We start from the raw sequence: 115343 nt of genomic DNA, 5'->3' as shown, positions 1-115343 counted from the left end.
CGGATACAGGGGCTTGTGGTACAGCGAGTGGTACGGGCAACACCATTGATTTGACTGTAGACCTCAATGTCGGTGCCACCGCCACGATTACGGTAAATGGTACCGTTTCTCCAACAGCATCTGGGACATTGAATAATACCGCAACCGTTGACCCACCCGATGATACCTTAGACCCCAATGAGGACAATAACACTGACCCAGAAGACACCACGATTGAACCGAGTCCAGTTCAACCGGTGGGAATTAAATCCGTCGAACTCTCTCAGGATACCGATGGCAGTGGCTCGTTGACCCAGGGTGATATTGTCGAGTACACAATTACCTACACCAACTCCGATCCCTCAATCCCGATCACCGACTTCCAAGCCGTTGATGAAATCGATACCACTAGCTTGCAGTTTGTCGAAGGTAGTTACAATTTCACTGCCAGTGGTGCAGGGACAACGGTGACAGCGAACTCTACCTATAACGGCACCAGTGATCCAAACCTGAATAACTCAGGAACCCTGGGTGCGGACGGGGGTCAAGTTGTGATCCAATACCAGGCAGAAGTAATCGCCGCCGCAGGAGCGGAAATTCGCAACCAAGCCGTCGCCAGATCAAATGGGGGTACGGTAGACGAGTCTATCACCGATGCTTTTGCCAAAACAGGAGATGTGCCCCAAATATCAGATGATGGCGTTGACCAGGGTAACTTAGAAGGAACTGGGGATGATGAACCCACATTGCTCGTAGTCCAACCTTTGGGTAACCCCAACCTGCGTTTAGTCAAGCGAGTTACGAATATTATCCGAAATGGCGCACCAATTAGTGGAGTTAACTTCAACACAGTTGAAGATGACCCAGAAGATGAAGATGACAACATACTCAGTCAAACCTCAGTACAACCCGTGGGGATTTCCTCCTTACCCTCAGAATCATCGCTCCAAAGTGGGGACGAAGTAGAATACACCATCTACTTTCTGTCCGATGGTACAGCTCCGGCGAACGGTATCACTATCTGCGACGCTATTCCAGAAGAGACAACGTTTATCACGGATAGTTTTAATCCAGGTCAAGGAATTTTAGTGAATCAAGGCGGAACTAATACCAACCAAAGTAATCAATCAGAAGACGATCGCGGAGAATTTCTCCCCCCTCTAAGTCCTGTCACATCTCCCTGTCCAAACCTCACCAATCCGAATGGATCAGTGTTGATTAATCTGGGTGATGTGCCAATTACAACTCCGGATAATGTGGGGTTTGTCCGCTTCCGCGTCAGGGTTGATTAGATCAATGCCAAAAAATACGTCAACCATTGTCATGGGGAATAAAATCACCTATCAACCAAGACCAAGTGTCGTACTGACGGCTTACCCAGATACCTATGGCAATGTGATTGAAACCAATCGGTTTGCAGGGTTGGAAGGGTTGAGTATTGACCTGAATGCCCAGCAACATGTGGAACCGATTCATTTCCAAGTTGGGGATGGTCATAATCCCCCCCGTACCACTAAGTACCAACGCCAGACCACAGGGAATAATGGGATAAATGCCCCGCAATTTGTCTCCGATGAGTTGGTTCAGTTGGGCGATCAGCTAGAAGTATTGGGTCAAGCTGAACCCGGTTCAACGGTGGAATTCTATCGAGTCAGGGAAGCCGCCGATAGTGTCTATGGTCCACTAAATGAACCCATTGGCACGACAATAACCGATGCCGAGGGTCAATTTAGCGTTACGCTGACGGGGTTACAGCCTGGGGAAACCATAAGTGCGATCGCGACTCACCCCCAAGACGGCACATCAGAACCTGCCCTGAATGCGGTGGTGAAGTCTTCAGATGGTACAATTCCGGCTAACCCAGAACCTCTACCCCCTGTAATTCCCCGATGTCTCAGCCAAACGCCGCCGCCATCTCCCCCAGAACCAACTCCACCCGTTCAACCTCCACCCGTTCAACAACCCTTGACGCTGCGCGTTCCTCGGAATGTGCATTTTGCCCTAGATCGTTCGGATATCTCGCCAGAGAGTGCAGCGATACTGGATCAAGTGGCGGCGGTTCTCAAAGAATATCCCTTCCTTACCATTGAACTGCAAGGACACACTGACCCCCGCGCCAGTGTCGCCTACAACCAAGCCTTAGCTAGACGTCGGGCGTTATCGGTGCGGAATTATCTATTGCGTCAAGGAATCGATCCGGGACGAATGACGATTCGATCCTTCGGCGAAAGCCAGCGCCGGACAACAGGTAGCAGCGTTGTGGATTACGCACGCGATCGCCGCGTGGAAATTATTTTCCAGGATCTCAGAGGCTTAGAGATTATTTTTGAAGACCAAGAAACGGACTTGCAAATTGAATTTTAGGAGTTAGGAAAAGTCCCAATAGATTCCAGCAAATATGAGTCACTGACAATAAGTTTTCCGGGATGACTTAATCAGTAACTTACGAGCTGATTTTTCGGAGCTTGTTTTTGGGGCATAATTCCTGTGATGGCTAGGTAGTCAAGTTAATGAACGAATTGGAAAATTTCCTAAAACTATGAATCATTCTAATTTCTTTAAAAGAACTCTTGGAACCTTACTGAGTCTGGGAACTTTCTTTAACCAAACCATTGTTAAAGCACAAACAGTTACGCCAGAATTAAATTGGAGTGCGCCTGGTGTTGAGTGGCCCACAGGTGACACCTCGCAAACATTTCAAAACTTGGGTTGTGAGCAAGATGTAAATGCTACTATTACGATTGAAGATCCTCTGAATATCCTTGTTGATGATGAGCTTCGGGGGATAACATTACCGGATGATATTTCAGGAATATTTAACGGAGGTTTAGGTGAAAATGTAGAAGCGCTAGTCCTCAGAATGGATACAACCGAAACAGGTCAAGGGGTAACTGTACGCGTTGAGTTAGACAGCCCAGTACCTCTAGTCAATTTCCAGATATTTGATGTGGATGAGGATGATAATCCTCCCAATTGGCAGGATCAAGTGACCGTTAGAGGCTTCAATAATGGTGTGGAAGTACCTGCTCCTACTCTTACGAGTACGACTGAAGAAGAGTTGGATGAACAAGGTTTTCCAGACTTACTACCATCTAGCTCATCAACAGGGAATGTCGCTCTAGGTACAGGCGTTGGTAGGAATGATACAGCTCAGGGAACTGTTAAGGTTGATTTTGGTGAAATTACTATTGATGAGTTTACAATCTTCTATGAAAATGGTCCTAGCTCTCAACCAACTCCAAACAACCCTAATCCTGATCCCGATCCACAAGCTATTGGTCTGTTTAACATTAGTTTTGACGCCGAAGCAGATTTAGAATTAGAAAAAGATGCTAGTTTTAGCGATCCAATTATTGTCGGCGATGAACTGACGTACAGAGTAAGAGTAACTAATCAAGGTCCCTGTCCTGCTACTGATGTCTCAATCCTCGAATCACTCCCTTCTGGATTAACTTATATTAGTGACAATCCTAGTCAAGGAGACTATGATCCGACGACAGCTATCTGGACACTTAATACACCCATAGAACAAGGTAATAGCGCCACGCTAGATATTACGGCTAGACTTAATACGAGTCAACCGATCACAAATACAGCGCAGGTCAATACATCAAACGAATTTGATCCTGATTCCACTCCAGGGAACAATCAACCCAGCGAAGACGACCAAAACAGCTTAACCATAACACCAACTCCGAGTGCCGACCTATCCCTAAGCAAAACAGTCAACAATACCAATCCTAATGTGGGTGAAGATCTCACCTACATCGTCACTCTGCGGAATGACGGACCGGATACTGCCACTAATGTCGCGGTGACTGAACAAATTCCAGCAGGATTTACCTTCTCTTCTGCCAATCCCAGCCAAGGCGACTATGATAGCAACACAGGAGAGTGGTCAGTTGGTAGCCTCAACAATGGCGCAAGCGCTACCTTAGAGCTAACCGGAACAGTGAATAACCTACCCATCGCTAACACGGCTCAAGTCAGTGCCTCTGACCAACCTGATCCTGACTCCACACCAGGGAACGACGAACCTGACGAAGACGACCAAGCTAGCCTTAACCTGCCTACCCAGTTAGCCGACCTATCTCTAACTAAAACTGCTAATAACACTGACCCCAGTATCGGTGAAAGCCTCACCTATACCGTCACACTGCGGAATGATGGACCTGATACTGCCACCAATGTCGAGGTGAGTGAACAAGTTCCGCCGGGATTGACTTTCTCTTCTGCCAACCCCAGCCAAGGCAACTATGATAGCAACACAGGAATTTGGTCAGTGGGTAACCTCAACAACGGTGCCAGCGCTACCTTGGCGCTAACCGGAACAGTGAATAACCTACCCATTACCAACACGGCTCAAGTCAGCGCATCCGACCAAATTGACCCTGACTCCACTCCGGGGAACAATGAACCAGACGAAGATGATCAAGCTCGCCTTAACTTACCCCCCCAGATAGCTGACCTCTCCCTGAGCAAAACCGCCAATAACAATGACCCCAGTATTGGTGAGACTCTCACCTACACCGTCACCCTACAGAATGACGGACCGGATACCGCCACTAATGTCGCGGTAACTGAGCAAGTGCCAGAGGGATTGACTTTCTCCTCTGCCAACCCCAGTCAAGGCAGCTACGATAGCAATACTGGAATTTGGTCAGTGGGTAACCTCAACAACGGTGCCAGCGCTACTTTGGCGCTAACCGGAACAGTGAATAACCTACCCATTGCCAACACCGCCCAAGTTAGCGCCTCTGACCAACCTGACCCCGACTCCACGCCGGGGAATAATGAACCCAATGAAGATGACCAAGCTAGCCTCAACCTACCCACCCAGGTAGCTGATCTCTCCCTGAGCAAAACCGCCAATAACACTGACCCCAGTATCGGAGAAAGCCTCACCTATACCGTTACTCTGCGGAATGACGGACCGAATACCGCCACCAATGTGGCAGTGACTGAACAAGTGCCAGAGGGATTGACCTTCTCTTCTGCCAACCCCAGCCAAGGCAGCTACGATAGCAACACCGGAATTTGGTCAGTGGGTACCCTCAACAACGGTGCAAACGCTACGTTGCAGCTAACCGGAACAGTGAATAATCTACCCATTACTAACACAGCTCAAGTCAGCGCATCCGACCAAATTGACCCTGACTCCGCTCCGGGGAACGACGAACCTGAGGAAGATGACCAAGCTAGCCTTAACTTACCCACCCAGATAGCTGACCTCTCCCTGAGCAAAACTGCCGATAACACTGATCCCAGTATCGGAGAAAGCCTCACCTACACCGTCACCCTGCGGAATGATGGACCGAGTACCGCCACCAATGTGGCAGTGACTGAGCAAGTGCCAGAGGGATTGACCTTCTCCTCTGCCAACCCCAGCCAAGGCAGCTATGATAGCAACACCGGAATTTGGTCAGTGGGTACACTCGCTAGTGGGGCAACTGTCCGTTTGCAAGTGACAGGCACAGTGAATAACCTACCTATTGCCAATACCGCTCAAGTTACTGCATCCGACCAACCTGACCCCGACTCCACTCCGGGGAATAATGAACCCAATGAAGATGATCAAGCTAGCCTCAATCTACCCACCCAGGTAGCCGACCTCTCTCTGAGTAAAACTGCCAGTAATACTAACCCCAGTGTCGGAGAAAGCCTCACTTACACCGTCACCCTACAGAATGACGGACCCGATACAGCAACTAATGTCGCTGTGAGTGAACAAGTTCCGGAGGGATTGACCTTCTCTTCTTTTGAAGCCAGCCAAGGCAGCTATGATAGCAACACAGGAGAGTGGTCAGTCGGTAACCTCAACAATGGGGCAAGTGCCACGTTGCAAATTACGGCTCAGGTGAATACTGACCAACCCGTGACGAATACAGCTCAAGTGAGTCGTTCGGATCAACTAGACCCCGACTCCATACCAGCTAATGGCGTTCCAGGAGAAGATGATCAAGCGAGTGTGACGCTCCCCCAAGAATTGGCGGATTTGAGTCTTCTGAAAACAGTTGATTCAACAACTATTAGTCCCGGACAAAATATAACGTACACACTAATTCTGACGAATGATGGACCAGCCACAGCAACAGGTGTTGGTATCACAGAACGACTCCCTTCAGGATTAACCTTTGTCTCCGCTAATGCCAGTCGAGGTAGCTACGACAACAATACAGGAATTTGGTCAGTTGGCACTCTTGCCAGTGGGGAAACTGCCACTGTAAATATTGTTGCTACCTTAAATACAACCGATCCAGTCACGAATACCGCTGAGATTAGTGCGGCTAACCAACGTGATCCAGATGCCACATTTAGAAACAATGATCCCAATGAAGATGATCAAGCCAGTGTGACCATTCCTTTAGCAACACAACCCAATCTACGTTTAGTCAAGCGAATTACCAATGTCACGAGAGATGGTGCCCCGATTAGCGGGATTAATTTCAACACGTTTGTTGATGATCCCAATAATGATGATGATAATGCACCTGGATGGTCTCAGCTTCCGAACGGAGAGCCGCAGGGTGTGATTCAGATAGGTTCAGAAGCATCTTTACAAAGTGGAGATGAAGTCGAATACACCATTTATTTTCTCTCAGATGGAGGACAAGCTGTGACTAACATCCGAGTCTGTGATGCCATCCCAGAGGGAACGACGTTTATCCCTGACAGTTTTGCCGCCAGTCGGGGCATTTCCCTACAGCGGAACGGATCAACTATCTCACAAACCAATAGCCCAGATGAGGATAAGGGAACCTTTTTCTCTCCTCTCAACAGTGTAAATGCTCCTCCCTGTCCCAACTCCAACAATCCTAATGGTTCAGTGTTTGTGGATTTAGGGAACATTCGTAATACTGCTCCTGAGAATACTGGGTTTATCCGCTTCCGTGTCAGGATTGATTAGCAAAACAGCAGCGGGAGGAGGTTAATCGAGTTCATCTGGATTAATCCTTAACTCCCGCGATCGCGCTGTTGGGGCGCTAAAGCGCCTACTACGAACACGAAAATCGCTATCGACGCTGACGATAACACACCGCTTTATCCACTTGCACCCGTTCAAAGGAGTCATCTAAATTTAAGGTGGTTTCCCCACCGCCTAAAAATAAATAACCGTCCGGCGCGAGACTTGTCCTGATTTTTTTTAATACGGCTTTTTTGTTGGTTAAATCAAAATAAATTAAAACGTTGCGTAAAAAAATAATATCCAATTTATGGAATTGGGTAAATGAATGAGTAACCAAATTAAGTTGCTGAAATTCAATTCGGTGGCGTATCCTATCACAAATTTGCCACTGGTTTCCTTTATTTTGAAAGTATTTATTTAACAAGGAAAGGGGAAGTCCCCGTGTCACTTCAAGCTGACTGTAGAGTCCGGCTTTAGCACGGTTGAGGATCTCATTGGAGAGATCGGTGGCAATTAATCGGAGTTTCCAGTTCAGCAGTTCGGGAAACTCTTCATGCAGTAGCATGGCAATGCTATAGGGTTCTTGACCACTCGAACAAGCGGCACACCAAATATTCAAGGTTCGTTGGGTTTGCCGTTTGGCTAGGAGTTCGGGCAGAATGGCGTTGGCAAGGGCGTCAAAGGGATAGCGATCGCGGAAAAAGGATGTTTCCGTCAACAGCATTCCTTCAACCACCTGGACATGGCGTTGATTAAAGGGTTGCGTTTGCAGATTGGCAATCATTTCCCCTAGAGAAATAAATCCCATTTGCGTCGCCAGAGGGGTTAAGCGTAACTCGGCTAAATAGGCTTTATCCGCATCCAAAACCATGGCGGAATGATGGCGTACTAATTGGCGTAAATAGTTAAAATCTTGATGATGTATTGGCATTGTTTTAAGGTTTACTTGTTAGGTAGGAAGCCAGGAAATAAATTTCCGGCTTAAAGCTTAAGTAAGCTGAAGCTTACTAAATGCAGCGCAGCAGAAATAACTAATCAGTTAACAATAGATTGTACTGAGTAGATCTTTGAACCAGTTTTAACGGGTTTAAGCTTTTAGCCCGTAGACGCGGAGCGGCTTCTCTTCGAGTACTTTAGTTCAGGGCTAATCTTTAGTTCAGGGCGAGAATCTTCAACAAACCAGTTGGATGATTTCATCGGCGATTTGGTCTAGAGGTAAAATATTATTAGCTAAACCCGCTTGGGCGACAGATTTAGGCATTCCCCACACCACACTACTGGCTTGATCCTGCACCAGAATATGTCCCCCGGCGTCGCGGATATGGTGACAGCCTTGCAAACCATCGTGTCCCATACCCGTCAACACCACCGCGATCGCACTCCCTGGAAATGTCTTAGCAACGGATCGAAATAACACATCCACCGCCGGACGACAGGAATGTTCGGGCGGGGCTTGGTGTAAACTCAGGTGTACCGTTTTTCCCCGACGCACAACAATTCCATGGAAATCTCCCGGCGTAATCCAAGCATGACCTGGACGCAGTTCAGCGCCCTCATAGCCCTCGGCGACAGAGATGTGACATTGATGGGTTAAGCGTTCGGCTAAACGTTTACTAAATAGGGGAGGGATATGTTGCACGATGACAATGGGTAGGGGGAAATCGGCTGGAAATCGGGATAAAAGCGTGGCTAAGGCGTTCGGTCCCCCCGTAGAGACACCGATCGCCACAACTTGGGCTTTGGCGAGTTTGAGGGTAGGGGTTTGGCTGGGGAGGCGCGATCGCGCGATCGGTGTATTGTCAGATACGCCTAAGATATTGGCACAAAAGACTTTAATTTTAGGAATTAATTCGCGTTTTAAATACTCAGAAACTGCCTCACCTGTTCCCAATTTTGTTGGTTTAGTAACATAATCCTGAGCGCCGAGAGAAAGGGCTTCTAACGTGGCTGATGCGCCGCGTTCGGTGAAAGCACTAAACATAATCACGGGTAAATTCGGATAAGTTTGGCGAATAGCCGTTAATGTTTGCAAGCCATCCAGTTCTGGCATCTCTAAATCTAGGATGATTAAGTCGGGTTGCAGGTGGGGAATTTTGGAGAGGGCGATTTGACCATTGGCAGCAATTCCAATTACATCTAAAAAAGGGTCTTGAGAGAGGATTTCACTAAGTTTTTGACGGACAATTACTGAGTCGTCAACGATTAGCAGGCGAATTTTACGCATTGTAGGGTAGGGGAGCTGGGGGAGCAGAGGGAGCTGGGGGAGCAGGGGAAGCAGTAGATGAATCCTTATTGACAGATGAAGAGCACCTGATGAGATATGGGATTAGCGAAGCGTTGCGCAGGGGGTATGGGGGAGGCGCTCGTCCCCCATCGGGGGGTCTGGGGGGCTGGTCCCCCAGAGACAAACTCCTATCTTTGACCCTATCTGTGACAAGAAGAAATGGGCTAAAAGAGGTGCGGGGCGGGTTTAGTCACATTTAGGTGAGGTAAGAAACGATAGTTGTAAAACCCGCCCCTACGAACTTAATTAATACTTGAACTGATTCACCAAGGCTTCTAATTCCGACGCGAGTTCGGCAAGTTCCGCCGCAGATTTCAACGTGTTGCTGGCGAGGGCGGTAGTTTTTTGAGCCGCGTCCGCAACACTATTTATATTTTGGGGAATTTGTGAGGTACTTTGGGCGGCTTCGGCGACGTTGCGTGCCATTTCATTCGTCGTCGCGGTTTGTTCTTCTACCGCACTGGCGATTGTGTTTTGGAAGTCGTTGATTTGATTAATAATTGTGGTAATTTGACTAATCGCTTCAACGGAACTTTTGGTGTCGCCTTGAATCGCTTCGATTTTTTGACTAATGTCTTCCGTCGCTTTAGCCGTTTGTTTCGCCAGTTCCTTCACTTCATTGGCAACAACGGCAAATCCTTTCCCCGCTTCCCCGGCGCGGGCGGCTTCAATTGTCGCATTAAGCGCAAGCAGATTGGTTTGTTGAGCAATGGAGGTAATTACCTTAATCACATTACCAATTTCTGCACTACTTTGACCCAATTTGCTAATCGTTTGGTTAGTGCTTTCGGTCATATTAACTGCCGTTGTCGCGACTCGCGCTGCATCCGCTGCACTTTTGGCAATTTCTTTAATACTGGCGCTCATTTCTTCTACCCCAGTCGCTACCACTTGAGCATTACGGTTGACTTCTTCGGCATAAGCTGAAGCCGTTTGAGCTTGTCCAGAGGTGTGTACGGCGTTTTCATTGAGTTGTTGACTCACCAGATTCATGTCTTCTGACGCTTGAGCAACAGCCGTAGCAACGGAGGCAATTTTACCGACTGATACGGTTAAATTGCTTGCCATGCGATTGACATTATCGGTCAGTTGTTTGAAGTCACCTGTGGTTTTGGCGGTAACCTTTTGGGAGAGATCACCTTGAGCAATGGCTGAGGTTAATTGGGTGATATTTTCGACTTCTTCCTTGAGATTCGCCGCCATCTGGTTAATGTTTTCAGTTAAGTCTTTCCAGATTCCGGTAGCCGTTTCCACAACAGCGCGACTACTCAAGTGTCCTTCGACGCTAATTAAACGGGCGACGCGGTTTTTCTCATTGGTATATGCCTCGATATTATCCCGTAGAGTATTAATCGTGGTACTCAGGCTTAAGAGATCACCCTTTAACGGCTGATTGTCAATCTCTAGAGGCATTTTACAGGATAAATCACCCGCCGCGATCGCCTTCAGTACATCCTGGGCGGCGAGGGTGGGTTGGGCGAGGTTGTGGATGATGGTATTAATCGCGGTGGTTGTTGTTGCCCATCCTCCTTTTAAATAGGGGGGTGGAGATACAGGTTCAGCCCCATATAACCAGCGTCCCGCATGGCTTTCCCAATCCTTTAATACAGTTGTTTGCTGTTGGCGTCCCAGTCGTTCTGTGAGTTTCCCTTCTTGAGCAACCTGTTTACTAACTCGGACAATTTCATGGATAACGGTTTGGTTAACACCCATCCATTCATTAAACACTTGAGCAATTTCGCCCCAGCCGTTTTCCTCAGTGAGTCGGGCATTAAAGTTACCATCTCTGGCACTTTTTAGGGCTTGGAGGAGTTCATTAAAGTTTTCTGGGGATAAGAGAATTCCCTCAATTTCATGGCTTGGCTGCGAAGCTGTCGGCGTGTGTTTAGGTTCAGATACCATGGTTTCACTATGATGATGTTCATTGCTTCCATTGGTCTCTTGATTTTGGAAAAAGACTAAGCGTCCGGGTTTGCTGAGTTTATCGAGGTTCATGGCTTCTCCTAATTTGTGAATTCCTTTGAGATGGTCGAGGTTCATTATTTTTTGTCCTTATTGGTCATTAGTCACTCGTCATTAGTCATTCGTTAAGGAATGAGTTTGACCTTTCTGTATTCTTTAGCCCTTTGCTGGCTGACATACACATTAATTCCGTAAAGTCGGCTTTAAAATGGTAAGTTCAACCACTTTTTCTGTATCGAGAATTAGCAGAAGCTGATTGGCAAGCTTATACGCACCACGAATTAATTGCTGTGCGTTTCCTCGTAAGGTTTCTGGGGATTTTTCAAAGCAATTATCGGAAATTTCTAACACTTCTCCCACATCATCGACTAGCAAACTAATTACCTCATCAGCCGTTCGCACAACAACATTAAGAGGGAGATGTTCGCTATCTTCATCCACTTGGGTTTCAACGGGTATATTAGGGACATCTTGATCTAACTCCAGAAACTGACGTAAATCTACAGCCGGAACAATTTGACTCCGTAGGTTAATTAATCCCCGCACGGCTGGCGGTGCTAAGGGAACGCGGGTAATCGACTGATAGCGAATAACTTCTTGCACGTTTTCCACTTCTAGCCCTAAGAAGAAATGGTCGAGAAAAAAGGTACAAAATTGATGAGATTTAGCCATGATTAGGGAAGTGTTTATAATGACATAAGACGTAGCTTGCTTCTCAAGGGAGCGAGTATGACGAATGACAAATGACGAATGACGAATGACCAATGACAAATGACGAATGACAAATGACAAATGACATTAAATCGCTTCAATGTCCAAAATTTCGGTAACTTGACCCTGAATAACCGCGATCGCCTGCACCCCTGGACGAGTGGATTCACCCGTGATACAAAGGTCTTCCATGACGATATCCACCATGCGTTGCACCACTAATCCAATTTGGCGTCCACTTTGACAAGCAACGACGACAACTTGCAGCGGATCAGCGTCTAATACGGCTGTTTTGAAGTTAGCAGCGCTAAAGCGCTGACTACTAACAAAAGAGTCAAAGACATTGGCAAAATTAACCAGGTATAGAATTTGGTCGCGATACTGAATCACCTGGCGATCGCCCACTTGTTCGATCGCGGTTTTGGGAAATTCTTCTAAGCGCACTACCCGCGACAAGGGAATCGCCATGCGGCTGTTATCTAAGGCTTCAAATAACAGTAACATTTGTACGGTTTCGATATTGGATTGAGAGGACATTTCCTGTTGAATTAAGGCGTTTGTTTGTTCGTCTGAAAGCACTCCAGCCCGTGATGCTAAACTAAATACATCTAAAATTAATGCCACTTTTCCATCCCCTAAAATTGTGGCTCCGGCAAAACAAGGGGTTTCTTTGAGCAGTTTTCCTAAGGGTTTGACGACAATTTCTTGAGTGTCATTAATCGCATCAACCACTAAGCCAAACGTGAAATTATCGACTTGCAGAACCACGATATTCAGCATGGTTTCGGCTTGAGGGTTGACTGTTTCCGGGTTCCATTCTGTGAGTTCAAGTTCTCGATTTAAATACACCAGGGGTAATAATTTACCCCGCAACCGATATACAGGGGCTTTGTGGACATATTCGATCCCGTGATCCGCTTGTTCTCCCTGCAAACGGACTAATTCTAAAAGACTGGTTTGAGGAATCGCATAACGATCGCCGCCACTGGTGACAATTAAGGCGGGAATAATTGCCAAGGTTAAGGGAATTTTTAGTTTAAATGTCGTTCCTAACCCAAGTTGAGTGTGAACGTCTACTGTACCGCCAACTTTTTCTACATCGGTTTTGACTACATCCATTCCCACTCCCCGCCCCGATAAGCGCGTCACGCGATTAGCGGTGGAAAAGCCAGGAAGAAAGATTAAATTGAGGGCGTCGGTATCACTTAAGCGATTGGCTTGATTCGGCGTAATTAAGCCTAAACTTAACGCTTTTTGTTTCAAGCGTTCTGAATCAATTCCCGCCCCATCATCGGAAATTTCAATGGTTACATACCCACTTTCATGGAAGGCTTGCAGACGTAATCGCCCTGTGGCGGGTTTCCCCTGAGTTTGACGTACCTCTGGGGATTCAATCCCATGATCCACACAATTACGGAGTAGATGCGTTAAGGGATCTTTAATCGCTTCAATAATCGTTTTATCTAGTTCCGTCTCTTCTCCCTCTATCTCCAATTGCACTTGTTTTTCTGTCGCGATCGCCACATCCCGAACTACCCTGGGAAACTTGCGCGTAATTGTACTAATCGGCTGCATTCGGGTTTTCATGACCCCTTCTTGCAACTCTGTTGTCAGTCGGTTTAATTGCTGGGAGGTGGTAACAAAGGCGGTTTCATCTTGCAGCGTGGAGAATTGTTGAATCTGATTGCGAACTAACACCAATTCTCCCACCAAATTCATCAACTTATCCAAAAGATTAATATCGACTCGGATTGACTTAACGGTATTTGGGGTTGTCAACGCCGACATCAACTCCTCGCGATCGCAGGGAAGTTTTGACCCTTCAGGATTTGTCGGGGCGGGTTTAGGGATTTCCTTTTGGCTATTAATGGTAACGTTTGTACAAAACCCGCCCTCATCTCCCGTATCTCTAGATTGCAGTTGATTTAAAGTCTGAATTAAGCCAGAATAGTCAACATCGCCTTCTTGTCCGATCGCGTCTATCTGGGCGCAGATTTGCTGCATGGCGTCTAAGAGTTGTAGCAAGCTGCTGGTAATCTCTGCATTTAGCTGCAATTGTCCATCTCGCAGACAACTGAGTAAGTTTTCACCACTGTGGGTAAGGGCTTCTAGAGTGGGAAACGCCATGAAGCCGCAGTTTCCTTTAATTGTATGTAAGGAACGATAAATTCCTTCGAGTAAATCTTGATTAGTTGGATTTTTCTCTAACGTGACTAGATCCGTCTCAATCTGGCTAATATTCTCGTAGCTTTCTACCAAAAAGGCTTTGATATCTTCATCCATGATAGTTAAGTAATGGCTTACATGTAGTCTGGGACGTTAATGGTTAAAGCTGACAGGAATTATTTCAAGAAAAATACGGCGGAAGTCATTGGGATTCAATTTCACTGAGTTTCGCCACTAAACCGAGTCTATCTTGGCGCAGGGAACGCTGCTATCGGTGATCCCACCCAACTTGAGAAGGCTGGATGAGAAAGATCCGTGATTTCACCGAATGACATTCTCGGACATTCCCTAGACAATAAAAGACAAGGATGAAACGGTTTTGATGAGTAGGGGCGAGTTTCACTATTATCGTGTTTTTTCATCCTTATGTTACTAAACCCGCCCTGATAAACTGTACAGATTCGTTGAGAGTTGGGTTTCGTACCTCAACCCAACCTACTTGCTAACTTCATTCAATCAACTGTTTGACTTGAAAGAACTGTAACCCAAATAGAGGAAACTCATGGCACTAATTCTAATCGTTGATGACGCCGCCTTTACCCGACGGATGATCAGAAAAACTCTTGTTGCTGACGGACATGGAACCTTAGAAGCCACCAACGGACAAGAAGGACTGGATATGGCGATCGCACATCAACCCGACTGTATCTTAACCGATATGCTCATGCCCGTTATGGATGGCTTTCAACTCCTTACCGCCTTGCGCGATCGCCAAATTAATACCCCCGTCATTGTGATCACAGCCGATATTCAAGAAAATGTGCGCCAGCGTTGTCGCGAGTTAGGTGGATCAGGCTTTATTAATAAACCCCCCAAAGAAGCCGAATTACGTCGCGTTATGGGTGAAATCTTAGCTTGTCCTCAGGAGACTGTATGAACTTAACTCCCGATCAAATTGATGCGATCCAAGAAATCGTTAATATTGGTGTCGGTCGGGCGGCTAGCGTCCTGAATGAAATGCTGGAAGCCCCGATTCGCCTCCAAGTTCCCTATATTAAAATTGGGTCGCCTCTGGATTTTCAATCTGAAATGGAAACTCGCCTCGGTGGGGAACAAGTTGCAGCAGTTCGCCAAGACTTCTCTGGATCTTTTTCGGGTTTAGCGGAGTTAGTTTTTCCCACCGATAGTGCTTCGATTCTCGCCGCTGTTCTCACGGGTGAAGAATTAGGAACACCGGATTTAGACGCCGTTCGCATTGGTACGTTAAGTGAGATTGGCAATATCTTAATCAACAGCGTGATTGGGTCAATTAGTAACGTCCTCAATCAACGCCTTGACTATGCCATTCCCAGCTACATCGAGGATACTGTCGAAAACTTAATCAACGTCGGCGACAATCAGCAGGATAATACTATCCTGTTAGCCCAAACCCAATTTTTTATCGAACAACTTCAGATTCGCGGCGATATTATCCTCGTCTTTGAAGTCGGTTCCTTCGACGTATTACTGGACGCGATCGCCATGCTAACCACTGTGTAATCTGATTCATTTTTTTGAGCAATGACCAATGATAGAGAACGAGGCTTTCTGTGTAATCAGTGTAACTAAGCTTTTATCCTCTACCCGCATCTGGACAATAAATCTGTGAAATCAGTGTTTTGACCAATGACCCCTTAATCCGTCCATGCATGAGATAGAAATTGCCGCTGAAAAATTTGGTGTTCTTGACCAAATGCCTTTGGGTGTCTGTATTCTCCGATCCGATTTCGTGGTCTTATTCTGGAATCGCTGTTTGGAAGATTGGACACACCTATCCAAAGATCAACTCTTAGGTCAAAAAATCAGTGACTATTTCGCTGATTTAAACCATCCCCGCTATGAAAAGCGGCTAAAGTCCATCTTTTCCGGGGGACCCCCAACCATTTTTTCCGCCCAACTCCATCCTCATTTTATTCCCGCCCATTTACCCAATGGACAACGGCGAATTCAGCGAACCACTGTCACCGCTATACCCGGCTTAACTGAGGGAGACTATTACGCCATTTTATCCATTCAAGATGTTACTGAACTTAGTCAACAAGTTCAAGACTATCGAAAAATGCGCGATCGCGCTTTAGCAGAAGTCCAAGAACGACAACGCGCTGAAGCCGCTTTACGGTCTCAAGAAGAACAGTTACAAGCGGTTTTTGATGCGGTTCCTGGTTTCGTCTCCTGGGTAAATTCGGATTTGCGATATCTGGGGGTTAATCGTCATCTAGCTGATACCTTTAACTTGACTGTCGATCATTTTATTGGTCAAGATGTCGGCTTTATGAAAGCGAGTCCCGGCTTTGCTGACTTTATGCGTCAATTTATTGCTAGTCCCGAACCAGCCGCTAGCCAAGTGATTGAAGCTTACGTCAAGGATACCACCCGGAGTTACTTAATTGTTGCCCAAAAATACCAACAAGGACATGCAGCGGTTTCGGTGGGAATTGATATTACCGATCGCAAACAAGCGGAAGAGGAGATTCGCAAAGCTTTAGCTAAAGAAAAAGAACTCAGTGAACTAAAATCTCGTTTTGTTACTATGACTTCCCATGAGTTTCGCACCCCCCTAACTACTATTTTAAGTTCGGCGGAATTACTGGAACATTATGGTCATAAGTGGACACCGGATAAAAAACTTACTCATATCCATCGTATTCAAGGAACGGTTAAACATTTAGTCCAAGTTTTAGAAGATGTGACTCTGATTGGCAAAGCCGAAGCCGGAAAACTTCAGTTGCATCCAGTCCCTCTGGATTTAGTTGAATTTTGCCACGGCTTGATTGAGGAGTTACAGTTGAGTTTAGGACAGCACCATTCTCTGGTCTTTACGCATCAATGTTCTAACCTGAACGTCTGCATGGATGAGAAGCTGTTGCGGCATATTCTGACGAATTTAATCTCAAATGCGATTAAGTATTCTCCCGATTCTGGAATCGTTACCTTGAACCTCGTCTGTCAGGATTCATCCGCTATTTTCCAAATTAAAGACCAAGGGATTGGAATTCCCTTCGCTGATCAAGAAAAACTCTTTGAGGCGTTTCATCGGGCGCAAAATGTGGGGAATATTTCGGGAACGGGATTGGGGTTGGCGATTGTTAAACGGGCGGTTGATTTACAAGGGGGTGAGATTATGGTAAATAGTCAAGTGGGAGAAGGAACCATGTTTACGGTTACATTGCCTTTATCGGTATAGATTGAATAATTTATCTATAAAATAATGAATTAGTTGTCGGTGGGGAAGGGCGGGTTTTGCTGTTCAGTTATCGGTAAATAGCCGAATTGAGTCCCTAAACCCGCCCCTACAGAGTTATCGGTGGGGAAGGGCGGGTTTTGCTGTTCAGTTATCGGTGAATAGGTTAATTTAGTCCCTAAACCCGCCCCTACAATTGATTGATTACCTACTCTATTGCATTTGTTAATAAACATGGTGTTATCATCTCACGTAAATCACCCTGGAAATAAAACCGCGATCGCGACTGAAATCCAAACAGCGGCGCATCAATTTCATGTCCTGGATCAAGTCCCTATAGGCAACTGTGTTCTGCGATCGGATTTAGTGGTTTTATATTGGAATCGTTGCTTAGAAAACTGGACGCATCTCTCCAAACAGCAAATCCTCGGTGAAAAAATTACCGATCATTTTCCCCACCTGAATCATCCCAAATATACCACCCGTCTGCAACAAATTTTTACTGGAGGACCACCCACCGTCTTTTCCTCCCAACTTCACATCCACCTGATTCCTGCACCTTTAGCCGACGGATCATTACGGATTCAACATACCACCGTTACCGCCGTTCCTAGTGAAAACAATGGCGAGTATTATGCTTTATTATCGATTCAAGATGTTACCGAACTCACCCAACAAGTTCATAACTATCGCACCATGAGAGATCGGGCGATCGCGGAAATTAAAGAACGCCAACGCACCGAAGAAGAATTAGCCGACTATCGTAACCATTTAGAAGAACTGGTTGAAGAACGAACCGCTGCACTCCAGACAGCTAATGAACAATTAAGCCTGAGTCAAGCTAATTATCGTAGTATCTTTGAAAATGCCGTTGAGGGCATATTTCAACGTACCCCTGATGGTATCTATATCAGTGTTAACCCAGCCTTTGCCCAGATACTCGGCTATGCTTCACCCAGCCATTTTTTAAACTCTATAAAAAATATTGAACAACAATTTTATGTTAATCCGGATGACCATCGACGTTTAACGAAATTAATTCAACAAAAAAAAGCCGTATCTAAATTTGAAATCCAGGTTTATCGCAAAGATGGACGAAAAATATGGATTCGTAAAAATGCCCGTGTGGTTAGCGACAACTCTGGAACTATTCTGTATTATGAAGGGTCAATTGAAGACATTACCGAAAGTAAACTCGCCGAAGAACGCCTGCGAGAAAGTGAAGAACGCTTTCGCCTGCTAGCCGACACCGCCCCCGTCTTAATCTGGTTAGCCGGAACCGATAGTCGCTGTTACTTTTTCAATAAAACCTGGTTAGAATTTACCGGACGCACCTTAGATCAAGAAATAGGTAATGCCTGGACAGAAGGAATTCATCCTGATGATTATCACTATTGTATAGAAACCTATTCCAACGCCTTTAAAGCCCAAAAACGGTTTCGCATGGAATACCGTTTACGCCGACATGATGGCAACTATCGCTGGATTTTAGATACAGGAGTGCCTCGGTTTACATCCAATGGTCATTTTGCTGGCTATACGGGTTCCTGTATTGATATTACTGACCGCAAGCAGGTGGAAGAACGACTGCGGGAGAGTGAAGAGAATTATCGTTCAGTGATTGAAAGCGTTAAAGAAGTCATTTTCCAAACCGATGCAACTGGGGTATGGACATTTCTGAATCCGGCTTGGACAGAGATTACTGGCTTTACCTTAGGGGAAAGCATTGGCACAAATTTCTTAGAGTATATTCATCCCGATGATCGCCAACATAACGTAGAGTTATTTCAACCCTTACTGGAACGAAAAAAAGACTATTGTCAGCATGAAGTTAGATATCTGACCAAAGATGGCGGATATCGCTGGATTGAAGTTCATGCCCAATTAACCTTTGCCCCCGATAATACCATCACCGGAACCTCTGGCACACTCCGGGATATTACTCACTACAAATGGGCAGATGCACAACTCAAAGCCAGCGAACAAAAACTTCGCCAAGTCATTGATTTAGTTCCCCATTTAATCTTTGCCAAAAATAAAGACGGTCAGTTTATTTTAGTCAATCAAGCCGTGGCTGATACTTACGGAACCACCGTCGAAGCCTTACTGGATCGGGCAGAAACAGAGGTTGCCCCATCAGTAGACGATGCCCATCAATACCGAAAAGCTGATCTGCACGTTATTAACAGTGGCGAAACCCTTTATATTCCCGAAGAAACGATTACCAATGCCCAAGGCGAAACTCGAATTCTGCAAACTACAAAAATACCCTTTTGTGTCGCTGACTCCGATGTTCCCGCTGTCTTAGGGGTATCCATTGATATTAGCGATCGCAAGCAAGCCGAGATTGCACTTCAGCAACAATTAATGCGAACGGTACTGCTAAAGCAAATTACCCAAGAAATTCGCCGCAGTTTAAACACCAAAGAAATCTTTCAAACCACCGCTACCCAAATTGGTCGGGCTTTTGGCGTCAATCGTTGTGTGATTCATACTTACCTGACGGAACCGACACCAGCGATTCCCTTTGTGGCAGAATATTTAGAAACAGGATATGAATCTATTCTTCAGTTAGAGGTTCCTATTCGGGGAAATTATCATGTTCAACAGTTATTAAAACAAGATAAGGCAATCTCTTCACCAGATGTCTATGCCGATCCATTGTTGTTATGCTGTACCCAAATATGTTGTCAGATTGGATTAAAATCAATGCTGGCAATTCGCACCTCCTATCAAGGGGAACCGAATGGGATTATTGGCTTGCATCAGTGTGATTCCTATCGCCATTGGTCAAGTCATGAAATTGAATTACTCGAAGCCGTTGCCGATCAAGTCGGGATTGCGATCGCCCAGGCGCATTTGTGGGAACAGGAAACCCGCCAACGTCAACAGTTAACCGAACAAAATGTAGCCTTAGAAAAAGCCCGACAAACCGCCGAAGCCGCCACCCAAGCGAAAAGTGAATTCTTGGCAACGATGAGTCATGAAATTCGCACGCCAATGAATGCGGTGATTGGCATGACCGGGTTACTTCTGGATACTGACTTGACCTCAGATCAACGCTATTTTGCCGAAACTATTCGTAATAGTGGAGATGCACTGCTGACGATTATTAACGATATTCTAGATTTCTCAAAAATTGAATCGGGGAAAATGGAGTTAGAGGAACAACCCTTTGAACTCCGCACCTGCATTGAAGAAGCCCTGGATCTGCTTACCACCAAAGCCGCCGAGAAAAATCTGGAATTAGCCTATTTAATTGACTCCCAAACCCCCAATTGGATTGCCGGAGATGTGACGCGGTTGCGTCAAATTTTAGTGAATTTAATTAGTAATGCAGTTAAATTTACGCCAACCGGAGAGGTTTTGGTTTCCGTAACCGCCCAGATTTTGGCGGATGAGAGGGATGAGGAAGATAGGGGAGATCGCTATCAGTTACAATTTGCGGTCAAAGATACAGGAATTGGCATTCCCCCTGATCGGATTTATCGCCTGTTTAAATCCTTTAGCCAGGTTGATTCTTCTACCTCTCGCCAATATGGGGGAACAGGATTAGGATTAGCGATTTGTAAACGCCTGTGCGAAATGATGGGAGGTCAAATGTGGGTAGAAAGTGGCGGATCAGTCGCCGGAAATCCGCCTGCGGGATGGATAGCCACTGATAGCGGAGAAGAGAGTTCGGGAGGTTCAACCTTTTACTTCACAATTCTGTCTGAATTCATCCCCGATTCAGCCGTAGTCGAACAACCCATCTGTGACACTCACCTAGCTGGAAAACGGCTATTAATTGTCGATGATAATACGACAAACTGCCAAATTTTAATCCGACAAGCCCAGTCTTGGGGGATGCAGTCACAAGCTACAGAATCGGGTCAAGAGGCGTTAGCATGGCTGTCTCAAGGTGAACAATATGATATTGCCATTCTGGATATGCAGATGCCAGGAATGGACGGGATTACCTTGGGCGAACAAATCCGTCACCAGTTTAAGGATAAAGAATTCCCTCTATTAATCTTATCGTCCATGGGTAAACCAGAGATTGCCTCTGGAGTCGTGGAAGCGAATTTTGCCGCCTTTTTAAGTAAGCCAATTAAGCAATCGCAACTCTACAACGTATTAACACAAATCCTGAGTGGACAACCCACAAAAATCAAGCGATCGCCTGTAGGTTCACCCTCCCTTGATCCCACTTTGGCGCAACGAATCCCCCTGCGAATCTTAGTGGCGGAAGACAATAAAGTGAATCAACAATTAGCCCTACAGTTATTGCAGCGCATGGGATATCGCGCCGATGTCGCTGGGAATGGATTAGAAGTCATTGAAGCCCTGCGCCGTCAGCCTTATGATGTCGTATTCATGGATGTCCAAATGCCGGAAATGGATGGCTTAGACGCCACCCGCCATATCTGCCAACAAGGGTTACTGACAAACCGCCCGCGAATTATTGCCATGACAGCCAACGCCATGCAAGGCGATCGCGAAAAATGTTTGGAGGTAGGAATGGATGACTATATCAGCAAACCGATCCGCGTCAATGAATTAGTTCGGGTTCTGTCTCAGAGTCAGCCGACAGAGGAACCCCCAGAACCCGCACCCCAAACTGAGTCAGCCCTTGACCCCCAAGTCTTACAAACCTTTCACGACATGATGGGCGAGAGTGCGACTGAAATGCTGCGTCAATTAATTGATATTTATTTAGAAGATACTCCTGTCATGTTGGAAACTCTGCAAATAGCCCTGCAAGAGAATAATTTACCCACTTTGCAACACACGGCTCATACATTAAAATCATCCAGTGCGGCATTAGGGGCAATTAAATTCTCCCAGCTTTGTCAAGACTTAGAAAATTTAAGCAAGTCTCAAGTGACCACAGGCTTATGTGAACTCGTTGCCCAAATTGAATCGGAGTACCAACGAGTTAAGCAAGAGGCGATAAATTATAAGTTATAACCCATTGTATTGGCGTGGCACACCTTAATTGGTGGATTAGCATTGTAGGGGCGCACCGACGTGCGCCCGATTTAACGATAAATCTATTCCACAATTTTAGCTGTGTCAGTCCAGTAGGTTGGGAAAACGCAAGGAAACCCAACAAAATAGACCCCAAAATTGGAAGATACTTAAAGAAGATCTGGGTCAATTCCCTGTTCTCGTAACTTGGTACGCAAGTCAAATAGCTGCCGTTCTAGTTGTTCAGCTCGCTGTCGCTCCTGTTCAGCTCGCTGTCGCTCCTGTTCAATGACATTCGCGGGAGCGGGCAAGCGGTTTCCCTCCTGGTCATACCAGTAGAGCCACTCCCTGGTGTATCCTTCATGAGTACCCTGTTCACAACCAATTCCTAGCCCAATTTCAGGCATCCACACTTTCGTTCCCTGTTGACGTACATAGACCCCATTCATCAGGCGATAAACCTCAAACGGGTCATGCTTATCGCGTTTCCAGTAGTCAGGATTGTAGATAGTGTAGTACAGCACCCCCATCTCGGCATACTTGGTCATTTTCCCGTCGTACTCATCACCCGGCGTTTTCGAGACCACCTCTAACACCCACTGAGGAACAATGTCCTTCTCTTGCCAAAGGACATAGCTCAGTCGGAGCTTACCACCTGCTTTGAATCGCTCTACTCCTAGACTGAGAAAACCATCGGGTACAATTGCGTCAACTCCTGGAGAGTAATAGACCCCCATATTGATGCCCAAAAACCAGTCCATGCGCTCTACCCATAGCCAAGCCAGAATTGCTCGTAGCAGATTTGGAATCAGGTTTTGCAGTTCATTATCCACAGGAGTATCGTCTGAGTCGGGCAGTTCTTCAGCAGTGGGAAGATATTGCAATGGGTTGTACTGTATCATGGCGGCGCTCCTATCCCAATAAATCAAGGCTAACTCAATGGAGAGTCAGGTGAAGAGAAGCAGGGGAAGCGGGGGGAGCAGGGAAAGCAGAGGGAGCAGGGGGAGCTGAGGGAGCAGGGGAAGCTGAGGGAGCAGGGGAAGCTGAGGGAGCAGGGGAAGCTGAGGGAGCAGGGGAAGCTGAGGGAGCAGGGGAAGCTGAGGGAGCAGGGGAAGCTGAGGGAGCAGGGGGAGCAGAGGGAGCAGGGGAAGCAGAGGGAGCAGGGGAAGCAGAGGGAGCAGGGGAAGCAGAGGGAGCAGGGGGAGCAGGGGGAGCAGGGGGAGCAGGGGGAGCAGGGGGTGATGAACCAACAATCTAGCGATTCAGTCAATCGGCGTAGTTCTATTAAGAAATTTTACGGAAGTCTTGACTGGGGGATGTAGTGGATAATCAGAATAACCACTACAAGCTGTATAGAGGCACTGTTCGATGATTATACCGTCTCTGCTAATTCTCGCGATCGCTCTCGTCGCGGTTTACATTCATACCCATGTCGCAGAGGAATTAGTGCAAGTAGGGGCAACGATCATTGCGTTACTTTGTCTGGTGTTGAATCTAATTTTAGCGCCACTCGCGATAAAACTGCTCATTGTCGGGTCTATTTTACTCACAGCCAAACGGACTTCATTAGCGCTTTTTAATTCCCTACTCCAGTAATTCGTTTACCAGTTATCAGTTATCAGTTATCAGTTATCAGTTATCAGCCAATTACTGACCACTGATAACTGACCACTGACCACTATGACGTTGTAGCTTTAGCGATCGCAGACAACTTTAACCAGGATGGATAACTCCCCTCTGCCTTAATCTGCTGGATTTGCTCCTGGGAAATCGGTAAATTGAGACGCCCTGCTACCGCCTGGACAATATCGCCTCGGTCAATAACACCCGCGATCGCGCCTGCGGGAGAAAGTACGGTTAGATGCTTTAGCTGACAAGTGTCCAGAGTTTTAATTACGTCTATTAACGGAGTTTTCTCCTCAACTGTGGCAATTTCCGATAACGGGTGAACCAGACTCTCCAGGGACTCTATTTCCCAGCGGCTGCGTTCGATTGTTTGTAAGTCTTGAATCTTAACTAAACCGCGATAACGTCCCTCCGACGCGGCATAATACGGCTTATTCGTCTGAATATCTGCCAGAATGTACTCATCCGCAAAAGACCGTAAGCTCATGGTGGCATCCAAGACACGAAAATTGCGGGTCATGGCGTCGGAAGCTTGAAGCTCAAGTAAGGCTTCTTGTAAGATACTCAGGCGATCATAAGCATTGGCATTGCGATACACAAAAGTGCCGATCAACGCCAACCACAGGATTGTCCATACTCCAGTTAACAAAGTCAGTCCTAAGGATACCGCGATCGCTAAAGAGCCAATCACTTTACCCGCCTGTGCTGCCCAACGCACTCCTTGCAAGCGATTCCCCGTCAGCTTCCAGATTGCCGCTTTGAGAACTTGTCCACCATCGAGGGGTAATCCGGGGATTAAATTAAACAGGGTTAATACAAGGTTAATTCTTGCCAGATCCGCCGCCACCAGATATCCCAGATTTTCCGTGGGCAGTACCTGAGTTAACCCATAAAATAGACCAAACAGGCAGAGGCTAACCCCAGGACCTGCGATCGCGACTTGAAACGCATCACCGGGAGTCTGAGATTCACGGTCAATCGCCGCCACGCCGCCAAAGATAAACAGAGTAATCGAATTGACTTTAATTCCCTGCGATCGCGCCACTAAACTATGCCCTAGTTCATGCAATAACACCGAAGCAAACAATAATAGCGCCATCACCAACCCCAGACTCCAGGCGGAAATTGACTGAAAACTCGGATCGAAATTCCCCGCCTTGAGTAAGGTCACCAAGGCTAAGATAAAAAACCACGACGGGTCAATAAAGAAAGGTATTCCGAATAATGAGCCAATTCGCCAATTTGACTGTATCAAGGTTTTTGCTTCCTTTGACGTTTACCTGGACTAGGGGTAATTGACAGTATTCGTATTCTACGATATTAGCTTTTAGATCCCCAGCTTCTTCAAGAAGTCGGGGATCTCAGAAGGGAAGAAGGTATCTCAAAATCCCGACTTAGAGTGCCCCGGCGTTACTCAGTCCCAAGATCACACCAGCGCCAACCAGGTGTCCCAAGCTAGCCGTTGCCAACAGTTCGGTCACACCGAAACGCTTGAAGATGGCGGGTTTTGGCAGGGGTAAATCCGGTCCCACACCCGGATTTTGAATCGCGTAGTACCCTGCAACCAGTACCACCAGGTTGCAGATAATCATCACTAGCCCCACAGTGGGAGTCCAGCTAGGGGTTGAGGGTACAGACGATTGCACCGCCGCGAGTAAAGTTGTGTTAAGCATTGTATATTCTCCTGGTCTTGATAAACAGATACAAGTGAAAAAATAATAAAGAATTATCGGGATAAAATTCATAAAATGTTGTAATATTTAACAATTTGACGAAAAAACGAGAATGGGGCTATCGATGCGGGTTAAAATTTGTGGCATTACCAAACCAGAACAAGGACAAGCGATCGCGCAAAAGGGTGCAACCGCCCTGGGATTCGTATGTGTACCCGCTTCCCCCCGGTACGTCACCCCCAATCAAATCGGATTGATCGTAGAGTCATTGACGATATCGGTGGATACTATCGGCGTATTTGCCAACGCTTGTGTTGAAGAAATCTGCGCCACGGTTGCCCAAGCCAGATTGAACAGCATTCAACTTCATGGAAATGAATCCCCCGAATTTTGCAGCCAATTGCGGCAATGTCTGCCTGAGATTGAATTGATCAAAGCGTTGAGGGTGAAAACGCCGGAAGATTTACAGTTAGGCGATCGCTATGTCAGTTGTGTCGATACCCTGTTACTCGATGCTTACCATCCCCAGATGCTAGGGGGTACGGGTAAAACACTTGACTGGCAGAAGCTGGCTGACTTTAATCCCCCTTTACCGTGGTTTCTGGCTGGCGGCTTAACCCCAGAGAATATTGGCGAAGCGTTGAAACGATTGCACCCCGATGGGATTGATCTTTCAAGTGGCGTTGAGCGATCGCCCGGAGATAAAGATTTGGATAAAGTCGCGTTACTGTTTCAACAGATAGGACAATAGTGACGTAATGGAATTAATACTGACAATAAAATGCACCCCCAAGAGTTCAGATTATGCCAAATCGAAGAGTAAAATTTCAGCATCGGTTGTCGCAGTTATTGCCACATCCGTTTCCTCACTCAACGCTGCACCGTCTCCTGACTCTAAGGTTAACCCGTTCACCGTAATCGTACCTCGCGCTACCTGCAACCAGCCATAGCGTTGAGGTGCGAAAGAATGAGTGATGCGATCGCGCTTTGTCAAGACGGCTGCATATACGTTTACATCTTGATGAATCGTCAGGGAGTTTTCTCTGCCATCACCTGAAGCAATTAAATGGAATTGTCCAGGATTCTTGGCGATACCAAAGTTATTCTGTTCATAGCTAGGATGATGTCCATTTTTATCGGGCAAAATCCAAATCTGTAACAAGTGAACCGATTCCGTTTGTGACTGATTAAATTCACTATGACGGATACCTGTCCCTGCACTCATCCGTTGTACATCACCAGGATAAATCACGGAACCATTCCCCATATTATCTTTATGTTCTAGCGCCCCATTTAAAACATAAGTAATAATTTCCATGTCCCGATGTCCGTGAGTACCGAATCCCGCACCCGGACTAACCCGATCCTGATTAATCACGCGCAGGGTACGAAATCCCATCGCGTTTGCATCGTAATAGTTAGCAAATGAAAAGGTGTGATAGGTGTCTAACCAACCGTAATTAGCATGTCCTCTGTCTTGAGATTTGCGAAGTTTAATCATTTGTCATTCGTCCTTTGTCCTTTGTTATCCCTATAACCATCGGACTGGGTTAGGTATTCACAGGAAGCATCCCAACAAAATATAGGGCTAAAGCCCTTACTACGAACCCAAGCTAATCTATCAAATTAGGTGTGCCACGCCAGTAGGGTGTGTTAGCGTAGCGTAACGCACCTTAACCAATATATATGGTGTGGCTGCGTAAGTCCTGATAGTTCAACTATAAAACCCATACCACTATTATGGGAAGTATGCACTTGAAAGTAAGCTAGTTACCAAAACGATACTATGGCAACTAAACGCGCCGAGAGTGAACGCGCCAATTGTCCGGTAGAACGTACATTAGAGGTTATTGGCGGTCGCTGGAAAGTCTTGATTCTGCGGGAATTATTGGCAGGGGTGAAGCGTTTTGGTCAGTTACATCGGGCTTTACATGGTATTACCCAGAAAATGCTGACGCAACAGTTACGAGAACTGGAAGCGGATGGTATTGTTCATCGGGAGGTTTATCTGCAAGTTCCGCCAAAGGTTGAGTATTCTTTAACCCCATTAGGTGAGAGTCTTCAACCGATTCTGGAAGCGATGCATGAATGGGGGATAAAACATTTGACCCTTACACAAGACAAATGACCAATGACCAATGACCAATGACCAATGACAAACGAAGTTTAAGGGATGGCTTCAGCTAACCCTATACTAATTAACCTAAAGGCAATATGTTGAACCTGTTCTACAGGAAATTTGAGATGTTGGGCAATGGTATGAAGCGATTCCGCCCCTTTACTATACTGCCAAATTTGCCATTCTAATGTATCTAGCTGATAGGAAGGATAATCGGCGATTGTACTGAGTAAATTCTGATTCGGATCAGGTAATTTAGCCGCCAAATTATCCCAATTGGCTAAAACCCGCAATCCCATTAAGGTTGCTTCTGTCGCCGGAATACTTAACCCGGTCATTTCTGGGGTGGGAATTACAGCCACAGAATTAAATCGAAATTGACCATCTTCTAGTTGAAACAGCACAGACAATTGCTGCAACAGTTGAATTTGAAATAGCTGTTCTAAGTTTAAGCGCGTTAAAACCCCTTGTTGTTTTAAACAAACGCCTAATGGCTGATTAACGGGACAACACCATTGAACCAGTTTAGTTAACACGCGATCGCTAACCAATTTACATTTGCTAATCAATGAGATTAAACCTTGTCCATCTCGCCGATTCGCCGCCGCGATAATGTGACCCTGTTTAACCCATAAGTAGTAGGTTCCAGTAGCTGGAGGAAACGCCCGAACAGTCAACAAGCCCGTCCTTTTGCCCTTTTCAAGTAACTGAAAAATCTCTGGTAATGATACGTCGCTTAAAGTACCGATAATACCCATCATTGTAATTACTAAGACACTTGCCCTATCAACTTGTTATTGCAGTTTGCCGTTAGTTCTCAAATAATACAACGCAAGATCACAAGTTAAGTTCACAACTTAACCACCGACGGGGTAATGCGGATGGAAAAGTCGGCGGGTTCAGGCAAGGCATTCACCGTTTTTTCACAGTTTTCGCTTAAAATGAACGGTTTGAACCCATTCTGACACTTAAGCGACTCTTAACCTGAATGTCACCAAAACATCAGCCTTCCAAACGTCAACGGGGAGTTATTCTTTCCGTTCAAGGTTGGCAACGCCTAAAAGCGGCGCAGCGCAAATTAGCGTTTCAAGATAATCGGGGAAAACCCTACACCCTAGAACAATTAAGCGAACGTACTCATTTAAGCCCAAACACCCTGATCAAAGTACGACGGCGGACGATACCTGTCGATCGCAAAACCTTGATGTCCTATTTCAGCGCCTTTGATCTGACACTTAATCTTAACGACTATACCAAAGCAGATACCAACTCATCTCATTATGATCAAGTTCCGCTCAAAAGTCCAGTTCCTCTTGATTCTCCTTTTTATATTGAACGTTTACCCCTTGAATCCCTTTGTCACGAAACTCTGATCAAACCGGGAAGTTCCATCCAAATTGTTGCGCCTAAGCAAATGGGAAAAACCTCTCTGATGACGCGAATCTTGCAGCAGGCTAGGGAGGAAGGCTTTCATACCATCCCCTTAAACCTGCAACTGGCAGAATTTGCCATAGTTCGTGACTTACAGCGATTCCTGCAATGGTTCTGTGCGGTGGTGACACGAGGCTTGGGTTTACCGCATCAAGTGCCAACCTATTGGGATGATATCTATGGCGGAAATGCTAATACCACCTATTATTTTGAAACCTATCTCTTACCGCAACTTGATAATCCTTTAGTTTTGGCATTAGACGATGCTGATATACTATTTAACTATCCAGAAATTGCTAGAGATTTTTTTAGTTTGCTGCAAACCTGGGGCGAAAAAGCCAGTTATGGGGATAGATGTAGTCAACTTTGGCAAAAATTGCGCCTCGTGATTGTAAATTCGACTGACGTTTACGCCATGTCTGGAGGTAAGTCTATGGAATTTACAGCAGAATTATCGCTCCAGTTACCCGAGTTTACTAGGGAACACGTCCAAGAGTTAGTGATTCGCCATGGATTCAGTTGGCAACCGCAACAGGTTACGCAATTGTATCAGTTGATAGGGGGTCATCCGTATCTGCTCCAGCTAACGTTAAATGCGATTAAAACCGAAAAAATTCCGATTGACCAATTTTTGGCAACTGTTACCGCAGAAGCTGACATTTATCGAGAGCATTTGCACCAGTGCTTAGAACATCTCCACCAGGATTCAGCACTCATGAATGCCTTGATTCAACTTGCCAATTCATCAACGCCTGTAGAGTTTGAGCCAATTCTTACCCGTCGCTTGCAAAATCTAGGACTGGTACAGGTGGCTCAGGGCAAGGTTAAACTGCGTTGCCAATTATATCACCACTATTTTCGCGATCGCCTCAAACCCCTCGGCTTAAAATTTCCCCCCGAAACCCGCCAAGCTAGCATGGTGGTGATTGAGGGGGTCAACTTAACTGCTAACCTACTGGCTCATCCAGAACCGACGTTTAATCAACTCTACAAAGACCTACAATTGTTTGTCCAGCTTGCTCAAGAATTTGACGGAAAAATTATCAAATCCATTGACCAAGGAATGTTAATTGTATTTCCCAGTTGCCTCCAGGCGATTAACTTTGCCCAAGAGATTCAATTAACGCTTCAATCCGCCGTTCAACGGGACTTAACGCCGGGACTCTGTTATCGGATTGGTATCCATTGGGAAGATGTTATTTTTTGTTACACGGGTGTGAGTGGACCCGGCGTCAACATTGCCCATCATCTTACCGCAGAAGCCCCTCCTGGCGGGATTTGTATATCTCATAGCGTTTATGAGGCGATCGCGAACCATTTGCCCCAGCCACCGCAACCGATGGGACAGTGGCAATTTGAGGACAGTGAACAACCCATTGCCCTTTATCAACTCAAATAAGCATAGACAGATCCCCGACTTCTTGAAGAAGTCGGGGATCTTGCTTAGAGACTGTACCTCATCAACCTGAAATCTGCTATATATCCTAGGGTAGGCACTACCCATTAGCCTTAATTCAGTGGCATTTATGCAAAACTCAAGGAAGCGTTCTTCTCATTTTGAGAAGCACGTTTACCCTTGAGGATCATTTTTACACCCCCTTTAGGTGCCAATACAACACCTCGACGTTGGGGTTTTACGGGTCGATTTTCCGCTAATTCCAATTCGTAGGATGACACAATTTTGGCTAACGCTAACTTGAGTTCAAACTGGGCTAACGCCTCACCCATACAACGACGGGTTCCACTACCAAAGGGGATAAATTCAGAGGAAGAAAACTGGCGTTCTAGAAATCGTTCTGGCTTAAAGGTTTTCGGTTGGGGATAGAGATCCTCACGCTGATGGGTAAGATAAAAACAACCCATAAGTATTGTCCCTGTATCTAACTGATGTCCGAATAACTCAATCGGTTCTTGTACTACCCTGGGAAAACTTAACATCGCAATGGAATGAATCCGTAGCGTTTCATTACACACAGCCGTCAAATAAGGGAGTCGGAAAATCCTTAGAGGATCAGGTGTATCGCCTAAGCTATTCAACTCCTGAATTAGTTTTTCTCGAACTTCAGGGTAACGATGAATCCAATACAATCCCCAAGCCATTGCCAGTGCTGTTGTATCATGACCCGCTAACAAAAATGTCAGCAATTCATCGCGCAACTCTTGATCCGTCATGCCTTGACCCGCTTCATCTCGAACCGATATGAGTAGGGAAAGGATATCCGTTCGATTTGGATCAGGGTTTTGACGACGTTCGCTAATTTCAGCATAAAGCAAATCATCCAGTTGCTTTCGCAAGTATAAAAAGTATCCCCAAGGACTCCATACCCCCCAATCTTTTTGCAGGGATGAAAAAAATAGCAAACTGGCAGTTAAGGGAGAATTCAGGAAATTGAGTAAACTCCGAGATTTTTGGATAATCTGTTCACAGCGTTCTCCGTCATAGAGTCCAAATACCACTTGTATAATTACCTTTATGGTGATCATTTGGGTAACATCAAGGGCTTTAAAGGGTTGATTCAGGGGAAGTTGATTGATCACTTGCTCTGTGAGTTGATCAATTAACGTTCCATAAACATGCATGCGATCGCCATGAAATGAAGGCATCAAAAGTTTTCGCTCTCGTTTGTGGCTTTCCCCGTCTAACAGAAGTAGAGAGTATTGACCGACTAAAGGTTGTATTAATGTATTCAAATGACCGGGAGCCGTTAACTTCTTTCTATCATTGATTAAAATTTGCTGTAAGGCTTGGGGATGGTAGACAAAAATAAAGGAGGCTTCCGAGCTAATCCGAGCCGTGAACAGGTCAGGATGACGCTGGGCAGCACTCTCCAGATAACCTACCGGATCAAAAACCCATCGTAGCTTTTGCCAGAAACCAGGAGTTTTTAACTCGTTAACGGATTTCATAATTAACGGACAGATTTTAAAAGATTATTTTAAACTATACCAGTTTTATGGGATTTAGAGAACCTTTTACCCTAAGAAGCACTAAGGGCGGCAAGTTGATTATCGCCCCTAGTAACCTAATGACTGTTCATTGAGTCAAACCCCTACGGATTTCCTCGTCTGGGGTTTCTGGTGAGTCGGTGACATTCGCGATCGACGAACTATACTAATTGTTTTTGGCAAAACTCCAACTAACTGAGCAATCACGTCATCAGAGAGTTCATCAATAAGCTGGGCGTCGAAATATTGATAGAGTAAACGTAATAAGATTCTGGCACGGTGTAGTGGCACATAAGTGGTCATGGCATGTTGGGTAAACAAGATCCAGCGCTGCCGTAATTGATACGCTTTCTGGCGTTCGTACCGTGATTCAGGATAGACTAACGAAAGCGAACCAATGGGAACAACTCGCGTACAATCCGCATCAAAAAGCCCACCAACGGCAGCACCAGAACCCGCTAGTTCTGCATGATGACGGTGCATTATGATTAATGCATTACCACGAGTACTATTCACCCTGAGGAGTTGTCCTGTCTGTAACTGACTCAGGATTTCAGTGGGTTGAATAATGGGTTTGCGGATTAGGGCTAGCTCTGTCATGGCACCTCAAAAAAACCGGGCTATTATCTCTGATGATTAGTGGTAGATAGTTAAGGAATAATATTTTGTTGAAATTGCGACGTTGTTAACCAGAGCAGACCTTGAACCTACTCGATTTTGCCTCCAAAGCGACAAATTACACTTTAGAAATTGATTGGCATTTAATCTTTATTCAACAGATATAGTAAGAGACTGTTGATGTTACTGAGCGGCTGTGGATTTAAACGACCTACCCAGATTTTAGTAAAGGGATACAAAGAACAGGCAATAGTTAATTTAAATGTGTCTTAGCCGAGCATTCCCCCACCCTACCAGATAAAATGACTTCAAAAACACTGTAACTTTATATTAGGATTAATGGGAAATTACGAGAACTCACTGATAGTAGTATTGAGAATAAAATTAACTTTTTCATAAAGCTAATTTGGCTTAGTTTGAGCGTTCTCCGACATTTACCCAGATTGTCATTTTGATTGATTTGAATGAGTATAACGACCTATTTATTATTTTAAGCCACACTTCACTAAAGAATTGGGAAATTTCTGAATTCTCATGTAAAGAGTTGATGAAGAAGGCAGAAGGGGAGCAATGTAGAGACGTGCCATGGCGCGTCTGGAAGCAGGGGAGCAATGTAGAGACGTAGCATGCTACGTCTGGGAGCAGGGGGAGCAGGGGAGACAAAATTTCTATAACCCATTAACCTATTGCATATTCCACACCGAGCGTGTTACCGAGCGCAGTTCGACCAGGCTCACTGACCATCGAGGTAAGCGATGCCCTGAGCCTGTCGAAGGGTTGAGGTGTTGCCTATTGCCTATTGCCGAGCGCGTAGCGCTATAACCAATAACGAAATTCAACAGCAGTGGGGAAGAGGCAAGAGTTCGCAGTAAAGTGAAGAAAGACTCACATAGATACACCCTCGTTGATTAGGGAAATAACCGCATAAATAGTCATGGCACCAGAAAGAATCGTTCTCCTATCGAGCCGAGAAATTGAGAAAATGCGTCAAGCTGGACGTTTAGCCGCCAAGCTCCTGGATCACCTTGAACCCATGATTCAGCCAGGAGTCAGTACCTTGGAACTCAATGATGAAGCCGAGCGCTGGACTCAGGAACATGGAGCCAAAAGCGCTCCCCTCGGTTATCATGACTTTCCTAAGTCAATTTGTACCAGTATTAATGAAGTCGTCTGTCACGGTATCCCCAATGCTAAACAAATTCTCAAGGATGGGGACATTATCAATATTGATGTAACCCCGATTGTGGATGGATTTCACGGGGATACGTCCCGAACCTTTTTTGTCGGTACACCTTCACCCACCGCCAAAAAACTGGTTGAAGTCACCTACGACTGTATGATGCGGGGAATCGCCGCCGTGAAACCGGGAAACCGCATTGGTGATATTGGGGCGGCTATTCAGGAATACGCCGAAGCTAATGGTTTTTCTGTGGTGCGGGATTTTGTCGGACACGGCGTTAATCGAATCTTTCATACGGCTCCCCAGGTGCCTCACTATGGTACTCGCGGTAAAGGAAAGCGTCTGCGTTCCGGGATGGTGTTCACCATTGAACCCATGATTAATGAAGGAACGTGGGAAGTGGAAATTATGGCGGATAAGTGGACAGCGCTGACAAAGGATCGTAAGCTTTCGGCTCAGTTTGAGCATACTATAGCAGTTACGTCAGATGGGGTAGAGATTCTAACCTTACCCGAACCGATGACAACGATGAAATCGGCGTGATGCATTGGGATGGGGGAGAATTTCCTACTTCCTAATCACCAATTACCTCTTCCTTAATTACCAGGTCAATTTAAGCTCAAACATCTTCAATCGCTTGATTTGACCCCTCCCTAACCCTCCCCTTGACAAGGGGAGGGAACTCGAACTTCGCTACAACAAAACCTGCCCTTCGTCAACAGAAAGCGGATTCGATATAGTTTTGTAGGATAAGCTCATATCCTCCAAGAATAAACGGTTCACCAAATTGAGGGGCTGAAGTCGGCAAAACATTCCTAGTATTAACAGGGCGTGGGTTTTTACAGATACGGTGATAGCGAACAAGGGCAACATCAAACCGACAAGGAAGATCACTTAAATCGGGATTTTCTGCTAAAAATAGTTCGGCTGTTCGCCAAATTTTGGCTTGCTTAGAGGATGTAATCGCCAATTGACCATCAGCATCCCAATTCCCTCGACTGCGAGTTTTCACCTCGACAAAGGCTAAGATAGGTGACTCCGCGTTTGCTGGCAAGGGGGTAGAGGGATGAAATTGGAAGTTTATATCCAGATTGGAGACAGGATTTTCCTTGACTTCTCCATCCCGATAGGCAATCAGGTCGATTTCTCCCCAGCGACAGTGCCATCGGTGATGTAAAATAGTCCAACCTTGGGCTTGTAACCAGGTGGCAACGAGTTGTTCTCCTAGTTGTCCTTTTGCATTTGTCATTTGTCATACTCGCTTTTATCGAGAAGCAAGCTACGTCATTTGTCATTTGTCATACTCACTCATCGAGAAACTGTCAATGGTAGGATGATTAAGTGCCAGGACATAAATTCTGTACCCTTTACTAAGAAATGTTAACAACCCTCAAACCCTTACTGTTGCCTGTTGCCTAATCTCAATCGTTAACTTTAATGAAAGTACGACTCCTTATATAATTGGTCAGAAACATCTACAGATTTTACAAATTATGTTCAGATTCATTTTAGTTGGGATAGCTAGCTTCTTAATTTTTATCGGTAGTCCTTTTACCCTAGCGATGCTTCACGCTGCCCCGGCTTTGGCTGTGGATTATAACAAAGAATATTTGGTTAATTCAGATTTTTCCGATCGCGTGCTGACTGATGCCAGTTTTAACCAGGCGGATTTGCGGGAAAGTAATTTTAGCCATGCGGATTTGCAGGGAGTTAGTTTTTTTGGGGCAAATCTGAAATTGGCGAATTTGGAAGGGGCAAATCTCAGTTACTCAACGTTAGACAAAGCGCGTTTGAATGGTGCTAATTTGAAGAATGCTGTGCTTGAAAGTGCCTACGCTTTCAATGCTCAGTTTGATGGCGCGATAATTGAAGGGGCTGATTTTACCGATGCTTTTCTTGATCCCAAAGCCGAAGAACAATTGTGTCAAATTGCTATCGGCAAAAACCCTACCACAGGTCGGCAAACTCGCGATACTTTGTTCTGTTTTTAACTGTTAAGACTAGAGCTTAGCATTATAGCACTACGCACTCTAGTTAGGACATATCAAGAAAAATTAAAATCGCTCAATCCCTTGTCAGGTAAGCGTTTTTATTTACTATTGCCTATTGCCTAAGCTGTTATGCATTTAAATTGGGAATGGGTAGCGAGCAAGATGCTCAATGTAGCGAGCAAGATGCTCGCACTACGGCAAGGATTTCGCCATTATTGACATTAAGGTTTAAATGCCGAACAGCTTATTGCCTATTGCCTATTGCCTATTGCCTGGCGCGTAGCACTATAAATTGGGCGCAAAGCTTTGCGCCCCTACGGATTCTGGGGGTAAGGTTAATTCATCCAATTCGGTGTTTGTGGCGATTGGAATCAGAAAAAATGTACCATTGCTCCCCCAGCTCCCCCAGCTTCCCCAGCTTCCCCAGCTTCCCCAGCTTCCCCTGCTCCCCCAGCTCCACCCACAACCACAACTTATTCAGCAAGCCCTAACTATATGGGGGCAAATTGATGGATGTCTAAGATATTAGTTTGACGGATTTTCTGTAACTCTTGCAAGCGTTTATAGGCTTCCCGAATTCCTTGAGAATAGTATTCCTTACGTTTTGGGTCAGTAGCGAAATTTAGCTTTTGCCATTGTTCTATACAATATCGCTTGTGTTTGTTCCACGTCACGACTTCTAAACAAGCAGCAGCGGTGCGAATGGCTAAGGGAGTGCGAGTAAGATCTTGACTACGCTTCTCATTTAAGTGGAATAAATGTTCCACCAGAACCATTTCCTCTGGAAACTGGATACTGCGGTCTTGTAACAGGGAAATTAGCTTTTCAGGATGCTGTAATAGGATAGATTGCGCGACAGATTGCACGTCTAAGATTTGCTGCCACAAAAATCGGTGAGGAGCAAGACTAAACAACAAATCCTTTGCCTCTAAAATGTCGATAATGGTCTGGCGATATTCGGGACGATGCAAATAAATTCGTAAGAGTAAGGCTTCCGCTTCTTCGAGTAGACTGTGTTCTTGACTAATGGATAAGTCAATCGAAATGGGTAAGTTTTGCTGCTTTAGATTAGACTTGTCATCTTTTTTGATTGGAGTGATGCGTAATTTATTCAGTTGCGTCTGTAACGCTTGGACGAGTCGAGGAATCATTTGGCTTTCTCCTAGACTCAGTTTTTCGGCACAGTAGTTGATGTAATAACTTTGTTGATTAACGTCCTCTAATTTGTACAGCAATTTGACGATTTTCTGAGCAACTTGTTTAAATTGGTGGGCTTGCTTGAGATCTTTTCCAATTATCAGTTGATCAATCTGCCAATGTAACCATAAGGGCGCGTTTTGGAGTAGCTGTTGGTATTGTTCTGTCCCATCGGGGGTATGGGTGAGGAATTCGTCGGCGTCTTTACCATCCGGGAGGTTAAGTATCCGCAGTTGGACTTGTCCTTTGTAGGCTAAGTCGGCAATTTCTCCGATCGCGCGTTCGGCGGCGGTGGTTCCGGCTTTGTCGGCGTCAAAGTTGAGGATGATTTGGTTGGATTCGGTGTAACGCAGCAGTAGGCGCATTTGATCCAGACTTAAGGCTGTCCCCAAGGAGGCGACGACGTTGTGAATCCCTACCCGATGCAACGCGATCGCATCGAAATAACCTTCCACAACTACGGCTTGATCCTGATCCGCGATCGCGTTGTAGGCTTTGTCTAAAGCAAATAAGGTTTTCCCTTTATTAAATAGCGGCGTTTCGGGAGAATTAAGATATTTAGGGAGTTCATCCCCCAATGCTCTCCCGCCAAACCCAATCACTCGCCCGTGACGATCATGAATCGGAATCATGATGCGATCGCGAAACCGATCATAATAGCCGTCTCCTGATTTGCGTGGCAAAATTAATCCCGCATCTTTAACCAGTTGTACGGGTTTGCCTTTTTGTTCCACCAGATAACGGTACAGGGTTTCCCACGTCGCCGGCGCATACCCTAACTGAAACTGTTGCAGGGTTTCCTCACCCAGATGTCGCTGAGATTGTAAATACTCTAGCGCCTGCTGTCCTTGGGGTTGTCGGAGTGCGTGCTGATAAAATGAGGCGGCGAGTGCCAAAATCTCATACAGTTGCTCCTGTAAGGATAGCTGACGCTGTAATTCCTGACGTTGTTCAGGTTCCAGGGTTTTCACTCGGATTTGATAGCGCCGAGCTAAATCGAGAACCACCTCACTGAAGGACTGTTTTCCCGCTTCCATGAGGAATTTAATCGCAGTTCCACCCGTACCACAGCCGAAGCAGTAGTACATTTGTTTGTTGGGACTGACGGTAAAACTGGGTGTCTTTTCGCCATGGAAGGGACACAAGCCCACATACTCTTTACCCCGCTTTCGCAGCACAACTTGCTCCGAGACGACATCCACAATGTCTACTCGTTCTTTGACTTGGGCGATGGTGTCTGGGTGCAGTCGCGGAATTTGCACGGCGTTGTTCCTGAGAAATTGGTAATGGGCGAGTACATATCAATGTTCTGGGCGACAGCAGGGATAGGGTAGCTTCCGTGAGCCGTTTTTCCAGAACCCAATACGTCTATTGTAATTATGTGATATCCCACACCCAAGGATCAATCATGAATTCAGCACAGATAATTATTCTCTCGCCATTGGAATTGAGAGTGATTGAGGAAACGAATAAAGTGCGAACTCAGCCCATGTCTTATATTCCGCTTTTAGATAACTGGAAACAGCGGTTTTCGGGGAACCAAGTCAAACTTTCTCAACAAGTGTTTTTACGTACCATTGAAGGTGTCAATGCGGTTGATGAGGCGATTGATTTTCTCCAATCCACTCGTCCCTTATCGCCGTTAAAACTATCGCTGGGGATGTCACAAGCAGCGAGGGATCATGTTCGTGATCAAGGAGAAACGGGAAACATTGGGCATATTGGTGGCGATCGCAGCACTCCTTTTATCCGTCTGAATCGGTATGGGCGTTGGCAGATCACGGCGGGTGAAAATATTACTTACGGCGTGGCGCGGGCGGATGACATTATCATGCAATTAATTATCGATGATGGGGTGCGCGATCGCGGTCATCGAAACAATATCTTTAATTCAGCCTTTCAAGTTGCAGGTGTAGCCTTTGGCTATCATATTCAGTATCAAAATATGTGTGTCATTACTTATGCTGGGGGGTACAAGACGGCATAAGGCAGAAGGGAGTAAGCAAGGCAACAGTAAAGGTTTGGGCGTCATGAGCAAAATCACCTAAAGGAACATCGAACGCCAAAGCCACTAAACTATTATTAGTAGGATTTGTGGGGTTTTTAACTTTATTAGGCACAGCAATTTTAACGCCGACATCCTCAATGTCTCCAGCCGTCCAAGTGAATCAAGAAACGCCTGCGACAGACTTAAACAGTTTCATGTTCTATTAAACATCTGGGAAGACTCTTTGCTTGGCTCAAGAGTCCTGGTTTGTAGGGGCGGGTTTAGGGATTTTCTTGTCACTATTGATGGTAACGTTTGTGCAAAACCCGCCCTGACTACAGCAGTTTGCTCTGCTATGCGGTACATTGTCAGATCCCCCTAAATCCCATAAGCAAAAAAAGCGAAGCATCCTCTGGCTTCCCCATGGAACAAAAAGCGAAGCATCCTTTGGCTTCCCCATGGAACAAAAAGCGAAGCATCCTTTGGCTTCCCCCTTTTGAAGGGGGACGGGAGGGGGATCGAAAAGGGGGACGGGAGGGGGATCTGAAGGGGGACTTTGATCTACCGTACTTTATTAAAGTGCAAAGCGCTGTAACTCCCCATGTTTTCCCAAGGGCGGGTTTAGTCACGTTATTGGTTTGTGGCAAAATGTTATCGGTAAAACCCGCCCCTACACCTGTACTCCCTGCACTCCTGTACGAATGATCAGCAACATGGGAAGATAATCTCTAATAGCTGATGCGCCGTGTTCTAGGAGTGTAACCCTTGGTAACTATTCGCTGTCGGGAGGTGACTTTCCCGAATATAGAAGCGATCATTTTTGATAAAGATGGAACGTTAGAAGACTCACAAGCCTTTTTGCGAGAATTAGCCTATAAGCGATCGCGCTTGATTGATGCTCAAATTCCTGGTGTGGGTGAACCCTTGCTGATGGCGTTTGGGATTCAGGATGATAGCCTTGATCCGACAGGATTGATGGCGGTGGGTAGCCGTCGAGAAAGTGAAATCGCAGCAGCGGCTTATATTGCGGAAACGGGGCGCGGTTGGTTAGAATCCCTAGAGATTGCCCGTAATGCCTTTGCGGAAGCGGAGCAATATCTCAAGGATGCAGCGGGAACTTCTCCGTTATTTGCAGGGAGTTTAGATGTCCTCAAATCCCTGTCTGAAGCGGGTTTAAAATTAGGAATTCTGTCGGCGGCTTCCACAGCAGGAGTGCAAGCCTTTGTCAAACGTCACCAGTTAGAGCCTTATATTCAATTACAACAAGGGGTTGATACAGACCTTAGTAAACCTGATCCAGCGTTATTTCTGCAAGCCTGTGAACGTTTGGGCGTTTCGGTGAGTGCAACGCTGATGGTGGGAGATTCAGCCGGAGACATGGCGATGGCAAGTCGTGCGGGTGCGGCGGGTTGTATTGGGATTAGCTGGGGAACATCGGTTAATTTCCCCGATGCAGATGTCGCGATCGCACAATTGGATGAAATTCAGGTGTTATGAATTATTAATGATGAAAGATAGGGGAATCGGGGCGGGTTTAGTTTGTTTAGTTGCGGTGTCAACCGCCCTGTTGAAAATGATACCTACACCGATCAGGGCGGGTTTAGTCACATCTGGGTGAAGGAAGAAAGGATAATAGTCAAACCCGCCCCTACATTGCCTCTCCTAGGTTCCCTGGTAACTGATAACTGATAACTGATAACTGTTCCTTAAATAGGCAAACGCTCAATATCTCGATTGGAACCAATCACCACCATGGCAAACCCTTTAAACAGGCGAGTTGTAGGGGCGGGATTAATCTCAAACTGATCATCTTGACCAACTGCCAACAAGTTTAAGCCATAACGATTCCGCAGTTGCAGTTCCATCACGGTTTTGCCATTAAAGTCTTCGGGAACTGATATCTCGACAATACTGTGATTCGGGTCTAACTCAAAGCGATCTAAAATAGACGGCTGAGTTAGCGATCGCGCCAAAGCACAACCCGCTTCATATTCCGGATAAACCACTCGATCCGCACCAACCCGTTCTAACAATTTACCATGAACTTCTGAAGACGCTTTAGCCACCACGTATGGGACACCAGCTTCCTTAATATTGAGCGTGGTAATAATACTTTCCTGTAAATAGTTGCCAATCGCAATAATCACCGTATCAAATTCAAAAATTCCCGCCTCTTTCAAAGCTTTGGGATCGGTGGAGTCGAGTTGAATCGCATGGGCGGCGATTTGATCGGTCAAGACTTGACTAACCAGTTTTTCATTAATATCTGTTCCTAAAACTTCATGTCCAAGATGGTGTAGGGATGAGCAAACGCCTCGACCAAAACGCCCTAAACCAATGACAGCAAATTGCTTATTTTCGCGATGCAGGTTCCGCCAGAATCCTATAGATGACCAACTCACACCCTTGTCCTTTCCTAAATTAAATATTATTGATCATAACCCTACACCCATTAGATTAGCATTATCCTACGAGTAGATTTTCTTCCGGATAACGAACATGGCTAGGACGCGGATCTCCCAGGAGGGTTGCCATAAATGCTATAATTCCTACCCGCCCGATAAACATGGTTGCCACTAAAATCAGTTTTCCCAACGCCGAGAGACTGGCGGTAATCCCCGTTGAAAGTCCAACTGTAGCGAAAGCGGATACAACTTCAAATAGGAGTTGGATAAATGGAATATGGGGATCGGTGATCGCGATTAAAATGGTCAAAAAAATGACAGTGGTGACGGAACCAACCAGAACCGCCGTGGCTTTTAAGATAAGGTTGAGCGGAACCTGACGTCTGTACAGATAAACTTCCTCTTTTCCTTGTAAAATCGCCTTCGTACAACTCGCCAACACCCGAAACGTTGTCGTTTTCATCCCGCCCCCGGTTCCGCCTGGACTGGCACCGATAAACATGAAGGCAATTGTCATAAATAAACCCGCTGCTGTCATTTGACTAATATCAATGGTGTTAAATCCTGCCGTTCTTGTCGTCACCGACTGAAACCATGCGCTTAAAAGCTTATCCCGGAAACTTAAATTCCCTAAAATATTCGGGTTATTTACTTCGACAAAGAAGAAGGCGATTGTTCCTAAAATTAATAGGAATAGCGTTGTACTGGTTACCACTTTAAAATTCAGAGAAAAGGTGAGTTTTTCCCGTTTATACTTGAAGATATCGCGTAACCAGAGATACAGTTCAAAAAGCACAGGTTGACCAATTCCACCCAAGACAATCAGTCCTGAAATAATCACAAGTAACCAAACAGAGGACTGATAGCCCATTAAACTATCGGAAAACAAACTAAATCCCGCATTATTCCAAGCGCTAATACTGTGAAAAATAGACAACCACAATCCTTTATCCCAGCCTTGATCGGGAACAAATACGAGCAATAACAGGAAAAACCCAGTTAATTCAAAAATTAATGCTGTGGCAATAATTGAGCGAATAACAAACGAACTTTTTTCTAAGCCTGGACGATCAAACGCTTGTTGAATTGCTATTTTATGGCGTAAGTTAAACTTCCGACGCACCAAGAGTAACATAAAGGTCGTGGTTGTCATATAGCCTAATCCCCCAAGCTGGAATAAGGCAAGGACAAAAAACTGACCGACACCCGAAAAATAACTGCCTGTATCGACTACAGCTAAACCTGTGACACAGACAGCCGAGGTTGCGGTAAATAAGGCAGTAATTGGATCAGTCCACGTTCCATCCTGAGTCGAGAACGGTAGAATTAACAGAAATGTGCCTACAGTAATCATGGCTAAGAATCCGAGGCAAATGGTGCGCGGGATAGTCATAAGTCGTCATTTGTCATTTGTCATTTGTCATTTGTCATTTGTCATTTGTCATTTGTCATTTGTCATTTGTCATTCGTCATTTGTCATTTGTCATTTGTCATTTGTCATTTGTCATTCGTCATTTGTCATTTGGTCGGGCGGGTTTTGCAGCTAAGCTAGGGATAAGCTGTTCGGCATTTAAACCTTAATATCAATAATGGCGCAATCCTTGTAGTGCGTTTAGCGAAGCCATGCCGCAGGCTTTGCATCTTGCTCGCTACTAATACCCAATTTAAATGCATGACAGCTTAACATTCAATATTAATCCCTAAACCCGCCCCTACACACAGACACTTCTTGCACCATATCTGGAACATGACTCGCCCATCACCCCATCTCCTCCACTACCTTCAACCTAACTTAATATCATGCATTGTCCTTGGTAAAAAATTGTCGCATCCATTGCCAAGCTTTAATCGTTACCTCCTCCAGCAAAAGCATACCCACATCCAACCATTCTAGGATTTCTTCTAAGGGGTGTTTAACATATCCTGTGGCAATTGCCTCCGTTTCAATCCAGTCGGGCGCAGGTTCGATATCATGGTTTTGGGAATAGGAAATGGGTTGTTCGGATGGTGAAGGTAAGGCAGAATGAAAAGATAACGGCAAAGATGAATAGGAGGGGAAAGGCTCAGGTAAACTTGTCGAACTTTGCTCTGATAAGGTCGCCGGAAATACCTTGACTACTGTTCCAGATTTTAAGTTATTTTCTAATGTAGAAAGTCCTGAAATTTTTAATGCTATTGGATATAACAGTGGAGGGAAAGACTTAACTATTTGCGTTTGGGTGTGAGTAACTTGGTTGTGGTTTTGATCGACGTTTTCGGTTAGGTTCAGGAGAGGAATCCAACGTAGTAATTTAGATTGAATACTCTGTCTAAAGTTAACAAATTTTTGTTGTGCCTTGGGGTGTTCTTGATCGCTTATCCGTAGGGTTTCAGCTTGTTTATAGAAACCAAAACGCTGGAGAATAGCACCAATAGCGTTGTTCCGGATAGTCATTTTTTTGACTGTAAATCCTGGGGAAAGTTGGGGTAACGTTGGGGTAACGTTTCCCTTCAAGCTAATAAAGTTAGTGACAGCAGAATTTGGTGTGAACGTGGGGTTTGGACACCCAAATAAATCATCCCAGGTTAACCATGGATCAGGTTCAGTTTTATACGTGAATTCTGCCCCAGGAAGGGTGACGAAACTTGTTGAATTAGCGAATCGTTGATTAATGTCCTCAGTAGGATTAACTGAGGTTGTGTCTTGGTGATGGAATGGGTGAGAACTACGCTGACCAAAAAAGTAGTCGATCGCGGCGTAAATTAATCCTACCAGCCAAAAGGAGTGAGATGCTGATGTCTGGGTTGGATCAGTGGATTGTCGAGGAGTGATGAACGAGGTTTTGAAGGTTTGCAGTAGAGTTTGGCTGCGGTGACGGAGTGCGATCGCAACGTGATTTGATGTCTGTAACGGGTGCGATTCCCATTGGGCAATGGTGTCATCGATCGCGGCTAATGTTCCCCCCGGTGCGAATTGTTGCAGCCAGGAATAGGCAAAGCTTTGGGGGATTTCGGTGGGAGATGCGATCGCAGGCATGGGTTCCTGATAGTCTGATAAGGTAGACTCACCGAAAAGATTAATCGCGATCGCAACCGGACTGGTTTGCACCCATGCCATGAGTTGCCAAAATAGTCTTAAGGGGAGAAACAGAGACGGTTTAGCCAAGTGACTGAGTTGGCGGTGTACCCAGGAAACCTTTAAATTATCAACTAAGCGCCACTGACGATAAAGGGTAGCCAGTTCCCAGCTTATTCTCGCCGCCAGTTTTTGCTGTTGTTCTGGGGTGAGGATATCCAGAATTTCATTAGCGACGGAAACCAGAACTAGGGTTCGGGTGGCGAGGAGACTGGCTACGCCTTGAATTTCTACCCGTGGGGATTGGGAAACCTGCGTAGGCAGGTTTTGTTTGTGTAGCTGCGGTTTCAACCGCCCAGTCGAATTAAGAACCCGTTGAATCGGCGTATCAACAGCAGGCGGTTGTTCTGGCGGTTGGGAGTGGGTCAAAGCTTTTAATCGAATCCATCCCGCTTTTGCCTCTGCCGAAAGCTGACGCCCAGCCGTGAGACTGGCTTGGACAACCATATAGATAGGATAGAGGAGAATTTGCGTTCCCCAAACAGCCGCGACTTTCAGATGTCGGATCGCCCGTTCACCGCGATCGATGAGTCGGCGAGAATGGTGATTGATAAGATTGAACAATCGGCTGCGGTAGCGACCTGGGGTAGAAGCAGACATGGTGATGCAAGCAGAAGCAGCGATGACTTACTTATTATTCCATACTCTATCGCTTTCTTCGCGAATGTTCGTAGTTGCGCTTTAGCGCCATAAACGTTGGCATCACCCACCATACACCCTTAATTTAGTCTAGCCGGGAAATAAATTTCCGCGTCAAAGCTAAAACCCGTTAAAACGGGTTCAATGTCTTTACTGTAGTAAACTAAAGCGTACTTAAACGCTTGCTTTCTTAGGTTTCCACCCCAGACGGATTAATGCGACAGATGTTTTCGTAATTCTGATTGTTAACTATTCATTTTTATCATTCATTACTATGTCTTCCTTACCCTCCCTTTCTGACTCTATTGCCAAACTCCGCGCCTTAACTCAGGTGAATGTGCAGACTAATTGGAAACTGTGGTCTGAAGATCTGCCTCTGGAGGAGATAAGTAACCATATTTTGGTAAACGGGTCAAGTGTTGAACTCAATGATAAAGGCTATATTATCTGGTCAGCCGGACGCCAAGTAATGTGGTTCGGGCAACAATTTATCATTCCTCATGATTTACAAGACTATCCTTTAGCCGGACTAACCTTACGACTAGCGCTAACCTGGTGGGCGGAAGATGCCAAAATTTTTGTGAATGGTGAGTTAGTCCAAGAAGGAGACTTATTTGATTCTTCAGCAAGAATCCTTTTAAGTTCAACCGTTAGTCCTGGAGAAATCATTACCTTAATGGTACGGTTAGTGAGTCCAGGTCATGATATTGGCGGGTTAATGCGGTCTTGCTGTATTTATGAATCAACAAATTCGATTGATCCGGGATTTGTGGCGGATGAATTAACCGTATTGCAGAAGTATTTAACCGCCTTTGCACCGGAACAATTAGAAACACTGGCTGCTGCTGTAGCTGAGATTAACTGGCAGAGGGTATCTGATGCCGATCAGTTTACGCGATCGCTAACTCAATTACGCCAAACTTTACTATCCCAAAACCTCACCCCTAACGCTACATTCCACTTACTCGGTCATGCCCATTTAGATATGGCTTGGTTATGGTCAACTCAGGCAACTTGGGATGTTGCCGTGCGAACGTTTGAATCAGTTCTCAGTTTACAGCAAGACTTTCCTAATTTAACCTATTGTCATACAACACCTGCCCTTTATGCCTGGATCGAACAGAATCGTCCCGACTTATTTAGCCGAATAAAACAGCAAGTCATCGCCGGAAAATGGGAAACAGTTGGTGGGATGTGGGTTGAACCAGAACTCAACTTAATTGACGGTGAATCCATTGTCCGCCAAATTCTTTATGGTCAGCATTATACCCAAGAAAAATTCGGTCAAATTAGTCAAGTTGCCTGGGTTACAGATAGTTTTGGCTTTACGTGGCAATTACCGCAACTCTTAAAACAAGGCGGAATCAACTATTTTGTCACCCAAAAACTGCATTGGAATGACACAACTGAATTCCCCTATCACCTCTTTTGGTGGCAATCACCGGATGGAACTCAAATTCTCAGTTTAATGTCACCACCCAATATTACTGGAGTCATGGACACGAATCCAATTACCATGACCAATTATGGGATTAAGTGGCAAACCCAAACCAAAATTAAGGATATATTTTGGTTACCTGGTGTAGGCGATCATGGCGGTGGTCCCACTCGCGATATGCTAGAAGTCGCCCAGCGTTGGCAACAGTCTCCCTTTTTTCCAAAAATAGAATTTACCACCGCGTTGAAATATTTGCAGAATCTTGAGAATCAATTAGAAGAGAGAGGCGATAGGGGAGATAGGGAAGATAGAGGAGATGAGGGCGGGTTTAGTCACATCAGGGGGACAAAAAACAATAATAGTGAAACCCGCCCCTACAACTATTCAATTCCTAATCCAATTTGGAATAACGAACTCTATCTAGAACTCCATCGCGGCTGTTATACCACCCACGCTGACCAAAAACGCTGGAATCGTCGCTGTGAAGGATTACTGTATCAAGCCGAACTCTTTGCCTCCCTCGCCACCCTAATCACCCAAAAAAACTATCCTCAAACTCAACTAGAAACCGCATGGAAAAACGTCCTCTTTAATCAATTCCACGACATCTTACCCGGAACCTCAATTCCCGAAGTCTTCATTGAAGCCAACCAAAAATGGCAACAAACCGAGACAATAACCCAAACCATTATCGCCGAATCCCTAAACGCGATCGCGTCCCAAATCACCCTCCCCTCACCCCCTCACCCCAACGCCCAACCCCTAATCATTTTCAACCCCCTCAACTGGCAACGTTCAGAACTCATTCCCCTCTCCCTCTGCGTTAGCGATAGCGGCGCGTTCGCGCTACCTCTGCGCTTCCCTCTGCGAACCTCTGCGTTGAAAAAACAAATCCAAATCACCAACAATCAATCCGGGCAACTATACGATAGTAACGGCGAAAAAATCCCCAGCCAAATCGGGTTCCATACAAACGAAGCAAAGAATCAAACCCATCTGCTATTTCTGGCAAAAGATATCCCCGCGATCGGCTATAAAATAGTCTGGCTTTGTCCCACAGACACTCCCCCAGAAAACGACAACCCCAATCCCCAACCCAACAACGAATTTATCCTCGAAAATGACTACCTGAAAGTTATCGTCAATCCCAATACAGGCGACTTAAGCAGCATTTTTGATAAACAAAACCAACGAGAAATATTAAGCGGTGCCGGGAATCAACTGCAAGCCTTTGAAGACAAAGGACAATATTGGGACGCCTGGAATATTGACCCCAATTACCATCAACATCCCTTACCACCAACCCAACTACAATCCATTCAATGGCTAGAACGCGGAAACCTGCGATCGCGTCTCCAAGTCATTCGTCAATTAGGACAATCCCAGTTTTGCCAAGACTACATCCTGACATCAGATTCACCCCTACTTAAAATAGCCACAACCGTAGATTGGCAGGAACGCCAGGTATTAGTCAAAGCCGCATTCCCCTTAAACCTAGAAGCCGACTACGCCACCTATGAAATTCCCTGCGGCGCAATTCAACGCCCGACAAAACCCCAAACCCCCGCCGAACAAGCCAAATGGGAAGTTCCAGCATTGCGTTGGGCAGATTTGGCTGATGAAACTTATGGCGTGAGTCTCCTGAATGATTGTAAATACGGCTATGACGCCCAACCCTCTCAACTCCGATTAACCCTACTCAAAAGCCCAATGTGGCCCCATCCCGACGCCGATCGCGGAATTCACCACTTCACTTACGCCCTTTATCCTCATGCAGGAACTTGGCAAGCCGCGAAAACGGTTCAGCGAGGGTATGAGTTAAATTTCCCCCTGCAAGTTGTCCGGCTGGAAGACAGGGCGAATCAGGGTATTAACTCCTTGCCCCCCAGGGGTTCCTTGCTAGAGTTATCAGCGGAAAATTTAGTAGTGATTGCGTTCAAGCGATCGCAAGATAATCCCCACCGTTGGATTCTGCGGTGTTATGAATCTCAGGGAGAGGAAGCGGAAGTTTCATTCAATAGTGATTTAGGTTTGGCGATAGAAGGTTCTGTGGATTTGTTAGAACGTCCTGTGGATCAGTCTCCAGAATCACCGACACTGCAAGCCTTGAGGATAGCGCCTTGGCAGATTCGGAGTTACGCGATCATTGAGAAACCATTGATCGAGAAAACATAAATTGCTTGTCGGGTGGGTTATAAAGAATACAAATCTACCCTTCTTCTGCTACTATTGTCCTTAAATTTCGGGCTTGCTCAAGGTGTGGTTCTTTAATGTAAGCCGGGTGTTGTATGTTATCCTGGCGTATCCAATCAGCTATTTCCTCAAGTAAGGGAAAATTTTTGACCTCTATCTGCTGAGAACTACTGATAGCTGGTTTTAATTCTCTCTCAATTAAAGTGGCAAGCCACCAAGACATGGGAAATGCAAAGGGTATTTTACCTTGGTTTTCACACAAGCTTTGTAGCAGTTCTGTAAGTCCACGGTCTACGTCAAAAATGTTAAGTGATTCTCTTTGTCCTTTGGCTGCTTTCATAAATTGTTTAATTTGACTGAAAAGCTGGTTTTCAATTGTTTTCACTATTTCCAACCATCTATCTGGAATTTGGTAGGCATTACAGTATGCGTCGATACAGTCACGGAGATTTTCTCCTTTACGCGGCTTAAATTCCATCAAGCTTATAGACCTATAGCCTTTTTCTAGTTCAAGCTTTAAATAAGTTAAGTCTCCAAGTCCACAATTTTTGTATATCAAAAATATATCTTCTAATTTACGTCGATTTTTTGAGTTTTTCTGAAGTACGTCATGATTTCCCTTAACCATTAACGAATTACACTCACTACAGATAGGAATTAAGTTAAAAGGATGACAAGAAAGGTGGGGATAGAGGCTAATGGGAAGATAGTGATCAACTTGACTACGAGTAGCTGAAAAGTCACAAGCAGGGCAAACTTCAAGTTGATTATTAGTCTTAAAAAAATTAGATTTAAGGTTATTTTTATTAAATTGGGTTGCTCCTCTTTCTGAAAAAAAGTAATCAGGTAATTCTTTACCCAGATATTCATAGAACAGGCAAAGAAACTCAGCGCCTGCTTGCTGCCAATCTGGGGCGGCTTTTTTTCTATATGGTGTCATATAACCGACTGGGTTAGTCAGAAATGCCAGCGCTTCTCGAAACAAACATCTGCTCCATTCAAGTTTTTCTGGACGTGAACCTTGAGAAAAATTCTCTAAAAGTTTGCGCCTTTTTGGACCTCGCCAAAGCCAATCAGCAATTTGTTTATGTCGTCCTCGAAACCTTTTATATCCTTTCAGGTAACGCTCACAGGTTTGCCGACTTAGAGTCTCCGTAGAAGCAGCGTATCTTAGTAAACGCATTTGTAGGTAAACTACATCCGTCAGTCGCTTAAGCGTGAGTTCAGGTAACTCTACTTGATAAATCATTCCTTTTCCATTGTTTGCAATTCGCGACGAATTAGATAGCTCCAATATCCTTGAGCAACGACATTATTCAGCAATTCTTCGAGTACCTCTCGTCGTTCATGGGGACTTCGATTTAATGAGTTTTCTAACTCTTGCTCAATACGGTGCACACTGGATGCTCCAGCAGGATGTGGCGCACCAAACACATGCACCATGATATCGCTAGGATCAGCTCCGAAGGTTCGCAATGTTGGATTAAATGAACTCTGAGTGTAGTTGCCATTCCGATCTAAGACGACAATATCTTCTTTGGGAACATCAGTTAATGTGATACTGGAGTGAGTCGTAATTAAAACATGGCTATGGCGATCTTTGAGCTTAGCGTCTAAGAGTTGCACAATTTGGCGTTTCCAGAAATCATTAAAGTGAACTTCTGGTTCATCTAGAATAATCAAAGCTTCGGTAGTACCTAACAAAGTAAATAGACTCATCCGACCTAAAAAACTACGTTCCCCGTCACTGAGCCACTCAAACAGGTGTAAGGGGGGAACGTCTAGATGGGTTTCGGGATGCGGGGAATTTGTCCGTTCTAAAAAGATGTTGACTTCTCTCAAGACGGATTGTCCATTTTCATCCACATTAGCGAGTAAGGAGAGTTTTTTGAACAACTCCAAACCACTAGAGAAGCTGTTAAAAATCTCTTTAGCAATGGAATGCCCAGTGCTAGTTAAGTCAAACACCAATAAGTAATCATTTCCTTGATGCAGACACAAAGATGCTATCCGGGCTAAACTCTTGACATCATCCCAGTCACCTAAATAAGCGGGATCATGAGTTTTCCGGAATTTCAGGGAAAAGCCGGATATGGGTTTTATATATACTTCTTGAAAAACGTCCTTTAAACCTGACTGATCAGAATTTTCTGCTAAATCGACTAATAGACTACAAAGGGTGAGTAAAGGAAGCTGATGGTTTTTGATAAACAAACAGCGACTACCTTCGCTTGTATTTCGTCCCTCCGTGATTTCCAAGTTGGTTCGCTTTCCGGGTAACTCTCGAATTGCTCGTTCGAGTTGAGACAAGTCTTGTAATTCAGCTAAATTGCCACTGTCAAAACTTTTTTGGTCTCCACCCAAATCCCATTCTCCTTCGCTACCTGTTGTAAAGGCAACGACGAGTTCCGGTAAGATATCACGACTTATCGCAATAGGTTGGTTATTTTCCAAAGCTGAGGGAACTGGGGTGAAAATCATTTCTTCGGTTTCCGGATCTTCGTGGCGATTAGAAATTTTAATCGTGCGCTTTTGGTTATCCGTTCCCAGTTCATATTCCAGTTCAAAGGGATATTCAATGTAAGGATTTCCCTCTAATTGCTGCATTAAGTTCCATAATATCTTCAGCACCGTTGATTTGCCTGTGCCGTTGACACCAACGAGAAAGTCAAGGCTATAGTTGCGAGTAAAAGTTAGGCGGCGTTCAGTCGGTGGACAAAAGCGAATCTCTAGGTCACGTAAGACCCGATAATCTCCTAGGTAGAGTCGTTTCAATTTCATATACTCTCCCCCTCTAATTCTGATTCGCTTCAGTCGAACTGCCACAAGTCTCGCTCTGTAACACGACGATAGCACTGAATTGACTCATCGGTGCTAGGAGTTGTAATCGTCACTGGTACAATTACTCCCAGGCGTTCCAGGAGATCGACAGTTGAACGAGTCATTTCTGATATCTCGCTGTCATCCTCTTGGAGCAACTCCTCTAAGGTAAAGTGTACTGCGGTTTGTGGGTTATCTTGATCACGGCTATCAATTTTTTCTATTTTTGCCTGAATTCGCTCCCAAATGGTCTTCTGTTCTGGATTCAGTTTTTCGAGAATTCCCAGGGATGCTATATTTGCCAAGGGAGAAGGAAGTTGTTGATTGGCGATCGCAGGGAGTTCCAGACGACCAAATAGGCTCTCAATGTGCCCAGACAGCTTTCTCTGGTTTTGGTAAATTTGGCTAAGGAGTTCAGCCGGAGAATCAGTCGAACGCGGTTCCTCCTGCTTTTCAACATAACGTTCTGGGCGTAAATCGTAGGTTGGCGCTTGAATCGTGTCCCATTGCACCGCTACACCGAGGAGTCTGACTCTATTGCTTCCTACAGCTTGGCTTTCGGGTAAAACTGAGATTGCTGCTGCTTTTACGGGTTGAGAGAATAGGCGTTTACCCGGATCAGGGTCTTTCTGTTTAAGTTTATATAGGTCTTGAATTAGCTGCTGTGGATTTTCAACCTGTGAGGGTTCGCTACCATCCAAAGGGATGCGATCGCAGATGCGCTGTTCACCTAGGGGTGCAGTCTCAGTTAACAGGAATGCAGAGGTGGTTTCATTCGGTTGTGGATAAAACGTGACCGAGGTCAATTCTGTCGAGGTCGCTTGGCAAACAAAGCCCAGTAGCGAAGTACCTTCAGCTATTCTGCTGATGGCTATTCGAGGATTGTGTTGGGGAAATAAAAGAGGGGGATTCGGATTGGTGAGAACTCTGGTGACAAAGGGTAAGTCACTTGCTGATTCATTGGGGTCTTGAGTTAAGTCACGACCTCGACCACTAGGGTAGCCGTCCTGTTCAAGCTGCCAAAACCAGATTGGATTCTCTGCATTTTTTGAGGGTTGAGCGGAATTATCGGGTTTACTCACAAGCAGCAGGTGAGTTTGTAACGGACTGTAGGGTTGTAAAGCGTCTTTGGGTAAGGAGATGACCGCTTCAAGTTTATAGTCAACGACTAGCTGCCTTCGTAATTCTCTCTCACCTGTATTGTTGCTAAATAGCAAACCTGAAGGAACTAAGATAGCTGCTTTTCCTCCCTCAGATAGTTTTTTGAGAGCTAGTGTAGTCAGGGCTGTTTCGCTTCGGCTACCCACCCTCTGCCCAAGGGTGCTTTCTGCTAACTTGTTATCAATCTTTTCGCCGAAGGGCGGGTTTATTAAAATGCGGTCAAACTTATTATCAGTAAAAACTTTTGCTAAATTCTTACTATCAAGAGCGTTTCCATTGAGCAAGCGTGGGACAAAGCCGTGCAATCTGGTATTAGCCCATGCGAGTCGTTTCCATTCAGGAGAAATATCAATGCCCACTCTTAGTGGGGAGGTAACAGTTATCCCTTGAGCGACTAAAAAACCACCACTGCCACAGGCAATATCTACCATACTATGACTGGGTTTAACCTGGGCAATACGCTGTAGAAAAGTAGTTATGTGCCTGGGAGTCGGATAGCGTCCCCCTGGAAGTATGGAAGGTAAGCGAAAGAGAACGTAACGGTCAAATAGGGTTGCGATGTCTCCTGCTTGTTCTGCTGCTTCACGCAAATACTGCTTGATAGTTTCTATATCTATATTTAAGTCACTAGGTGGTCTTTTAGGTATTGCTTTCTCTGATGGAAATTTTTCTGGATCATGGGGGACAAGACTCTGGGCTTTTGAGTCGCTGGATGAAGCTACAATTGAATTGCTTTCTTCTAAGAGAAATCTGGCAATATATTCAATGACGCTTAAATCATCGGTAATTCCAGCTTTTTGGAATTCCGACCAAACCTGATTAAGCTTTTCGCTGGCGCTCGTCATAATCTATAGCTGCCCCTGAAATGCTTTCTCTAGAATTGCCTGTTCTAATCGTTCAAGTAGTTTTGCATCTTGTTGCATTGTTTTCAACATTTGGTTAACTTCAGATTGAATAGAGTCTAAATAATGAGCTAATTGACGTTGTTCATCTAAAGAAATTACCGGAAATGGAATATTACATACATGACCTTGGTTAATTTTTTTCATTGTCGGACTGGCTCCAGAAGCACGAGATTGAATAAAATGACGTACTTCTTTACTCTGAAGCCAATAAACTAGAAAACGGCTATCAGCTTTTGATTGATCCACTCTAATCCGCATCATCAAATCTGGATAAATACAGGGAAAAGGAGTTCCTGAATAAATAGCCGCATGACCTACAAGTTCGAATGTATTACTTCGAGATATCAAAACATCTCCTGGTTTAAGCCAGTAATGTGCATTCGGATCAGTGGGTAGGCTTGTTCGCTTAAATTCATCGGGCTTATACTGAAACTTTAAGACTGCTCCCAGCTTAAGTACAGGAGTTCCATTGGGGTTATTATCACATTTTGGCGACCATCCGTTTCTGGGAGGTGATTCAATAACATCCATCAGTGGTTGTCTAGCTGACTGCAAAATTTCAAAAATTTCCTCCAATTTCATGTCAATAAATCGGCTAGTATCCCGATGCATTTTGTCCAGAATCTGGTGATCGCCTTTCAATTCACCGAGTAAGGATTCGACGCGGGCTACAATGCGATTCTGAATATCAAGAGAGAGAACAATATCTTTAGGAAATGGAATTGGTATATAAGTCTCTTTAATTAATCTTTGGCTTATATTGGGCTGAACTGCACCAAAACTACGATTGATCAGTTGCTGCCGAATGGATTTAAAGTAATAAAACAAGAACCAATTGTTGAGCAATGGTAAACCAAACTGTTTTTTGGGGAAAACAGCACAAATGGCTTGATTGGTAGCAGCTTTTACACCTAAAACTCCTAACTTACCAGCCGTAGCACCATACATAGCTATCAAAAGAGTACCTCTTGGAAAAACTTTGGCATTTGAATCCTTTATAGCTCCCAAAGTTATTTTTTCTTGGCTTTCAAATATTTCTGCATCTTGTAATTCACCTGATTTAAACCAATTAATATTTCCTTGAAAGTATTCTAATTGGTTTCTTCTAGGTGTACCTCCGCTTGTTGTATCAGCTATTTCCGATAATTTTTTCCATTGCCAGCCCTCTGGCAAATTGCATAATTCATGAATTTTATCATTTTTCTCTTGGTTGATACTAATCATTAAAATTAAACCTATTATGTCACTGTTCTAACCTAATCTGAAATTCACGTACTTACCTGGTCTCCTCGCGGTAATGGCGTTGCTGTCTCTGATTCTAAGCTTCAGACAAACCTATTATTTTACCAAAGCAGCTCGTCTTTTTGTATCTATATCTTTTCTGAAGACAGGAAAACCACGAAAAGAGATTAATTTCACTCCTCTGTATCCTTCTCAATTACTGGATTTGGAGAAACGATTAGCCGCCTACGCCCAATTTGATCCACTAACTCACTTTTAGATTTTAGCCCCAATTCCTGGGCGATTTCTTCTAGTCCACGCGCCCCCGTCGGTGTAACTGTCAAGTTAAGACTTTTCTTTAATTCATTGTGATCAACGGGTTCTCCCCTGACACGCTTTTTACCTTTGGGCATATTATCGTTTAGTTCATACGCATATTCTAAAAAAATTCTAACATTCCCTATTGATTAGTTAACGCGCATGTTCTAATATAGTCATGTACAGTAAATGCGCGTTAACTAAATTCAAGTATTTCAAATGTTTAGAAAACGCGCAGGCACTATACAAAAACGCCAGACCTCCTGCCGTCCAAAGCGATAGGTCTGGCGCTGACTCCCACTATTGAATAGGAGCAATTTCAATCCTATGCCAAATTTCTCAAAAAGTACGTGCGATCGCGACTTAATTCGCCCATCCACTGACCAGAGGGGCTATCAGCAAGCCTTGGATGATTTTGCGATCGCCTCTCTCCTCTCTCGCCTGCAAACCCTCTGTAACACTGAGTTTGATGCAGTCGGGATGAATGTAAGCCAATCGGAACTGGAAAGCCTCGCCGCAATCCTGATCCGAGAGTTAACCGCGACTCTCAATGGCAAAATTGTATCCGGCTACCTCAAAGCCATGGGTTATGGCGGCTGCGACTTACCCATCAGCTTTAGTCACAAGCGCTTCTCAGTCGTTGAACTCCCCACTGACTTCCCTCACGTCAAACCGCCGAGATTTCTCTATGGGGATAAGCTGCAATGGATTCGCGATCGCGCAGACAGCCTCAACCCGAAACTCCCCAATCCGCCAACATCTCCAGACTGGGGAACTGCGATCGGCAGATTCTACGGCTTTGCGTCTCATCACTGTGGTTGGACATGGTGTTATCTGATTTGGCTGGACAAATGTTCCCCCAGTTCCCGGTGGACGGTAGCTGATACGGCTTGGGAAGATGACCTGGAACCTTGGGAGGAAAGCCGATGACACCCCGTCCTATCACTGAACGCGAACAGGCTTTAATTGACCTCTATGGTTACTGTCAACTGGGAATGACGCCGCAACAGTTTTATGCGAAATGGCTGGTAAATCATGAAACGATGGCTTTTATCTGTTCCCGTTCCATGTCTACTGTTGATAGTTGGTTCAGAAGAGGTCGTAATTACCGCCGTCCTCAACCCAGAGATTTGCGCCATCTCGCCTTTATGGACTTTGTGCTGGAACATTACGAGGAGATTCCGCCTGAACTTTTGAATGTGCTTTGTCCGGGTTTTGGGAATTTCTAGGAATTTCAACAAAGCGTAACATTATTGTAGAGATATTCCGGCGGAATATCTCTACCTTCCCTGATGGGAAATATACTGATAACATCGGTTGTAAAAGCGGAACTGGCACGTAGCGGGTAAGGTGGCTGATGGGGTTCTACCAACGGTGGCGCAAGTGGTTTATTCTTCCCCTAGTATTGGCTGGGGTAGGTGCAGAATTATTGGCGGCTGCATCGAGTCGGGGACAGGAAATAGACGTAGTTTCGCCAGTTGAGTATGGTTCGTTTGTGGATAATCAGGGGATGCCAATCGAAGCGCGATTAAACCCCACGTACCGCCAGAGGCGATCGCAACCCTTCCAGAAGCAGACGACTCTCCCCGATGTGCCTCAACGTCCTCAATCACCAAACCGTAATCCTATTCCTTCCAGGAGACCTGTTGCGATCGCGGATATCCAAGTTCGCTTTGTTGATGAAGACGGTCAACCCACTCCCGGAAACACTCGTCCTTATATCATTACGCGAGAATTTGATCTGCAACCTGGAGACGTTTATCGTCCAGAGGTCGCCCAGCAGGGGTTAGAACGAGTCACGCAGTTAGATAGTGTCGAGGATGCTACCCTCAGTCTCCAACAGACCAATCAACCCAATCAAATTGTCATGATTGTGAATGTGGTTGAGGATTCATCCTTTAATGTCACCGCTTTTCCCAGTGCAAGTCGGGCAAAAGGGATTTATGGGGTGTTGCGGTTAGAGGAGGAGAATCTGGGCGGGAATAATCAGAACTTGGCGCTAGAACTGGAAGGGGGCGAAGATACTCTAGGATTTGAGGTGAGTTTTACTGATCCGTGGATTGCGGGTGATCCGTTGCGGACAGGGTACAGTTTGGCGGTATTTAATCAGCGTTCTCCATCGGAAGTGTTTATTGGTGGCGATCGCGAGGTGGATTTGCCGAATGGGGAAACGCCGTGGGTGCATCGTTTGGGGGGAAGTGGGGAAGTGTTTCGTCCTCTGGGAGGGAATTGGCAGGCTGGGGTAGGAGTATCTTATCAGCGGGTGTCGATTCGGGATCAGGCGTTTACCGATCAGGTGCAGCCTGTGGATGAATTTGGCAATCCGTTGAGTTTAAGCGATCGCGGTCAAGATGATTTATTGACGGTGAATCTATCGGCGGTGCAAGATAATCGCGATGATACCGATTATCCCAGCCAAGGATCTAATGTCAGAGTCGGGATGGATCAGTCGGTTCCTGTGGGTGAAGCCGATATTATTTTTAATCGGGTGAGTGGAAGTTATACCCAATATGTTCCGGTGGAGTTATTTGGGTTCACCTCTGGCGATCAAACCTTAGTGTTTAATCTTCAGGGAGGAACCGTGATTGGCGATTTACCTGCTTATGAAGCCTTTAGCCTCGGCGGGGGGAGTTCGGTACGCGGCTATCAGAGTGGGGAAGTGGGTGCAGGTCGGTCTTACCTGCAAGCCACGGCTGAATATCGGTTTCCGGTGTTTACTTGGTTAGGGGGTCGGATATTTGCGGATTATGCCACAGATTTAGGTTCAGGGGATACTGTTACTGGGGAACCGGGAGAGGTGCGGGATAAGCCAGGGAGTGGATTTGGTTATGGGGTTGGGGTGAGAGTGCGATCGCCTTTTGGTCCAGTACAGGTGGATTTTGGCTTAAATGATCAGGGGGATTCTCAGGTGCATTTGGGCGTAGGAGAACGGTTTTGAACTCTCAGCGATCGCTACTCTGGAGTATTAGCCTTGACAGACAACGATTCCAAAACGTGAACGGCTTCATCCAGCAAAGAGTCTGGCAAGTTTTCGACTAACGCGATCGCTTTTTGACGAACGTCCTGACTCGTCTTTCCTGTATCCTGATCAATTAAACTTTCTCTACCGCCATCACCCGTTTCTGGCTGGCGATCGCATTTAAATGGCTTCAATGTTGATACAGCTTCTTCAGAAGTCACAAATTTACCGACATCTGCTGGAAGTTCAACGGCTTCTTTCTTGTAAAATTGAGAGACTAACTTACTTACATTCATGGCTACCCGCTGATTAAACCTGAACCAATCTAAAAACCTGCGCTCTCCATGAGTTGTCTGAAGTTGACGACCTCCCACTTGATTAACTTCAGTGGTAAATTTGAATAAGTGCTTATTTTCACCAATCGACAACAATACCTCATAGGAGTTAGGCTTTTGGGCGGGTTTAATTGATAAAACTTTTACGTTCATCGCCTTAGTGAATAAATGGCTTGACTATTCCAATAATTTATAAATTCTTCTCTATCCATCTTATAACTTGTAGCATCCTAAGGGTCACGAATTAGAATTTTTCCAGTCTCGTCAATTCCATCAACAACAACTATGTGACCTAAATGAGCCAAGGGTTCCCACAAAACCGCCCCCCACGAACCTGTACTAATCAGTATATCGATTATTTCCGAGTCTGTTGTTTCTGGAATAGACACAGTACCACCTAACCAAACTCTAGAGCTACTGTCATCAAGACTATTGAGTACAAGTGCCAGAACTTCAGCACTCACAGGCACTCCAGTTTCAGCGGCGATGATAGATTGATTCACATCGTAAATCTCTCGATCTCTGAGTAGCATATCTTGCTCGCTACTAATACCCAATTTAAATGCATAACAGCACGGCAGTGCCGTGTCCCTAGAGGTGGTATAACTGTTTCTAGAGAACCATCAACGATAACGATAGTAATATCGGTCTTAATCATATCGAAGGCGACCCGAGAATCTGTAGGGGCGGGTTTGACCTATAACATGCAAGCCCAAATTGGTAACTTTTGTAAACCCGCCCTGTGACTGGTGGTGTTAATTAGGCTAAGCGGGTCGCCCCTACAGGGATCTGAACAGGCGATCGCTCTTTTTAAGACGATATATTTTTTAATCCTTCAAACTCTGAATAACTGGGGAACAACAGGTCGTTCTCCTTGTTGAAACTTCTGCCAAGTCTCTCGTAAGAATGTCGGTGCAGGATGATGGGAATCATACACCACGATCGCGTTCGTGAGCATCCGTTTAGGATTCACTAAAATCCTCCCCCTCTGGTATAATGCGCTAGATGCACCACCATCTAAATTCATCGCTTCGCTGCACCCAATTGCCCGCATTACCTTCGCTTCTTTCCATAACGGTAACGGTGCTAGAAACGTGACCAAGACTAATTTTTTGCCACTAGCGGGAAACCCGATCGCACAGCGATGCGCCACACCCATAACACGCGGGTCAGTAAATCCTTCACTACGCGGCGCTAACCAAACTTTCCCGTTCCTCAGCAGTCTGGGACCCCCAGTCAGCGAAAACCAATGTTGACTCCAGTCTGGCTTTCCATCCACTCGCGCTGTCACTAATTCCGGTTGGTTTCCGACCCGTAATCCCAGCGTCGTGCCATAATTTTCCCAGGGACTGTATTTGAGAAAGGTTCCAGCGGAGACCATATTTCCCATCAGCCGTTTTGGGTCTTTTTTACTAAAAAATGTGCCACTGGCGACGACAGCCGCATGATAGCGACGAACCATATTACCAAACGATTCCTCGCCAATCGCCCCTTGATGATTTCCCAACGTGGAATTATTAGCTAAACCAATGGCGATAAATGTATCGGGGTTGGTCAGATCAATATGGGTTTGATAGAGGGGAACACCGAGAATCGTACTGCGGCGAAGACTGACAGACTCGGCGGCAACTGGGGAAACAAGTCCCAACCCTTGGGCTAAAGCTGCACCACCTAGGACTAGAAATGAACGTCGAGTGAATTTTCGCTGAGGACTGGATAAATGGTGACGTGACATCGGTACAATTTCAATAGGACTAGCAGTTATAAACGCCAACTGGATTGGCTAGGTTTATGACTAGGTGGATTGCAACCTGGTAATTGATGATTCGTGATTGGAAAATGCTGATTATGGAAGAGGGAAGGTTTGTGTAGTCTGAGAACAGATTTGTATCTTCCTATAGCAACCTGATGAATTGGTTAGCTTCACTAATAATAAATACTGGATTATAACGATTTAATCCGGACAATTGTTTTTAAGAATCAGGGTTGGAGGTAGTGATGAGTCAAGCAGTTTCCCTAAACGAGTTGTGGGAGTCAACGCCACCCAGCGAACAGATATTTCAACCCGATCAGTTAGTAGGGTATCCTGATACGGTACAACGCTATCTGAACCATGCGATCGCGCCCGGAACACCATTAGCCTCTGCGGTGCGACTGCGGATGCATGGTGAAATTAAACTGCGGGGTTGGCTTCCCTTCACGGCTGAACAAGTCATCTCTTGGCGTCGAGGTTTTATTTGGCGGGCGGCGGTACGGATGAATGGCTTACCGATATGGGGATCTGATCGGCTGGTGGATGGCGTTGGCGGGATGCGGTGGAAGCTGTTTGGGCTATTTCCCGTGATGACAGATTCAGGTGCAGATATGACGCGATCGGCTGTGGGTCGAATGTTGGCAGAATTGATTTGGTTACCGTCTGTACTCTGTCAACAGGATATATCCTGGACTGCACCCGATACCGTTCATGCTCATGGTAACTTAACCCAGTTTGGCGAGAGGTGCAACCTGATCCTCACGGTTGATCATCAAGGGGGATTGGAGAGTGTCAATCTGAGGCGTTGGGGTAATCCTGAAGGTGGTGAGTTTCATTATGAAAACTTCGGCGGTGTGGTGGAAGCAGAAGGGACGTTTGGCGGCTACACTATCCCGACTCGCTTGTTAGGTGGATGGCATTTTGGTAGCGAACGTTTTGAGTCAGAAGGAGCATTTTTTCGAGTGACTATTGATCAGGCAATCTATCGTTAAATTTCTTGTAGGGGCAACCCGCTTGCATGAATTAACAATTCTATTCCTCTCAATTTGATAGTTAATTTTTGGGTAGGGGCGACCCGCTTGCACAAATTAAAAACTCTAGTCCTCTCAATTTGATCGGGTCGCCCTTGTCTGATGATTAGCGAGCAAGATGCAAAGCCTGCGGCATGGCTTCGCTAAACGCACTACAAAGATTTCGCTATTATTGAAATTACAATTTTGAGACGCTTAGATGATACCTTTTAGAGAGGCGATCGCGTCCTGTTACATCAGCAGCTTAAACCCTTATACTAAAAGAATGCTAGCTAATGACTCAACGATTATGGCACAAGTGATTCAAGCCAGTGAACTAACCCTGCATGATGTCAAAGAAAAGTTCAATCTGCAACAAGTTGAGGATGAGCAGTTTTTTGGGGAATGGCAGGGAGAATTACCCGAACTTACAGCCGCTCAAAAGGAATGGTTAGACCAAGTTAAGGCAGATTTTTTGGCATTAGATAATACCTGGCGATTGGAAATCGCAGCTATACAAAGAATGGTGCGCCTACGCGCACTGACTAAACGACTAACTGTTACTATTAATACCGTCGCAGATGCGGCGATCGCTCTCATTCAGATTGGCACTGGGGTTATTCAAATAGAAGCGCAACCAATCACAGCCTCTCTCTAACAGTTCCTCTAATCCTTCCATACGCCACAATTTAACTGTACTGTACTCTCCTGCTGTAGCCAACAGTTTACCATCTGGGCTAAAGCTTACACTTAGAGATACGTTTTCATAAACACCACGACTATAAACACGTTGATATACATCAATTTGACCAATTTGTCGTCCCGATAAGTCCCATAGTCGTGCAATTCCATCTTCTCCTGCTGTGACTAAACGCTGTCCATCTGGACTATATTTCACACTTAAGACTGCCTCTTGATGCCCTTTTAAGGGAGCTATTTGTTTTCCCGATAAATCCCAAAGTCGAGCTGTCTGATCTTCTCCTGCAGTAGCCAGTTGTTTTCCATCGGGACTAAAACTCACACTGAGGACTGCCCCTGAATGCCCCTTGAATTCGGCTAATTTTTGACCAGATAGGTTCCACAGAAAAACACTGCCCTCTTCTCCCACAGTAGCGAGGTGTTGTCCATCCGGGCTGAAACTGACACTGAGGAATGCCTCTGAATGCCCCTTAAATTCGGCTAATTTTTGACCAGATAGGTTCCACAGAAAAACACTGCCATCTTTTCCTACAGTGGCGAGACGTTTTCCGTTGGGGCTAAAACTTACACTACGAACTACCTCTTGATGGCTCCGAAATTCAGTTAATTGTTGACCTGACAAATTCCACAGGCGAATCAAACCATCCTCGCCACCCGTAGCTAAACGGTTTGCCTCTGGGCTAAAATCAACACTCATTAAGTATCGACTATATGGTATAAAACGCAGTTGAGTTCCGTTCTCATCTGTTTCAGTATTGCTGAGTTTCGGTTCTAATTGGGTAACCTGTTTTCCTGAGAGAGTCCAGATCTTAACTGTGCCATCTGCACCAACTGTAGCAATATGTTTATAATCAGGGCTAAAAATTATATTATTTATTTTAACCTGACTTGTAATAAACTGACTAAAATAGTGACTTGATATATCCCAAATTTTAGAAATTTCATCTTCAGAGGCAGTAACTAAATATTGTCCATCTAAACTGAATATTGCGTGATAAGCAATACCCTGATGACCCTGTATTTCAGCAGTTGGCTGTGCAAACCGTGCAAACGGTTGCCAGACTTTTATTGTACCATCGAGTCCTGCTGTAGCTAGACGTTTTCCATCCGGACTAAAACTTACGTCCCAGATTCCATTCTGATTTCCCTTAAATTTATTTACTATATTGATTTGTTGCCCTGACAGTTTTCTAACTTGGACTGTATCGTCATCTCCCGCCGTAGCCAAATACTGACCATCTGGACTAAAGCTAACACTCCGCACTATTCCTTGATGACCTTTCATTTCAGCAATGATTTGTCCAGACAAATTCAAAAGTTTAACGGTGCCGTCAAATCCTGTGGTAGCGAGATACTGTCCATTAGGACTGAAATTTACATCCCACACTCCTTGCTGATTAGTATCAAATAAGGCGATTTGTTCTCCCGATAAATCCCAGAGTCTAACGGTATTATCTCCTCCTGTAGTTGCTATACGCTGTCCATCTGGACTAAATTGAACCCAAATTACTGAACCTTTATGTCCATCAAATTGAGCAATTTGTTGTCCAGATAAATTCCAGAGTTTGGCGTTGCCATCTTTTCCAGATGTAGCTAAACGTTGCCCGTCTGGGCTAAAACTGACACTCATAACTTCACGCTGATGAGCATCCAATTTAGCAATTTTTTGTCCTGCTAAATTCCAAATATGGACTGTACCGTCTTCGCCTCCAGTGGCAATATATTTCCCATCTGGACTTAAACTTACACCCCAAACACCGTCTTGATACCCATTAAATCGATTTCGTTCATAGATATTGGCAAGAATACTTTGTAAAGCCAATAGAGGACTACTCGCGGGATAGTCTTGGATAGGACGTTTATCGTTTAACAAAGCCTTCAACTCTTTCCCACTCTGAATCGCTGAAAGTAAACCTTCTAGTTGTTGACCCGATTGAAACTGCAGTAAAGCTCTTGCTCCTTCTTGCTCTAATTTAGTACCTATAATGGCTTCTTTCCGTGCCGAATCTGCCAGTTCTAACTGTGTTTTAGCCTCGGCTACTGCTATCTGTGCTTGCTCAAATTGGGTTTGAGCATCTCTTGCTTGTACTTCTGCCTGCTGTCGTTTTGTCTGTGCAGTTATCAGTCGTTTCTCCGCATCTTGGATTTTCCGCTCTGCTACTTGAATTTTTTGCTGTGCCTCTTGAGCAACTCGATTCTGTTCTGCTTTCACTGCATCTAAATTTTGCCTCGCTTTCGCTTCTCTAAGACGAGCGTTATTTAACTCTCGATTGGCTACTGTTAAACGCTTCTTAGCTTCTTCAACTTTTTGATTGGCTTCTCTTGCTCTTTTTTGAGAGTTACTTACTTTTTTCTCTACAGTTTTTACTTTTTGCTCCGCTTGAATTTCTCTAGAATTAGCTTCCTTTACTCTGATGTCAGCATCCTTGACTTGCTGTTCGGCTTGTTCAACTTGTAGTTGTGCAGTTGACACTTTCGTTTCTGACCATATCCATATCACTACTGCCGCTACAAGAGTTAAACCCAGTATTGCCGAACCCATCTGAATCCGACGCTTGGCTTGTTGATTAGCCAATGCCAATACCTTTTTACTCTTTTCCGTCCTTTCTAGTTCTTCTTGAGCTAGCCGATTAAGCGCCTCTGCCTTTTGGCGTTGTTCTCGTTCTTTTTCCAGTTCGGCAATTAACTCATTTAACCTCGATTCCTGCTGCTTACGAATAAACTCAGCTAAATAATCATGAACTAATTGATAACGGTCATAAGGCGTTTCTGGCAACAAAAATACTAAACCCGAATCCACGAAAATCCTTAAGACCAAATCCAATTTACCCGCTTCCCGGGTTAAATCCGCCGCTAATCCCTCTAAATCCCGTTCCAATTCAGCGCGAGTCTTCAGCGGACGAGTTCCTTTTTCATCCGTCAGCAAATACAGCACCAATTCCGCCGCCTGCTGATTCTCAGCGCCACAGTCCTCAACCACTTCCTCCAAATAGCGCTTGACTAATTCTTCTTTCGTGCCTAACTCCCGATACTCCGTCAATGTTTTAATATTTTCCGCCTGTAACTGCGCCCCCACTACCTGCAATTCAATCGGTAAGATTTCCCCCGTTTTACCCGCCAAATCCTTCACCAGTTGGTCAATTAAAGCAGGTTCTAAATAAAAGCGCGATCGCGTGGTTAAATCTTCTATAATGGCTCTGGCATCGGTTGGTGAAAAGTTCCCTAATTCATACAACACATTCTTCCCCAGAATGTCATGACCAATCACACTCATGCTATCCAGGCGATTGCACTCTAACAAATAATGCAAATAATCTTCCCGTAGCGACAGAATCACCTTCACCGATAAAATATTCAAACAGTCTGCCAAAAACTGCCAAAACTGTCGTCGTTCAGCCGCATTGGTATAAACAAAAAAGAATTCCTCAAACTGGTCAAAAATTAGCACTGTCCGCCGCTGACGCTGTTCATCCTGTCGTAACTGTTCCAGGATTTGGAAATAAGGGGGATTGGGTGGAGATGTTGTTGGTTTTTCGGGACAGTTATCCTCTAAATCAGAAGAATTGGGCGGGTTTTGTTGAGCGGTTATTGGTTTTCCCGAAAGGTTATCGTCTAAACCCGCCCCTACGGGTTCATCGTCATTAAGTAACTGCTTTTCTAATTCCTCTATCCAATTGGTATAAACTCGGATTGAAATCGGAACATTTTTCTGAGTACCAATAACTCTGTGCTTCAACGCTGGAACTAATCCGGCATTCACTAACGAACTTTTTCCCACCCCAGAACGTCCGTGAATGACAATTAATTTACAATCATTCCGTCCAATCCGTTCTAATAAGCGCTCTAAATCTCGCTGTCGTCCAGAGGCGATAATTTCCGGTGCGACTGACTCTTGGTTATCTGTTTTGACTGAAGCTTCTTGCTGATTTTTTAAGGAGAAAGAACCCAAAGCCTCTCTCCTTGCAGGAGAGAGGTTTTCCAAATCCCGTGACCAGTAAGAAGCATCTTCTCGGTGCGGTTGCAGTCGTCCCGCACCAATAAAAGCACGAATACCATATTGCTGTTCAATGGAACGTCGCTGTTTTTTTGTCGCAAACGCCGCTAAATATTGCCTTTCTTCAAAATAGAGTTCTCGTAACTCTTCTAATATGCGAACAGAAATCAGGGGATGCCGAAAATCACCTAATTCCCTAGCTTTAACTAAATGAAAAATCGCCGCTTGCTTATTTCCTAATTGCCGTTCAGCTTGAGCTAAAAACAGCAAATTTAATCCCTGAATCCAGCGCTTAGGTTTCGGAAGTTGAGTAATAATATCCTCCGCTTGCTGTGCGGCTTGACGCGCATCCTCCCAGCGCTGTTGCTGTAAGGCGACTTCGGCTAAAAAGCTATAATCTTGAACTAATTTACTGGTACTGCCATACTGTTGATGTAAAGGTAAAGCCTTTTGCGCTACCTGTTCCAATTCATCCCAGGCTTGCATCCGTTGCAGCACTCGTTCGAGTTGAGTAATGCATTTTGCTACTAAATCGGGGCGGTTTTCTTGCTCAAATAAGTCTATACCATGCTGGAGGTAAATCTTAGATTTTTGCCAGTTAACCGCCTGGTGTTTTTGGCGGTCAGTTGTGCGATAGTGGTAGAGTCCAATATGAAATAAAACCAATCCAGCTTTTAATTTGGAATTAATCGGGGTGGATTGAATTTCGTTATCAAGTTCCCCGACTTTGGGGTCAATCGGGGCGAGTTTAGTGAGGTTATCGGTTTGATCCGATAAGTCATCAGTTAAACCCGCCCCTACCTGCTGCCAAAATGTTAAACTTTGCTGAAAATACTCTAACGCTTCGGGACTATCTCCAGCATTTAACCCGCGAATAAACTGCAATCCCGCTTCAAGCTGGGGGTCTAAGTCTTGCACCCGATGGGGTAACTCTTTTAACGCCAAGTCAACTTCTGAACGACTTAAGCACCCTTGATCTAAAACGTCGCTTAAGTTGTATAAGGATTGAGAGGAATTAACGGCTAATGCTGTCGCCAATAACGACTCAAACGTCTCCTGTAAAACCTCAGTTAACTCATTCGTTGGTATAGCAAATCGAGTGGTCGTTGTCCAACTCTCAAAATCGGGTGCAATTCTCAGAAACTTGACATGAACTGCATCATTAATCCACAAAATAACCGGAAAGTGGAAATTCTTGCGAAACTCCTCCCGCACCTGATTCGTTGCCCTCAGCATATCATCCAGATTATCCACCGTAGCTAATCCAGATACCATCAGGGCGTCGGGCATTTCCTGTCCTAATTGGGCGCAAATGGTCGAGTAAAGGGTTCGATCTGATTGCTTCAGGTGAATGACTCGAATATCAAGGACACATTGGTCTTGCACCTGCTGGATTAAACGGTCTTGCAAATACGCATAATTACAACGCGCTAGCATTATATAAAATCGTCCCTCAGAGGCTTCAATTGCCCAGATTAATTCCTCTAAGGCTTCCTGATTATCAATGGTACTCTCGTCTATATAGTTATCCATATTACATTTTATATAATGGAGGCTATTCTCTTAACCGTTTCCTTCTTGCTCCCCTCTCCCCTGGTGGGAGAGGGGCTGGGGGAGAGGGGTTAAGCTTAAGTTTACATGGATGATGGATGAAGCCCTTGCGCCCCTACCTCAAATATTATCCCTGTAACTCTTGAGCATCAACCAAAATCGGATTCACATCAAACCAAGACTCATCCTCATAATAATATTCAAACACCAGCCGACTGCGAATCAACAGTTCATAACCCTGATCATCGCTTACCCATTTCCGTTGCTGCACTTGTCGCAATAACTCCCACTGATTATCCGATATTCTCAATGTCATTTCATTGCGATATTGTCGAACTAATTTGTCCAGAGTTGGGCGCGACAAGGGAAACTTTCGTTCTTTTTTAATCCAATCATTCAATAACTTTAACAAATCGCGCACATGACCCCCACTCCGGTAGCAAAGATAGTCTAAGCTTTCCAAAGTATCGAAAATTTCAGTACAATTTTCCAGGCGTTCCTGTTCTGTTAAATCCGGAAATGCCCGTGCGAGAACCATCTGTCGCAGTAAACGGATTCCCGCTTGACAATCGCTGCCATCTTTTAACTGTACCGGAACCATGGGCAAGATTTTCGGTCGTTCCGGAAACCGTTGCGTCAACACCCCATAATCATCGGAGAATTTCAGCGCCAAGGGCATAGTATAAACCAGATGACAGTACAGCTTGGTTAAACATTCACTCTGATCCACAAATAAATAGTCCTGCTGTGGACGCCCCCAGGGTTTTGGGCTATTATCGATCCGATCCAGGTTATCGACAATCACGACTAAACCCTTTTTACCCTGCTGTTTAAGTTTCGCGATCGCAGGTTCGATCAGTTCCTGATTAATGATCTGCAAGAGTTGGGTTTTCTGGGGTCCGAGGTACTGATTTAGTCGCTGTCGCATCATCGCATCACTTTTTGTCTTCGCGGTGATTTCACCAATCCCAAACGCCAGAGAAACGGTATCATTTTGAGAGACAACACCCACATCGCCCAGGTTAGGCACTTTAATTCTCACCCCCTGCACCTCAGCGTTTAATACCCTTGCAGCCCCCTGTACCAGCGTCTGTAACCCCGTCAATTTGCCGAGTTGGACGGTTTGCAAACTTTGAGAAATCCGCCGTGCGATCGCCAATAGCACATCGCCAATATCCACATCCGCCATTTCCAAGTCTTCACTCGACTCAAAATAGACGACATGAAACCCATCTGCTTCTAATTCTGCCTTCAGTCGCAATAACTCTGTGGATTTGCCACAGCCAATATGTCCGGTAAATAAGGCGCAGGTAGGTTCATCAGGGGAGAAAAAGGTAATATTATCCTTAAGTTCCTCAATAATCTTCCCCCCGCGTACCGGGGAAAAGTCGATATAAAATTTCTGGTCTTCCGGATTGTCTGCAACCAGCGTCCGGCTAGGGTTCGTTGCTTTAAAAAATGTCTGTAACTCTACCTTCATTTTCCCAGTTCCTTAGCATTTAAAGCATTATCCGATACCATAGCTTAGTTATGGGTCATTGGTCATTGGTCATTGGTCATTTGTCCTACTCGTGCAAGCGAGAAGCAAGCCTTTGCCTGCTGCTTTCTGTCTTAGAACCTTCTGCCTTTCTGGTTCGGCACAATTTTCATTATGTTAAAAACCATTCATACAACCAAACCATTTTCTTTCTTTTTCCTTTTCTTGTTTACTCTGTTTTTGACGCTTCAGCTTGTCTTTCCTTGGGTTAGCGCTCAAGAACCCCCCAAACCTAAGCCAAAACCTTGGGAGATTAATGGGATAGTTGCGGCTCTGGATGATGGGCATGACCAGGTAAAAGAGTATGCTTTGCAGAAATTAGCTGATTACTCGAAGTTTCGCGACTTCCAAGCTGTGGTGGACGAACCCGAAGATATTGCCGAGAAAGTTGCCAATATTCTTCAAGATGAAACCGTTGACTCAGAAGTTCGTGGCGATGCGGCTGATGCATTAGGATATCTAGTAAGATATCTAGAGGAAGCAGACCCCCAATACATCTCGCAGATTATCAACTTTCTTCAAGATGAAACCATTGACTCCACAGTTCGTGTCTCGGCAGCTTATGCACTAGGACATCTAAAGGAAGCAGGTGTCCAATACATTCCACAAATTCTCACCTTTCTCCAGGATGAAACCATTGACTCAGAGATCCGTGATGAGGCGGCTTATGCATTAAGAAATCTAAGGGAATCCGCCGCCAAATATGCCCCGGAAATGGCTAAAATTATTCAGGATGAAACCTGTGATGATAACGTGCGTGGCAAGGTAGCTGAAGCATTACTCAGTCTAGGGAAAGCTAGCACTTCATACATCCCTGCTATTCTTAATTTCCTTCAGGATGAAACCGTTGATTCAGACGCTCGTCGTTGGGCGGCTGATGCATTAAGTAATCGGGAAGAAGTCGCCGTCCAATATGCCCCTGAGATTGCCAACCTCGTCCAAGATAAAACAGTTAATGCTCAGGTTCGTGTCGAGGCAACTTATGCATTACTAGATCTAGAGGAAGCAGGTGTCCAATACATCCCACAGATTCTCAACTTTTTCCAGGATGACACTGCTAATCATAACGCTCGTGAAAGAGCGGCTAGAGGACTAAGGTATCTGGGGAAAGCCAGCGCTCCATACATTCCTGAGATTTTCAACTTCCTCCAGGATGAAACCGTTAATGATGAGGTTCGTCTCTCGGCGGCTAATGTATTAGGGACTGTGGAGGAAGCCAGCGCCCCCTACATCCCTGAGATTCTTAATTTCCTCCAGAATGAAACTATTGATCATAGAGTTCGTTCCTGGGTGGCTTATCAATTAAAGAATTTGGATACAGCCGACGCCCAATACATCCCTGATATTCTCAAGTTACTCCAGGATAAAACCATTGAGCCATACGCTCGTCGTTGGGCGGCTAATGTATTAGGAAATTTGGGAGAAGTCGCTGCCCAATACGCCCCTGAGATTGCCAAGATTTTCCAGGATGAAACCGTTGATGATGAAGTTCGTGCTGAGGCGGCTGAGGCATTAATAAATATGGGGAAATTCAGCACCCCATACCTATCTGATATTTTCAAATTTATCCAGGATGATATTATTTATGATTACGTTCGTAGTGATGTGGCTGATGCATTAGGTAATCTGGGAGAAGCTAGCGATCCATACATCCCGAAAATTCTCAACATTATCCAGGATGAAACCGTTGATGTTAACGTTCGTAGTGAGGCGGTTGAAGCATTAGGTTATCTGGGGGAAGTTACTGCCCCATACATCCCTGATATTCTCAACATTATCCAAGATAAAACCGTTGACTCAGAGGTTCGTAATGCGGCGGTTGAAGCATTAGGTTATCTGGGGGAAGTTACTGCCCCATACATTCCTAAAATTAACAGTATTATCGACAACAAAACTGTTGAATCGTGGATACGTTTTGCGATTGCTAAAACCTTAAAATATCTAGGTCAAGGAGAAGCAAAATACACTTCTGATCTTGCCAAAATTATTCAGGATGAAACCGTTGACTTAGGGACTTATTACTGGGTAGCTCGGGAATTAGTCGATCTGGGAGAAGCAAGACCCACATACATTCCTGAACTCCTCAATTATCTTCAAAATGAAACTGTTCGCAACGATTCGCGTCGCTATGTGGCTATTCGCTTAGGCAATTTTGAGGAAGTTAGCAGCCAATACATTCCTGATCTTCTCAACTTACTTCAGGATGAAGCCGTTGACTTACGGGTTCGTAGTGCGGCAACTGATTTATTAAGAAAAATGGATAAAAATAGTGCTACATACATCCCTAATATTCTCACATTAATTCAGAATAAAGCAGTTGATTCATGGGTTCGTTACCGGACAGCTCAGGAATTAGTAAATATCCGAAAGCTTAAGTTAAATGAAGCTGTGATTATTATAAGCAATGCCTATGAACATATGACTTATTATTCATATTTTGAACGATGGCGGTTTCTAGCCTATTTCCTAAGTGGGAGGACTGATGAAGTAAAAACCCTGTTGAAATGGGTTGGCTTGCCTAAATCAATTCCCACTGCCCTCAACTATCAAGAGGGTAAAAAAACGCTGGAACTCTTCCTCCAAGTCTGGGACAATGCTCAGGATTTACCCCAACTGCAAAATGATTTAGCCGAAAAGATAGCCGTAGTGACTCGTCTTGTCTCTTGGAAGTCTCAGGATAGTGATGTACTCCAACGCCATTACAATAACCTCAAAGCGGGAAACTTCCCCCAAGCTGATACGGTTGAGTCAGTTATCCTCAACCTGAATGGAGAATGACAAATGACTAATCACAAAAACCCGTTTTTCTTATTCCTGTTTACCCTGTTTCTGACGCTCCTACTTGCCTTCCCTTGGGTTAGCGCTCAAGAACCGCCCAAACCTCAGCCACAATCTTGGCAGATTGATGGGATAGTCGCGGCTCTGGATGATGGGCATGACGAGGTAAAGCTGGATGCTTTGGAGCAATTAATTGCATACCAGCCTTTAGACTGGCAAACGGTGGTTGAAAAACCCGAGGATATTGCCCAGAAAGCTGCCAACTTACTCCAGGATGAAACTATTGATGTATGGGTGCGTGCCTCGGCAGCTAGAGTCTTAGGAAATCTGGGGGAAGTTGGTGTTTTATACGTTCCTGAGATTCTGAATTTCATTCAGGATCAAACCCTTGATGATGGGGCGCGTTGGAGGGCGGCTGATGGATTAAGCAATCTGGGGGAAGCCGCCGCCCCCTACACTCCTGAGATGCTCAACTTCCTCCAGAATACCACCCTTGGCTGGGGAGTTCGTGGTAGGGTAGCTGAAGCATTAGGAAATCTAGGACAAGGCGGCGTCCAATATATCCCAAAGATGCTCAACCTCCTCCAGGATGAAACCGTTGATGATGGAGTTCGTGGCTTGGTGGCTAGAGCATTATCAAATCTGGGTCAAGTTGGCGTCCCATACGCCCCTGAGATTGGCAATATTCTCCAAGATGAAACCGTTGATTTAGTCGGTCGTACCTTGGCAGCTAAAGTATTAGGGTATCTGGGGAAAGCTGGCGTAAAATATATCGCTGAAATTGCTAACGTTCTCCAGGATAAAACTGTTGATAATGGCTTTAGTGTCTCGGCAGCTAATGCGCTAAAGAATCTGGGGGAAACTGTCCCATACACCCCTGAGCTTGCTAACATTCTACAGGATAAAACCGTTGATGATAACGTTCGTGGCGGGGTGGCTGAGGCATTACTTACTTTGGGGGAAGCCACCCCGCCATACATCTCTGATATTCTCTATTTCCTCCAGGATGAAACGGTTGATAATGAGGTTCGTGTCAGAGCGGCTATCGCATTAGAGAATCTGGGGGAAAGCAGCACTCCATATATGCCTAATATTCTCAATTTCCTTCAGGATGAAACCGTTGAACCTAAGGTTCGGCGTTCGGCGGCAATAGCATTAGCAAGAAGCAATCTCGGCAAAATCGGCGTCCAATACATACCTGAGATTCTCACCTTCCTTCAGGATAAAACCATTGATTATGGGGTGCGTTACTTTGCGACTGAAATATTTACATTTGCCAATTTTGAAGAAGCTAGCGTCCCATACGTTCCTGAAATTGCTAACGTACTCCAGGATGAAACCGTTAATGATGGAGTGCGTGGATGGGCGGCTAAAAAATTATTAAACATGGGAGATGTTGGCGTTCAATATATGCATGACATTCTCAATTTTATCCAGGATGAAACCCTTAACTCTTATGTCCGTGGTCAGGTAGCTTATGCCTTAAGCAATCTAGGGGAAATCGGCGTCCAATATATACCTGACATTCTCAATTTTCTCCAGAATGAAACCGTTGATTCATCGGTGCGTGGTCAGGCAGCTTATGCCTTAAGCAAGCTAGGGGAAATCGGCGTCCAATACATCCCTGAGATTTTCAACTTCCTCCAGGATGAAACTGTTGATCCTAAGGTTCGTGCCAAAGCGGCTGATATACTAGAGAAGTTAGCGGAAGTTGGTGTCCAGTACATCCCTGAGATTGCCCATATCCTCCAGGATAAAACGGTTGACTCATCTGTGCGTGGTCAGGCAGCTTATGCATTAAGCAATCTCGGCAAAATCAGCGTCCAATATATGCCTGAAATTCTCAACTTCCTCCAGGATGAAACTGTTGACTCATCGGTTCGTGGTGACGTAGCTGATGCCTTAAGCAATCTAGGAAAAATCAGCGTCCAATACATCCCTGAGATTCTCAACTTCCTCCAGGATGAAACTGTTGATCCTAAGGTTCGGATCAAGGCGGCTGATATATTAGAGAAGTTAGCGGAAGTTGGTATCCAGTACATCCCTGAAATTGCTAATATTCTCCAGAATGAAACCGTTGACTCAGACATTCGCCGCTTGGCGGCTAGAACATTAGTCAATTTGGGGGAAGTCAGCGCCCCATACATCTCTGATATTCTCAATTTCCTCCAAGATGAAACTGTAAATTCATATTTTCATGTTAGGACGGCTAGGGCATTAGCTAATCTCCGAAAATTGGAGTTGAATGAGGTTGTTGTTATCCTGGATAATGTCTATGAACCCAATCAGTTGAAACTTGAAGGTTTTGAACGATGGCGATTTTTAACCTATTTCCTAAGTGGGGGGACTGATGAAGTAAAAACCCTGTTGAAATGGGTTGGCTTGCCTAAATCAATTCCCACTGCCCTCAACTATCAAGAGGGTAAAAAAACACTGCAACTCTTCCTCCAAGTCTGGAACAATGCTCAGGATTTACCTCAACTGCAAAATGATTTAGCCGAAAAGATAGCCGTAGTGACTCGTCTTGTCTCTTGGAAGTCTCAGGATAGTGATGTACTCCAACGCCATTACAATAACCTTAAAGCGGGAAACTTCCCTCAAGCTAATACTGTGGAATCAGTTATCCAGGATTTGCACTCCACGAAAAGAGGAGTGAAGATAAGCCCTCTTGAAAAGGAAATCGCGGAACCAATAGAGGACGCCACAGAACGCAGAAATCAGGATAAGAACCAAAACCCTGCAACAACCGATAACAAGTATAAAAATGGAGCATGATTGAAGATTAGCAAAGAATAAGTATTTGTATTGAGAAGAATATCGCTATAGCGTTTTCATTTGGGTCGTGAACACAGGAACCTGGTAAAAAGGCAATGGGCAATGGGCAATAGGCAATAGGGGAAAGAGATACAGGGTTTTTAAGTAATCTAAGAAAAGATCTCCTAGGTTTACAACTCATTTACAAATGCTATATAATCAGTCAACAAAACCTATGAATAGCCAGTTTAGAACAATGGACTCTCCACAAACAGAGTTATACAAAAGAATTCAGGCGTTTTCATTGGATCAGTTAGATGATCAATTATCGTTCAGCAAACGGTTGGCAAAGGATAACCGCTGGTCATTAGACTATACTCAGAGAGTAATTGAGGAATACAAGAAGTTTACCTTTCTCGCTGTTGCCGCAGGACATCCAGTCGCGCCATCGGAACAGGTTGATCAAGTTTGGCACTTACATCTGAGTTATACGCGATCATACTGGCAAGAGTTTTGCCCAAAAATATTACAAACTCCATTGCATCACGAGCCAAGTCGCGGCGGTTCATCGGAGCAGTTGAAGTTTGAAGACTTGTATAGTAGGACATTAGAAAGTTACAAACACTTTTTTGGGCAGATTCCTCCCATCGATATTTGGTCTGATCCCAAAGACCGATTTGGGCGCGATTTACAGGTTGTTCGGGTGAATACCCAGCACAACTGGATTGTGCCTAAGCTATCTTTAAATTGGCTACCCAAACGGCAACACCAACACACCGCCATCCTCTTCCTTTTGTTTATTTTGGCATCAGTTGTCACGGGTTGCCAAATTGTTTACACAATTCCCAATCCCTTAAACTTCACAGGTTCGGAATTTTTGATTTTCTACTTCCTGTTATCCATTGGTGTTGTATTCATCGCTTTCCGCCTCCAAGTTTATCTGCGACTACCGGGTGGCAATCTAGTAGAAAAACCCGTATCTCTTAATCCTTACGAAGTAGCTTATCTGGCTGAAGGTAAAAATCGGGTTGTGGATACGGCGATCGCTAGTCTTGTCCAAAAGGAATATGTAACCGTACAGCCAGAACAACGAACCTTGACATTGGTGGGAACTGTAGAAGTATTGTCTCATCCTGTAGAGCAAGCCGTTGCCAACGCTATTACGTCAGATGGCTGTCATATTGATCGGGTTCGGATACAGGCGACTCAAACAATAGATGTAATAATCGAGGAAATTAAAAATCGATTACACCAACTTGAACTCTTAATCAGCCAGGAGCAATTATTTAAAGTCCAAGTTTATCCAACCCTTTTAATCGTTGCCCTGTTAGGATTAGGCATGGCAAAAATAGGCGTCGGTATTTATCGAGGAAAATCGGTGGGGTTTTTAGTTATCATGTGTCTTATTATAAGTCTCATGATTTCATGTTTAGCGGAGACTCCAAAACATCGTAGTCGCTATGGTGATCAAGTATTACATGATCTTCGTAGCCGTATCCCCTTAAACGTTTTAAGTCCTGAAGATTCTCAACTCGCTCTAGCATTTGCGATTTGGGGGAATAAAGTTTTACGACACGATTTGTTGGCTGATTTAAAGATGGTATTCACTTCAGTATCTAGGAGTAAAGTGAGTAGTAATCGTGGTAGTGGCGTTGGTTGCGGGGGTGGTGGCGGCGGCGGTTGCGGGGGCGGTGGTGGCGGCGGTTGCGGCGGTTGCGGCGGTGGTGGCTGTTAATCGCCTATCTATTCGGTAAGGGGTAGTTAACCCGGATTTGGTATGAGAACCAAAAATCCTGCAACAATCGATAACAAGTGTAAAAATGGATCACGATCGCACTGATCAACCTCGTTATTTCTAGGATGGGTGAGTCTAACGTCCAAAATCCTACCAATCCATTCCTAGCCTTGAGTGAAACACCATGCCCAAATCTCCCAAATCCCTCAGCGGGAACCAAATCCGACAAAAGTTCCTAGACTTCTACGACAAACGGCAACACCAAGTTTTGCCGTCGGCTTCCTTAGTCCCGGACGATCCCACTGTGTTACTCACCATCGCCGGGATGTTACCCTTTAAACCGATATTCCTGGGACAGCGCCAGTCGGACTTTTCCCGCGCCACCACGTCGCAAAAATGTCTCCGCACCAATGATATTGAAAATGTGGGGCGCACGGCGCGACACCATACTTTCTTTGAAATGCTGGGCAATTTTAGCTTTGGCGACTATTTTAAAGAACAAGCGATCGCCTGGGCATGGGAGTTATCGACGAACGTCTTTGAATTGCCCCCAGAACGCCTGATCGTGAGTGTGTTTCGAGAGGATGACGAAGCCTTTGCCATCTGGCGGGATAAAATTGGTATCCCGGCTCATCGTATCCAGCGGATGGGCGAAGAAGATAACTTCTGGGCATCGGGTCCGACAGGTCCTTGTGGTCCTTGTTCAGAACTCTATTACGACTTCCACCCGGAAAAAGGAGACAAGGATATCGATTTAGAAGATGACACCCGGTTTATTGAGTACTATAACCTGGTGTTCATGCAATACAACCGGGATGCAGACGGGAATCTTACCCCCCTACAGAACAAAAATATTGACACCGGATTGGGATTAGAACGGATGGCGCAAATCCTCCAGCAGGTTCCCAATAACTACGAAACGGATCTGATTTTCCCGATTATCAAGACGGCGGCTGAGATTGCTGGCGTTGATTACGCCAAGAGTGACGAGAAGACAAAAGTCTCTCTAAAAGTGATTGGGGATCACATTCGCGCTGTAGTTCATCTGATTGCTGATGGAATTACCGCCTCGAATATTGGACGCGGCTATATCCTGCGCCGTTTAATCCGGCGAGTGGTACGCCATGGGCGATTAATTGGCATTCAAGGGGAGTTTACCACCCAAGTCGCTGAAACCGCGATCGCACTGGCTGAAGACACCTATCCGAATGTGCGGGAACGGAATGATGCGATTCAAGCCGAATTGCAACGAGAAGAATCGCAATTCCGCAAAACCCTCGCACGCGGCGAGAAGTTATTGGCAGATATTCTGGCGCAAAAGCCTGATCTTATTTCCGGACGGGATGCGTTTACCCTCTATGATACCCATGGTTTCCCCTTAGAATTAACCCAAGAAATTGCCGAAGAACATGGGTTAACGGTGGACATTGCTGGCTATGAAGCGGCGATGAAAGAACAGCAAGAAAACTCTCAAGCCGCCCACGAAACTGTTGATTTATTGGCACAAGGAAATCTGGATGAAATGACATCTGGAGTGGCGGCGACCGAATTTTTAGGATATACCGTACCTGCCACTACCGCCCAAGTGATGGCGCTAGTTGCAAATGGCGAGTCGGTTGAATCAGCCCAGACGGGGACTGAGGTGCAAGTTGTTCTCGACCAAACCCCATTCTATGCCGAATCGGGGGGACAAATTGGCGATCGCGGCTATTTATCCGGCGATAATTTAGTAGTACGGATTGAAGATGTCAAAAAAGAATCCGACTTCTTTGTCCATTTTGGTCGCGTGGAACGGGGAACCCTAAACCTAGGGGATACCGTTACCGCCCAAATTGACCGCGCTTGTCGCCGTCGCGCCCAAGCTAATCATACGGCTACCCATTTATTACAAGCGGCGCTGAAAAAGATTGTTGATCCGTCTATTTCCCAAGCGGGTTCTTTAGTCGCCTTTGATCGGCTGCGGTTTGACTTCAATTGTTCCCGTTCCCTGACAGCAGAGGAATTGGTACAAATTGAGGAGCAAATTAATACCTGGATAGCTGAGGCACACGGCGCAGATGTGGCAATAATGCCCCTGACAGACGCCAAGGCAAAAGGTGCGATCGCGATGTTTGGCGAAAAGTACGCTTCGGAGGTACGAGTGATTGATTTCCCCGGTGTTTCTATGGAACTCTGTGGCGGAACTCATGTGAATAATACCGCTGAAATTGGTGTGTTTAAAATTGTCTCTGAAACGGGCGTCGCGTCTGGGATTCGGCGTATCGAAGCCGTAGCAGGTCCTGCGGTATTGGATTATTTGAATCTGCGGGATAAAGTGGTCAAAGAATTAGGCGATCGCTTTAAGGCAAAACCCGAAGAAATCCCTGATCGAATTACCAATCTCCAGAACGAACTCAAAGCCTCTCAGAAAGAATTAGACGCCGTGAAACAAGAATTGGCATTAGCCAAATCGGATCAGGTATTGAGTCAAGCTGAATCCGTGGGTGAGTTCAAAGTTTTAGTGGCAAATCTGGGAGACATTGAACCCGACGCCCTGAAAACCGCAGCGGAACGACTCCAACAGAAACTGGGAGACAGTGCGGTTGTTTTAGGTTCGGTTCCCACAGAAGGAAAAGTTAGTTTAGTGGCGGCGTTTAGTGCCAAAGTTCACAAAGACAAGCAACTACAAGCTGGTAAATTTATTGGTGGAATTGCCAAACTTTGCGGCGGTGGCGGTGGGGGACGCCCCAATTTAGCCCAAGCTGGGGGACGAGATTCCAGTAAGCTACCGGAAGCCTTGGATACGGCAAAACGCCAATTAATTGAACAGTTGCAATAATTTTGTGTAGTCATATCCCCGAAGTCTTAGATGCGTCGGGGATTTCCTTTTCAATGCTGTTGGGTATTACGATTAGTGAACGTGACTTTGCTTGAGGAAACAATTGATGCGTTGACCTTTCTCAAACGCGAAATACGGGTCTATAGGCTGGCACATTTTTCCATTATAAAAATTATCCCCCAAAACCGAAACCTTGTCAAGCGATCACACCGCTCATCTTGGCTACAGATGAAACTGTCAGTTGTCCAACAAAAGTCACTCAACTGACTGACATGATAGACGCGATTGAGCCAATAAGATTTTGACGTTCTAACTCAGAAGCAATAAATGGAGCAACCTCTTGCAAAAACTCAAAAGGAAATTTATTCTCACAATATTTCATCAGCCAATAAAATCTAGAATTTATAGTTTCCTCTTTATTTAACTGTAAACGCTGAATAGTACTCTCAACTTTACTTCTAATCGATGGTTCTAGATTTAAACCCGGTTTGATGATCAAAGAAGGAAAATTTAAGGTAAACCATCTATACTGAATCTGGAAGGGGTCTAAAACATCTTGAAAGTCTTTCTTTCTGGCATTCATCTTTAAACAGGAAAGGCGGAAATTGCTCCACTCGTAGGCTAACTCCGGTTTAAAGGCTTTTGGAATAAAATGATCAACGGTGGGACTTCCTTCAGTTTCGGGAATCCATTGGGCAGAGTAAGCACAAACGCCGTTATAAGCTTTATAGAGATCCTTCAGAGAATTTCTCCAATATTCCCGATTGTCCCAATTTTTTGGGCAAGGGACTTGTTGTAAGAAATTCCTCCCTTTTGCTCTAACTTTGCGTTCAAAATCTATGGGTTCAGGTTTTTCTTGAACAGGAATCACAACGATGCTCCATGTTGTCTTGCAAAAAATAGCCACCGAGACCAGAATTCATCATCCTCGGCTAAGTATTTTCTCAGTTTATCTGAAACCTTCTGTACATCCTGTGAACTCGGATTCTCAGCTTCTTGTAGTGCTTTTGCGGCTTGTATAACCTGCTCTCCTTCAATAGAACGAGGTTGTCTAAGACCAAAAACATCTGATGTAAGCCAAGCATCAATGCGCCCTTGACGGATGAAAGGTAATTGAACCAAATCTACTTCGTTAGTATTTAAGCCACTCTTGGCAAGATCTAGACGGAATAACTTATCTAATTTTTCATCGAATCTCGATTCCACAGATGCCATAATCATGGGAGAGTGGGTAGCAACCATCAGTTGCACTTGTAAGTCAGTAGCTAAATCTTCCCTAACATCCAATAAAGCTGATAAAATCACCCTTTGCCATTGCGGATGGAGGTGAGCTTCTAACTCATCAATTAAAATCACCATCTTTTTCTGTGGTTTTTTGCGAATCAGCTTGGATTGAATTTTATGTTCTTCCCATGCCCAGATAATTAGGTAGGCAAGTGTGATGACACGACGAACACCTGCTGAAGTATAAACGATAGGAACCGTGCCATAAGAATGCTCAATCGTTGGTATAGATCTAACATCGTAAGGAATTCTGACAGGTTCTCCTGGTTTGAAAATTCCCAAATCACTTTGTAAGGGGGGAGATAATCGTTTTAGCACTTTTTCAAGCGTATTGAATGGAGAATTTTGAGGTCTACTTTGCCATTGAATCCAATCTTGAAGTAAACCATTTATAAATGTAGTTTTTCGACCTCCAACTTCAATATCGCGCCCACCCCAAACTTCATCTTTAGTAAAAACAAATGGACGTGGAGTTGTATCACTATCTCCAAGTTCTTGAATCGCTAGATATTCTTTAGCTGGGTCCCACACTGCAAAAGAGCCATCGACTTTCGCATACACGAGTAGACCAGGAATAGTAGGTCGCTTCTTAGGCGGTTTCCAGCTTTGAGTTTGCCAATCGTAAGAGACTCTTATAGTTTCGGACTCAAAATCTCCAGAGATTTTAAATCCTATGACGGGTTTGTTTTTTTTAGCATTTGGCGTTGGCGTAGGATATGCCTGCAATCCTGCCCATTTACCCGTTAAAGCCCACCACGCACAATCAAGCAGAAACGTTTTTCCTAGACCATTGTCTCCAGTGATCAACGAAAGCCTTTTGCCGGGTTGAAAGATTAATCGTTTCGCTGGTCCTACTCCTTGGATTTCTAAAAGGTGTAGCGTTCCACCTTCTTCTGGATCAGAGTCAGGTGGTTTACCAATAATCACCTGTAAATCTCTTGAAGATATTTTTTTATCTTGAAACAGCTTATCTAGTACAGTATCGTCAGGGATAGAAGCATCAAAAAGTAACTCTTTCTCATTATCTGTGATAAAAAAATCTGCAAAGAAAATATCAACGATATCTTTAGCTGTTGCATCTGAAGACCATTTTTTTTCTCTATATAACCATACAGCTAAATGAAAAGTTGGAATTAAACCCTCTCTTGTTCGAGTTAAATGTTCGTGAAGCACTTGTACATAATTCGATTGCCATCCCCAGATATTAGTATTTTTATCATGAATAAATGCATTAGATAAATCCCCTCTTGTCCTTGTACTCTGAGAGCCTGAGCTAGCATAATTTGGTGAAAGCCAACGATTGCTTGGATTAGAAGTTTTGAAGACTTGGTAAGGGTGTTTAGACGTTGGTTCCGGTTTGAAGTATTCATTGAGGAACTCCGTCTCCCTTGCATTGATGGAAAATTGAATGGTATCACCAACTGGTAAATGAGCTTTTTTACACACTAGAAATGTGATCCCATAAAAGGGATGAAGAGACTTGAGAGGCTCAAGAGATTTTTTGATTTGTTTTACTGTGAGAAACATATAGCCCTCAGAGACCACATAACATACTAACCATGTAACTACAAAACTCAGGGTTTAAATCTATTCCAGTAGCAGATATTCCTGATTGTAGCGCTACTCTCAGAGTGGTTCCACCTCCAGCAAATGGATCTAGCACAATCCCATCTGCTGGACATCCAATATCAAGACATCTTTGCACTAACTCATCAGGGAATGGTGCCGTGTAGATGCCATTAGTTGGTTTAGGACGTGCAGCAATTGTCCACATATCTTCCTCTTCTTCTTTTTCAAGCATTGAACGATTGAAATAATAACGTCTATTTTTAGCAAACATAAAAACATATTCATAGCTACGTCGAGGTCTATCTTTAACGGATTCAGGAAGACAATGTTTTCGATGCCAAATAATAGGACTGCGTAGAACCCAACCTCGCATTGTCATTTCAATAGCAACCCGCCAAGGCATCCCAATAATTGTTTTGGGTTGCAGCCCAATTCCTAAACCACCGCTTTTATCAACCGCTCTTAAACCAAATCGACGTTTACTGCTTTTGCGATCCCTTCCTTGAGATTTTCCTTTACCTGAATAATAGGTATCACCTAAGTTGAGGAAAAGGACACCATCATCCTTCAGTACCCGCTTTACTTCATCCATGACAGAGGCAATGGCACTGACATAGCCTTCAACGCTTGTCTCTTGTCCAATTTGTTCCTCAACCCCATAATCACGTAACCAGTAGTACGGAGGAGATGTGATCACACAATTAAAATGATTACTTGGCAAATCCAATAGAACCGAGTGAGCGTCTCCTTGAAAAACACTCCATAAAATTCCATTTTTTGTTACATTACTCCATTTATCTAACCAAGGCATAAGGTAAAAATTATAGCCTAGCCTGATTAGTATAGTCAAGTTTACCTCGCGAATCAAAGTGAAAGCAAAATACTATAGGCGACTTGATGCCCTTAGCGATCGCAGATGTTTGAGCCGGACAGCAATCGCCCCATCAAAGCCAGACAAATCGGTTCTTCTGTACGGAAGCCCCGAACTTTTGCGATCCGCTCAAACTAAACTTCAGCAACTTCAGCCGTAAAAACTCATTTGTCCTTTGTCAGGATTTGAGGCTAATGTACAAGTTTAACATTGTCACGTTAAACTGCCTTTGATTGAAACCCAAAGCGCGAGTGCTTGGCAGGTGTCGGGGCTTATCCCAGTAAAATAATTGAACGAACCTCTAACGATGCGATCGCCTTGAAGCCAATTAAATTCTTACACCCTTTCCCCAAGCGACTCCTGGGATTCCTACTTACGTTTTTTCTCCTCCTCATCCCCCTCCCCGCCTTCGCCGCCACTCCAGAACGTCAACCGTTAACCCTGGAACTCCTAGAAGAACGCCTAGAATCCCCGATTCAAAGCGAAGGCATTTCTACGATTGATCTGCGCCAGTTTGTTATTGATTTAACCAACGAGAATACAGACTTTCGGGATCATTTTTACCAACACCTGCAAAGCAAGCTGACTCGTTCTCAAACTCCTCTCGCTTTAGACTTGAGTGAATCCTTGATTCAAGGAGAGTTTACGGCTAGCAAATTAGGCTTGCAAACCGCCCTCTCCCAAGCCACGTTGCCTTCCCTGTTAACTGACCAGGAACAAGAAAAATTAGCAAAAGATTCTCGCTTCATCACCGAATCCAGTGACCAAGTTCCCTCGGTTACAGTCTTTCGGGGGACTCTCAAGCTGAATCAAACTCGTCTAAGCGGTGCAATTAATTTCGCCAATACCTTCTTTCTGCAACGCTTAGAAGTCTCTGAGGCTGTGTTTATCCAGGAAGTCGATTGGTCAGGGAGTAGTTTTAGCCAATCTGTTGATTTTAGTAACACTACGTTTGGTCGAGATATTAACTTCAGCGGTGATACCTTCTTTGATAAGGCTGGGTTTACTCAGGTGGAGTTTAAAGGTATAGCCAATTTTAGTCGGTCTACGTTTCATGGGAATGGGAATTTTAGTCAGGCAGAATTTGTCCAGCTTGCCAATTTTACCGGAAGCCAATGGCTAGAAGATGCCGATTTTTCCCAAGTGATTTGGCGCGATCGCACGTTGTTGAGTAAGAGTCGGTTTACTCAGTCGTTGTTACTCACCGAGGCGACGTGGGAAAAATCCACTAGCTTCCGGGGAAGCCAGTTCCAGCAACCGATTTTAATGCGGGATGCGAGTCTACTTGACCAAATGGATTTTAGTAATACCCGCTTTTCTCCCAATGCTTATGTTAAAGTCGCTGGGATGACCTTTGACTCAGACGAAGCTAAAATTTTTGGTGATGCGGGTCATGTGGGACAAATCCTATCCGTTCCCAAACTCGAAGGAAATGAAGATGTACTGCGAAATTTAGTCCGCAACTTTCGCGAACAAGAACAAATTCCTGATGCGAATTCCTTAGATTATCTTCGGGAACGATTGCGACGGGAACAACTGTGGGGACGTTTACTGGGTAGCATTCTCCAATTAATGGGTCGCGAGGATATCAATCTGCGATCGCGCCATTGGCTAATCGATGGGTTACACTGGGCGGGATTGAGTTTACTGCTGCTATTAAGTGCCGATGGTACCAGTTTTGGCTTAGTTTTCGGCGTGGGAATGATCGCGATCGCCTATTTTGGGTTGCTGTTTTGGTTGCTTGACCGTTGGCGGCGACGTTACCCTAAACCGATTCTACCCACCTCTCTAGAAACAGTGTACATGGTGGGGAGTGGGGCAGCGGCTACTGTGGGCGGTGCGATCGCGATTTTTCAAACCAGTGAACAACCCTGGCTGACGCTATTGTGTTTGGCGGGACTTCTGTTTCCGATACCCCTATTGCTGGTGTGGCAACTGTATCGGCAAGGGCGTTATCATGATATGCTCAATGTCACCTATTTTGTCGAAGATGGGGGGATGCGGCAATTACGCCTCCTGATTGGACGCCTCCCGGTTATGCCTCGATTTGGCTTTTTCCGCGATCGCTATATGCCGATTCTTTGGGATCGTCGCTGGAATTGGCTGAATTATTATGACTTTAGTTTTAATAATTTGCTTAAGTTTGGATTTAATGATATTCGCCTGAGAGAGGAACATGTTCCCGGTATTATTAGTACATTGGCGTGGTATCAGTGGGGTTTAGGTCTTGCTTATATTGCCCTGTTATTATGGACACTTTCTCGGACTATTCCTGGGCTGAATTTACTGATTTATTTGAAATAATAACACTGATTTCAGACCTTACATAAACGTAGCTTGCTTCTCGCGATATCGAGTATGACGAATGAAAAATGACAAATGACAAATGACGAATGACGAATGACGAATGACAAATGACGAATGACAAATATAAGATTATTTTTTTTCTTGTAAGCGTCTCACCAACTCATCAAACGGTTGCCAATTATCGTCGCGATCAATAGCTGCCCAAACCTCTTCAATAACAGGTCGTAGCAATGCAGTTTTCGGATTCTTCTCCTGTAACCGATCAGCCATTTTCGCCAACTCATCCGTTGACAAATCCTGCAAAATATGATGATATAATTCGCGCCAATTGGCTAACAACACTTGCTGTTCAGCCGACTGGCAAAACGAGACCTGATCAAAAATTTGTGAGACATCATCGCGCCAACTAGGGTGAAACTGCTGGGTTAATTCGGTGAAGAAAGCATGATATCCTACCTGAGTTTCCTTTAACAACTCAATCGTCCTCCTCAATAACTCATTCCCTTGGGGTTCATTCACTTGCTCAAATCCCAGCTTATTTAGCATCAACTGCCGATAAGCCTGATAATAGTGTTCCTCATAAGCCGCTAACCCAGCTTCCATATCAGCAACCGGAATCACCATGCCTAACGGTTGCTGTAACATTTCCAAATTCAACCGACAAATGCTCGGTTGATTGCCATAACAATAGCGTCCGTAATAGTCGAAATACGCTGCTGTAAACACAGGATTATAGGTGGGGATAAACGCATAAGGACCATAATCAAAACTTTCCCCCGTAATTGACATATTATCGGTATTTAAAACAGCATGACAAAAGCCTGCTGCCATCCATTGAGCCACTAACTCTGCCACTCGTTTGACTAACTCGGCGTAAAATTGGCGATATTGCTCAACTCTATCCTGCTGTTGCAACAGATGCGGGTAATAATAATCAATGACATGATCGAGCAGCATTTTAATTAAATCCCGACGCTTAAAATAGCGCAACCGTTCAAACGTGCCAAACCGGATATGAGAACGACTCATCCGTACCATCACCGATGAACGAGTGGGCGACGGTTCATCCCCTCGCCACAAATGTTCCCCGGTTTCAATCAAACTTAAACAGCGAGAGGTACGCACACCCAAACCATGCAACGCTTCCGCCGCCAGGACTTCCCGTACTCCACCTTTGAGGGTCAATCGACCATCCGCACCCCTAGAATAGGGAGTTGTCCCGGAACCTTTCGTGCCAAAATCATACAGTTCGCCATCAGTTCCCCGCACCTGACCAAAGAGAAACCCGCGACCATCTCCTAATCTGGAATTATATTCGCCAAACTGATACCCGTGATAGCGTAGTGCTAAAAAGGGTCGTATGCCGACAAACTGACCAAACGCCTGGATAAAATCCGCATCTGTCACCCTTTGCGGGTCTAACCCTAAAATTGGCAGCAGTTGGTCATTACGGAACCGCAGGTGATGACAAGGGAATTCAGCGGCGGCGACTTCATCAAAATAGTCATAGCCGAGGGATTCTAAGGCTCTTTCGTATTCCAGGGAGAGAAACATATTGATATTGGTTATGGAGCATTGGTCATTTTTCTATACTAAATGTAAGGAGTTACTCCAGCCTTGTCTTCTTAGCCTTCCAGGTTCTGCCTAGGAAGGGGGAACCAAGACTAATTACTGTTGAACTACACCCGGAATGAACCATGCCTGATTCAATCATGTACCAAGAGGATGCTTATGTTGTTCTGGAAACGAATCAACCGGAGCAATTTCTCACACCTGAGGAGTTACTGGAAAAACTCAAAGCTATTTTAGCAACACGGCAGGATAATCTACCCCGTGATTTACAGCAATTTTCTTCTGTGGAGGAGCAAGCCAAGTATTTGATGGAAACCTCCTGTGACTTGGATATGGAACCTGGAGAATATTTGCAATGGTATATCGTGCGGCTAGAAAAGCCGTAGTCAAAAAAGGACTCCTGACGTTTAATGTCTGGAGTTGCTTTAAAATTTACTTTTTTAAATTAAACTCTAAAACCCTCATTTTTTTTGGAATATAAACGACATAAATAGTCATTTATTTGCCTTTATGTGGTTTAGAATTCCCCAAATAAATGCCTTTCCTAGTCCTATAATCTATCTGTAGGTATATTATTAAAGTAACAATTTCGTTTTAACCTAGAGAAAATGGTTCAAGTTTTTATGGCAATTTAGTCAAAGGATTTATTGACTAAGAAATCGGTAAATCCCTGTAAACCCGCCCTATCCTACTGATCATGAATCAGCTAAACATTGCTATAACTGCCATCGCCGCACTGGTTGTGGCTGTGGGGCTACTGTCTAAACCACTGCGGCGGATGTATTTTTCCGACTCGACTATTGCGCTGCTGTTGGGTATTCTGATGAGTCCACATATTCTGGGGTGGCTTGATATAACAGGCTGGTGGGGCAATAAAGAACTTTTGATTGAGGAAGCCGCCCGTTTAACCCTTGCTATTGGTTTAATGGGCGTCGCCCTACGCATACCCAAAGGATATGTTCCCCGACACTGGAAGTCTTTAGCCGTGGTACTGGGGCTAGTCATGCCCTTGATGTGGTTGAGTAGTGGTTTACTTGTATGGTGGTTATTGGGTCTGCCTTTTGGGGTAGCGATGTTAATTGGGGCAGTGATAACACCGACTGATCCGGTTGTCTCTACGGATATTGTTACGGGGATCATTGCTGAGGAAAATATTCCCGGACGCCTACGTCACCTCATCTCCAGTGAATCGGGGTTGAATGATGGGCTAGCGTATCCGATAGTTTATCTGCCTATTCTACTCCTGACGCGATCGCCAGGAGAAGCTCTTTCCCATTGGGTGCTGCACACCCTACTTTGGGAAATCGGTGTCGCTATTGTGGTGGCTGTATTGTTGGGCTATACTGCGGGTCGATTATTAGTCTGGTCTGAAAAGAAGGACTTAATTGAGAAAAAGTCGATTCTCGCTTATACAGTTGCCCTTTCTCTTCTAGCATTGGGGGCAGCAAAGTTACTGGGTAGCGATGGTATTCTAGCTGTTTTTATAACCGGATTAGTCTTTGATGGACTCGTGGATACTCAGCAAAGAACTCAGGAAGAGCGAATCCAAGAAGCTGTGGATCGCTTCTTTACTCTACCTATTTTTCTGTTATTGGGTTTGGTCATGCCCTGGCAAGACTGGCTACAACTGAGCTGGAAAGGCTTACTGCTAGTGGTAGCCGTCTTGTTCTTGCGCCGCCTCCCCGCAATCCTGGCGCTCAGTCCTTTGATTAAGCGCCTGCACGGTGTCTCAGATTCTCTGTTCGTGGGTTGGTTTGGTCCCATTGGCGTTGCGGCTCTTTACTATTCTCATCTGGCGCTGCGCCTCACGGGTAATCACCAGGTTTGGGTGGTTAGCAGCTTGCTAATTTTTGCCTCTATCCTTGCCCATAGTATTAGTGCCACGCCTTTGAGCCAACTCTACAGCTCTAAACATCAGAATCGCCAAACCTCTGAGGCTCACTAAGTAGGGGCTGCTGAATAAGTGGTGAGGTGAGGGGGAGATGGGGAAGATGGGGAAGCCATGTAGAGACGTGCCATGGCACGTCTGGAAGGTGTTCCACAAGAACATACAAAAGTTAAGGTGCAGCAATCAACGCCACATCAACCTGGTCTTCTTCAGGTTGGCTCAATTCAACTCGGATATTCGGACCAAAGAATTTTTCTATTTTTTCCCGCTTTTGTTCCCATGTTTCAAAGGGAATCAGCGGCGAGTAAAATTCCAGTACTAACGTGTAAGCACCATCCACTACAGTTTCTCGTAAACTATTGAGGTCTGGTCGTTCCTCATCGCTAGGTGATAGACCCAAACTTTCCAGGGAGCTATCGAGGTGAGCGTCTTGACCGTAACGATAACGCATCACATCTTGGCGAATTTGGTTTTGAATGGGAGTAGCTGTCTGCTGTCGCTGTTGCAACACGTCCGGTGGTGTGGGTTGACTTAAAGGTACAGGCTTGAGTTCGGCGGCTTTCAGGGCAAAACCGCCCAGTAAGATGGGGACGCCGTAGAAAAATCCCACTAAATTTAAGGTCGCGTTCTCGGTGGCATAAGCCACAAAGCCGATGATGGTCAGTACTCCCCCAACCCACAATCCTACTGTTCCCAAGGAAATTTTGCGTAACATCTTAATTTAACTATCTACACAACAATCACTTTAGCTTTATTATCGGGTCAAGGGGTGGCATGGGAAATGATCGGGTGCAGAACATCCATGTTTTAGCTCTTGGATCTTGTGGATCTTGCCTGAATTGCTCTAGGGGAGCAAAGGCAAAAGCGTCAACGTCGTATTGTCTTCGTTATACTAGGCAAATTCGCTCTCTCGTAGCGCGATCGCTGTGTCGGCAGAAGCCCTGCCTTCTCTGTAGCATGGTATGTAAACAGTTTTTATAAGCCCAGTTTTGTTTAGTCTGCCGTTGTCTCTATTGCAGCATTTTTTAAAATGATTCAAGAAAAAAAGCAACAAGCATCCTCAAACAAGCACCGTTTTCGCGATCAGCTTGATTCGTTAAAGCGTGAGGATGAAACCCTAAATAATATTCTGGCTGTTGATGTTTGGGCGTTGGCAAAAACCATGGATGAATTTTATCCCGGCTTTTGGTCAGCGTTTATGAAAAATCGAGAAAAGGCATTAAAGCGATTTATTGCTGAAGTGATTAAAAATAAACCAACTAAATCCAAACGTCCTCCTTTCCTCAGCTAGGATACCAGTTCAGTAATTAAATCATCAACTGAAATCCTGGAAACTTATTCCTTGCTTATGGGAAGGATAAAACAACAGCATGCTACTATTTAGTTATGGCAGATGTACGACCCAGGAAATCGGTCTATTGTTTGGGTGTACCTCTCCACAGATCGTTGATATGCCTGGGTTGAGGGAACGCCTCAACTTATATCATTGTTGGTTTGCCAATTAGAGAAATAGCGAAACTAAAGGATAGGAATTATGGACTCACAAGCCATGCGAGAGCGCATAACTGTCATTGAGAGCAAGCGAGAGTTTCTCGTCAAACTGTTGGAGGAACCAAATTTAGGTACTCTGAGAATCGATGTTAATCAAGCCCTCGAAGAACTAGACGATTTAATTGAGGAATTCAAGCGAACATTTCCTGAATCAAGCGGTAATCTTTAACCAATTATTTGGCTCGCAAAGCTACCTGTAACAATTATGGTCTGACTTTACTTACTCTTGTTTAAAAGTAGGCGAGCAAGATGCTCGCACTACTTTTTAAGATTGGAAGGAGTTGCTCAAATTAATAAGCATCCTGCAATTCATAGAAGTCAGGCGAGATATAATCCTTCCGCAGGGGCCAGCCTACCCAATCTTCCGGCATCAAAATCCGCTTCAAGTTGGGGTGTCCTTCATAGACAATGCCGAACATATCGTAGGTTTCCCGTTCTTGCCAGTCAGCACTCTTCCAAATCCAATAGACAGATGGCACGCTGGGATTCTCTCGTGGTAGAAATACCTTCACCCGGACTTCTTCAGGTTGCTCAGCATCATCGCTGATCTTAATTAAATGGTAGAAGCTGACCAACTCTTCGCCAGGACCGACATCATAACCCCCTTGACATTGCAGGTAGTTAAACCCATAAGCATACAGAGCCGTGGCAACGGGAATCAAGACCTCGGGTTGTACCTTAATCACCTCAATTCCCAGGTGATCCGGTTCCATTAACTCGGTTTCAAAGCCGTTTTCCTTCAGCCAGCCGTGGACTTCTCCTGTCTCAGCGAGTGGGGATTCTTCCGTATTTTCTTGGGTCTGTTCTTTGGACTCTTCTTCAGCCACGATTGACCTCCTGCTGTTGAGAAGACTTCAGTGCGGGGGGTACAGGCATTCCCATCGCTTCGGTTAACTCCTTCGGTGGAGTGTGGCGATTTTCAGACCGCAAGTATTGACCTGTGAGAATATCGGGTACAACCTTCATGCTATGAGTGGTGCTGTAATAGCGGTGGGTTGGACTCAGAGTTGCCCGTTCCTGGATAGACTCATTTGCCACCTTCTTACGAAGTTTAACGATCGCATCCATAATTGCTTCGGGACGAGGTGGACAGCCAGGAATATAAACATCCACAGGAATCAACTTATCCACACCCCGCACGGCGGTTGTCGAATCGACGCTGAACATCCCCCCGGTAATTGTACAAGCCCCCATTGCCATCGCATATTTGGGTTCCGGCATTTGCTCATACAGACGCACCAACGCCGGTGCCATTTTCATCGTGATTGTACCAGCAGTAATAATCAAATCCGCTTGTCGGGGACTCGAACGCGGCACTAATCCGAATCGGTCAAAGTCGAACCGAGACCCAATCATCGCCGCAAATTCAATGAAACAGCAGGCGGTGCCATACATCATGGGCCACAGGCTGGACAGCCTAGCCCAGTTATAGAGGTCGTCTACTGTCGTCAAAATGACGTTTTCTGAGAGGTCTTGCGTGACCTGAGGACGACTGATGGGATTGAGAATTTTTTCTTTGGGTTGCGGCTTTTGGGGTGCCGCGTTTGCTGTATCTGTATTCATCCAAATATTCGCGACTGGATACCTCATCCATAGATAGTATGGGCAGTTAGAAAGCCGCGCCTCCTAGGTAAAGTACAAAAATCTCTAAACCCCTACCGCCTTGGATTTACTCGCCGACGTTCGGCATATTGCCCTTGCCTGTCGCCTGGGTAGTTACTTTCCTCGTGCTTTTAACCTGTACGGATATGGGTTGTTTGATTGGGCTTGCGCCCCTCCCTGTCGGGGTAACGTTAGCTTCGCCAAAGTTATGTCTCGGTACTTTCTCCAACACACTGGCTTTTCCCTATAACCTGTTTAATGCTGGAGTTGTAGAGCTACAGACTAGCTACGCATCTGTAGGTACGAACTTTAACACTTAGACATAACGTAGTTCAAGGCAGAACTTAGGCTGGTAAACATAGGCTTTTGGAAAGCCTCTTCCATGCCTAACCATGGACGGGGTAGTTTACGACCATTCTAAAGCTCCTTTGCGCCAAGCGTAAACGAGGGCAACGACGAGAATTGCAATAAAGATGAGTGCTTCGATAAACGCTAGTAGTCCTAGCTGATTGAATGCCACTGCCCAGGGATAGAGAAACACGGTCTCTACATCGAAAATCACAAAGACCAGGGCAAACATATAGTACCGGATATTGAACTGAATCCAAGCGCCCCCAATCGGTTCCATGCCAGATTCGTAGGTCGTCCGGCGTTCGGGGTCACGGATGCTGGGTCGCAGCAGCTTTGAGGCTGCTAGTGCGAGGACGGGGACTAAACTGCTTGCCAGTAAGAACCCTAGGAAATATTCGTAGCCGCTAAGAACAAACACAATAGGTAAGTGTCCCTAAATCTTGTCGTTATTACTTCTTTACATTCTTTTACCCATTATAAGGGTCGTTGGTTGTCTGCAAATTGAAGCAGGTCAAGTTTTTCCGAGACGATAAGATTTCCGCGATCGCGCTTATGGTGTGTATAGATCAAACACACATCTGAGATTCCCCCTGTAGGGGCGACCCGCTTGCCTCAATGAACACCTGTATCCACTCAATTAGATCGGGTCGCCCTATACTCAATTGGCAGATACGATAATTAGATCCCCGACTTCTTCAAGAAGTCGGGGATCTGGTCGTTATCCAGCAATTATGTCAAACCAACTGGTTATAGTTCAGATAAGCCCGAATCACCTGACTATTAACTGACGGACAGACAATATTCGTTCCGGCTAAACCCGCTAACGTATTCTGGGAATCAAACGCCTGAGAGACTAAAGCCGCTGTTTCCAGATAGGGGCGTTGGCTTTCACCAACCCATTGAGTAAACAGGAACACCAATGGACTCAACGCATTGTCAGGCTGGGAACTGGCAACCTGAACCAGCTTATCTTGCCAGGTAGAATAATCCATCCATTCAATTGGATGACCAATAGCCCGAATTTCGTCCACGAGTTGCTGTAAGGATACCATCTCCGGACTAACCAAGTGAAACGATTGACCGAATAAATCCGGTTGCTGGGACAGATGGGCGATCGCTTGGGACACATAGTCTACAGGAGTCAAACTGAGATTTAAGTCCAACTCCGGCGCACTTCCCAATTGAATCAACCCTTTAATTAATCGGTCAATTAGATCCCCCTGTTGAGACGCCCCGGTTTGGCTATGTCCGGTAATCATACCCGGTCGGTAAATCGACGCCGGAATCCCCCGTGCGTGTGCCTGTTTAACTAACTTCTCACCCACCCATTTACTTTGAGCATAACCATCAGACAGGTCATCCCCTGATTCCAAGCTATCCTGTTCTAAAATCACCGACATCTGAGCATAGCGCGGCGATTGAAACACATCCAGCGTTGAGACAAAGTGAACGGGTTTGACCTTGGTTTTACTGGCTAATTTGAGAATTTCCTGAGTTCCCAGGACATTTGCCGATCGCAAGGCGCTGTAGGGATAAATTAAGTTGACAAACGCCCCATTGTGATAGATACAGTCAATCTCGCGAGTTAACGCTTCGTACTGCGACTCTGATAGTCCCAACCTCGGTTGAGCTAAATCACCCAACACCGGGACAACCCGCGACTCCAACTTATCTGATGAAAGTAAATAGCGGTTGAAACTCGCGGCAATTTTTTGCTGACCCGCCTCCAGCGTTTTGGCACGGACTAAGCAATAGACGGTAGCATTCGTATGCTGGAGTAATTCCCGCAATAAAAACGCTCCCAGAAAACCTGACGCGCCTGTAATCAAAATCTTTTCCGGTGCAGTGTCTGGCTGACGATAGGGCTTTTCTGGATAAATCGTCTCATCCAAAACCGCATCGTTGGCTAAATTCGTGACCGCGATTGTACCCGTCACCGTTGTCCCATCCCCTTCCGGTTGAGACGGATCAGCGTTAGTCTTGGCGGTAATCGTTTGAGCCAGTTCCGCTACAGTCGGCGCTTCAAACAGAGCAAACAACGGTAACTCCACCTGGAATTGTTCTCGCACCTGCGATAACAGTTGCGCTGTCAGCAGCGAATGTCCCCCTAGTTCAAAGAAGTTGTCATACACACCCACACGCTCAACATCGAGTACAGTTGCCCAGATTTGGGCTAACTCCTGTTCAACAGGTGTGCGCGGTGCGACGAAGGTATCCTGAGCCACCTGTTGCGCTTGGTTGGGGTCAGGTAACGCCTTGCGATCGACTTTACGGTTGGGTGTTAGGGGCAGGCTATCTACTAACACAAAGGTTGAGGGCACCATATAAGTCGGTAGCTTATCACTCAGGAACGATCGCAACTGCGCCAGCGATAATCCTTGAGTTTTAACGATCAGCTCAATACTCTGATGGATTTGCTCCTGCTGGGTGGGTGTGGTCTCAAAAATCACCCCAGCGTTTTCCTCAACATGCCAAACCACAGTGCCTTGCAGCCACAAGGGATTGTCCACCCCTGGCAGTTGTACCCGCAAAAGTACAGGTTGATTGTTGTGCCAAAATGTCGGGGTGAGCGCCTTTAAGCTAATCCCATTGCGGCTGAAGTTTTGCGTGATCACTTCCACTTGTTGACCCGACTCAAATTCCGCCCGACCCTTGATCTGGAGGGGAATACGGGGTTCTGTCCGCAAATTGCCTAAGCTGCGATGGAGTTTCGCCTTCTGGCTGGTTGTAGTATCAAACTGGACGCCAACATAGTCTTCAAACTGCCAGACAATATGACCTTGCAACCATAACGGGGTTTCACCTCCGGGTAATTGTAATCGGAGTAATAGGCGCTGATCGATTTGCCAGGGATTAGCCGTTGTTGCCTTTAAGCAAATTCCCTCTTGGCTAATATTTTGCGTTATCACCTGGACTTTTTCACCCGATTCTAATTCCGCCAGACAATTAATCGTTAGCGGGGTGCGGGGTTCTTTGCGGCGTAAGTCATGAACGGCTAATCCCTGGGTTTGGGCAATGTGTTTGATACTCTGACGTAAACATGTCTGTTGGCTGGAGGTGGTGTCTAGGGAAACATCTACCCATTCCAGGGCTTTTGTAGCGATGGTTCCAGTAAGTTGAAGTTCATCGGGAACGCCAGGAAACTGGCAACGCAGCGTCAAGGATTGACCGTTTCGCCAGGAGGCGGGAGCATGAAGTAACCGAATACTATTGACCGAGAAATTGCTGGTGGTTAATTCAATTTCTGGATTTCCCTCACACGCTACCCAGCATTTTGTTTCTAGGGGAACATTTTCAACGTCTAAGTCACTGACGAGATAGGCAACTAAGCGCTTTTCGCCCGAACTGTCATCACGGGCGACAACCACCGCGTCTCGGATACCCGGATGTTGATAGAGGGCGGATTCAATCTCACCCAGTTCAATCCGAAAGCCGCGAATTTTCACCTGATGATCCAAGCGACCTAAGCATTCCAGAGTCCCATCGGGTAAGTACCGGGCTAAGTCTCCGGTGCGATAGAGACGGGCACCCGGTTCTGAACTAAAGGGATCGGGAATAAATCGTTCATCAGTTAAGTCAGGTCGGTTAAGATACCCTCGTGCTAAACCAACCCCACCAATCAGCAATTCTCCCGGTTCTTCTACTGGGACAAATTTAATCGGGTCAGATGAATTTTGCTCAGAATGAGCCAGATATATTTGGGTATTGGCAATGGGGCGACCAATGGGAATAGTCTTGTCCGCCGATTCTACCTGATGCACGGCTGACCAGATCGTGGTTTCCGTCGGTCCGTACATATTCCACAGGGAAGCACTGCGTTCTAAGAGTTGACGCGCCAATTCGCGGGACATGGGTTCCCCCCCACAAAGAATTTTAAGCTGGGGATTTCCCTGCCAACCTGCGGCTAATAACATCCGCCAAGTGGCGGGGGTGGCTTGCATGACGGTAGCCCCGGATTCTTGCAAAACCGGGATTAACTGAGTTGCATCAGCGGCGACATCTCGCGTGACTAAGACAATATCAGCACCAACGATTAAGGGTAAATACAGTTCCAATGCGGCAATGTCGAAGCAGATGGTGGTGACAGCCAGCAGGGTGTCTTTTGGAGTAAGTCCAGGGGCGATACTCATTGAGGTGAGGAAATTGACCACCCCACGATGCAGCACTTGGACGCCTTTGGGTTTCCCGGTTGAGCCGGAGGTATAGATGGTGTAGGCTAAGTTGTCAGGCGTGACACCACTGTCTAAATTCTCTGAACTATGTTGGGTAATGGTCTGTCGATCGCTATCTAAGCAAACCACTTGGGCTTGGGTGTCGGGTAATCTTATCAGTTGGTCTTGTTCGGTGACGATGACAGGGACTTGGGAATCCTCAATCATCAGGGCTAATCGTTCTTGAGGATAGGCGGGATCAAGGGGAACATAAGCACCTCCAGCTTTGAGAATCCCCAATAAACCCACGATCATATCGAGCGATCGCTCTAGACATATCCCCACCAGTACATCGGGTTTAACCTGTAGCGTTTGTAAGTAGTGGGCAACCTGGTTGGCGCGGCGGTTCAACTCCCGATAGGTTAGGGTTTGCCCGTCAAACCGAATCGCGATTTTGTCTGGTGTGCGACGCTCTGCTTGTTCAATTAATTGATGAATACAGTAATCGGCGGGATAGTAAGTTTGAGTTTGGTTTAACTGTTCAAGTCGCTGCTGTAATTCACGTTTTTTATTTGGTTCAGGAATACCGTAGAGTTGCTCAATTTCTAATGATGATTGAAAGGAACGATTCATCATAGTTTCCCTTGAAACAGGTTTACAGTGGTCTTTTTTAGGTTTAAGCTGTCCGGCATTTCAACCTTAATGTCAATAAGGGTGAAAGCCTTGTAGTGCGTTTAGCGAAGCCATGCCGCAGGCTTTGCATCTTGCTCGCTACTAATACCCAATTTAAATGCATAACAGCTTAGTTCGGTTCGGTGATGTGCCACTAAAAATATAGCTGTTCGCTATTTTTTTATTTGATACCGGGGGCAATTTTTTTAGTGTCACCTACTTATTCCCTTTTACCCAATTAGATTCAGCAATTTAGTTGAGAAATAAATTTAATAGTTATTCCTCAAAAATACGTTAAATCCGATAGAGAATATTTGATGCTCAAGGGGGATAAAACTCTAGTCAGAACCCCAATCAATATTGCTTTCGGTATGATAAGTCGGTGGACACAATTCAAGTTAACGGTTGAGAGTAGGGAACTCTTAACAGGGAACAGGGAACAGTAAGGGGTTGAGGGCGATTTACAAAGCTTAATACAGTAAAGTTTTTCTGCCATAGCGATACCAGAGGGATAGAGTATCGGTCACGATTGAGTTGGTCGGCTTTTGTCGCCCGTAAGACAAGCGTATGACTTGTATTTCATCTGTTCGTATAATATTCCAATTTCCTGCTCAGATCAACAAGATGATGGGAACTTTACGCAGTCTTTAAAAAAAATCATTTGACTTTAGACCAAAAAAGATGTAAATCACTACACAAACATTAAGAAGTAGGAGCAATTCATGAATTGCCCCTACAGATGGTTGTTCAACGGTAAAGCCTGGGTAAAACTTCAAAAAATTACTCGGCGAAACCCAACCACTAGGGGTTTGGTAACCAAATCCCTACTCCTGATACCCCGTTAATCCCAACGCCGTCGCTTCTTCCGGGGCTTGAGCCACCAGTCGATTGCTGCGGAACACTAAAAAATAGACACTTGCCACAATCAGCGCTACGCCAATCCCCCAAACACCGCCTCGGTAATCGGGTATAGAAATACAAGCAACTAGGGCAAATGTGGCTAAAGCCAAACCCACAAATGCTCCCGCTGTTCCCAATGGGCTTTCGTAGGGTTTCGGTAAATAGGGATTCCCTTTTAGCTTCATGTAGCTAACCATGACCAAAATATAGGAAATTAATGCCCCAAACACAGCCATATTCAAAATCACAGCATCGACAGCTTGAATACCAGTACTCACCAGTAGCACACAGATAAATCCAATCGTCGCCCCGGCAATTAATGCCCGATGGGGGGTATGACTTTTACTCGTGACTGATAACCAACGGGGTAAATACCCAGCACGGGATAGGGAGAAAATAATCCGTCCGTAGGCAAACATATTACCGTGGAGACTGGCAATTAAACCACAAATTAGCGCCAGTGCTGTGACAATAGTACTGGTTGCGCCGACGCCAAAATAAGCCTCTAACCCATCTTGCAGGGGAGCATCGGATTGCCCAATCGCCACCGCGCCCCCGCCAACACCGGAGTTAATCACTACGGTGAAAATTGACAGAATAATCAGGGTAAACATACCAGAAATCATTCCCGTTGGCATATTTCGAGGCACATTATCGGTTTCCTCCGCCGTCATCGGTAATTGTTCAATCGCCAGATACAACCAAATTGCAAAAGGAATCGCGCCAAACACTCCAAACCAGCCATTCGGTAACCAGGTTTCTGATTGTCCCGGTTCAGCCGGAATATTAAACAGCAGGTCAAAATTGAATTCACCTGAAACCAGCATACTCACATAAAAGATGCCTAATACTGTCATCGCGATGATGGTTAGCCAAAGACAGACTGTCACACTCAGTTCAAAACCTCGGATATTAATTGCCAAAAACACAGCGTAGGCAAATACCCAGATAAAAAAACTGGGCAGATTGGGAAATAAAGGCTTGAGGTAATTGCTTAAACTGAACACCAGCGCCGCATTAGCCAGGACATATTCAATCGTGACGGTAATCCCACAAATAAAGCCCCAAAACGGACCAAGGGCATAACGGGTGAACGAGTAGAATCCGCCCGCATGGGGGAGGACGGCTGAGAGTTCAGCACTGCTATAGACCAAACAGAGATACATAATTGCCATCAAGACAGCGGCAATACTGAACCCCCAGAATCCTCCGGCGGCTAAACCATAGTTCCAACCATAGAAATCACCTGAGATAACAGCACCAACCCCTAAACCCCATAAGAGTAAACTACCAGCATTTCCTTGAAGTTGTCGCCGTCTGATATAACCATTATTTACTGTTTCGTAAGCTGCAATACCTTGAGAATGTTGCATCGATAAACCTGATCCTCAACTGTTTACCTTGCACCCCAATAACCATTCATTCAGCTCAAACCGTTGGTCAATTAAGCTGACCAAATTTGACGGCATTTCCTAACCTCTTTTCCCCAGTTGAGAGGAAAAATGGATACCGCCTGTTCATTGCTGATTGCTAATTGCGAAGAACCAGGTCGCTTGCTTAAACAGAAGCAAATCTTATCTAGTTCCTTAACCGCATCATTTCATTCTTCGGGTAAACGTAATACAGATCCGGATTGACAGCAAAGCTAGTTTAAGTGTTGATATAGAGGTGTTTTCTGGGAAAAATAACTCAAAGTGTATTACGCAAATCCGGGACTTAGCTTGATACTTGTATGACAAAATAATTTTAGGCTGTCGAAGCGATTCATGCCATTTTTTTTAGCGTGTAACGAATAAACCACCTTAGCTAAGTAGTCGGACTTTCATTAAAGTTATAGCGCTACGCGCCAGGGAATAGGCAATAGGGAACGGGAAACAGTAGTGCTAGCGTCTCGCTCGCTACTTTGTATGGTTTTTATCTATCCAGGCTTTATTGATTGGGCGTTACGCTACCTTCGGGAACGCTCTCCTTACCCTAAAAGTTGACAACAATTCGTCGATAATTTGACACCCAAGGACAATTATGATAGAGCTAGTAAAATGTTATAATTTCCTAACAAAAAAACGCTTCTCTCTCTTGCATTTATTGTTAGAAGCGCTACAATTTTTGGTGACAGCAAGAAAATAGTCAACTCACACTAAGACAGAGAATCGATCATCCCACCTGAGTTGAGAGACAATTAACCCTAGTCCTGAAATCGATTAATGCTCAGGTGAGTCGTCTTCAAACTAACGAAATTCGGAAGATTTTTCCCCACGTTAACCAACGTTAGATTGGGGTATATCTTCAACGGAAAATATTGAGATAGTTGCATCATAGTGCAATAACCTTTGATCACCAAAACCCAAGGAGTTTAGGGAAAAATGGATTGCCGTACTATTCAATTTTGCGATCGTGCCGCTCAAATCGATTATGTCCAACTCCAGGCTCTGTTTCGCCTCAGTGCTTTCTGGGCAAAGGATCGCAGCATTGAAGACTGGAAAATCGCGATCGCCAATAGTGAACCTGTAATTACCGTATGGGATGACCAACGCCTGATTGGATTTGCTCGCGCCACCTCTGATGGGATTTACCGCGCCACGATTTGGGATGTTGTCATTCATCCTGACTATCGCGGCGTTGGCTTGGGACGCAAGCTCGTCGAAACCGTCCTTAGTCACCCCAAACTGTGTCGGGTTGAGCGAGTTTATTTAATGACCACTCATCAACAACGCTTCTACGAACGCATTGGGTTTGAATGTAACACCACAACCACAATGGTGCTATACAATCAACCGATCATGACTGCTCTGCCAACACCTGTTCGACCATCTCCGGAGTTGCTAGAGGCATAGTACATTGTAACCGGATACAAGTGTCTGTAACTGAATCGTCGCTTGGTTCTTTCCCAGGAATAGGTAATAGTTCCAAGCGTCCTTTCATCATCTCCACCAAGGTTTGCACCATCAACCAATTCATACCGGGTGAGGTTGTTGATGAGATTGTTTCCTGTTCCTCTGAGTCATTAGTGTCGGAGAGTAAATCAACGGCTTCACTCCAAATCGAGTTGGGACATTCTACATCAATCCAAATATTCACCATCTGGGGGTTGTCAGAATTGGCTGTAGAAACCTGAATAGTGCCTTCTTCCATTTGTACAATAGCGCTGTCCACCATTCCCACTAATACCTGACGAAAACGCCGGGGATCAGCTAAGACTTCTATTTCTGGGTCAGGGGAAATCACTTTCAGCCGCAGATTACGATTCCCGGCTTGCATGTGGGTGAGGACTTCGAGTTCTTCAAAGCATTGGCTCAATTGCAGGGGGCGAGTCTCTAGACGATTAGTACCGTGTTCCGTTTTGGCGACGGCAATCACCTCATCTAAAAGTTTTACCATCTTCTGCGCCGAGGTATGGGCTTGAGCCACGAATTCCTTAGCTTCTTCCGGTGAGTCACACAAATCGGACAAAATGAGCTGATGCATCCCCATCAAACTACTCAGGGGCGATCGCAGTTCGTGGGATGTCCGCGCCAAGAAGCCAGCTTTATACTGGCTCATTTCATGCGCCATTTGGTAAGCCAGTCGGGTTTGCTCGAGTTCCTGCTTCAGAGGCTGTAGTTCATCCTCTTTCACGGGTTCCGCCTTAGCTGGCTGGGATTCCTCGGGTTTTGACAGTTGCGGTTCTGGTATCGTTGAACCTTCTGGCTGTTTGCTGGAACGAGTAGCGCGGCTGACAACAAGTCCCATGACAATACCGACTACCAGATAGATCAGCTCCATGTTGCCCATATTTTTTCAAACTTTTCAACGTAATTCGCGGGACTCCCCATCCACAATCTTTTATTTGGCTGGGGTAGTAGACTAATGAATTCTATTTTTAGTTTTGCCATACCCGCTTTCAGCTCAAGCATAGCCCCTTTTCCCAAGAGTCATCACCCCTTAGACAGGGAACAGTCGAATGAGACAGCGCCTTGGCGCAAAATTTGCCATCCGTCTCCTGTCCATTTCACCACCGTAGAGGGTGCGCCTTGGGTATAGGGGTGACGCTCCTCTAATTCTTTGGATTCGGTGGGATGAAGCGTCAGCACCTCTGGAAACTCTGCCTCAATTTCTGGCATTGTATGTAAGGGAGGTTTCCCAGAGACGTTGGCGCTCGTCGTAGCTAAAGGACCCGTCTGGGACAAAATTGCGATCGCGACTCTAGAGTCGGGAACCCGCAAGCCAATTGTGGTCGGATCTGTGGGGTTCATCGCCGCCGGAACTTTATCCGAAGCGGGTAACACTAAGGTTAACGCTCCGGGCCAATAGTGCTTTGCCACTTGCTGCCAAATCTCTAATTCGGCGTCTGTCCCCTTGACATAAGACCAAAGTGATGATGGGAATGAACCCATTAAAATTAAGGGTTTGTTATTGCTTCGCTGCTTCAGCGTAAATATCAATTCTGCATAATCCGGTCGTACAGCGAGAGCGGGTATCGTGTCGGTGGGAAAGCTTACGACCTGACCAGAATTAGCGCCAGCCACTAGGGCAGACATGAAGACATGAGTCATATTGAGGTTATATAATACTCCAAGAGTTTCGGGGAAATACTTAATATTTTGCTGGAAGTTAAGGCAAAAGTCAAAATTTGCCATTCGTCATTCGTCATTCGTCATATCATGTTCTGACGATTTTTCTTAATTGCAATGTTTTCAAATCCATCGTTTTAGGCATTTTCTCGTCTGGGTATTTTACGGGATCTGATATCATTCGTCTGAACTTAATTAATTAGCTCCCCCTCACCACAACACTTATTCAGCAGCCCCTAATTAGTTCTGTCGATAAGCCAAAGCAAAACGGTCAATTCCGGCTAAATCGGGGATAATCTGAATCTGATAATAACGTCCCTGTTGATGCAACAACTGAGCCACTGTATCAGCTTGTCCTGCCATCATTTCTATTATCCAAACGCCCCCAGGACGCAGGTAATCGGGAGCCGTCCTAATCAGGTGGCGAATGCAGTCTAGACCATCAATTCCCCCGTCCAGTGCCATAAGCGGTTCGTGATCCCGGACTTCTGGCTGTAATTGTTGTAGCTCATCTCTGGGAATATAGGGAGGATTGGATACTAGACCACTCAATTGCCCTTTGAGTGATGCCAAGGGGGACAACCACGACCCTTGATAAAATTGAATTCTTGACTCAAATCCTAGCTGTTGAGCATTCAGTTGGGCAATAGCGAGAGCATCATGACTGTAATCAACAGCGTGAATTGCCGCATGAGGAAACGCCTCCGCTAATCCTAAGGCGATCGCACCACTCCCTGTCCCTAAATCTGCCCACTGTCCAGCATCAAGTTGGGGTGTTGCACTTTGTCCCGCCGCCCTAACTGCCAAATCGATTAAATACTCCGTTTCCGGTCGAGGAATCAGAACCACAGGCGACACCTTCAGCGAAAAACGTCGCCAAGGAGTGATCCCCACTAAATACTGTACAGGCAAGCGATCGCAAAGACGCCGCTGCCAGAGTTGAGTCAGCACTGGCAGCGGATAACGTAATTCGATGTGCGATCGCGCCTTAAACGACTCTAGGCGCAGCGATAGAGGGTCAAGTCCTGCGACCTCTTGAAGCAACCAATCGACTTCAGCGACAGGGATATCAGCCTCTACAGCCGACCGACGGGCGTCTTCTCGCCATAGCCAGAGGTTTTGACCCGATACTGCCACTGTCTTAGAGGATGGCTCTGGCGTTGTAGCCATGAGTAATTAACCTGATTCCCTTTAGCCTAATTTAGATCTATTGAGAAGAGGATTGACGCAAAAATTGCAAAGATTCTTGCGAAGGAATGAGTAGAATTTGCTCAAGTTGAGGGTTATCCTGAGTCTGCAATGTATTAATAATACCCTCTAGCGGCACAACCTGGATCTGAACACTCGAAGCCAGGTTAGGCTGTTGTTCCTTAAAGCGGTTGACCAAATTCTGTAACTGCTCTTTGTCAAAGAAAAAGGGAATGACTTGCTGACCCTCTTGTTGAATCGTTAAATACCCTCCTTGTTGACCTCCTTTTGCCACAAACAGAGGGACACCCCGAAATTCTTGTCCTTGAGGCAAAAGTTGCTGAGCGGACTGCACTTGCTGCTGCACTGGAATATAGGCAAAATCTAGACCATTCGGTTGGTTTTGGCTCTGTTGATCAAGTTGGTAGACTTCTGCTAACGATACAGGCACGACCCGGACTTGGTTACCCAACTCAGGCTTTTCCCGTTTCAATCGTTCCACAAAGGCTTCTGCATCCCTCTGGCTAATAAAGACGCCTGCAACTGCTTCATTCTGATTGTTCTGATTAGGAATAGAGGCGACTAAGGGTGAGCCTTCTCCATCAGTAACCGTAAATACAGGTACAGTTTGTAACTTTTCCATCACCTGCTGTTCGGTTAAAGCCAGCGCCCGCAGATTTCCACCAAAAAAGGAGCCAAGGAGAGTAGTCCCCACTAAACCTAATGTTGCACTCCAGCGAACTAATGATTTCATACAATTGCCTCTTGAATTCTCGCGTACTATCTCATTAAAACTAGGATACCGCTCTCACTTGATGATGACATCTCTCTCGTGAATTGAAGAAATCGCTTGAAATCGTCAGATAGAGTCTATCCATCTTGAGCTAGGCTGTTTTCCTGGCACTATCGATAGTTAGGATTGACGTTTAGCTGTCACGAGTGACGAGAGTTGAGTCAGGTAAACCTGAACGTTCCTAGTCGTGTCTGAGTTAAGAAAACTGACTGGGTTCAATTCCCTAGAGTTCCACTTGTTGAATATTTGAGTTAATGTTATCGTATTAGATCAACTAAAAATGGCGGATTTAAAATCCTCTTCCCCAAAGGATATAGATACCATTACAAGCATCAACTGAGGACAGGGGGCGTTGCTTCACACAACACAAGTCTATAGACTTCCACGCCAGTCCCTGTGTTTTAATTTGTACTATTTTAATTTTTAATCGAATTTGTACTAAAAAATCGGGATGACAGGATTTGAACCTGCGACATCCTGCTCCCAAAGCAGGCGCGCTACCAAGCTGCGCTACATCCCGATGCATATCTTGATAATATACCTTAGCGTCCAATTTGCCCAGTCTCAATCGCACAAAAATTAGTCAGGATACCAGAACATGCCTTTAATCCCTTCGGGATCAGCCATAAATCCCATTTGCCGATAAAAATTGACCACTTGGGGATCGGCAAAGAGAGTGATATTGCTGATATCTTCACTGCGAAGTTTCTTAATAGTGTACTTCATCAACGCCTTACCCAGCCCCTTGCCTTGGAATTGGGGGTGAACCACCACATCCCAAATTGTGGCATTAAAAGCATGGTCAGACGTAGCCCGGGCAAAACCAATCAGACGCCTCGTGTTCCCTCGCTGTTGCCACATGGACACGACGAGGAAACTATATTGAATCGCTTTACGAACTTTCCGCATCGGTCGTCGTGACCAACCCACGGCGTCGCAAAGCTCCTCTAATTCATACAGATCGAATTCTCGATCCGTACTAAACAGGATACGCCCATTATCAGCGCGATCGCCAGACGCCGGAGATTCGCTGAAATTTGAAACGGTATCCCCTTCAAATTTTGTCGATGTCGAAGCAGTGTCAGCACTGCCAAAAAAGCTCTTCCAAAAACCCATGCCGATGTGGCTATAGCATTTTATACTGGTTATCCGTTACACAAGACCTAGCCCAAGCTACTTACGGCTAGACGTATCTAACGGGTTAGCGTGACGATTATTCAAAACTTTGACGTTTTGAACAGTAGCACTCAGGCTAATGACAAAGGCTTTCAGAAGCCCCACACTGCACTCCATCAAGTCAGTGTGTGGAGTCGTCTCTTATCATGCATAACTTTCGGAGTGACCCCCGGTAGGACAACTTTCACCTGACATGCTTATCGTATCACAATTGGCGCAATACGCTCCTATAACCATTAAGACCAAAGCTTGTTCTTGCAGCCAAGCAAGCAACAACCTCTTAAACACCCAATTTGACCCTATCCCTACGCTAATCGCCTACACTTAAAGTTTGGCGGTCAGTGGCAAATCATGACTCAGGGCAAGACCTTCTTTAGCTAGACTGAGGCTATTGTGCCGAATTTGTGAGAGATTAACCAGATACGGCAGGTTTTTGCCTTGAGGCTGAGCTTGCTGGTCTATCCTAAAAGCTTTTAACCAAAGCGAACGCCTTCTCCCCCTACTTATGGCTGCGGGTCTGAAATCATCAACACTAGAACTGCTGAAGCGCTTCAACCGGGCGTTTCCAGAATTTTATGAGCAGTTTGTCAGTAGTGAGATCCAATTGCAAAACCTGAGACTGGCTTATAAACTCTACAAAACTCGGCGTGTCGTTATTGAGATCAAACCCGAAGGCTCGAAAAGCGCCCTACATTTTGCCTACCGAAACCAGTCGTTTCTCCTCAGTGATATTTTTGGGGTTTTAGCGGCTTATGGACTGACGATTCACAGCCTGAGTCTTCATGGTCAAATCAGTCCCCCCATGTTGGTGTTCATCAAGCTCGTGGTATCCCGTGGTAGCAAAGCCCTGACCCCCAAAACAGCCGATAATGTCTGCCGTGCCATTCGGGAGGCGTTGGCGGGACGTTTTGAAGTTGAAGAAATGCTGGCGGTGGAATTTAATCTGGATGCTGGCTTAGAACAAGTCGAAACGGAGTTCTATGTCGATCCAGTATTTCATCTACCTGCCTTATTAATTGAAGCTGATAACCAGCCGGGATTATTTTATAAGGTAATGTACGCCGTTTGGCAAGAAGACTTACTCGTCGTCAACGCTAACTTACTCGTCTGGCGTGGGCGTACCCGCCTAATTCTCTACTTGCTCGGTCCCAATGAAAACTTGATTCCCGAATATTTAGGTCAGAAAATTGCCGAAAGTGTTCGACAAAGATTATTAGGGCGTCGGTTTTGACCCTTCACTTCGTTCAGGGAACCTGGTTTGTAGGAGCGGGGGAAGCAGGGGAAGCAGGGGAAGCAGGGGAAGCAGGGGAAGCAGGGGAAGTAAAGATACTTTCAAATGCCAAGTTCGATCAGGAAATGCCTCGGTTGAGGCTATGCTTCCATTGAATAGCTGTAAACCAGAATTGGCAAGGGTTTTGGCTTAAGTTTACACGAATGGTAATGGAACTTTCATTTCGCTATTGACATTCAAACCCTCCCTCATCACCCCATCACCCCATCACCCCATCACCCTCTTGACCACCTGCCCCAATTCTCGGATAGGATGGATATATGGCAACGATTGAGATTCTAGGGGCTACTCACGCCTACGAATTAACGCCTCCCAAGGCATCCTCATCCCCAGTTTTGGTCTTTATCCATGGCTGGCTTTTAAGTCGTAACTATTGGCAACCACTGATTGATCGATTAGATGATGATTATCAATGTTTAGTTTATGATTTGCGGGGATTTGGTGATTCTCAATCCCCAACAGATAAACCACCACCAACCGAATCGGCTTCGCGGGCTACCCCCTCAGGCGGGGCGGGTGCGGAGGATAATGCGGCATTAACATCGACAGACGTTGATGCCACTCGTTTATCAACCAGTAACTACAGCCTTGCGGCTTATGCTAGGGACTTGGGTATTCTACTCGAAAAGCTGGATATCGATAACGCTTGGCTGATTGGTCACTCTCTAGGTGGCAGTATTGCCTTGTGGGGCGCATCAGTGGCTTCAGAACGAGTCAAGGGGGTGATTTGTCTGAATGCGGGGGGTGGCATTTATTTAAAAGAAGAGTTTGAACGATTTCGGAATGTAGGGAAACAGTTAGTCAAACGCCGCCCTCAGTGGTTATGTTATCTGCCCTTGATTGATGTACTGTTTACACGGGCGCAGGTGGCGCGTCCCCTGGCACGGCGTTGGGGACGACAACGGGTGATTGATTTTGTTGTGGCTCACCCAGAAGCAGCACTGAGGAGTCTCCTCGATTCGACAACTGAGGCTGAGGTTCACCGTTTGCCTCAAATGGTCTCACAGCTTCAGCAGCCTGTGTATTTTTTGGCAGGTGCGAATGATAGAGTCATGGCTCCTAAATATGTACGCCATCTGGCTAGCTTCCATAAGCTTTTTCAAAATGGCGGTGCTAATGTGATTGAAATTCCTAATTGTGGTCATCTGGCAATGGTGGAACAACCGGATATTGTGGATACTCAAATTCGCAGGATTTTGGCTGAGTCTGTGAGTTGAGTTTAAGTACAGTTACAAAAACTGTAACAACTCAGGGGTAAAGATAGGGGTGGGGCATACTGGCAAAAGGATTACAGGCACAACTCAGTACACGATCGCTTTCCTAGGGATTGGAGGTTCAGAACCGGGCTGGCATCTGAATTCCTTTCCCTTTCCCTATTTTTCTACTCAAATGCAGCAACACGATCCCAGAGACTATCAGATTCTGTTTCTCTCACTCTTTCTGGTATTGGGTATTGGCACGAGAGATTGGACATTACAGCCTCAGTTTATTGGTGTTGCGATCGCGACTTGTTTGCTGACCCAGTATATCAGTAGAGAGGTAGCATGCTACCTCTCTACATGGCGCGTCTGGGGAGACAAGCAGGAATGTTTACTAATCCCCAATCCTCAATCCCTAATATCCCTCAAAAGTGCCATGATTACGGCATTGGGGTTAAGTTTACTGCTGCGAGTCGATCAGTACAGCACGATGATCTTGGCGGGGGTACTGGCGATTTTAAGTAAATTTCTGTTTCGATTCCAAGGTAAACATTTTTTTAATCCGGCTAATTTTGGCATAATTTCAGTTTTAATCCTGACAAAGGATGCCTGGGTTTCTCCAGGACAGTGGGGAGAGGGGGGTTGGTATGTTCTATTATTTGCCGGAACTGGGGGCATGATTTTAAAACGGGTGGGGCGTTGGGATACAACGGCGGCTTTTTTCGGTGCTTATGCGTTACTCGAAGCTGTTCGCAATCTTTGGTTGGGCTGGACTTGGGATGTCTGGGCGCATCGATTGATGAGTGGCTCGTTTTTGTTGTTTGCCCTGTTTATGTTAACTGATCCTCGCTCGATTCCCAATGCTAGGGTGAGTCGTTTACTTTGGGCTGTCAGTATTGCGATTTTAACCTTTATTCTGCGAAATCATTTCTTTATGTCTACAGCGGTTTTCTGGGCGTTATTTGCCCTTTCTCCCCTAACACTGCTTTTAGATTGGATTTGGTCATCACCAAGATTTGTTTGGAGGTTTTCCGGTGATGGTTGATTGGTAAATGTAAACATTCAGCAAGTCATTTAATATTGTAAACCCCACCCCTGCCCTCCCCTTAGCAAGGGGAGGGTTTGGAAAGGGTAACATTTTCACCTTTCATTTGGAAATGCTATATAATTTCTGGCGAATGACAAATTAAGAATACCAAACTGAAAATGTGAGTTAATGATGAAAAAGCTATTACAGGTATTAATCGCGTTAGTTTTGGCAGTTTTTGCTATCATGATATTTGCCCCAAAAGCCTTAGCCTTTTGTGGATTTTATGTGGCAAAAGCAGATACAAAGCTTTACAACCAAGCCTCTCAAGTGATTATCGCACGGGATGGCGATCGCACAATTTTGACGATGGCGAATGACTATCAAGGCGATGTTAAGGATTTTGCCTTAGTTGTGCCGTAAGGATTCAGGTCGGTCCTTGTGGGTGAAATGGCTGCCTTGATTATTAGGGGTGGGATAAGATTCAGGTACAACAGCAGCGTTTGCAGTCGTTGGCGCAGGAGAAACAGCCTTTTTCTCATCCCTATTATTGGGCTGGTTTTGTCTCTCAGGGATTGGCGTGATATTCTCTTAGAGACGTTGCATGCAACGTCTCTACATCCGTCAAAAGCCCCACCCACAAGGGGATGGGGCTTGTAACTAGGCGAGAGTAATCTCGCCCGAAACATATGGCGCATTGACTGACGCCTGCTCTTCCGTCCCGTTCTGGGTAGAAGAGAGAATATAGTCATCACGGACATTTCTAGCTGCATTAAGGTCAGCGTGAGTTCGATGACCGCAGTTCTTACAACAGAAGCGAGACTTTTTGCGATTCGTCCGCTTGATGTGTTTGCAGACATTGCACTTCTGGGATGTGTAGCGAGGGTCTTGATGTACTACTCGCTTCCCTAATGCTTCTGCCTTATAGCTCAAGAACTGTTCTTGCTGATAGAATGCCCAATTTCCCAGCCATTTATTCATCTTCTTGCCCCTCGCCAGAGTGCGAATACTGGACAAGTCTTCAAGTACAAAGACCACTACACCAGGCTGGTTGGCTAACTTCTTTCACCTGTGGAACGTCGGCTGCTTCAAATACCAATCTTACCCAAAACTGCTTAGTGTTTTTGGTATAGGTTAAAGTTGCTCCACAAAAATCCCAGGTTTCAAATATTTTCTTGGTTCATATCTTTAGTACATTCAAGGATTTGAAAAAGCGTAGGTTTTGGGGGTCTGGAATGTGGAGTGATGGAAGATGGTACACCAGTGTTGGTCACATCTCAGAAGATGCGGTCAAGCGCTATATTGAAACCCAGAAGCAACGAGAGTGATTTGGCAATCTCCGTACCTCCGATTGCCCCGCCTCTCATCCGCACCCACAAGGGGATGCGGTTTTCTCGGCGGCTTTAATAAAAATGATCTGTAGATAAGGGATTACAAGATTTTACTGTTCTGTTGGCGCTGCTGATAGCGTTGTTGGATATCCTGAATCGTAAACACCGCCTGAAACGCTAACCCAACCGACTGGTAAAACTCAGCACCGCCTTGCTGACGGTCAACCAACGCCAGCACCTGATCCACCTGATACCCTGCCTCTCGCAGCCGCTCAACGGCTTTCATTGCCGATTGTCCGGTGGTTACCACATCTTCTAACACCACAACCTTGGCTCCGGCTGGCAAGTTTGGACCCTCAATATATGCCCTTGTCCCATGTCCTTTGGCTTCTTTACGGATAATTAAAGCAGGAATAGGTCGATTTGCGATCGCGGACACCACACTCACCGCACTGACAATCGGATCAGCGCCCAAGGTTAAACCTGCAACAGCTTGAGTATCCTGGGGGAGGTAAGAAAGTAGCAATTGTGCGATCGCTAATCCTCCGTGAGGATGCAGCGTCACCTGTTTGCCGTTAATGTAATAGGAACTGCGCTGTCCCGAGGAGAGAACGAAGTCTCCCTCTTGGTAAGCCAGTTGACAAAATAAATCCAGCAGCAATTGACGCTCTTGCGTTAATGAAGTTGAGGTATCCAGAGAAAGCAATGGTTTACTGTTGTCAGCCATGATAGTTCAGAGGGTGAAAATCCAACCACCACTATACTGAATTCAAATATAAGAATATTATTGAGGAAAAGTGAGGCGAAGAATTATGCATAAGGGGTTGAGGATATGGCTCCGGGGTTTGGTCGTTGCGGCTTCCACAGTCATGGCTAGCACCGCACTGGCACAAACAGAACCCTCAGACTTTGAGCCAGTCCGCCTAGACACCATTCCGAACACCTTTGAGCGAGCGTTTTTCAATGAATCGGGAACGTTTTACGAAAACCGCAGTCTCGGACGTCAGCTCGAATATATTATCGGTCCGGGTGGAATAGGGAGTGCGGGGTTTCCAGATTTGGAACTGGAGCGAGATGCCGAATTGATTAATATTCTCTACGAGGATGCATTAAACCGACAGTTTGCCAGTGATCCAGTGATTCGCACGCCGGATTTACCGAATCCCTTCGACACCTCAGTGCGGTTGTTGCCTGTTTCTGAGCGATTTAGACCCCAAGGCAGTCCCCGAATTGAAGGGACTGAGTTTTTCTTTGAAGCTCCATTGCCACGGTAGCGGCTTCATATCAGCCACTTGAGCGGGGGAGGATGTCATCACAAAATCCAGGGTGCAGGAGTTGAACCTGCCTAGGGCGAATTATGAGTTCGCTGCCTCAACCGCTCGGCCAACCCTGGTTAATCGATCTCTTTACTATATTATAGTAATCGGAGTTGGAAGCAACCGTTCATGAACCCTAACCTACTTCGTTGAGGTTAGGGATTGGCAGAGGGAACCTGCCAGTAGAGACGCTTCAAAAGCGCGTCTGTACATGAATAGGGCATGAGTTGGTAAGGGATAACCACTTCCAAGCACTTCTCTAGCTTGGCTTAAATGTAGGTTCAGGAATCTCTCTTGACTGGGTAAGTCCAGGACACACCCTTACCAATGCCTTAAGAGACGTAAACATTTACATTTACACGAGTGGATTATATCTATGAATCGTGTTCCAGTAGTTAGTAAAGAAGGAAAACCTTTAATGCCCACCAAACCATCCAGGGTCCCACGGTGGGTCAAGGAAGGTAAAGCCGTGGGGAAGTGGTCAGATCTGGGAGTTTACTATGTCCAACTAACAACACCACCATCGGCTGAGGAAGTGCAACCAATCGCGGTAGGAGTCGATCCGGGTAAGTCCTACTCCGGTGTCGGTGTCCAGTCCGCTAAATGTACCCTGCTACAACTGCATCTTATCCTTCCGTTTGGGCGGGTCAAAAAACGGATGGAAACCCGTGCCATGTTGCGACGGTCTCGCCGTTCTAGACGGATTAACCGAGATGTTCCATTCAAGCAGCGCAACCATCGGCAATGCAGGTTTGATAATCGCAAAGGTCACAAAATACCCCCATCCATTAAAGCCTCCCGGCAGTTGGAGTTACGGACAGTTACGGAATTGGCGGCTATCTTTCCGGTGACGGCAATTGGGTATGAGCGAGTCAGAGCCGACATAGATCAGACCAAACGCAAACGTGCCAAGTCAGGTAAGGGATTTTCCCCAGTAATGACGGGTCAGAATTGGGCAATATCCCAAATGGAAAAAATTGCCCTTCGACAAGCTCAGGGTATCACCCCTGTCTATGTCCGGCATGGTTGGCAAAAGGATGGAAACGGCACATCTCAACTCCGAACCCAACTAGGGTTAGAGAAGGATAAGGCTAACAAGTCTATAGCCAAACCGGAGACCCACGCAGTTGATGGAGTGGCATTGGCTTGCGGGTATTTTGTCAAATATGTTCCGTTTACTGGTTCTAACTCCCATGGTTACACCCATAAGGGTAGCGTTAATATTACTCCCTCCCCGTTTAAAATCATCACCCGCCCTGGTGCGGTGAAGCGGGGGAAAGAGTATGGATTCTTCCGTCGTCAATTGCACTTTGAAGTACCAGATAAGTTAGGGGTAAGGAAGCGTAAAGGTGGGACGATTACCCCTTTTGGATTGAGAATTGGTGATCGGGTCAGAGCAGAAAAAGCAGGGATTGTCTACATCGGCTACGTCAGCGGATTCACCGATACCAAAAAGACTCAAAAGGTTTCCGTTTGCGACTACACCTGGAAACGAATTGGACAATTTGCCCTTAGTAAAGTCAATTTAATCAGGAGAAATAACGGCTTATGTGTAGCCTGAGAAAAGAATTGGATACCTCCATTCTTCCGGCATCCCGCTATCCCTCCTCACCCTACGAGAGTTGAGGGTGAGGACTCCCGCGAAGACGTTGAGCAATTCCTGATAATCGCTGCCTATTGCAGAAGGATGCTTCTAATGACGACAAAAACTAAAATGGAGAGGACTACACCGTGGAGTAATCTAGTCCTGAGAGTTATAAACTTATGCTATTCTTGACTAATCTTACCCATCCGATGGTCGCTTTGGGGATATGACCATTAGTTTTAGGGTAAGCTGTCACTGGTCTCGATGCGCTATAACCATAAGTCGTGTTACTTTTCTTGTATAACTTGAATCACTAATGAAATTCAACTCGACTGTAGCACTCACTCTGATTCTGCTGGCAATGATGTTAGGTGCTGGCTTTGTGAGTGCGATGTGGGGATTTTCCCTCGGTCATGAAGCTCTTAAAGGTGTCACTCAGCCCGATGTTCGCCCGACGAAGAAGCTGGCAAATAACCAGGAGGTTGAGCCGGGTGATAAAGAGGTTGCGCTGTTGAATGAACGGGATATCCTGGTTAACGTTCATGCCTATATCCATGACCAAGACGACCAAGACCAGGATAAAGACTCCAAGACCGATACTAACGACTCTGAGTCAAAGAGCCAGAGTGAGACACAGAAGCCAGAGGAGTCCACTACAGAAAATCAGCAATCTGAACTGGAAGACGAATCGTCTGAATCGGATGTATTCAACACAGAGGCATCGTTTACCAGTAGTGGCTCAAATCAAAATTTACCGCTCAAAAGTCAGGATCGGGGGGTCACGTTGGAGGTTCGTTCCGCCAATCTTCAGGGAGGCTCATTGTTGCTGGATGTTAGCTTGAAGAATGAGGGCAATAATCCGGTTCGATTTCTTTATAGTTTTTTAAATGTTACTGATGATCAAGGTCGAGCGTTGAGTGCGATCACCGAAGGATTACCGGGAGAATTGCCGTCAAATGGTGAGGAATTTTCGGGTACGGTGAGTATTCCTACAGCATTGCTGGATGACGCCAAGGCGCTTTCGTTAACCTTGACTGATTATCCCGATCAAAAACTTAAGCTGAAAATGTCGGAAATCCCTGTCGCCAGGTAAACAGAAACGGAGTAGGTTGGGAACATGCAGCATGAAAGCAGATCCCGTTCAAGTAGGTTGGCTCACGCGATCGCGAAATCCAACGGGTTAACCATGGCGTTGGGTAAGTCCTGTTGGTGCCAGTACACCCAACTATATTAAGTTCTGTAAATAGTCCTCAAACCCTTACATAAGACATAAAACGAAGGACGAATGACGATCACCGCCGTTAACTTTAATTGTCCCCACCTACTCACTGCTTTTGCTGGTCACCTGCTACCAATCTTATGGTTGCCAATTTAATAGTTTTCCTAACTGCGAGTGCTTCTACGCCCCTTACCAGCCGGGACATGCTATTGCGATTATTATTAGTCCTGCTGTTGATTGCAATCAATGCTTTTTTTGTCACGGCTGAGTTTTCCATGGTGTCGGTGCGGCGATCGCGGATTAACCAATTGGTTGATGCGGGGGATGTGCAAGCGAAAACGGTTCAATCGCTACAACAGAGCATTGAGCGGCTACTCTCGACGACTCAGTTAGGCATTACTCTATCCAGTTTAGCCTTGGGTTGGATTGGCGAGAATACCGTCGCCGTTTTCGTCGCCGCGATACTGACTCAATTACCCCTACCGCCGCAGATGATTCAAGGAATCGCTCATTCTCTGGCAATTCCGGTGGGATTTTTCCTGATTGCTTATCTGCAAATTGTTCTTGGTGAACTCTGTCCGAAATCCGTGGCGCTAATGTATTCTGAAGAGTTAGCTCGGTTTTTGGGTCCTCCAAGTCTAGTGATTGCCCGATTTTTTAATCCGTTTATTTGGATTTTGAATCAATCAACGCGCTGGTTATTGCGACTGGTTGGGGTGCAATATACGGGGGGATGGTGGAATAACCAAGTGACTCCAGAAGAGTTACAGTTAATTATTACCACCGAACGAGAATCAACAGGTTTAGAAGCCGAAGAACGAGAGCTACTGAATAATGTTTTTGAATTTGGCGAAGTTTTGGCAAC

General features: G+C 45.4%; 85 protein-coding genes, 2 tRNA genes and 1 pseudogene (2 of these 88 cut by a window edge). 41 read left to right on the top strand and 47 right to left on the bottom strand.

Going from position 1 to position 115343, the window contains the following annotated elements:
* From RID53_RS01555 to RID53_RS01545, 3 genes are all read left to right on the top strand, one after another.
* Positions 1–1271, top strand: partial view of a hypothetical protein gene (locus tag RID53_RS01555; RefSeq protein ID WP_446386443.1) — the 3' end only. 1786 nt of this gene lie to the left of the window's left edge; only the last 1271 of its 3057 coding nucleotides appear in the window; the start codon falls outside the window, past its left edge; its stop codon occupies positions 1269–1271.
* A gap of 4 nt (positions 1272–1275) precedes the next feature.
* Positions 1276–2343 carry an OmpA family protein gene (locus RID53_RS01550; protein ID WP_446386442.1) on the top strand — a complete coding sequence of 356 codons (1068 nt, stop codon included), beginning with the start codon at positions 1276–1278 and terminating at the stop codon, positions 2341–2343.
* A gap of 175 nt (positions 2344–2518) precedes the next feature.
* Positions 2519–6886 (top strand): hypothetical protein, encoded by a 4368-nt coding sequence (locus tag RID53_RS01545; RefSeq protein ID WP_446386441.1) that lies wholly within the window; start codon positions 2519–2521, stop codon positions 6884–6886.
* Between the two features lie 106 nt (positions 6887–6992).
* On the opposite strand, the gene RID53_RS01540 is transcribed toward RID53_RS01545, so the two are convergent.
* From RID53_RS01540 to RID53_RS01520, 5 genes are all read right to left on the bottom strand, one after another.
* Complete coding sequence (locus tag RID53_RS01540) at positions 6993–7817, bottom strand: CheR family methyltransferase (RefSeq protein WP_446386440.1); 825 nt, start codon at positions 7815–7817, stop codon at positions 6993–6995.
* A gap of 240 nt (positions 7818–8057) precedes the next feature.
* On the bottom strand, positions 8058–9110 hold the full coding sequence (locus RID53_RS01535; RefSeq protein WP_446386439.1) for a protein-glutamate methylesterase/protein-glutamine glutaminase: 1053 nt from the start codon (positions 9108–9110) through the stop codon (positions 8058–8060).
* Positions 9111–9416: 306 nt separating this feature from the next.
* Positions 9417–11210 (bottom strand): methyl-accepting chemotaxis protein, encoded by a 1794-nt coding sequence (locus RID53_RS01530; protein ID WP_446386438.1) that lies wholly within the window; start codon positions 11208–11210, stop codon positions 9417–9419.
* Positions 11211–11315: 105 nt separating this feature from the next.
* Positions 11316–11804, bottom strand: a complete 489-nt coding sequence (locus tag RID53_RS01525) for a chemotaxis protein CheW (protein WP_446386437.1) — start codon at positions 11802–11804, stop codon at positions 11316–11318.
* Positions 11805–11930: 126 nt separating this feature from the next.
* On the bottom strand, positions 11931–14126 hold the full coding sequence (locus tag RID53_RS01520; protein ID WP_446386436.1) for a chemotaxis protein CheA: 2196 nt from the start codon (positions 14124–14126) through the stop codon (positions 11931–11933).
* Positions 14127–14571: 445 nt separating this feature from the next.
* Here RID53_RS01520 and RID53_RS01515 point away from each other — a divergent pair, with 445 nt between their 5' ends.
* The 3 genes from RID53_RS01515 to RID53_RS01505 all read left to right on the top strand — a co-directional run bounded on the left by RID53_RS01515 (position 14572) and on the right by RID53_RS01505 (position 17232).
* On the top strand, positions 14572–14946 hold the full coding sequence (locus RID53_RS01515) for a response regulator (RefSeq protein ID WP_446386435.1): 375 nt from the start codon (positions 14572–14574) through the stop codon (positions 14944–14946).
* Positions 14943–15548: a chemotaxis protein CheC gene (locus RID53_RS01510; RefSeq protein WP_446386434.1), complete on the top strand. Its 606-nt coding sequence runs from the start codon at positions 14943–14945 to the stop codon at positions 15546–15548. The genes RID53_RS01515 and RID53_RS01510 overlap by 4 nt, the downstream gene beginning before the upstream one ends.
* 145 nt (positions 15549–15693) lie before the next feature.
* The gene (locus RID53_RS01505) at positions 15694–17232 is read left to right on the top strand and encodes a PAS domain-containing sensor histidine kinase (RefSeq protein ID WP_446386433.1); all 1539 of its coding nucleotides are present in this window, start codon (positions 15694–15696) and stop codon (positions 17230–17232) included.
* Between the two features lie 29 nt (positions 17233–17261).
* On the opposite strand, the gene RID53_RS01500 is transcribed toward RID53_RS01505, so the two are convergent.
* Positions 17262–17465 (bottom strand): hypothetical protein, encoded by a 204-nt coding sequence (locus tag RID53_RS01500; RefSeq protein ID WP_446386432.1) that lies wholly within the window; start codon positions 17463–17465, stop codon positions 17262–17264.
* Between RID53_RS01500 and RID53_RS01495 the strand changes: the two genes are divergently transcribed.
* A complete protein-coding gene (locus RID53_RS01495) occupies positions 17464–22179 on the top strand; it encodes a PAS domain S-box protein (RefSeq protein WP_446386431.1) in 4716 nt (1571 codons plus the stop codon). The genes RID53_RS01500 and RID53_RS01495 overlap by 2 nt on opposite strands.
* A 170-nt stretch (positions 22180–22349) precedes the next feature.
* Here the strand turns inward: RID53_RS01495 and RID53_RS01490 are convergent, their stop codons facing one another.
* A complete protein-coding gene (locus RID53_RS01490) occupies positions 22350–23081 on the bottom strand; it encodes a Uma2 family endonuclease (protein ID WP_446386430.1) in 732 nt (243 codons plus the stop codon).
* 466 nt (positions 23082–23547) lie between these two features.
* Between RID53_RS01490 and RID53_RS01485 the strand changes: the two genes are divergently transcribed.
* Positions 23548–23775 carry a hypothetical protein gene (locus tag RID53_RS01485; protein WP_446386429.1) on the top strand — a complete coding sequence of 76 codons (228 nt, stop codon included), beginning with the start codon at positions 23548–23550 and terminating at the stop codon, positions 23773–23775.
* Positions 23776–23857: 82 nt separating this feature from the next.
* Here the strand turns inward: RID53_RS01485 and RID53_RS01480 are convergent, their stop codons facing one another.
* A complete protein-coding gene (locus RID53_RS01480) occupies positions 23858–25057 on the bottom strand; it encodes a site-2 protease family protein (RefSeq protein ID WP_446386458.1) in 1200 nt (399 codons plus the stop codon).
* A gap of 142 nt (positions 25058–25199) precedes the next feature.
* On the bottom strand, positions 25200–25478 hold the full coding sequence (psaK, locus tag RID53_RS01475; protein ID WP_446386428.1) for a photosystem I reaction center subunit PsaK: 279 nt from the start codon (positions 25476–25478) through the stop codon (positions 25200–25202).
* A gap of 124 nt (positions 25479–25602) precedes the next feature.
* On the opposite strand from psaK, the gene RID53_RS01470 reads away from it, so the two are divergent.
* A complete protein-coding gene (locus tag RID53_RS01470; RefSeq protein ID WP_446386457.1) occupies positions 25603–26229 on the top strand; it encodes a phosphoribosylanthranilate isomerase in 627 nt (208 codons plus the stop codon).
* Between the two features lie 51 nt (positions 26230–26280).
* Here RID53_RS01470 and RID53_RS01465 read toward each other — a convergent pair whose 3' ends face one another.
* Entirely contained in the window at positions 26281–26979 is a 699-nt protein-coding gene (locus tag RID53_RS01465) for a pirin family protein (RefSeq protein ID WP_446386427.1), read from the bottom strand.
* A 285-nt stretch (positions 26980–27264) separates the two neighbouring features.
* Between RID53_RS01465 and RID53_RS01460 the strand changes: the two genes are divergently transcribed.
* A complete protein-coding gene (locus RID53_RS01460) occupies positions 27265–27606 on the top strand; it encodes a winged helix-turn-helix transcriptional regulator (protein ID WP_446386426.1) in 342 nt (113 codons plus the stop codon).
* Between the two features lie 38 nt (positions 27607–27644).
* Here the strand turns inward: RID53_RS01460 and RID53_RS01455 are convergent, their stop codons facing one another.
* Entirely contained in the window at positions 27645–28358 is a 714-nt protein-coding gene (locus tag RID53_RS01455) for a DUF4388 domain-containing protein (RefSeq protein WP_446386425.1), read from the bottom strand.
* 227 nt (positions 28359–28585) lie between these two features.
* Here RID53_RS01455 and RID53_RS01450 point away from each other — a divergent pair, with 227 nt between their 5' ends.
* A complete protein-coding gene (locus RID53_RS01450) occupies positions 28586–30427 on the top strand; it encodes an AAA-like domain-containing protein (protein WP_446386424.1) in 1842 nt (613 codons plus the stop codon).
* Between the two features lie 125 nt (positions 30428–30552).
* Here RID53_RS01450 and RID53_RS01445 read toward each other — a convergent pair whose 3' ends face one another.
* Positions 30553–31935, bottom strand: coding sequence for a cytochrome P450 (locus tag RID53_RS01445; RefSeq protein WP_446386423.1), 1383 nt, complete (start codon positions 31933–31935; stop codon positions 30553–30555).
* A gap of 135 nt (positions 31936–32070) precedes the next feature.
* The gene (locus RID53_RS01440) at positions 32071–32574 is read right to left on the bottom strand and encodes a hypothetical protein (protein ID WP_446386422.1); all 504 of its coding nucleotides are present in this window, start codon (positions 32572–32574) and stop codon (positions 32071–32073) included.
* Positions 32575–33526: 952 nt separating this feature from the next.
* On the opposite strand from RID53_RS01440, the gene map reads away from it, so the two are divergent.
* On the top strand, positions 33527–34315 hold the full coding sequence (gene map, locus RID53_RS01435; protein WP_446386421.1) for a type I methionyl aminopeptidase: 789 nt from the start codon (positions 33527–33529) through the stop codon (positions 34313–34315).
* 172 nt (positions 34316–34487) lie between these two features.
* Here map and RID53_RS01430 read toward each other — a convergent pair whose 3' ends face one another.
* Positions 34488–35021: a YraN family protein gene (locus RID53_RS01430; protein ID WP_446386420.1), complete on the bottom strand. Its 534-nt coding sequence runs from the start codon at positions 35019–35021 to the stop codon at positions 34488–34490.
* Here RID53_RS01430 and RID53_RS01425 point away from each other — a divergent pair.
* Both RID53_RS01425 and RID53_RS01420 read left to right on the top strand, forming a co-directional pair.
* Positions 35009–35104 carry a hypothetical protein gene (locus tag RID53_RS01425; protein WP_446386419.1) on the top strand — a complete coding sequence of 32 codons (96 nt, stop codon included), beginning with the start codon at positions 35009–35011 and terminating at the stop codon, positions 35102–35104. The genes RID53_RS01430 and RID53_RS01425 overlap by 13 nt on opposite strands.
* Positions 35105–35265: 161 nt before the next feature.
* Positions 35266–35763, top strand: coding sequence for a pentapeptide repeat-containing protein (locus RID53_RS01420; RefSeq protein ID WP_446386418.1), 498 nt, complete (start codon positions 35266–35268; stop codon positions 35761–35763).
* A 491-nt stretch (positions 35764–36254) separates the two neighbouring features.
* Here the strand turns inward: RID53_RS01420 and dnaG are convergent, their stop codons facing one another.
* Complete coding sequence (dnaG, locus tag RID53_RS01415; protein WP_446386417.1) at positions 36255–38222, bottom strand: DNA primase; 1968 nt, start codon at positions 38220–38222, stop codon at positions 36255–36257.
* A gap of 146 nt (positions 38223–38368) precedes the next feature.
* On the opposite strand from dnaG, the gene RID53_RS01410 reads away from it, so the two are divergent.
* Both RID53_RS01410 and RID53_RS01405 read left to right on the top strand, forming a co-directional pair.
* On the top strand, positions 38369–38947 hold the full coding sequence (locus tag RID53_RS01410; protein WP_446386416.1) for a CAP domain-containing protein: 579 nt from the start codon (positions 38369–38371) through the stop codon (positions 38945–38947).
* A gap of 765 nt (positions 38948–39712) precedes the next feature.
* Positions 39713–40444: an HAD family hydrolase gene (locus tag RID53_RS01405; protein ID WP_446386415.1), complete on the top strand. Its 732-nt coding sequence runs from the start codon at positions 39713–39715 to the stop codon at positions 40442–40444.
* Between the two features lie 209 nt (positions 40445–40653).
* On the opposite strand, the gene RID53_RS01400 is transcribed toward RID53_RS01405, so the two are convergent.
* The 3 genes from RID53_RS01400 to RID53_RS01390 form a co-directional block, all read right to left on the bottom strand.
* A complete protein-coding gene (locus tag RID53_RS01400) occupies positions 40654–41349 on the bottom strand; it encodes a potassium channel family protein (RefSeq protein ID WP_446375911.1) in 696 nt (231 codons plus the stop codon).
* A 61-nt stretch (positions 41350–41410) separates the two neighbouring features.
* Positions 41411–42745: a TrkH family potassium uptake protein gene (locus RID53_RS01395; RefSeq protein ID WP_446386414.1), complete on the bottom strand. Its 1335-nt coding sequence runs from the start codon at positions 42743–42745 to the stop codon at positions 41411–41413.
* Positions 42746–43150: 405 nt separating this feature from the next.
* Positions 43151–45067, bottom strand: coding sequence for a hypothetical protein (locus RID53_RS01390; RefSeq protein WP_446386413.1), 1917 nt, complete (start codon positions 45065–45067; stop codon positions 43151–43153).
* A 313-nt stretch (positions 45068–45380) separates the two neighbouring features.
* Here RID53_RS01390 and RID53_RS01385 point away from each other — a divergent pair, with 313 nt between their 5' ends.
* On the top strand, positions 45381–48719 hold the full coding sequence (locus RID53_RS01385; RefSeq protein WP_446386412.1) for an alpha-mannosidase: 3339 nt from the start codon (positions 45381–45383) through the stop codon (positions 48717–48719).
* 34 nt (positions 48720–48753) lie between these two features.
* On the opposite strand, the gene RID53_RS01380 is transcribed toward RID53_RS01385, so the two are convergent.
* The 5 genes from RID53_RS01380 to RID53_RS01360 all read right to left on the bottom strand — a co-directional run bounded on the left by RID53_RS01380 (position 48754) and on the right by RID53_RS01360 (position 55257).
* The gene (locus tag RID53_RS01380) at positions 48754–49986 is read right to left on the bottom strand and encodes a hypothetical protein (protein ID WP_446386411.1); all 1233 of its coding nucleotides are present in this window, start codon (positions 49984–49986) and stop codon (positions 48754–48756) included.
* Positions 49983–51518, bottom strand: a complete 1536-nt coding sequence (locus tag RID53_RS01375) for an AAA family ATPase (protein ID WP_446386410.1) — start codon at positions 51516–51518, stop codon at positions 49983–49985. Before RID53_RS01375 ends, RID53_RS01380 begins: the two co-directional genes overlap by 4 nt.
* Positions 51519–51547: 29 nt before the next feature.
* Complete coding sequence (locus RID53_RS01370; protein ID WP_446386409.1) at positions 51548–53563, bottom strand: HsdM family class I SAM-dependent methyltransferase; 2016 nt, start codon at positions 53561–53563, stop codon at positions 51548–51550.
* Positions 53564–53566: 3 nt separating this feature from the next.
* Positions 53567–54847 (bottom strand): restriction endonuclease subunit S, encoded by a 1281-nt coding sequence (locus RID53_RS01365; RefSeq protein ID WP_446386408.1) that lies wholly within the window; start codon positions 54845–54847, stop codon positions 53567–53569.
* Positions 54848–55038: 191 nt separating this feature from the next.
* Positions 55039–55257: a hypothetical protein gene (locus RID53_RS01360; protein WP_446386407.1), complete on the bottom strand. Its 219-nt coding sequence runs from the start codon at positions 55255–55257 to the stop codon at positions 55039–55041.
* Between the two features lie 232 nt (positions 55258–55489).
* Between RID53_RS01360 and RID53_RS01355 the strand changes: the two genes are divergently transcribed.
* From RID53_RS01355 to RID53_RS01345, 3 genes are all read left to right on the top strand, one after another.
* Positions 55490–56092: a hypothetical protein gene (locus RID53_RS01355; RefSeq protein WP_446386406.1), complete on the top strand. Its 603-nt coding sequence runs from the start codon at positions 55490–55492 to the stop codon at positions 56090–56092.
* Positions 56089–56391, top strand: coding sequence for a helix-turn-helix domain-containing protein (locus RID53_RS01350; RefSeq protein ID WP_446386405.1), 303 nt, complete (start codon positions 56089–56091; stop codon positions 56389–56391). Before RID53_RS01355 ends, RID53_RS01350 begins: the two co-directional genes overlap by 4 nt.
* A 128-nt stretch (positions 56392–56519) precedes the next feature.
* Positions 56520–58100 (top strand): BamA/TamA family outer membrane protein, encoded by a 1581-nt coding sequence (locus RID53_RS01345; RefSeq protein WP_446386404.1) that lies wholly within the window; start codon positions 56520–56522, stop codon positions 58098–58100.
* A gap of 14 nt (positions 58101–58114) precedes the next feature.
* Here RID53_RS01345 and RID53_RS01340 read toward each other — a convergent pair whose 3' ends face one another.
* From RID53_RS01340 to RID53_RS01330, 3 genes are all read right to left on the bottom strand, one after another.
* Positions 58115–58609, bottom strand: a complete 495-nt coding sequence (locus tag RID53_RS01340) for a hypothetical protein (protein ID WP_446386403.1) — start codon at positions 58607–58609, stop codon at positions 58115–58117.
* 77 nt (positions 58610–58686) lie between these two features.
* Positions 58687–58989, bottom strand: a complete 303-nt coding sequence (locus RID53_RS01335) for a hypothetical protein (RefSeq protein WP_446386402.1) — start codon at positions 58987–58989, stop codon at positions 58687–58689.
* Between the two features lie 302 nt (positions 58990–59291).
* Positions 59292–60191 (bottom strand): phosphodiester glycosidase family protein, encoded by a 900-nt coding sequence (locus RID53_RS01330; RefSeq protein WP_446386401.1) that lies wholly within the window; start codon positions 60189–60191, stop codon positions 59292–59294.
* A gap of 263 nt (positions 60192–60454) precedes the next feature.
* Here RID53_RS01330 and RID53_RS01325 point away from each other — a divergent pair, with 263 nt between their 5' ends.
* Positions 60455–61201: a DUF6920 family protein gene (locus RID53_RS01325; RefSeq protein ID WP_446386400.1), complete on the top strand. Its 747-nt coding sequence runs from the start codon at positions 60455–60457 to the stop codon at positions 61199–61201.
* 238 nt (positions 61202–61439) lie between these two features.
* Complete coding sequence (locus RID53_RS01320; protein ID WP_446386399.1) at positions 61440–61877, top strand: hypothetical protein; 438 nt, start codon at positions 61440–61442, stop codon at positions 61875–61877.
* Here the strand turns inward: RID53_RS01320 and RID53_RS01315 are convergent.
* The gene (locus tag RID53_RS01315; RefSeq protein ID WP_446386398.1) at positions 61773–67445 is read right to left on the bottom strand and encodes a WD40 domain-containing protein; all 5673 of its coding nucleotides are present in this window, start codon (positions 67443–67445) and stop codon (positions 61773–61775) included. The two genes, RID53_RS01320 and RID53_RS01315, sit on opposite strands and share 105 nt — an antisense overlap.
* A 145-nt stretch (positions 67446–67590) precedes the next feature.
* The gene (locus tag RID53_RS01310; protein WP_446386397.1) at positions 67591–68943 is read right to left on the bottom strand and encodes a P-loop NTPase fold protein; all 1353 of its coding nucleotides are present in this window, start codon (positions 68941–68943) and stop codon (positions 67591–67593) included.
* A 171-nt stretch (positions 68944–69114) separates the two neighbouring features.
* On the opposite strand from RID53_RS01310, the gene RID53_RS01305 reads away from it, so the two are divergent.
* From RID53_RS01305 to alaS, 4 genes are all read left to right on the top strand, one after another.
* Positions 69115–71778, top strand: coding sequence for a HEAT repeat domain-containing protein (locus RID53_RS01305; protein WP_446386396.1), 2664 nt, complete (start codon positions 69115–69117; stop codon positions 71776–71778).
* A gap of 3 nt (positions 71779–71781) precedes the next feature.
* Positions 71782–74553, top strand: coding sequence for a HEAT repeat domain-containing protein (locus RID53_RS01300; RefSeq protein WP_446386395.1), 2772 nt, complete (start codon positions 71782–71784; stop codon positions 74551–74553).
* Positions 74554–74788: 235 nt separating this feature from the next.
* The gene (locus tag RID53_RS01295; protein WP_446386394.1) at positions 74789–76267 is read left to right on the top strand and encodes a TIGR04222 domain-containing membrane protein; all 1479 of its coding nucleotides are present in this window, start codon (positions 74789–74791) and stop codon (positions 76265–76267) included.
* A gap of 184 nt (positions 76268–76451) precedes the next feature.
* The gene (gene alaS, locus RID53_RS01290) at positions 76452–79085 is read left to right on the top strand and encodes an alanine--tRNA ligase (protein WP_446386393.1); all 2634 of its coding nucleotides are present in this window, start codon (positions 76452–76454) and stop codon (positions 79083–79085) included.
* Between the two features lie 259 nt (positions 79086–79344).
* Here alaS and RID53_RS01285 read toward each other — a convergent pair whose 3' ends face one another.
* From RID53_RS01285 to RID53_RS01275, 3 genes are read right to left on the bottom strand one after another with little or no spacing between them, the layout of a single operon-like run.
* The gene (locus RID53_RS01285; protein ID WP_446386392.1) at positions 79345–79956 is read right to left on the bottom strand and encodes a hypothetical protein; all 612 of its coding nucleotides are present in this window, start codon (positions 79954–79956) and stop codon (positions 79345–79347) included.
* The gene (locus RID53_RS01280) at positions 79953–81896 is read right to left on the bottom strand and encodes an AAA family ATPase (protein ID WP_446386391.1); all 1944 of its coding nucleotides are present in this window, start codon (positions 81894–81896) and stop codon (positions 79953–79955) included. Before RID53_RS01280 ends, RID53_RS01285 begins: the two co-directional genes overlap by 4 nt.
* 7 nt (positions 81897–81903) lie before the next feature.
* Positions 81904–82749 carry a DNA-methyltransferase gene (locus RID53_RS01275; RefSeq protein WP_446386390.1) on the bottom strand — a complete coding sequence of 282 codons (846 nt, stop codon included), beginning with the start codon at positions 82747–82749 and terminating at the stop codon, positions 81904–81906.
* 378 nt (positions 82750–83127) lie between these two features.
* Between RID53_RS01275 and RID53_RS01270 the strand changes: the two genes are divergently transcribed.
* On the top strand, positions 83128–85113 hold the full coding sequence (locus RID53_RS01270; RefSeq protein ID WP_446386456.1) for a pentapeptide repeat-containing protein: 1986 nt from the start codon (positions 83128–83130) through the stop codon (positions 85111–85113).
* A 132-nt stretch (positions 85114–85245) separates the two neighbouring features.
* Here the strand turns inward: RID53_RS01270 and RID53_RS01265 are convergent, their stop codons facing one another.
* On the bottom strand, positions 85246–86670 hold the full coding sequence (locus tag RID53_RS01265) for a protein adenylyltransferase SelO (RefSeq protein WP_446386389.1): 1425 nt from the start codon (positions 86668–86670) through the stop codon (positions 85246–85248).
* A 143-nt stretch (positions 86671–86813) separates the two neighbouring features.
* Between RID53_RS01265 and RID53_RS01260 the strand changes: the two genes are divergently transcribed.
* Together RID53_RS01260 and RID53_RS01255 are read left to right on the top strand one after the other, a co-directional pair.
* Positions 86814–87074 (top strand): chlororespiratory reduction protein 7, encoded by a 261-nt coding sequence (locus RID53_RS01260; RefSeq protein WP_446386388.1) that lies wholly within the window; start codon positions 86814–86816, stop codon positions 87072–87074.
* A gap of 311 nt (positions 87075–87385) precedes the next feature.
* Entirely contained in the window at positions 87386–88633 is a 1248-nt protein-coding gene (locus tag RID53_RS01255) for a cation:proton antiporter domain-containing protein (RefSeq protein WP_446386387.1), read from the top strand.
* 112 nt (positions 88634–88745) lie between these two features.
* On the opposite strand, the gene RID53_RS01250 is transcribed toward RID53_RS01255, so the two are convergent.
* Complete coding sequence (locus RID53_RS01250) at positions 88746–89291, bottom strand: DUF2854 domain-containing protein (protein WP_044209510.1); 546 nt, start codon at positions 89289–89291, stop codon at positions 88746–88748.
* Between the two features lie 315 nt (positions 89292–89606).
* Here RID53_RS01250 and RID53_RS01245 point away from each other — a divergent pair, with 315 nt between their 5' ends.
* On the top strand, positions 89607–89867 hold the full coding sequence (locus RID53_RS01245) for a hypothetical protein (protein WP_446386386.1): 261 nt from the start codon (positions 89607–89609) through the stop codon (positions 89865–89867).
* A gap of 243 nt (positions 89868–90110) precedes the next feature.
* Entirely contained in the window at positions 90111–90296 is a 186-nt protein-coding gene (locus tag RID53_RS01240) for a hypothetical protein (protein WP_446343341.1), read from the top strand.
* 121 nt (positions 90297–90417) lie between these two features.
* On the opposite strand, the gene RID53_RS01235 is transcribed toward RID53_RS01240, so the two are convergent.
* From RID53_RS01235 to RID53_RS01215, 5 genes are all read right to left on the bottom strand, one after another.
* Positions 90418–90954: an NAD(P)H-quinone oxidoreductase subunit J gene (locus tag RID53_RS01235; protein WP_006103872.1), complete on the bottom strand. Its 537-nt coding sequence runs from the start codon at positions 90952–90954 to the stop codon at positions 90418–90420.
* Positions 90947–91690: a photosynthetic/respiratory NAD(P)H-quinone oxidoreductase subunit K gene (gene ndhK / locus RID53_RS01230; RefSeq protein WP_446386385.1), complete on the bottom strand. Its 744-nt coding sequence runs from the start codon at positions 91688–91690 to the stop codon at positions 90947–90949. The genes RID53_RS01235 and ndhK overlap by 8 nt, the downstream gene beginning before the upstream one ends.
* Before the next feature lie 445 nt (positions 91691–92135).
* The gene (gene ndhC, locus RID53_RS01225) at positions 92136–92498 is read right to left on the bottom strand and encodes a photosynthetic/respiratory NAD(P)H-quinone oxidoreductase subunit C (RefSeq protein WP_446380239.1); all 363 of its coding nucleotides are present in this window, start codon (positions 92496–92498) and stop codon (positions 92136–92138) included.
* Positions 92499–92814: 316 nt separating this feature from the next.
* Positions 92815–96867 carry an amino acid adenylation domain-containing protein gene (locus RID53_RS01220; RefSeq protein WP_446386384.1) on the bottom strand — a complete coding sequence of 1351 codons (4053 nt, stop codon included), beginning with the start codon at positions 96865–96867 and terminating at the stop codon, positions 92815–92817.
* Between the two features lie 860 nt (positions 96868–97727).
* A complete protein-coding gene (locus RID53_RS01215; protein ID WP_446386383.1) occupies positions 97728–99176 on the bottom strand; it encodes an amino acid permease in 1449 nt (482 codons plus the stop codon).
* 990 nt (positions 99177–100166) lie between these two features.
* On the opposite strand from RID53_RS01215, the gene RID53_RS01210 reads away from it, so the two are divergent.
* Positions 100167–100637, top strand: coding sequence for a GNAT family N-acetyltransferase (locus RID53_RS01210; protein ID WP_446386382.1), 471 nt, complete (start codon positions 100167–100169; stop codon positions 100635–100637).
* On the opposite strand, the gene RID53_RS01205 is transcribed toward RID53_RS01210, so the two are convergent.
* The 6 genes from RID53_RS01205 to RID53_RS01180 form a co-directional block, all read right to left on the bottom strand.
* Entirely contained in the window at positions 100582–101574 is a 993-nt protein-coding gene (locus RID53_RS01205; protein ID WP_446386381.1) for a sensor histidine kinase, read from the bottom strand. The genes RID53_RS01210 and RID53_RS01205 overlap by 56 nt on opposite strands.
* Positions 101575–101717: 143 nt before the next feature.
* A complete protein-coding gene (locus RID53_RS01200) occupies positions 101718–102335 on the bottom strand; it encodes an L-threonylcarbamoyladenylate synthase (protein ID WP_446386455.1) in 618 nt (205 codons plus the stop codon).
* A 258-nt stretch (positions 102336–102593) separates the two neighbouring features.
* On the bottom strand, positions 102594–103523 hold the full coding sequence (gene prmC, locus RID53_RS01195) for a peptide chain release factor N(5)-glutamine methyltransferase (RefSeq protein ID WP_446386380.1): 930 nt from the start codon (positions 103521–103523) through the stop codon (positions 102594–102596).
* Positions 103524–103560: 37 nt separating this feature from the next.
* Positions 103561–104295: a Tic22 family protein gene (locus tag RID53_RS01190; RefSeq protein WP_446386379.1), complete on the bottom strand. Its 735-nt coding sequence runs from the start codon at positions 104293–104295 to the stop codon at positions 103561–103563.
* A 485-nt stretch (positions 104296–104780) separates the two neighbouring features.
* Positions 104781–104854, bottom strand: a tRNA-Pro gene (locus RID53_RS01185).
* Positions 104855–104913: 59 nt separating this feature from the next.
* Complete coding sequence (locus RID53_RS01180; RefSeq protein ID WP_446386378.1) at positions 104914–105450, bottom strand: GNAT family N-acetyltransferase; 537 nt, start codon at positions 105448–105450, stop codon at positions 104914–104916.
* Between the two features lie 565 nt (positions 105451–106015).
* Between RID53_RS01180 and RID53_RS01175 the strand changes: the two genes are divergently transcribed.
* From RID53_RS01175 to RID53_RS01160, 4 genes and pseudogenes are all read left to right on the top strand, one after another.
* Positions 106016–106741, top strand: coding sequence for a hypothetical protein (locus tag RID53_RS01175; RefSeq protein ID WP_446335109.1), 726 nt, complete (start codon positions 106016–106018; stop codon positions 106739–106741).
* A gap of 320 nt (positions 106742–107061) precedes the next feature.
* The gene (locus RID53_RS01170; protein WP_446386377.1) at positions 107062–108018 is read left to right on the top strand and encodes an alpha/beta fold hydrolase; all 957 of its coding nucleotides are present in this window, start codon (positions 107062–107064) and stop codon (positions 108016–108018) included.
* A 172-nt stretch (positions 108019–108190) separates the two neighbouring features.
* Positions 108191–109045 (top strand): RnfABCDGE type electron transport complex subunit D, encoded by an 855-nt coding sequence (locus RID53_RS01165; protein ID WP_446386454.1) that lies wholly within the window; start codon positions 108191–108193, stop codon positions 109043–109045.
* 228 nt (positions 109046–109273) lie between these two features.
* Positions 109274–109447 (top strand): annotated as a pseudogene (locus RID53_RS01160) (DUF2330 domain-containing protein); the annotation flags it as partial.
* A 240-nt stretch (positions 109448–109687) separates the two neighbouring features.
* Here the strand turns inward: RID53_RS01160 and RID53_RS01155 are convergent.
* Positions 109688–110065, bottom strand: a complete 378-nt coding sequence (locus RID53_RS01155) for a zinc ribbon domain-containing protein (protein ID WP_446386376.1) — start codon at positions 110063–110065, stop codon at positions 109688–109690.
* A gap of 137 nt (positions 110066–110202) precedes the next feature.
* Between RID53_RS01155 and RID53_RS01150 the strand changes: the two genes are divergently transcribed.
* Positions 110203–110355 carry a transposase gene (locus RID53_RS01150; RefSeq protein ID WP_446386375.1) on the top strand — a complete coding sequence of 51 codons (153 nt, stop codon included), beginning with the start codon at positions 110203–110205 and terminating at the stop codon, positions 110353–110355.
* Between the two features lie 103 nt (positions 110356–110458).
* On the opposite strand, the gene pyrE is transcribed toward RID53_RS01150, so the two are convergent.
* Complete coding sequence (pyrE, locus tag RID53_RS01145; RefSeq protein ID WP_446386374.1) at positions 110459–111085, bottom strand: orotate phosphoribosyltransferase; 627 nt, start codon at positions 111083–111085, stop codon at positions 110459–110461.
* Between the two features lie 142 nt (positions 111086–111227).
* Between pyrE and RID53_RS01140 the strand changes: the two genes are divergently transcribed.
* Complete coding sequence (locus RID53_RS01140) at positions 111228–111632, top strand: hypothetical protein (RefSeq protein WP_446386373.1); 405 nt, start codon at positions 111228–111230, stop codon at positions 111630–111632.
* A gap of 46 nt (positions 111633–111678) precedes the next feature.
* On the opposite strand, the gene RID53_RS01135 is transcribed toward RID53_RS01140, so the two are convergent.
* Positions 111679–111751: transfer RNA gene (locus tag RID53_RS01135), tRNA-Ile, on the bottom strand.
* 299 nt (positions 111752–112050) lie between these two features.
* Between RID53_RS01135 and RID53_RS01130 the strand changes: the two genes are divergently transcribed.
* From RID53_RS01130 to RID53_RS01120, 3 genes are all read left to right on the top strand, one after another.
* Entirely contained in the window at positions 112051–113235 is a 1185-nt protein-coding gene (locus tag RID53_RS01130; RefSeq protein ID WP_446386372.1) for an RRXRR domain-containing protein, read from the top strand.
* 340 nt (positions 113236–113575) lie between these two features.
* Positions 113576–114352 carry a hypothetical protein gene (locus RID53_RS01125; RefSeq protein ID WP_446386371.1) on the top strand — a complete coding sequence of 259 codons (777 nt, stop codon included), beginning with the start codon at positions 113576–113578 and terminating at the stop codon, positions 114350–114352.
* Positions 114353–114618: 266 nt separating this feature from the next.
* A protein-coding gene (locus tag RID53_RS01120; protein ID WP_446386370.1) for a hemolysin family protein crosses the window boundary here: on the top strand, positions 114619–115343 show its 5' portion. It continues 772 nt past the right edge of the window; the window shows 725 of its 1497 coding nt (coding positions 1–725); its start codon is at positions 114619–114621; the stop codon falls past the right edge of the window.

It is taken from the genome of Coleofasciculus sp. B1-GNL1-01 (assembly GCF_040220235.1).
Lineage (GTDB): Bacteria > Cyanobacteriota > Cyanobacteriia > Cyanobacteriales > Coleofasciculaceae > Coleofasciculus.
Note: the sequence above shows the minus strand (reverse complement) of the source record. Positions and strands in the feature narration are given on the sequence as shown.

What these genes read in the sequence shown, in the direction of transcription:
- RID53_RS01550 (WP_446386442.1), top strand. Translation starts at nt 1,276, where the DNA reads ATGCCAAAAAATACGTCAACCATTGTCATGGGGAATAAAATCACCTAT.
- RID53_RS01545 (WP_446386441.1), top strand. Translation starts at nt 2,519, where the DNA reads ATGAATCATTCTAATTTCTTTAAAAGAACTCTTGGAACCTTACTGAGT.
- RID53_RS01540 (WP_446386440.1), bottom strand. Translation starts at nt 7,817, where the DNA reads ATGCCAATACATCATCAAGATTTTAACTATTTACGCCAATTAGTACGC.
- RID53_RS01535 (WP_446386439.1), bottom strand. Translation starts at nt 9,110, where the DNA reads ATGCGTAAAATTCGCCTGCTAATCGTTGACGACTCAGTAATTGTCCGT.
- RID53_RS01530 (WP_446386438.1), bottom strand. Translation starts at nt 11,210, where the DNA reads ATGAACCTCGACCATCTCAAAGGAATTCACAAATTAGGAGAAGCCATG.
- RID53_RS01525 (WP_446386437.1), bottom strand. Translation starts at nt 11,804, where the DNA reads ATGGCTAAATCTCATCAATTTTGTACCTTTTTTCTCGACCATTTCTTC.
- RID53_RS01520 (WP_446386436.1), bottom strand. Translation starts at nt 14,126, where the DNA reads ATGGATGAAGATATCAAAGCCTTTTTGGTAGAAAGCTACGAGAATATT.
- RID53_RS01515 (WP_446386435.1), top strand. Translation starts at nt 14,572, where the DNA reads ATGGCACTAATTCTAATCGTTGATGACGCCGCCTTTACCCGACGGATG.
- RID53_RS01510 (WP_446386434.1), top strand. Translation starts at nt 14,943, where the DNA reads ATGAACTTAACTCCCGATCAAATTGATGCGATCCAAGAAATCGTTAAT.
- RID53_RS01505 (WP_446386433.1), top strand. Translation starts at nt 15,694, where the DNA reads ATGCATGAGATAGAAATTGCCGCTGAAAAATTTGGTGTTCTTGACCAA.
- RID53_RS01495 (WP_446386431.1), top strand. Translation starts at nt 17,464, where the DNA reads ATGGTGTTATCATCTCACGTAAATCACCCTGGAAATAAAACCGCGATC.
- RID53_RS01500 (WP_446386432.1), bottom strand. Translation starts at nt 17,465, where the DNA reads ATGTTTATTAACAAATGCAATAGAGTAGGTAATCAATCAATTGTAGGG.
- RID53_RS01490 (WP_446386430.1), bottom strand. Translation starts at nt 23,081, where the DNA reads ATGATACAGTACAACCCATTGCAATATCTTCCCACTGCTGAAGAACTG.
- RID53_RS01485 (WP_446386429.1), top strand. Translation starts at nt 23,548, where the DNA reads ATGATTATACCGTCTCTGCTAATTCTCGCGATCGCTCTCGTCGCGGTT.
- psaK (WP_446386428.1), bottom strand. Translation starts at nt 25,478, where the DNA reads ATGCTTAACACAACTTTACTCGCGGCGGTGCAATCGTCTGTACCCTCA.
- RID53_RS01470 (WP_446386457.1), top strand. Translation starts at nt 25,603, where the DNA reads ATGCGGGTTAAAATTTGTGGCATTACCAAACCAGAACAAGGACAAGCG.
- RID53_RS01465 (WP_446386427.1), bottom strand. Translation starts at nt 26,979, where the DNA reads ATGATTAAACTTCGCAAATCTCAAGACAGAGGACATGCTAATTACGGT.
- RID53_RS01460 (WP_446386426.1), top strand. Translation starts at nt 27,265, where the DNA reads ATGGCAACTAAACGCGCCGAGAGTGAACGCGCCAATTGTCCGGTAGAA.
- RID53_RS01455 (WP_446386425.1), bottom strand. Translation starts at nt 28,358, where the DNA reads ATGATGGGTATTATCGGTACTTTAAGCGACGTATCATTACCAGAGATT.
- RID53_RS01450 (WP_446386424.1), top strand. Translation starts at nt 28,586, where the DNA reads ATGTCACCAAAACATCAGCCTTCCAAACGTCAACGGGGAGTTATTCTT.
- RID53_RS01445 (WP_446386423.1), bottom strand. Translation starts at nt 31,935, where the DNA reads ATGAAATCCGTTAACGAGTTAAAAACTCCTGGTTTCTGGCAAAAGCTA.
- RID53_RS01440 (WP_446386422.1), bottom strand. Translation starts at nt 32,574, where the DNA reads ATGACAGAGCTAGCCCTAATCCGCAAACCCATTATTCAACCCACTGAA.
- map (WP_446386421.1), top strand. Translation starts at nt 33,527, where the DNA reads ATGGCACCAGAAAGAATCGTTCTCCTATCGAGCCGAGAAATTGAGAAA.
- RID53_RS01430 (WP_446386420.1), bottom strand. Translation starts at nt 35,021, where the DNA reads ATGACAAATGCAAAAGGACAACTAGGAGAACAACTCGTTGCCACCTGG.
- RID53_RS01420 (WP_446386418.1), top strand. Translation starts at nt 35,266, where the DNA reads ATGTTCAGATTCATTTTAGTTGGGATAGCTAGCTTCTTAATTTTTATC.
- RID53_RS01410 (WP_446386416.1), top strand. Translation starts at nt 38,369, where the DNA reads ATGAATTCAGCACAGATAATTATTCTCTCGCCATTGGAATTGAGAGTG.
- RID53_RS01395 (WP_446386414.1), bottom strand. Translation starts at nt 42,745, where the DNA reads ATGACTATCCCGCGCACCATTTGCCTCGGATTCTTAGCCATGATTACT.
- RID53_RS01390 (WP_446386413.1), bottom strand. Translation starts at nt 45,067, where the DNA reads ATGTCTGCTTCTACCCCAGGTCGCTACCGCAGCCGATTGTTCAATCTT.
- RID53_RS01385 (WP_446386412.1), top strand. Translation starts at nt 45,381, where the DNA reads ATGTCTTCCTTACCCTCCCTTTCTGACTCTATTGCCAAACTCCGCGCC.
- RID53_RS01380 (WP_446386411.1), bottom strand. Translation starts at nt 49,986, where the DNA reads ATGATTTATCAAGTAGAGTTACCTGAACTCACGCTTAAGCGACTGACG.
- RID53_RS01375 (WP_446386410.1), bottom strand. Translation starts at nt 51,518, where the DNA reads ATGAAATTGAAACGACTCTACCTAGGAGATTATCGGGTCTTACGTGAC.
- RID53_RS01370 (WP_446386409.1), bottom strand. Translation starts at nt 53,563, where the DNA reads ATGACGAGCGCCAGCGAAAAGCTTAATCAGGTTTGGTCGGAATTCCAA.
- RID53_RS01365 (WP_446386408.1), bottom strand. Translation starts at nt 54,847, where the DNA reads ATGATTAGTATCAACCAAGAGAAAAATGATAAAATTCATGAATTATGC.
- RID53_RS01360 (WP_446386407.1), bottom strand. Translation starts at nt 55,257, where the DNA reads ATGCCCAAAGGTAAAAAGCGTGTCAGGGGAGAACCCGTTGATCACAAT.
- RID53_RS01355 (WP_446386406.1), top strand. Translation starts at nt 55,490, where the DNA reads ATGCCAAATTTCTCAAAAAGTACGTGCGATCGCGACTTAATTCGCCCA.
- RID53_RS01350 (WP_446386405.1), top strand. Translation starts at nt 56,089, where the DNA reads ATGACACCCCGTCCTATCACTGAACGCGAACAGGCTTTAATTGACCTC.
- RID53_RS01345 (WP_446386404.1), top strand. Translation starts at nt 56,520, where the DNA reads ATGGGGTTCTACCAACGGTGGCGCAAGTGGTTTATTCTTCCCCTAGTA.
- RID53_RS01340 (WP_446386403.1), bottom strand. Translation starts at nt 58,609, where the DNA reads ATGAACGTAAAAGTTTTATCAATTAAACCCGCCCAAAAGCCTAACTCC.
- RID53_RS01335 (WP_446386402.1), bottom strand. Translation starts at nt 58,989, where the DNA reads ATGCTACTCAGAGATCGAGAGATTTACGATGTGAATCAATCTATCATC.
- RID53_RS01330 (WP_446386401.1), bottom strand. Translation starts at nt 60,191, where the DNA reads ATGTCACGTCACCATTTATCCAGTCCTCAGCGAAAATTCACTCGACGT.
- RID53_RS01325 (WP_446386400.1), top strand. Translation starts at nt 60,455, where the DNA reads ATGAGTCAAGCAGTTTCCCTAAACGAGTTGTGGGAGTCAACGCCACCC.
- RID53_RS01320 (WP_446386399.1), top strand. Translation starts at nt 61,440, where the DNA reads ATGATACCTTTTAGAGAGGCGATCGCGTCCTGTTACATCAGCAGCTTA.
- RID53_RS01315 (WP_446386398.1), bottom strand. Translation starts at nt 67,445, where the DNA reads ATGGATAACTATATAGACGAGAGTACCATTGATAATCAGGAAGCCTTA.
- RID53_RS01310 (WP_446386397.1), bottom strand. Translation starts at nt 68,943, where the DNA reads ATGAAGGTAGAGTTACAGACATTTTTTAAAGCAACGAACCCTAGCCGG.
- RID53_RS01305 (WP_446386396.1), top strand. Translation starts at nt 69,115, where the DNA reads ATGTTAAAAACCATTCATACAACCAAACCATTTTCTTTCTTTTTCCTT.
- RID53_RS01300 (WP_446386395.1), top strand. Translation starts at nt 71,782, where the DNA reads ATGACTAATCACAAAAACCCGTTTTTCTTATTCCTGTTTACCCTGTTT.
- RID53_RS01295 (WP_446386394.1), top strand. Translation starts at nt 74,789, where the DNA reads ATGGACTCTCCACAAACAGAGTTATACAAAAGAATTCAGGCGTTTTCA.
- alaS (WP_446386393.1), top strand. Translation starts at nt 76,452, where the DNA reads ATGCCCAAATCTCCCAAATCCCTCAGCGGGAACCAAATCCGACAAAAG.
- RID53_RS01280 (WP_446386391.1), bottom strand. Translation starts at nt 81,896, where the DNA reads ATGTTTCTCACAGTAAAACAAATCAAAAAATCTCTTGAGCCTCTCAAG.
- RID53_RS01275 (WP_446386390.1), bottom strand. Translation starts at nt 82,749, where the DNA reads ATGCCTTGGTTAGATAAATGGAGTAATGTAACAAAAAATGGAATTTTA.
- RID53_RS01265 (WP_446386389.1), bottom strand. Translation starts at nt 86,670, where the DNA reads ATGTTTCTCTCCCTGGAATACGAAAGAGCCTTAGAATCCCTCGGCTAT.
- RID53_RS01260 (WP_446386388.1), top strand. Translation starts at nt 86,814, where the DNA reads ATGCCTGATTCAATCATGTACCAAGAGGATGCTTATGTTGTTCTGGAA.
- RID53_RS01255 (WP_446386387.1), top strand. Translation starts at nt 87,386, where the DNA reads ATGAATCAGCTAAACATTGCTATAACTGCCATCGCCGCACTGGTTGTG.
- RID53_RS01250 (WP_044209510.1), bottom strand. Translation starts at nt 89,291, where the DNA reads ATGTTACGCAAAATTTCCTTGGGAACAGTAGGATTGTGGGTTGGGGGA.
- RID53_RS01245 (WP_446386386.1), top strand. Translation starts at nt 89,607, where the DNA reads ATGATTCAAGAAAAAAAGCAACAAGCATCCTCAAACAAGCACCGTTTT.
- RID53_RS01240 (WP_446343341.1), top strand. Translation starts at nt 90,111, where the DNA reads ATGGACTCACAAGCCATGCGAGAGCGCATAACTGTCATTGAGAGCAAG.
- ndhK (WP_446386385.1), bottom strand. Translation starts at nt 91,690, where the DNA reads ATGAATACAGATACAGCAAACGCGGCACCCCAAAAGCCGCAACCCAAA.
- RID53_RS01220 (WP_446386384.1), bottom strand. Translation starts at nt 96,867, where the DNA reads ATGATGAATCGTTCCTTTCAATCATCATTAGAAATTGAGCAACTCTAC.
- RID53_RS01215 (WP_446386383.1), bottom strand. Translation starts at nt 99,176, where the DNA reads ATGCAACATTCTCAAGGTATTGCAGCTTACGAAACAGTAAATAATGGT.
- RID53_RS01210 (WP_446386382.1), top strand. Translation starts at nt 100,167, where the DNA reads ATGGATTGCCGTACTATTCAATTTTGCGATCGTGCCGCTCAAATCGAT.
- RID53_RS01205 (WP_446386381.1), bottom strand. Translation starts at nt 101,574, where the DNA reads ATGGGCAACATGGAGCTGATCTATCTGGTAGTCGGTATTGTCATGGGA.
- RID53_RS01200 (WP_446386455.1), bottom strand. Translation starts at nt 102,335, where the DNA reads ATGACTCATGTCTTCATGTCTGCCCTAGTGGCTGGCGCTAATTCTGGT.
- prmC (WP_446386380.1), bottom strand. Translation starts at nt 103,523, where the DNA reads ATGGCTACAACGCCAGAGCCATCCTCTAAGACAGTGGCAGTATCGGGT.
- RID53_RS01190 (WP_446386379.1), bottom strand. Translation starts at nt 104,295, where the DNA reads ATGAAATCATTAGTTCGCTGGAGTGCAACATTAGGTTTAGTGGGGACT.
- RID53_RS01180 (WP_446386378.1), bottom strand. Translation starts at nt 105,450, where the DNA reads ATGGGTTTTTGGAAGAGCTTTTTTGGCAGTGCTGACACTGCTTCGACA.
- RID53_RS01175 (WP_446335109.1), top strand. Translation starts at nt 106,016, where the DNA reads ATGGCTGCGGGTCTGAAATCATCAACACTAGAACTGCTGAAGCGCTTC.
- RID53_RS01170 (WP_446386377.1), top strand. Translation starts at nt 107,062, where the DNA reads ATGGCAACGATTGAGATTCTAGGGGCTACTCACGCCTACGAATTAACG.
- RID53_RS01165 (WP_446386454.1), top strand. Translation starts at nt 108,191, where the DNA reads ATGCAGCAACACGATCCCAGAGACTATCAGATTCTGTTTCTCTCACTC.
- pyrE (WP_446386374.1), bottom strand. Translation starts at nt 111,085, where the DNA reads ATGGCTGACAACAGTAAACCATTGCTTTCTCTGGATACCTCAACTTCA.
- RID53_RS01140 (WP_446386373.1), top strand. Translation starts at nt 111,228, where the DNA reads ATGGCTAGCACCGCACTGGCACAAACAGAACCCTCAGACTTTGAGCCA.
- RID53_RS01130 (WP_446386372.1), top strand. Translation starts at nt 112,051, where the DNA reads ATGAATCGTGTTCCAGTAGTTAGTAAAGAAGGAAAACCTTTAATGCCC.
- RID53_RS01125 (WP_446386371.1), top strand. Translation starts at nt 113,576, where the DNA reads ATGAAATTCAACTCGACTGTAGCACTCACTCTGATTCTGCTGGCAATG.